At 59.4% G+C, this 115,343-nt stretch carries 77 protein-coding genes and 14 pseudogenes (1 of these 91 running past the window's edge); 43 read left to right on the forward strand and 48 right to left on the reverse strand.

The annotated features are described in order from the left end of the window. Positions 1 to 210 precede the first annotated feature (210 nt). From ACVMB0_RS37495 to ACVMB0_RS37510, 4 genes are all read left to right on the forward strand, one after another. The gene (locus tag ACVMB0_RS37495) at positions 211 to 558 is read left to right on the forward strand and encodes a hypothetical protein (protein WP_461349460.1); all 348 of its coding nucleotides are present in this window, start codon (positions 211 to 213) and stop codon (positions 556 to 558) included. 585 nt (positions 559 to 1,143) lie between these two features. Continuing rightward, positions 1,144 to 2,577, forward strand: coding sequence for an NEL-type E3 ubiquitin ligase domain-containing protein (locus ACVMB0_RS37500; protein WP_461349461.1), 1,434 nt, complete (start codon positions 1,144 to 1,146; stop codon positions 2,575 to 2,577). 1,617 nt (positions 2,578 to 4,194) lie between these two features. Next, positions 4,195 to 4,722 carry a GNAT family N-acetyltransferase gene (locus ACVMB0_RS37505; RefSeq protein ID WP_461349462.1) on the forward strand — a complete coding sequence of 176 codons (528 nt, stop codon included), beginning with the start codon at positions 4,195 to 4,197 and terminating at the stop codon, positions 4,720 to 4,722. 557 nt (positions 4,723 to 5,279) lie between these two features. Beyond that, positions 5,280 to 5,780, forward strand: coding sequence for a hypothetical protein (locus tag ACVMB0_RS37510; protein WP_461349463.1), 501 nt, complete (start codon positions 5,280 to 5,282; stop codon positions 5,778 to 5,780). Positions 5,781 to 5,827: 47 nt separating this feature from the next. On the opposite strand, the gene ACVMB0_RS37515 is transcribed toward ACVMB0_RS37510, so the two are convergent. Continuing rightward, the gene (locus ACVMB0_RS37515) at positions 5,828 to 6,076 is read right to left on the reverse strand and encodes a DUF3551 domain-containing protein (RefSeq protein WP_461349464.1); all 249 of its coding nucleotides are present in this window, start codon (positions 6,074 to 6,076) and stop codon (positions 5,828 to 5,830) included. Between the two features lie 664 nt (positions 6,077 to 6,740). On the opposite strand from ACVMB0_RS37515, the gene ACVMB0_RS37520 reads away from it, so the two are divergent. Together ACVMB0_RS37520 and ACVMB0_RS37525 are read left to right on the forward strand one after the other, a co-directional pair. Beyond that, complete coding sequence (locus ACVMB0_RS37520) at positions 6,741 to 8,069, forward strand: type II toxin-antitoxin system HipA family toxin (RefSeq protein ID WP_461349465.1); 1,329 nt, start codon at positions 6,741 to 6,743, stop codon at positions 8,067 to 8,069. 3 nt (positions 8,070 to 8,072) lie between these two features. Continuing rightward, complete coding sequence (locus ACVMB0_RS37525) at positions 8,073 to 8,363, forward strand: helix-turn-helix domain-containing protein (protein WP_461349466.1); 291 nt, start codon at positions 8,073 to 8,075, stop codon at positions 8,361 to 8,363. A 265-nt stretch (positions 8,364 to 8,628) separates the two neighbouring features. Here the strand turns inward: ACVMB0_RS37525 and ACVMB0_RS37530 are convergent, their stop codons facing one another. The 4 genes and pseudogenes from ACVMB0_RS37530 to ACVMB0_RS37545 all read right to left on the reverse strand — a co-directional run. After that, positions 8,629 to 8,751, reverse strand: a complete 123-nt coding sequence (locus ACVMB0_RS37530; protein WP_461349467.1) for a hypothetical protein — start codon at positions 8,749 to 8,751, stop codon at positions 8,629 to 8,631. 175 nt (positions 8,752 to 8,926) lie between these two features. Beyond that, positions 8,927 to 16,498 carry a shikimate kinase gene (locus ACVMB0_RS37535; protein WP_461349468.1) on the reverse strand — a complete coding sequence of 2,524 codons (7,572 nt, stop codon included), beginning with the start codon at positions 16,496 to 16,498 and terminating at the stop codon, positions 8,927 to 8,929. A gap of 256 nt (positions 16,499 to 16,754) precedes the next feature. Beyond that, a complete protein-coding gene (locus tag ACVMB0_RS37540; RefSeq protein ID WP_461349469.1) occupies positions 16,755 to 16,925 on the reverse strand; it encodes a hypothetical protein in 171 nt (56 codons plus the stop codon). A gap of 19 nt (positions 16,926 to 16,944) precedes the next feature. Next, positions 16,945 to 17,103, reverse strand: a pseudogene (locus ACVMB0_RS37545) (terpene synthase family protein); the annotation flags it as partial. A gap of 24 nt (positions 17,104 to 17,127) precedes the next feature. Here ACVMB0_RS37545 and ACVMB0_RS37550 point away from each other — a divergent pair. Together ACVMB0_RS37550 and ACVMB0_RS37555 are read left to right on the forward strand one after the other, a co-directional pair. Further along, positions 17,128 to 17,331, forward strand: a pseudogene (locus ACVMB0_RS37550) (IS21 family transposase); the annotation flags it as partial. A 224-nt stretch (positions 17,332 to 17,555) separates the two neighbouring features. Further along, the gene (locus ACVMB0_RS37555; protein WP_461349470.1) at positions 17,556 to 18,308 is read left to right on the forward strand and encodes a YopT-type cysteine protease domain-containing protein; all 753 of its coding nucleotides are present in this window, start codon (positions 17,556 to 17,558) and stop codon (positions 18,306 to 18,308) included. Between the two features lie 568 nt (positions 18,309 to 18,876). On the opposite strand, the pseudogene ACVMB0_RS37560 reads toward ACVMB0_RS37555, so the two are convergent. Further along, positions 18,877 to 19,269, reverse strand: a pseudogene (locus tag ACVMB0_RS37560) (patatin-like phospholipase family protein); the annotation flags it as partial. Between the two features lie 321 nt (positions 19,270 to 19,590). Beyond that, on the reverse strand, positions 19,591 to 20,505 hold the full coding sequence (locus ACVMB0_RS37565) for a TauD/TfdA dioxygenase family protein (protein WP_461349471.1): 915 nt from the start codon (positions 20,503 to 20,505) through the stop codon (positions 19,591 to 19,593). A 215-nt stretch (positions 20,506 to 20,720) separates the two neighbouring features. Here ACVMB0_RS37565 and ACVMB0_RS37570 point away from each other — a divergent pair. Beyond that, positions 20,721 to 21,118, forward strand: a pseudogene (locus tag ACVMB0_RS37570) (transposase); the annotation flags it as partial. A gap of 659 nt (positions 21,119 to 21,777) precedes the next feature. On the opposite strand, the gene ACVMB0_RS37575 reads toward ACVMB0_RS37570, so the two are convergent. The 4 genes from ACVMB0_RS37575 to ACVMB0_RS37590 form a co-directional block, all read right to left on the reverse strand. Next, positions 21,778 to 22,440: a 4'-phosphopantetheinyl transferase family protein gene (locus ACVMB0_RS37575; protein WP_461349472.1), complete on the reverse strand. Its 663-nt coding sequence runs from the start codon at positions 22,438 to 22,440 to the stop codon at positions 21,778 to 21,780. Positions 22,441 to 22,674: 234 nt separating this feature from the next. Then, positions 22,675 to 35,112: an amino acid adenylation domain-containing protein gene (locus ACVMB0_RS37580; protein ID WP_461349473.1), complete on the reverse strand. Its 12,438-nt coding sequence runs from the start codon at positions 35,110 to 35,112 to the stop codon at positions 22,675 to 22,677. Next, positions 35,109 to 35,495: an ectoine synthase gene (locus tag ACVMB0_RS37585; protein WP_461349784.1), complete on the reverse strand. Its 387-nt coding sequence runs from the start codon at positions 35,493 to 35,495 to the stop codon at positions 35,109 to 35,111. The genes ACVMB0_RS37580 and ACVMB0_RS37585 overlap by 4 nt, the downstream gene beginning before the upstream one ends. Positions 35,496 to 35,910: 415 nt before the next feature. Continuing rightward, a complete protein-coding gene (locus tag ACVMB0_RS37590; protein ID WP_461349474.1) occupies positions 35,911 to 36,630 on the reverse strand; it encodes an aspartate/glutamate racemase family protein in 720 nt (239 codons plus the stop codon). 342 nt (positions 36,631 to 36,972) lie between these two features. Between ACVMB0_RS37590 and ACVMB0_RS37595 the strand changes: the two genes are divergently transcribed. Then, positions 36,973 to 37,191, forward strand: a complete 219-nt coding sequence (locus ACVMB0_RS37595; protein ID WP_461349475.1) for an Lrp/AsnC ligand binding domain-containing protein — start codon at positions 36,973 to 36,975, stop codon at positions 37,189 to 37,191. Positions 37,192 to 37,220: 29 nt separating this feature from the next. Here ACVMB0_RS37595 and ACVMB0_RS37600 read toward each other — a convergent pair whose 3' ends face one another. From ACVMB0_RS37600 to ACVMB0_RS37610, 3 genes are all read right to left on the reverse strand, one after another. Beyond that, positions 37,221 to 39,344, reverse strand: a complete 2,124-nt coding sequence (locus tag ACVMB0_RS37600; protein WP_461349476.1) for a prolyl oligopeptidase family serine peptidase — start codon at positions 39,342 to 39,344, stop codon at positions 37,221 to 37,223. 569 nt (positions 39,345 to 39,913) lie between these two features. After that, the gene (locus tag ACVMB0_RS37605; RefSeq protein WP_461349477.1) at positions 39,914 to 40,807 is read right to left on the reverse strand and encodes an antitoxin; all 894 of its coding nucleotides are present in this window, start codon (positions 40,805 to 40,807) and stop codon (positions 39,914 to 39,916) included. Beyond that, positions 40,807 to 41,901 carry a type IV toxin-antitoxin system AbiEi family antitoxin gene (locus tag ACVMB0_RS37610; RefSeq protein ID WP_461349478.1) on the reverse strand — a complete coding sequence of 365 codons (1,095 nt, stop codon included), beginning with the start codon at positions 41,899 to 41,901 and terminating at the stop codon, positions 40,807 to 40,809. The genes ACVMB0_RS37605 and ACVMB0_RS37610 overlap by 1 nt, the downstream gene beginning before the upstream one ends. Before the next feature lie 337 nt (positions 41,902 to 42,238). On the opposite strand from ACVMB0_RS37610, the gene ACVMB0_RS37615 reads away from it, so the two are divergent. After that, a complete protein-coding gene (locus ACVMB0_RS37615) occupies positions 42,239 to 42,562 on the forward strand; it encodes a hypothetical protein (RefSeq protein ID WP_461349479.1) in 324 nt (107 codons plus the stop codon). 318 nt (positions 42,563 to 42,880) lie between these two features. Here ACVMB0_RS37615 and ACVMB0_RS37620 read toward each other — a convergent pair whose 3' ends face one another. Beyond that, positions 42,881 to 43,081 (reverse strand): hypothetical protein, encoded by a 201-nt coding sequence (locus ACVMB0_RS37620; RefSeq protein WP_461349480.1) that lies wholly within the window; start codon positions 43,079 to 43,081, stop codon positions 42,881 to 42,883. A gap of 122 nt (positions 43,082 to 43,203) precedes the next feature. Here ACVMB0_RS37620 and ACVMB0_RS37625 point away from each other — a divergent pair, with 122 nt between their 5' ends. Genes ACVMB0_RS37625 through ACVMB0_RS37635 form a run of 3 tightly spaced genes read left to right on the forward strand, consistent with a single transcriptional unit; the run spans position 43,204 to position 44,997 of the window. Next, positions 43,204 to 43,851: a CoA transferase subunit A gene (locus ACVMB0_RS37625; RefSeq protein ID WP_461349481.1), complete on the forward strand. Its 648-nt coding sequence runs from the start codon at positions 43,204 to 43,206 to the stop codon at positions 43,849 to 43,851. A 3-nt stretch (positions 43,852 to 43,854) separates the two neighbouring features. Continuing rightward, on the forward strand, positions 43,855 to 44,505 hold the full coding sequence (locus ACVMB0_RS37630) for a 3-oxoacid CoA-transferase subunit B (protein WP_461349482.1): 651 nt from the start codon (positions 43,855 to 43,857) through the stop codon (positions 44,503 to 44,505). Between the two features lie 33 nt (positions 44,506 to 44,538). Continuing rightward, a complete protein-coding gene (locus ACVMB0_RS37635) occupies positions 44,539 to 44,997 on the forward strand; it encodes a MaoC family dehydratase (protein ID WP_461349483.1) in 459 nt (152 codons plus the stop codon). 16 nt (positions 44,998 to 45,013) lie between these two features. Here ACVMB0_RS37635 and fabI read toward each other — a convergent pair whose 3' ends face one another. From fabI to ACVMB0_RS37655, 4 genes are read right to left on the reverse strand one after another with little or no spacing between them, the layout of a single operon-like run. Next, positions 45,014 to 45,805, reverse strand: coding sequence for an enoyl-ACP reductase FabI (gene fabI, locus ACVMB0_RS37640; RefSeq protein WP_461349484.1), 792 nt, complete (start codon positions 45,803 to 45,805; stop codon positions 45,014 to 45,016). Continuing rightward, positions 45,802 to 47,016, reverse strand: coding sequence for an acetate/propionate family kinase (locus tag ACVMB0_RS37645; protein ID WP_461349485.1), 1,215 nt, complete (start codon positions 47,014 to 47,016; stop codon positions 45,802 to 45,804). The genes fabI and ACVMB0_RS37645 overlap by 4 nt, the downstream gene beginning before the upstream one ends. A 5-nt stretch (positions 47,017 to 47,021) precedes the next feature. Then, a complete protein-coding gene (locus ACVMB0_RS37650; RefSeq protein WP_461349486.1) occupies positions 47,022 to 47,996 on the reverse strand; it encodes a phosphate acetyltransferase in 975 nt (324 codons plus the stop codon). A gap of 17 nt (positions 47,997 to 48,013) precedes the next feature. Next, positions 48,014 to 50,224 (reverse strand): DUF3141 domain-containing protein, encoded by a 2,211-nt coding sequence (locus ACVMB0_RS37655; protein WP_461349487.1) that lies wholly within the window; start codon positions 50,222 to 50,224, stop codon positions 48,014 to 48,016. A 121-nt stretch (positions 50,225 to 50,345) separates the two neighbouring features. Between ACVMB0_RS37655 and ACVMB0_RS37660 the strand changes: the two genes are divergently transcribed. Further along, complete coding sequence (locus ACVMB0_RS37660) at positions 50,346 to 50,858, forward strand: GNAT family N-acetyltransferase (protein WP_461349488.1); 513 nt, start codon at positions 50,346 to 50,348, stop codon at positions 50,856 to 50,858. Between the two features lie 385 nt (positions 50,859 to 51,243). After that, complete coding sequence (locus tag ACVMB0_RS37665; RefSeq protein ID WP_461349785.1) at positions 51,244 to 52,992, forward strand: outer membrane beta-barrel protein; 1,749 nt, start codon at positions 51,244 to 51,246, stop codon at positions 52,990 to 52,992. A 457-nt stretch (positions 52,993 to 53,449) separates the two neighbouring features. Here ACVMB0_RS37665 and ACVMB0_RS37670 read toward each other — a convergent pair whose 3' ends face one another. From ACVMB0_RS37670 to ACVMB0_RS37685, 4 genes are all read right to left on the reverse strand, one after another. Then, complete coding sequence (locus ACVMB0_RS37670; protein WP_461349489.1) at positions 53,450 to 53,638, reverse strand: hypothetical protein; 189 nt, start codon at positions 53,636 to 53,638, stop codon at positions 53,450 to 53,452. Between the two features lie 482 nt (positions 53,639 to 54,120). Beyond that, entirely contained in the window at positions 54,121 to 54,537 is a 417-nt protein-coding gene (locus tag ACVMB0_RS37675) for a hypothetical protein (protein WP_461349490.1), read from the reverse strand. A gap of 576 nt (positions 54,538 to 55,113) precedes the next feature. Further along, positions 55,114 to 55,320, reverse strand: coding sequence for a cold-shock protein (locus tag ACVMB0_RS37680; protein ID WP_050424578.1), 207 nt, complete (start codon positions 55,318 to 55,320; stop codon positions 55,114 to 55,116). Positions 55,321 to 55,542: 222 nt separating this feature from the next. Then, complete coding sequence (locus ACVMB0_RS37685) at positions 55,543 to 57,171, reverse strand: acyltransferase family protein (protein WP_461349491.1); 1,629 nt, start codon at positions 57,169 to 57,171, stop codon at positions 55,543 to 55,545. Between the two features lie 971 nt (positions 57,172 to 58,142). Between ACVMB0_RS37685 and ACVMB0_RS37690 the strand changes: the two genes are divergently transcribed. The 3 genes from ACVMB0_RS37690 to ACVMB0_RS37700 all read left to right on the forward strand — a co-directional run bounded on the left by ACVMB0_RS37690 (position 58,143) and on the right by ACVMB0_RS37700 (position 62,306). Continuing rightward, positions 58,143 to 60,383: a tetratricopeptide repeat protein gene (locus ACVMB0_RS37690; protein ID WP_461349492.1), complete on the forward strand. Its 2,241-nt coding sequence runs from the start codon at positions 58,143 to 58,145 to the stop codon at positions 60,381 to 60,383. Positions 60,384 to 60,745: 362 nt separating this feature from the next. Then, positions 60,746 to 61,924: an MFS transporter gene (locus tag ACVMB0_RS37695; protein WP_461349493.1), complete on the forward strand. Its 1,179-nt coding sequence runs from the start codon at positions 60,746 to 60,748 to the stop codon at positions 61,922 to 61,924. A 16-nt stretch (positions 61,925 to 61,940) separates the two neighbouring features. After that, on the forward strand, positions 61,941 to 62,306 hold the full coding sequence (locus ACVMB0_RS37700; RefSeq protein ID WP_461349494.1) for a DUF3088 family protein: 366 nt from the start codon (positions 61,941 to 61,943) through the stop codon (positions 62,304 to 62,306). A gap of 13 nt (positions 62,307 to 62,319) precedes the next feature. Here the strand turns inward: ACVMB0_RS37700 and ACVMB0_RS37705 are convergent, their stop codons facing one another. The 6 genes from ACVMB0_RS37705 to ACVMB0_RS37730 all read right to left on the reverse strand — a co-directional run bounded on the left by ACVMB0_RS37705 (position 62,320) and on the right by ACVMB0_RS37730 (position 70,199). Continuing rightward, entirely contained in the window at positions 62,320 to 63,291 is a 972-nt protein-coding gene (locus ACVMB0_RS37705; protein WP_461349495.1) for a LysR substrate-binding domain-containing protein, read from the reverse strand. A 595-nt stretch (positions 63,292 to 63,886) separates the two neighbouring features. Beyond that, entirely contained in the window at positions 63,887 to 66,007 is a 2,121-nt protein-coding gene (locus tag ACVMB0_RS37710; protein WP_461349496.1) for a prolyl oligopeptidase family serine peptidase, read from the reverse strand. Between the two features lie 622 nt (positions 66,008 to 66,629). Further along, entirely contained in the window at positions 66,630 to 68,459 is a 1,830-nt protein-coding gene (locus tag ACVMB0_RS37715; RefSeq protein WP_461349497.1) for an alpha,alpha-trehalose-phosphate synthase (UDP-forming), read from the reverse strand. Between the two features lie 298 nt (positions 68,460 to 68,757). After that, positions 68,758 to 69,288: a DUF2285 domain-containing protein gene (locus ACVMB0_RS37720; RefSeq protein ID WP_461349498.1), complete on the reverse strand. Its 531-nt coding sequence runs from the start codon at positions 69,286 to 69,288 to the stop codon at positions 68,758 to 68,760. 61 nt (positions 69,289 to 69,349) lie between these two features. Beyond that, the gene (locus tag ACVMB0_RS37725; RefSeq protein WP_461349499.1) at positions 69,350 to 69,604 is read right to left on the reverse strand and encodes a transcriptional regulator domain-containing protein; all 255 of its coding nucleotides are present in this window, start codon (positions 69,602 to 69,604) and stop codon (positions 69,350 to 69,352) included. A gap of 343 nt (positions 69,605 to 69,947) precedes the next feature. After that, entirely contained in the window at positions 69,948 to 70,199 is a 252-nt protein-coding gene (locus tag ACVMB0_RS37730; protein ID WP_461349500.1) for a hypothetical protein, read from the reverse strand. A gap of 1,016 nt (positions 70,200 to 71,215) precedes the next feature. Between ACVMB0_RS37730 and aepX the strand changes: the two genes are divergently transcribed. The 4 genes from aepX to ilvE all read left to right on the forward strand — a co-directional run bounded on the left by aepX (position 71,216) and on the right by ilvE (position 75,073). After that, entirely contained in the window at positions 71,216 to 72,082 is an 867-nt protein-coding gene (aepX, locus tag ACVMB0_RS37735; protein ID WP_461349786.1) for a phosphoenolpyruvate mutase, read from the forward strand. 465 nt (positions 72,083 to 72,547) lie between these two features. Then, positions 72,548 to 73,339 (forward strand): phosphocholine cytidylyltransferase family protein, encoded by a 792-nt coding sequence (locus tag ACVMB0_RS37740; RefSeq protein ID WP_461349501.1) that lies wholly within the window; start codon positions 72,548 to 72,550, stop codon positions 73,337 to 73,339. Positions 73,340 to 73,346: 7 nt separating this feature from the next. Continuing rightward, a complete protein-coding gene (locus tag ACVMB0_RS37745) occupies positions 73,347 to 73,955 on the forward strand; it encodes a CDP-alcohol phosphatidyltransferase family protein (RefSeq protein ID WP_461349502.1) in 609 nt (202 codons plus the stop codon). A gap of 206 nt (positions 73,956 to 74,161) precedes the next feature. Next, positions 74,162 to 75,073: a branched-chain-amino-acid transaminase gene (gene ilvE / locus ACVMB0_RS37750; protein ID WP_461349503.1), complete on the forward strand. Its 912-nt coding sequence runs from the start codon at positions 74,162 to 74,164 to the stop codon at positions 75,071 to 75,073. A 66-nt stretch (positions 75,074 to 75,139) separates the two neighbouring features. Here the strand turns inward: ilvE and ACVMB0_RS37755 are convergent, their stop codons facing one another. After that, a complete protein-coding gene (locus ACVMB0_RS37755) occupies positions 75,140 to 76,060 on the reverse strand; it encodes a branched-chain amino acid transaminase (RefSeq protein WP_461349504.1) in 921 nt (306 codons plus the stop codon). A 411-nt stretch (positions 76,061 to 76,471) separates the two neighbouring features. Here ACVMB0_RS37755 and ACVMB0_RS37760 point away from each other — a divergent pair, with 411 nt between their 5' ends. The 3 genes from ACVMB0_RS37760 to ACVMB0_RS37770 all read left to right on the forward strand — a co-directional run bounded on the left by ACVMB0_RS37760 (position 76,472) and on the right by ACVMB0_RS37770 (position 78,814). Further along, positions 76,472 to 77,596, forward strand: a complete 1,125-nt coding sequence (locus ACVMB0_RS37760; RefSeq protein ID WP_461349505.1) for an aminotransferase-like domain-containing protein — start codon at positions 76,472 to 76,474, stop codon at positions 77,594 to 77,596. A gap of 77 nt (positions 77,597 to 77,673) precedes the next feature. After that, positions 77,674 to 78,417 (forward strand): phosphonate metabolism transcriptional regulator PhnF, encoded by a 744-nt coding sequence (gene phnF / locus ACVMB0_RS37765; protein WP_461349506.1) that lies wholly within the window; start codon positions 77,674 to 77,676, stop codon positions 78,415 to 78,417. A 202-nt stretch (positions 78,418 to 78,619) separates the two neighbouring features. Beyond that, on the forward strand, positions 78,620 to 78,814 hold the full coding sequence (locus ACVMB0_RS37770) for a hypothetical protein (RefSeq protein ID WP_461349507.1): 195 nt from the start codon (positions 78,620 to 78,622) through the stop codon (positions 78,812 to 78,814). A 298-nt stretch (positions 78,815 to 79,112) separates the two neighbouring features. Here ACVMB0_RS37770 and ACVMB0_RS37775 read toward each other — a convergent pair whose 3' ends face one another. Then, positions 79,113 to 80,687 carry a porin gene (locus ACVMB0_RS37775; protein ID WP_461349508.1) on the reverse strand — a complete coding sequence of 525 codons (1,575 nt, stop codon included), beginning with the start codon at positions 80,685 to 80,687 and terminating at the stop codon, positions 79,113 to 79,115. A 933-nt stretch (positions 80,688 to 81,620) separates the two neighbouring features. Between ACVMB0_RS37775 and ACVMB0_RS37780 the strand changes: the two genes are divergently transcribed. Continuing rightward, positions 81,621 to 82,442 carry a class I SAM-dependent methyltransferase gene (locus ACVMB0_RS37780; RefSeq protein WP_461349509.1) on the forward strand — a complete coding sequence of 274 codons (822 nt, stop codon included), beginning with the start codon at positions 81,621 to 81,623 and terminating at the stop codon, positions 82,440 to 82,442. Between the two features lie 189 nt (positions 82,443 to 82,631). Here ACVMB0_RS37780 and ACVMB0_RS37785 read toward each other — a convergent pair whose 3' ends face one another. The 5 genes from ACVMB0_RS37785 to ACVMB0_RS37805 all read right to left on the reverse strand — a co-directional run bounded on the left by ACVMB0_RS37785 (position 82,632) and on the right by ACVMB0_RS37805 (position 88,007). Then, complete coding sequence (locus ACVMB0_RS37785; protein ID WP_461349510.1) at positions 82,632 to 83,492, reverse strand: phytanoyl-CoA dioxygenase family protein; 861 nt, start codon at positions 83,490 to 83,492, stop codon at positions 82,632 to 82,634. 240 nt (positions 83,493 to 83,732) lie between these two features. Next, complete coding sequence (locus ACVMB0_RS37790) at positions 83,733 to 84,911, reverse strand: extracellular solute-binding protein (RefSeq protein WP_461349511.1); 1,179 nt, start codon at positions 84,909 to 84,911, stop codon at positions 83,733 to 83,735. A 110-nt stretch (positions 84,912 to 85,021) separates the two neighbouring features. Next, positions 85,022 to 85,870 carry a carbohydrate ABC transporter permease gene (locus ACVMB0_RS37795; RefSeq protein WP_461349512.1) on the reverse strand — a complete coding sequence of 283 codons (849 nt, stop codon included), beginning with the start codon at positions 85,868 to 85,870 and terminating at the stop codon, positions 85,022 to 85,024. Next, positions 85,867 to 86,832, reverse strand: a complete 966-nt coding sequence (locus tag ACVMB0_RS37800; protein WP_461349513.1) for a carbohydrate ABC transporter permease — start codon at positions 86,830 to 86,832, stop codon at positions 85,867 to 85,869. The genes ACVMB0_RS37795 and ACVMB0_RS37800 overlap by 4 nt, the downstream gene beginning before the upstream one ends. Next, positions 86,829 to 88,007, reverse strand: a complete 1,179-nt coding sequence (locus ACVMB0_RS37805; protein ID WP_461349514.1) for an ABC transporter ATP-binding protein — start codon at positions 88,005 to 88,007, stop codon at positions 86,829 to 86,831. The genes ACVMB0_RS37800 and ACVMB0_RS37805 overlap by 4 nt, the downstream gene beginning before the upstream one ends. 575 nt (positions 88,008 to 88,582) lie before the next feature. Here ACVMB0_RS37805 and ACVMB0_RS37810 point away from each other — a divergent pair. The 6 genes from ACVMB0_RS37810 to ACVMB0_RS37835 all read left to right on the forward strand — a co-directional run bounded on the left by ACVMB0_RS37810 (position 88,583) and on the right by ACVMB0_RS37835 (position 94,910). After that, positions 88,583 to 89,782, forward strand: a complete 1,200-nt coding sequence (locus tag ACVMB0_RS37810; RefSeq protein ID WP_461349515.1) for a pyridoxal phosphate-dependent aminotransferase — start codon at positions 88,583 to 88,585, stop codon at positions 89,780 to 89,782. 10 nt (positions 89,783 to 89,792) lie between these two features. After that, entirely contained in the window at positions 89,793 to 90,665 is an 873-nt protein-coding gene (locus ACVMB0_RS37815; protein ID WP_461349516.1) for an isocitrate lyase/phosphoenolpyruvate mutase family protein, read from the forward strand. A 430-nt stretch (positions 90,666 to 91,095) separates the two neighbouring features. Continuing rightward, positions 91,096 to 92,166, forward strand: a complete 1,071-nt coding sequence (locus ACVMB0_RS37820) for a ComEC/Rec2 family competence protein (protein ID WP_461349517.1) — start codon at positions 91,096 to 91,098, stop codon at positions 92,164 to 92,166. A gap of 2 nt (positions 92,167 to 92,168) precedes the next feature. Next, positions 92,169 to 92,930, forward strand: coding sequence for a hypothetical protein (locus ACVMB0_RS37825; RefSeq protein ID WP_461349518.1), 762 nt, complete (start codon positions 92,169 to 92,171; stop codon positions 92,928 to 92,930). Between the two features lie 251 nt (positions 92,931 to 93,181). Beyond that, positions 93,182 to 93,631, forward strand: a complete 450-nt coding sequence (locus tag ACVMB0_RS37830) for a hypothetical protein (RefSeq protein WP_461349519.1) — start codon at positions 93,182 to 93,184, stop codon at positions 93,629 to 93,631. 370 nt (positions 93,632 to 94,001) lie between these two features. Continuing rightward, entirely contained in the window at positions 94,002 to 94,910 is a 909-nt protein-coding gene (locus tag ACVMB0_RS37835; protein WP_461349520.1) for a LysR family transcriptional regulator, read from the forward strand. A 221-nt stretch (positions 94,911 to 95,131) separates the two neighbouring features. Here ACVMB0_RS37835 and ACVMB0_RS37840 read toward each other — a convergent pair whose 3' ends face one another. The 3 genes and pseudogenes from ACVMB0_RS37840 to ACVMB0_RS37850 all read right to left on the reverse strand — a co-directional run bounded on the left by ACVMB0_RS37840 (position 95,132) and on the right by ACVMB0_RS37850 (position 96,361). Beyond that, positions 95,132 to 95,491 (reverse strand): DUF2285 domain-containing protein, encoded by a 360-nt coding sequence (locus ACVMB0_RS37840; RefSeq protein ID WP_461349521.1) that lies wholly within the window; start codon positions 95,489 to 95,491, stop codon positions 95,132 to 95,134. A gap of 250 nt (positions 95,492 to 95,741) precedes the next feature. After that, positions 95,742 to 95,918: pseudogene (locus ACVMB0_RS37845) on the reverse strand (transcriptional regulator domain-containing protein); the annotation flags it as partial. A 167-nt stretch (positions 95,919 to 96,085) separates the two neighbouring features. Further along, complete coding sequence (locus tag ACVMB0_RS37850; protein WP_461349522.1) at positions 96,086 to 96,361, reverse strand: DNA -binding domain-containing protein; 276 nt, start codon at positions 96,359 to 96,361, stop codon at positions 96,086 to 96,088. A gap of 787 nt (positions 96,362 to 97,148) precedes the next feature. Between ACVMB0_RS37850 and ACVMB0_RS37855 the strand changes: the two genes are divergently transcribed. Together ACVMB0_RS37855 and ACVMB0_RS37860 are read left to right on the forward strand one after the other, a co-directional pair. Further along, complete coding sequence (locus ACVMB0_RS37855; protein WP_461349523.1) at positions 97,149 to 97,370, forward strand: helix-turn-helix domain-containing protein; 222 nt, start codon at positions 97,149 to 97,151, stop codon at positions 97,368 to 97,370. 101 nt (positions 97,371 to 97,471) lie between these two features. Then, positions 97,472 to 97,801 carry a helix-turn-helix domain-containing protein gene (locus ACVMB0_RS37860; protein WP_461349524.1) on the forward strand — a complete coding sequence of 110 codons (330 nt, stop codon included), beginning with the start codon at positions 97,472 to 97,474 and terminating at the stop codon, positions 97,799 to 97,801. Positions 97,802 to 98,047: 246 nt separating this feature from the next. On the opposite strand, the pseudogene ACVMB0_RS37865 reads toward ACVMB0_RS37860, so the two are convergent. After that, positions 98,048 to 98,439, reverse strand: a pseudogene (locus ACVMB0_RS37865) (IS5/IS1182 family transposase); the annotation flags it as partial. A gap of 491 nt (positions 98,440 to 98,930) precedes the next feature. Between ACVMB0_RS37865 and ACVMB0_RS37870 the strand changes: the two are divergent. The 5 genes and pseudogenes from ACVMB0_RS37870 to ACVMB0_RS37890 form a co-directional block, all read left to right on the forward strand. After that, positions 98,931 to 99,406 (forward strand): annotated as a pseudogene (locus ACVMB0_RS37870) (Lrp/AsnC family transcriptional regulator). A gap of 487 nt (positions 99,407 to 99,893) precedes the next feature. After that, positions 99,894 to 100,730, forward strand: coding sequence for a Crp/Fnr family transcriptional regulator (locus tag ACVMB0_RS37875; protein WP_461349525.1), 837 nt, complete (start codon positions 99,894 to 99,896; stop codon positions 100,728 to 100,730). A 1,507-nt stretch (positions 100,731 to 102,237) separates the two neighbouring features. Beyond that, positions 102,238 to 102,426, forward strand: a complete 189-nt coding sequence (locus tag ACVMB0_RS37880) for a hypothetical protein (protein ID WP_461349526.1) — start codon at positions 102,238 to 102,240, stop codon at positions 102,424 to 102,426. A gap of 358 nt (positions 102,427 to 102,784) precedes the next feature. Continuing rightward, positions 102,785 to 103,091, forward strand: a pseudogene (locus ACVMB0_RS37885) (isocitrate lyase/phosphoenolpyruvate mutase family protein); the annotation flags it as partial. After that, a pseudogene (locus tag ACVMB0_RS37890) lies at positions 103,058 to 103,545 on the forward strand (transposase family protein); the annotation flags it as partial. The pseudogenes ACVMB0_RS37885 and ACVMB0_RS37890, both read left to right, overlap by 34 nt. Positions 103,546 to 104,858: 1,313 nt before the next feature. Here the strand turns inward: ACVMB0_RS37890 and tnpC (ACVMB0_RS37895) are convergent. Then, positions 104,859 to 105,419: pseudogene (tnpC, locus tag ACVMB0_RS37895) on the reverse strand (IS66 family transposase); the annotation flags it as partial. Between the two features lie 685 nt (positions 105,420 to 106,104). Here tnpC (ACVMB0_RS37895) and ltrA point away from each other — a divergent pair. Further along, the gene (ltrA, locus tag ACVMB0_RS37900; protein ID WP_461349527.1) at positions 106,105 to 107,346 is read left to right on the forward strand and encodes a group II intron reverse transcriptase/maturase; all 1,242 of its coding nucleotides are present in this window, start codon (positions 106,105 to 106,107) and stop codon (positions 107,344 to 107,346) included. A gap of 88 nt (positions 107,347 to 107,434) precedes the next feature. Here the strand turns inward: ltrA and tnpC (ACVMB0_RS37905) are convergent. The 5 genes and pseudogenes from tnpC (ACVMB0_RS37905) to ACVMB0_RS37925 all read right to left on the reverse strand — a co-directional run. Further along, positions 107,435 to 108,021, reverse strand: a pseudogene (gene tnpC / locus ACVMB0_RS37905) (IS66 family transposase); the annotation flags it as partial. A 5-nt stretch (positions 108,022 to 108,026) separates the two neighbouring features. Next, a pseudogene (gene tnpC / locus ACVMB0_RS37910) lies at positions 108,027 to 109,505 on the reverse strand (IS66 family transposase). Between the two features lie 122 nt (positions 109,506 to 109,627). After that, a complete protein-coding gene (gene tnpB / locus ACVMB0_RS37915; RefSeq protein ID WP_041960907.1) occupies positions 109,628 to 109,984 on the reverse strand; it encodes an IS66 family insertion sequence element accessory protein TnpB in 357 nt (118 codons plus the stop codon). After that, positions 109,981 to 110,382, reverse strand: a complete 402-nt coding sequence (tnpA, locus tag ACVMB0_RS37920) for an IS66-like element accessory protein TnpA (RefSeq protein ID WP_461349528.1) — start codon at positions 110,380 to 110,382, stop codon at positions 109,981 to 109,983. Before tnpA ends, tnpB begins: the two co-directional genes overlap by 4 nt. A gap of 105 nt (positions 110,383 to 110,487) precedes the next feature. Continuing rightward, a pseudogene (locus tag ACVMB0_RS37925) lies at positions 110,488 to 110,577 on the reverse strand (IS66 family transposase zinc-finger binding domain-containing protein); the annotation flags it as partial. 59 nt (positions 110,578 to 110,636) lie between these two features. Between ACVMB0_RS37925 and ACVMB0_RS37930 the strand changes: the two are divergent. Together ACVMB0_RS37930 and ACVMB0_RS37935 are read left to right on the forward strand one after the other, a co-directional pair. Next, a complete protein-coding gene (locus tag ACVMB0_RS37930) occupies positions 110,637 to 110,942 on the forward strand; it encodes a hypothetical protein (RefSeq protein WP_461349529.1) in 306 nt (101 codons plus the stop codon). Positions 110,943 to 111,768: 826 nt separating this feature from the next. Then, the gene (locus ACVMB0_RS37935) at positions 111,769 to 112,794 is read left to right on the forward strand and encodes a phosphotriesterase family protein (protein WP_461349530.1); all 1,026 of its coding nucleotides are present in this window, start codon (positions 111,769 to 111,771) and stop codon (positions 112,792 to 112,794) included. Positions 112,795 to 113,296: 502 nt separating this feature from the next. On the opposite strand, the pseudogene ACVMB0_RS37940 reads toward ACVMB0_RS37935, so the two are convergent. Further along, positions 113,297 to 114,229: pseudogene (locus tag ACVMB0_RS37940) on the reverse strand (IS3 family transposase); the annotation flags it as partial. 863 nt (positions 114,230 to 115,092) lie between these two features. After that, positions 115,093 to 115,343, reverse strand: partial view of an IS66 family transposase gene (locus ACVMB0_RS37945; RefSeq protein WP_461349531.1) — the 3' portion only. Its footprint extends 13 nt past the window's final position; 251 of the gene's 264 nt are visible here — the last part of the coding sequence; the start codon falls outside the window, past its right edge — the gene reads right to left on this strand; its stop codon occupies positions 115,093 to 115,095.

Here is a 115,343-nt window from a genome sequence, read left to right on the forward strand (position 1 = left end):
TGCAATGCGCCGCTGGTCCCCCGGCATTCAGGACACCCGGGCCGCACATTGCACGATCTCCTGTGCTGGAGCGGGCGATCAAAGTACGGCGCCCACGGAAACCAAATGCAAGGATCGGTGCGCCACTTTTGTAGCCGGGAGGAAGGCCGCCAGCTTCTCGCAAGCTTGCCGGCGTAGCTGTGCTGCCACCGTCCGCGGAGCGAGAAGAGCATGGACAATCCTTTCCCATCCAGTCCGGCAGCTTTGATGCAGGTGCAACGGGCCGCCGCGGAAGATCGTGAAGCGGGCGAGGCGTTCGAGCAGCAGTTGACAAGCGCCGGCGAGCCTCACGAGGAGACCGCGCTGTACGCCGGACCAGTCAGTTTCCCACCAGCAAAACGGTTCAAGGTGACCTGCCTCCGAATATTTCATCCGGATGGAGTTATGGTCCGGCCTGAGCAGCAGTCTCGAGACCGATGCTGCGAATATGGAATTGAAATATTTGAGCAGCTGCGCGACAGCGCAGGATCCTCACCGAGCGAACGAAGAGTAGCTTTGCAACCGCTTCATGGCGGATGACCTGACGCTCGTCAGCTTATCGACAGCTGAGCTTCCTACCATGCGAACGTCTCGATGCAGCCGATAGTGCCGCCTAATCGGCTGAGTTTAACCATGTCATGGAGTTCAATGAATACAGAACGGGCCCAGCCTCGCGCTGGCATACCTTCCGAATCCGAAAGCACCGAGCGAACGTCTCGGGCCGCCGGGCAGCCCCCCTCATGCTTGACCCAGTGGGCGTCAGCGCTGACGCGTTGGGCCACAGGAGCAGCCGCCGCCGACCTCGTCTCGTCGCAGGATCGCGCCCTGGCGAGCTGGGCAGCGGAAGAGGGGCAGGGCGAAGACGAGAATCGGCAAGAGGGGGTCAACCGGACGAGGGCATGGCGGGACGAGGGCAATGTCAGAGACGAGCTGAATTTGTCGTCATTGTCCCTGACCACCTTGCCAGCCTCACTCCCGCCCAGGCTCCGAACCGTCATCGTCATCGGTAACCAGTTGAGCAACCTGCCGGCCCAGCTTCCGGGCGGACTCCGGGACCTCTACGCCTCTGACAACCGGCTGACTAGCTTGCCCGCCCTTCCGGGCAGGCTGCGGAACCTCCACCTCATGGCCAACGAGCTGACCAGCCTGCCGGCAGAGCTGCCATCCAGGCTCCGCAGCTTGACGGTCGATGGAAACCAGCTGGCGGATCTGCCCGCCCTTCCAGCAACGATCGAGGAGTTCTCCGCCTGCAATAACCAGCTCACCAGTTTGCCCGACCTTCCAGCCAGGCTCCGCCGCCTGGACGTCAGCGAAAATCAGCTGACGAGCCTGCCCGATCTTCCGGCAAGGCTGCGGTACCTGGACGCTGGCGACAACCAGCTGACAAGCCTGCCCGAGATTCCGGCCAGACTTCAATACCTGGACGTCAGCGAAAATCAGCTGACCAATCTGCCAGAGACGCTCCCGGTCAGCCTTGAAATGCTCGGCGCCAGCAATAACCAACTGACCGGCCTGCCCGCGTCCGTGCTGACGCAGCTCGGCAGCGCGGCCAGCATCGATCTGCGGTCTAATCCGATACCGGGTCCGGTGCTGGCCGATTTGGCGTCAACCACGCGTGGTGCGGATTATGCCGGCCCGCAGGTCTTTCTGTCGATGCCGCTACAATCGGTGGAACATCAGCCGCGATCCCTCCACGAGGTTGTCGCGGATTGGCTCGTGGACGAGCCCGGCGCAGTGGACGCGTGGCAAGGCTTCGCCGAAGAGCCGGGTGCGCAGGACTTCGCACTGTTTCTCGAAAGGCTCGCGGGCACCGTGAACTATGGTCATCAGGCGTTCCGCGACCAAGTGGCCGAGAATCTGCTACAGGCCACGATGAGGCCTAACCTGCGCAAGCAGTATTTCGAGCTGGCCAATGGAGCGACTGCATCCTGCGAGGACCGCATCACTTTGACCTGGAACGGCATGCAGACCGCACGCGTAAACGCTGATGTCAAGGACGGGCTCTATGACAATCGGCTAGACCAATTGCTGCAACACGGCCGTGTCATGTTTCGTTTGGGGGCGCTTGACGACATCGCACGCGAGACGGTCAGCTCGCTGCGTCGCGCCGACCCTGAGGCCGATATCGACGAGATCGAGGTCTATCTTGCCTATCAGACCCAGCTACGGGACCGGCTTGAACTGCGCCACATCGCCCCCGATATGCGCTTCTTGAATCTCGCTGAGGTCACGGCGGACGACGTTACCAGAGCTGAGACGTCGGTGCGGCAACAGGAAGCGACGGGTTTTGCGGATTTTCTGGCAACGCGCTGGGAGCCCTGGGATGCGGCGGTGAGGCGGATCGCCCCCGATGATCATGCCGCGGCGCGGGACCGGATCGCCGATGCGATCGAAAATGAGTTTCCGGCCCGCTTGAACGAGCGACTCGCGGAGCATGGCCTGAGCGATGATGTCGATGCCCAGAGGGTGGTCGGGGCCCAGATCCTCAGCGAAATCGCTCACGAGATCAAAGGCGAGCTGATGCATAAGGTTCTCCGGGAGCACGGCCTCGAGCCCTGATCGATGCGACCGTGCCCCGGATCAGGCAGTCTCGCTTAATCGCTCCAGGACGAGCGATTGTTCAGGTTGAATGGACACATGCAGTTGCCGTCTGCTGACCGCCTACCACCACTTCGGTGCGTTGTTCACTCGCCGGCCGTGCCCAGGAACCTGCAATTCTCAACTTGTAAGCGACGCCAGAGTTCAAGGCCATTGCCCGCCTGGATTTCGACGAAGAGACCTTGTTCGTCAGGTGCGAATACAAGGCTGTGCCAGGTCACGACTGGCTAGCCCTGGTCGAACTTGATCACGTGCAGGATACTTCGGCAGTGCGGCCAACGAATCTTCTTTCCCGTTGGCGGAGGGTTTCACAGCTCACTCAATGCCCAACGCGATCGTCTGGCGTCGGCTTCGCGGCACACGGCGCTCACCGTAGGTCTGCGACCAGGATCGCTAGTGCACCCGCCGCACAGCTACCGGGCCGGAAGGCTGCCACTGATGACCATCCAATCGGCCCCCGTGCGGCTCGCCATCAGAATGTGGATGATCCAAAGTTACTTCGGCGCTCGGTGCGAAGCCATGCCTGAGGGAAGGCCGATGACGTAGGCGTGACGGACGATCGTAGCCAATGTCGTCCCGTACGAGTGCCAGCAGCAACGTTGCGGCTTCGTCAGCTTTTCGAAAGCTTGCTCTGGTAGAATGTCTGTTCAGGTGATCTTGGACGTGAGGCTACGTGGACCCGCACAATTGTGACCCATCCAATGTAACAGTTCGGTCGCAGGTGCAGCATGCCACCTCGGAAGAACAGCAAGAGGGTCGGCGAGGCACCAGGCGTTTGAGCCATCCTTGGCGACGGCGCTCCCAGCCGGCAGTGGTCCATGTCCTCATCAGTATGAAGAAGACCGGCGCCGAATTGATGACGCGACGAATAATGCAGCAGCTCGGGCTCAGTAACAGGCGCACATTAAGCCTGCATACCACCGAACTTGGCCGATTGCGGGCATGTTCTCCGGTTTCGACGTCGAGCGTTTGATCTGCGCAATCAGCAATCCTATCGCTCATCAACGAATTCCAATAGCCGAAGGATGAAGGCGCCGTTGAGCAATCTTCGCGATTGCTGCGAGCCCGCCGCTCGCTGTGGATTCCACCCAGGCCCGTCAGAAAACGACGAGAGTTTCATTGAAATGATGACGCGTGCCAATCGGCGCCGCGAGGCCGCCCTTGACCTGTATCGCCCTGCTCTTCGCAGGTTCTCCGAGGCGCTTCTTTTAGAGGGCCAGACGATATCTGGACTGGACCATGACGCGCGGGTCAAGTCCGCTCGGAGGCTGTTCCCGCACGACAAGACTCTCATCTCCGCGCTGAATTTATTTCGTGCTGCGGAGCTCCGCGATAAATTTGGGTCGTGATGCGGAGCCCGCAGGTCCAAGCGCTTCGAGCAGGCAGATGAGCATTGCAGCTTGGCGGAGTAGTCCTCCATAGTCATTTGCCAGCTTCGGTTGAGTTGGGCGACGCGACACGTGACCACTTTTTGCCTTCAAGAGCATGTCGCTCTGTGGAACTCGCTCGTGCCGTGGCGTTGGCAGTGAACTCACCGTCCGACCTAGCCGGGGCCGATCGGCTCGCGCTGTCCGACAGATGACGGACGATATCCAGGTACGGCGCATCGGCGCCGACGAAGTGGATAAGCGTTTGGAGCGTCTCGCCGACATCCTCATTGACTGCGTCGCCCACGGCGACTCGGTTAGCTTCCTGCCACCACTAACTCGACGACGTGCGCTGGTGTACTGGCGTAGCGTCGCAGACGCGGTCATCAGCAATGGATGCGTATTACTAGCTGCGGAAGATGGCGCAGGTCAGATTGTTGGCACAACCCAAATGATACCTGCCGCGTCTGACAACCAATTGCATAGCGCCCGAATCGTCAAAGTCCTGGTTGACAGAAGTGCACGCCGCCGCGGCATCGGGCGCCAGCTCATCTCGGCTGTCAGCGACTTAGCACGAAAGGAGGGAAAGACGTTGTTGACGCTCAGCACGACAACAGGTTCTGCCGCCGAGCGTCTTTACGCCAGCGAGGGATGGCTGCGGGTAGGTATCATACCCGGGTGTGTGCTCGCCCCTGACGGAACATATCGCTCGGCGACCTTCTTTTACAAGCATCTCTAATGCTGCGTAGTAGCTGAATTCAGCGTTTGCTATTCACGGCCAAGATCTGTCCGGTCCCGCCCCGATAAATCATCATCGTCGGGGAACATTACTGACATTACCGCTGTATTTTATGGTTTTGTGAACAACGATGATTGGGCTGTCGAGATAAGAAATCGAACGGATCAGACGGTAGATCATTCAACTGCCGCACGGCCTGTTCATCACCACGCCGAGCCGACGATCGGGAAAGTGACGTCGATTTTCCCGCTCTCGATCTCAACGTCCATAGCGCAGGGGCCGCAGAGCCTGAAGCAATCCCTATTGTGAAAATCACTCCAAGTCGTCCATCCAGAGCGTTTTTGTGTCCATTTGGTTCAACCTTGTATGCCATTGGAACAATCTTCTAGTCGGCAGGAGCCACGAAGGGTGCGGCGACGAGCAATTCCCCCCTAATTAAGCGGCCTCTACTTTCGTAGGGCGACGCGCCACACCGCCACCGGTTTCGGCGGCCGGTTCAATGACGACAATGCGGCTCCCTACTCCGGTTGGGAGCCGCGCCTTTCCCGGCCCTCTAAGTGCCGGCAGTGAAGCAAAGGTTCGCGGCGGGCTTCGGCTTCGCCGCGAAAGTGTTCCGCCTCTTATTCGTGAAAATCGATGACGCAGCTTGTAGACGTCGGCATCCTGACGGACCTCGCATCTCCGAGGTCGCCCCTCCGATCGACGAACTGCAGGAGCCGGCTCCGGAGCAGCGGCGACCGACACCATCGTCGCTGAACTTCCACGATTTGTTCAAGGCGCGTGCGGTCGACTTGCCCCTTCCGTGTCAAGTCGTGCGTCCCGACACCTACGGCTTTTCGCTCGGTGGCCGCGCGCGCGACAGGAAGCGGCAGGACAAGGCCACGACCGCCTGGAATTTCCATACCGCGCTCTACTACAAGGCGGGCGGCGTGCCTTGTCCTGATGCCTTCGTGGCAACGACCGCCGCACACCAACGAACGACAGTGTGGCTACTGCCGATAATGGAGTGGTGTCGCTTTCGAACCCACTCTAACTTGGAAATTATTGGCGATTTATAGGCTTGTCCGGGCGCGGACAGTGCCGGGGGCCGCCTTTCCGACATGCACTAACGATGTCGATCTCTGTATTGCCGCCGCTGCTCACCAAATGCCGCGCGTGGGTTGAACCCGCACGTCACGTTTCGCCCGGACGCGGACGCGAGGCACTGCGCACGTGTCTGGTACATGCAATCGCCGGGATATCCGACGCCTCTCCCCTGCACGCACCATGGAAAATCCCTAGCGCTCGCCGGAATACCAGTTACGTACCACGCGATCCCAAACGCCAGAACGGCAAACAACAGAGACACACGCATTGGTGATTCCTCAGCTCGAAGCCCGATTGTTCCAACGGAGCGAACGATCCGTAGTTCCACTTAGAAGCTCATTGAAGATGGCTCGGGCCGGCTGCGACTCTCAGCTCTAAAATTCCCGGGTCGGCATGTGCATGCAGAATTCCCGGCGTTCAAGTGCGTGCTCATGCCAACGTCACGATACCCTGCCCGACGCGCCGCATCGATCATCCAATACGCGAACGCATCACATCCATTTGCACTCAACGTGCTTCCCCAGAGCCTTTTCGGACTCCAGATGCTCGTCCCTCACAAAATTCCGCGACTGCTCGCGGATAGAAGAGGACAAAAACGGGTGTCACTGCATCAACTGTAGCTTGGGGCCCGCCGGCGACTCGCCTCGGCGCAGTCGCTTCCGCGCGTCAGGTCAGGCCATATTCGGGGCCACGGCACCAGATCCCCAAAAGATAGGCGAGCGGCAAGTCGTCGACCGATGGGCGGGCTCGGAGGGCGCCGCGAGCCGAGCCCGGCGCGCTCCCCAGCGGCCATGGTGATACGTATCCTCGGCGGCCACGTAGCTGACGGGTCGCTCGAGACCATAGCCAGGTTCCATATTCTTAATGATAAGCCCTATAATGGGTTGATTATTGAGGTCTTGGAGAATAAATAGCCCTTAAAGGGGTCGATTGTGAAGCTTACCATACAGACGTTTTTGGGCGGCACATGGCATGACGCCGCCGTCATAACGCTTGCCCAGGCCGAGAGTGGGATCGGAAGCCGGTCGTCGGCCGGCTACGAGATGAGCTATTTCTATGAGCACGGAACGACAAAGAATCCGGTTCGCGACCTACGGGCATACTCGGTAGCCGCGCCAATCGACCTCGAGGACCGGACGGCGGATACTTGGCCGGCCTTCCTGCTGGATCTGATCCCTCAGGGGAAGCAGGCAGACCGTATCGCCGCGTTTCTCGGTCTCAAAGCAAGCGATCCAGCGACCCAGATCAAGCTGCTGCTGCGATCGGCCGGGGCTCCAGTTGGCAATCTCCGCATAAAGGAGGCACATGAGGAAGAAGTCCAGCGCATCGAGAAGATGGTCCGGATCGGCGTCTCAATGGACGACGTTCTAGCGCGTACAGACCATTTCCTCGCGATGGCGGACGACTTTGCCCTGATCGCCTCCGGCTCCAGCGGTCTTCAGGGCGACTGGCCGAAGGTCGCGCTCACGAAGTCGATGGCGGACGGACTCTGGTATCCCGATCCGATGGTGGCCGACGATGATGCGGGGGACCATGTGATCGCCAAGTTGCTTCGAAGCGAGGAAGGAATCGACCAGCGGATTCTTCAATCAGAGGCCGCCTATGCGAAGGTCGCAAAGGATTTCGGGTTGCATGTCGAGCGGACCAGCACACACGGCAACGGCGTGCTGGTCGTGCCAAGGTTCGACCGCAGCAGAGATGCCAGCGGACTGATCCGGTACGGTCAGGAGAGCCTCGTGTCCGCGATCGGCGTCGCGGCTTTCGGGCATCTGGAGAAGCACGAAACTTATATCGCGAAGCTTCAAGAGGTCTCTTCTGACCCGCTCGCGGACACGATCGAATATCTGCGGCGCGACATGCTCAATCTCGCGATGGGCAATCCGGACAACCACGGCAGAAACACCGCGTTGCGCAAGTTTCCCGACGGCCACGTGCGTCTGTCGCCGCTATTCGATTTCGCACCGATGCGCATCTCGCTCGCGGGGATCGTGAGGTCCACGAAGTGGGCCTGCATGGCCTTTGCCGGCGGCAGTGACATCGAGCCGGATTGGCGCCTGATCTGCGACGCCGTCGCGAGGCCCGGCGTGCCGGCGGACGATCTCATGGCCGCGCTCGCCGAGAAGGAGGACTTACTTCGCGCGCTGCCTGAGGCGGCGCGGATGTACGGTGTGCCGGACAGCGTCATTGCCAGCGCCGTCGTGCGCGGCGACGATATGGCCGACAAGGTCGCAAGGCTGCGGAATCGACCGACTTACGGATAGACGATGCCGAGGACACGAAAGCCCACTCGGGAGGAGATATGGGATCGCCGCGCCGCGATCAACGAGAAAGCGCGGAGCGCGAAACTGCGGCTGCCCGAAGGCATCGCCGAAATACGGCATGCGCTCGGACTTTCTCAAGCTGAATTCGCGAAGGTATTTTCACTCACCACTCGACAAGTCTCCGAGATGGAGCGGGGCGGCGCCAATCCGACGGTAGCGACCCTCGAGCGCATCGGTCGCGTATTCGGTTTCCAGGTCGGCTTCGTACCGAGCGCGACGCCCGGCGCTCCGTGAGAATGTCTTCGACCTCGTCTTGTGGTGGTTGCGAGCGACTACAATCCAAAGATTCTAGCCATTCAATACGAAGATGATGTGGCCTTTGCTCGATTTGTTTGCTGCCCGCTTGGATGGTGAGCGCTGAGGCCCGTTAACCTCGCAATTTCGGCAGTCGTCAATCAGCGCCACTATCGCTACGCTTGGTTGCGAGTTTCACTTCGAGAGCGAATTTAGTATAACATCGACTTCGCCTCGAAGATCCGCCACCAAACACCCTTGATGGTCATTTCGCTGCCAGCAGATGACTTTGCGTGGGTCCAACCAACCGCGTCTGCACCGCAAGAAACTGATCATGCTTCTGCAACTGCTCGTGCAGCAGAGCGTAATCGGCCGCGATAATCGTCATCTGGCAAATCCGTGGCCCCGTCCACGACGCCGGCATCGGCCAGGGCTCGAGGGTACAAACCCCGATTTGAAATGTTTGACATCACAAGTCGTGCGGTGTCGACGGAAAATCGAGCACAGATCCGGCACGGCGATGGATATCTGCCGGGAGCCGTAGCAGTCGATAGTGACGTGGGTCATGGCATCTGCTCCTGCGCAACCGAGTCTCGCGCCCTCACGGCGCTTGAGGCAGCGGGCTCCTCCTTAACCGAGCCAGATTGCCCAGCGTCTAGCCCTCCACCGGCGCAGAGATAGCCGTGCAGCACGCTAAGACAAGCATCCGCGCTCTTGAGTTCCCGCCGGTCCTGTGGGGCAATCGTGAGATTGGCGAGCTCATACACAGGATTGCGCTGCTCCATCAGCTTTGTGATCATTTCGTCACGGTCTGCGGTTTGTATTTTCGGACGGTTGGTGTCGTGCCGCAGGTTGCGCCTGATCACGTCCTCGTTGGTATTAAGCCAGATCGAAACCGCCTTCTCGCCGATACGACGCCGGACTTCTTCGGACATGAAGGCTCCACCACCGGTTGCGAGCACCAGCGGCCCCCGGTCGAGCAGCCGGCTGATCTCATTCGCCTCGAGATCCCTGAAATGCGCCTCGCCGTCCTCCGCGAAAATCTTGGTTATGGACTTGCCAGCCTTCGCCTCGATCTCTTTATCGGAGTCGACGAACGTCAGCCCCAGCTGCTTTGCGAGTGCAGGTCCCACAGTGGATTTCCCGGCCCCCATCATGCCAACGAGCACGATCGGGCGGTTGTCGAGGGCGCCCACAATCTCTGTTGCGCGCGCCGACCGCGCTGCGCGTTTAGGCCGGGCCACGTTCGACACACGAGCAGGGCTAGCGCCAACGCTGTTGCCCGCTTTGGCTTCCCAATGGGGGATCTCCGTGGCACCCTCGGGGACGACAACCTTGTTGCACGCCCGTCGCACGCGCTCCAGGAGTTGCTCGGCTATAGATTCATCCCGGGGCTCTTCGCTCCCTCGCTGTAGCCGTCTGAGCTTCTGCAGCTCCTTGTACGTCTCATGATTGTCGAGCTTGGCCTTGTAGCCGTCCGCCGTGTGAAACTCGAGCTCAAAACGGTAACCGCCGGGCGTGGCGAGCACTGTCTTGATGCCAGCGAAGGTCCGCGATCGCGTCCTGAACCAGTTAGTCGTGCTGACCTCGCTATACCCGCTCTCCTCGAACGCTAGAATGGCTTTCTTGAAGGCTCGTGTAAAATCCCTGTCAGAGAATTCGAAGACGTGCCGCACAGCGTTGTTGAAAAGCTGGACGCCGGTCTCAGAGCTGGCCTGGATTCCGGTGAGCTCGTCTGTCATTGAGCTTGGCGATCTAAGACGCTTAGCCAAATGGGGCATCTTTACCTCGATGCCGGCCCCCTTAAGGGCTTCGGCAACCGACATTGCCGTCCGGGTGATGTCCTTCTCTTCGGCTTGAGCGCGGGAAGTCTCCATTTGGGCGCGCTGTGCCGCCTCCTCGCGAGTCAACGTGATTGTGGTGGCGACATCTTCGGCAGCAAGCGTTGGAGCCGAGGGTTCGCGCAGAATCCCCCGCTCGGCGGCAAGCTTGATCGAGGCTTGCATGACCGAAGCCGCCAGCGTCGGATTGTCCTTGAGATCCTCCAAGGCTGCATCGACATCGAAACGGCCTTGGTTGAGGGTAGCCGCCAAGCTCTTGGTGTATGGAGACGATTTCAACCCGGGTGTCTGTTGCAGCAGGCGCTGAAGCTGCCTGCTCTTGATCATAAAGGCGTAAGCGCCAGTGTCGGATTTGTAGGCGTCCGTTCCGACCTTGATGCCGATGCTCAGCAGATTTTTTGTACTTTGCACGAGGTCGTGCGGCATGTAGCCATCCGGTCGGGGGGCGATGCGCGTAGGGTAGCGATCGACCAGAAGCTGGACGCGGTCCCGTGGGTGAGCCGTTGCCGGATAGGTCTCGGCTAGCGGCGGAAACAGCTCGCAAAGCTCTTGGCTCATTGCGAGCTGTCTCTCACTCGCAGTGGCGGCAGTTTCGGGCAGGAGTTGAGGCGGAACTTGCTCGTCGAGACCAGCCGCCCACGCCTCGAGTTCAGTGAGAAGCAACTCGGCCGTCTCGCGCGCGACGGGATGGTGTGCCAGCTCGATATCGTGCCGCGCCTTCTCAAGCTTGTCGCGGACGTCGTGAGCACTAACCTGTTCCTGCTCCAGCAGGCCGCGGATGTCTCGCTTGAGCTCTCGGTCAATGCCTTCGTACGTGCCGAATATGGCACGTTCGGCAAACCACTGCCGGGCTTCATCTGATTGAGCCAGAAAGCCTCGCTGCAGGCCGGTATAGGTTTCCAGAACGTTCCGCGTGGCGGCGAGAATCTGGCTGGCGCGACCGAAATTATAGCGACCATCCTCAATCGCCGGGGTATGGGATTTTGGCGGCTTGAGCGAGCGGAGGCCGCGAGCTTGCTCCTCTTGGTCGAATTGCCTGACATGCTCGTAAAGCTGCGGCCGGTCGGCAATGATAATGGCCGTATCGCCATCGAAGTCGCCGTCGAGTTTTTTCTGTTCATCAGGCGGGATGGCAACCAGGGACCCCGGAGCGAAGATCTCAGTGGCCTGCAGGATCCCGATACAATCGAGCGCGCTGTCCGCCGTTACGCGGTCCTTGCCCTTGATCCAGCTCGAATGGCACTTGACGTCCTCGGCGGACATCACCAAGCCACGGTCGGCGAAGTCGGCCGGCCACATTTCATCCGGCACCACGATCAGAAGCCCCTTGGCAAAGAAAGTCGGATCATCGACTGCCAGCTCCTCCCCCGACTTCTGGGCGACGTTGAAGCTGTATTGTATGGTCACGCACTGATCGAGAAACGCCGCAGTCGGGTCCCCGTCCGCAGCTGACCTGACGCGATCGGGGGCGAACGGGCGGAGGTTGGGTTGGTCGTAGGGCGATCGCCCGATCAGCACGCCACCACCGGTCAATGTTTCGCTCTTGAGCCTCGGCACATGCAGACAGCCATCACCGGATGGGATAGCGACGGCGCCCGGACCATTGATGTTCGCGGCTGTTACGACGCGAAACAGCTCCTCCGACGTCAGTTCTTGCTCTACCCGACTCTCAAGCCAGCTCATCGCCTTCTGCCGGGCCTCATCCGCTACTTGCTCGCTGCGCGGATAATGTTGCAAGGCCAATGCTGGCAAGGATGCTCTCGTTCCCTCGGCAAAGGCAGGCACGCGGTCAGGACCTTCCTGCTCGTCGGCGCGGCGGACAGCTGGCATAAGCTTGGCCAGCGAGGCCCGGATGAAGCCGCAGCCGTCGTGCGGTCGCAATGCAATGGGTCCGTCCGGCCCCCTCAGCTGGAAGGGATGTTCCTCGTTGGCAGGGCGGTCCGGCAGCAGCCCCAGTTTGAAGGCGCCTTCCAGCGCGGAGTCGTGGGGTGACAGGCCTTTGATCGCCGGAGGCGCCGCAAAGCCTCTGCGCTGAGTATAATAATAGGCCTCTTTGAAAGGGGCCCACGCGCGCGACAGCTGCTCGAATGCTGTACCCGGCGCGGTTTCGGCATAGGGAATCGCCAGCAGCTTTCCCCCCGAAGGCTTTGCTTGCACGTCTCGAGCGCGGGTCGCAATTTGAGACACAGTCAATCGTGGCGGCTTTAACCTGCTGCCGCCGAATAGGTCCATCCGGTATGGGATACCGTTTACATTTACCGTACGCGCTAGCATGAAGGCGCTCGGGGGTCCCGGCAGTTGTACCGCGACAACGGGCAGGACCCCCGAAGTCAGGCGATGGAAAATCGAGTATCGCGTCTCCGGCTCCGTGGCCATCGGCCGCCCATGCATGTCCACGACCGGCAACTGCATCCGTCCCGCCTCACCCTGCGGAGGCCTTGGGGCGTGGTCCATGGCTCGCAATAACTGATGCATGTCGAACACCGACGGAGGATGTTGCGCCTGGATCGCCGCCGCTTCCTGCTCCATGAACAAGTCCAGCGCATCCACTGGACTGTCCGCCTCGATCTGCGCAATCAAATTCCAGCTCATGCTGGACAGATCGCCTTGAATCAGGTCGCGAGCGCCCGCCAGGATCTCTCTCGTGCCGCGCTGCAGCTCTTTCTGCCTGGCCCGTAAATTTGCCCCGTTGCCCTCGACATAGGGTGACCTGAACAATCTCTCCAGCGCCGCACGGGCCTTGAGCGTCTGATAGATCGATAAAGCGGGGCTCCGGCTCGCAAGGGGCCCACGGCTCCGCTCCGCATCGCCCGCGTTCAGATGCGCTTTGATCTTTTGCTCGAGCAAGGGCTGAAGATCGTTGAGCACGTTGAGGGCCTGCCTGCGGTGCCAGCGCAGTGGCTTCTCTAGGCTGCGCGCGAGCGGCAGCAGAGCAGCACTCAGATTACCCATGGTTTCTAGGTTGTTCTCGGCGGAAAAACCAGGAGCTGAACGCAATTCAGAGAGCCGACTCAAGCCTATCGGCGCGAGCAAACCGAGATCATCGAATAGGCGAGCCTTACCCAGCGCCTTGAAAATGTTCGTGATGCTCAGAACCTCAGCCTTCAACAGGCGATCATTATCATAGTGCAGGTAGTGGGCGAGCTTGTGCAACCGATCCTTCGGCAGAGCGGCATCCGTTATCTCCCCACTCTCCTCCGCCCTCATGATCGTTCGGGACAGAGCGTTGGCGAGCATAGCCAGCTCAGGCGTGGTGAACACACCAAATCGCTGCGCCCCAGCCCCCAATTCGCGCGCGATGTCCATCGTGGACTGACCGCATGTCGGCTCCTCAGGCCACTTGCTGAAGCCGTTCAGAAGGTTCGCCACTGCTTGCGGAGGGAAATTAGAGAGCTGATGCTGACGGGTTTCCCCCGCGATTGCCATCGTGGCTTTGAGACAATCCTCACTCTCCGGCCATTTGCTGAAGCCGTGTACGAGGTTCGCCAAGCCCTGCGCAGTAAAATCAGACAGCCGGACATCGCGGCGAAGGACCTCACCCGCAATGGCAAACGCAGCCTTGCGACAGTCCGGCGCCTCCGGCCACTTGCTGAAGCCGTTTACCAGGTTTGCCAATCCCTGCGGGGTAAAATCAGAGAGTTCGGCGCGGTGAAGGACCTCATGCGCGATCGCACACGTCGCGCCGCGACAGTCCGGCGCGTCCGACCACTTGCTGAACCCGTTCACTAGGTTTGCCAGTGCCTGCGGGGCAAAATCGGAGAGTTCGGCGCGAAGGACCTCACGCGCGATCGCAAACGTGGCCTCGGGACAGTCCGGTGCGTCCGGCCATTTGCTGAAGCCGTTCACCAGATTCGCCAAGTGCTGGTGGCTAAAATGCTGGGTACCGCGACGAAGGACCTCACCCGCGATCGCAAACGTGGCGCCGCGGCAGGCCGGCGCATTCGGCCATTTGCTGAAGCCGTTCACCAGGTGCGCAAAGTCCCGACGATTGAAACCAGAGAGTGCGAACTCACCGCGCGCGCCGCGGCGAACGACCTCGCCAGCGATCGCAACCGTAGCGTCACCACAGTCCGGCGCGTCAGGCCACTTGCTGAAGCCGTTCACCAGGTTCGCCAGTTCCTGCGGAGTAAAATGAGAGAGCCGGGCGCCGCGGCGAAGGACCTCATGCGCGATCGCAAACGTGGCCTCGCGACAGTCCCGCGCGTCCGGCCACTTGCTGAAACCGTTCACCAGATTAGCGAGGTGCTGGTGGGAAAAATTGGAGAGTTCGGCACGGCGAAGGAGCTCACCCGCGATCGCAAACGTCGCGTCCCGGCAGTCCGGCGCGTCCGGCCACTTGCCGAAGCCATTCACCAGGTTCGCCAGTTCCTGCGGAATAAAATGAGAGAGCCGGGCGCTGCGGCGAAGGACCTCACCCGCGATCGCAACCGTGGCGCCGCGACAGTCCGGCGCATCCGCCCACTTGCTGAGCCCGTTCACCAGGTTAGCCAGTTCCTGGTAGGTGAATTCAGAGAGCCGGACATGGCGGTCGCGGCGAAGGACCTCACCCGCGATCGCAAGCGTGGCGTCGCGCGTGTCCGCCTCGTCCGGCCACTTGCTAAAGCCGTTCACCAGGTTGGCCACTTGCTGGTGAGTGAGTTTGGAGAGCCAGGCATAACGGTCGCGGCGAAGGACCTCACCCGCGATCGCAAGCGTAGCGTCACGACAGTCCCGCGCGTCCGGCCATTTTCCGAAGCCGTTCACAAGCATCGCCAGGTGCTGGCTCTCAAAATGCCGAGCACCGCGGCGCAGGACCTCGCCCGCGATCGCAAACGTCGCATCGCGCGAGTCCCGCGCGTCCGGCCACTTGATGAAACCGTTCACCAGACTTGCCAGTTCCTGCGGTTTAAAATGGAAGAGCTCGTCGCGGCGAAGAACCTCACCCGCGATCGCAAGCGTAGCGTCACGACAGTCCCGCGCGTCCGGCCATTTGCTGAAGCCGTTCACCAGATTAGCCAGATTCTGGTGACTGAATTTCGAGAGCCGAGCATGGCGGTCGCGGCGGAGGACCTCACTCGCGATCGCCAACGTGGCCTCGCGCGATTCCGCCTCGTCCGGCCACTTGCTGAAGCCGCTCACCAGATTCGCCAGTGTCTGCGGCTCAAAATCGGACAGCCCGAACTCACGGCGGCGAAGAACCTCAGACGCGATCGCAAACGTGCCGTCGCGACAGTCTGGCGCGTCCGGCCATTTGCTGAACCCGTTCACAAGCATCGCCAAATGTTTCTGCTCAAAATCAGAGAGCTCGCTGTTGCGGCCGGCACGACGGACCACGCGAGCGATAGCTTCCGTGCCCTCACGAGTTCCCGCCTCCTGCGTCCACTTGCTGAAACCGTTCACCAGCAGCGAGAGATTTTGGCTATTCGCCGCGCCAAGTACCTTGGGTTCATCACGACAAAACTCGGCAATTCTGATGACTCCATTGCGGCATGTCTTCGACTGCGGTTGCCGACCGAATGATGTCGCGAACAGCGCAAGAGCAGGGGGCTCAAGTTCGCGCAGTAGCGAATTGGAAAGCTGCGACACCCGAGATGCCACCGCCTTGCAAGCTTCGAGGCCTTCCTGACCGCCGGCCTCGCGACTCACAGCGTTGCATGCCGTGGCGTAGCCCCAGGATTTCCTGCGGCGGATATCGTCTTCGAAGTGGGTGACAAATTGGCTTCTGAACCGGGCAGCAGCCTTTTGCATAAAGGCCGCATGGATCTTCTCGTCCACCCGCTGCAGCCGCTTGTCGTTTTCCACCACCGCACGTGAGAATTCGACGATGTCGCGAGCGAAATAAATGGCGTCCAGAGCGGCGTTACATTGCTGTTCTGAAATCGCAACTTGCGTGCCCTGGGGGGCGACAAAATCCAGGCGCCGCCGTTTTGGCCCTGCCTCCAGCTCCGATACAGATTGCCTGTGCGAGGAAGAGGCACCTCGTGAACTCCTGGACTGATCGGCACAGCGGCTCTCGGCACCGGAACGCGACGAACTTTCTTCCCAATTTGGCGCGCCGCGATGCGCCAAATACCGCAAAGCTGGCTCGTCGACATGCGTATTCACGGAAGGATCGGTTGACGTGCGGCGTCGGGCATCGCTGGCCGAAGTCGGCCTTCGGGCCGAGCCCGCAGCCAGGTCCTGATTCTCAGAGCGCAATCCCTGCAAGACAGAACTGAACTTAGAGCGATCGTCTCCGCCGCCAAGATCTGCTTCAGGGCCGGACTCTATCTCTGATCCGCGGGCTTCCTTCGCGCTCCAGTCGGTTCTCGTCAAAATCAATCTCCCATGCGAGCTAGAATGCGCCGATTACGACGGTGGCTGAGAGGCCCGCGGCGCCGGCCTCAACGACTTTTGTTTTAGAGCGGAGGCCCTTGGCCGCGTCGACAGGACGTCACTCGCCACTAACCTGACGTGCGAGTCAGTTTTGTATAATTGTGCGCTCTAGCGCCGAAGATATGCCCTGCACCTGACGTAAACCTGATTAGCGCGCAGCCGAGCCGGGATTCATCGGAGTAGTTTCATTGGATGGTTAAACCGGATGAGAGATTATGCCGCCATCGGCGATGGTTCCGTCGCCGACCGGCACGATGTCCAGATGGTCGTCCTTGCGCCGGCTCAGGGCGGCGTCGCTCATGCTTGCTTCACCCGTCGAATCAGGCTGCGGCATTGCATCGGATCGGACCGACGGCAGCGCGCGCACGCCGCGGGCTCCCGCGCGTTCAGGCCTGCGCACGCTGGCCTCCCCCGCAGCGTCGCTGCGGTAGCGCCTGGTCGAGATCTGGTAGTACTGCGCGCGGATGGCCGCCGAGGCCTCGATCACCGCCCGCAGGCGCGAGAAAGTGTTCTTCCGCCATTACCCGGTGCAGCATGCGCCTATGAGGCCGCTCGATCATCGGCCCTGTCACTTCCGGCTGGCGTTCTCCAGCTTCGAGCATGCCCATGTCGTGCCCGGCGGCGAAAGCTTCGCCGCTCTGGCCGAGGGCTTGCAGAAAGCCCCGTGGGCGCTCGGTGGCGTGCTGCGAGGGCATCGCAGCGATAGCCTTTGAATGTCGTTCCGGAATCCGGCAGCCGACGCGCGGGAGGGTCTGACACAGCGCTACGCCGCGCCGCATCAGACATTGTCAGAAGTCAGACAAAGGAACGCTTTCTAAGCCGGACAACAGCTGCCCGTCAGCTTGCCATCAGCTTGTCGGGGTAACCTCGCAGCAGGGCCTAAGCAGCCCGAATTGATGCGTAGAGACTAGCGCAGCACAGAAGGTAAATCGTCATGTATGATCGAATCAGTGGCTCATCCACATGCACTAGACAAGCTGACGAACCGAGTCAGTCGGTGGATAGCAGCAGCTTTACGGAAACACTTGCAGGTCTCGCGCCTCAGTGGAGCTCACAACCGGGGGCGTTGCCTGACAAGATGGGGGCCTGCTGCAGCAAGCCACATACCTCGGATGCAAACGTTCAAACTTCTAGCGCCTCCGATCCCAGTACATCCTCTCCAGAGAGTCCGGCCACCTCCTTGTTTGAATACAGAACCGCCGACTTGCGTGATGCGAATGTGGACGGCATCTGCGTTGGGCTGACTGCGGAGTGGTTCCGCAATCTCAACAACAGCCCATCAACCCGAATGAGTGCGCTCACACCCGGATCGCAAACGCACGCCTCAGCGGCTGAACGGCAGCAGCAATATCAAAATCTCAAGGATCAGTTGCGCAGCAGGGGAGCAGGATCTTCTCAGGCCGACCTTCAGGCACAAAATACCATTCTGGAGAACGCAGGCTTGGAACCGGCTGGAGAAGAGAAGAGATTCGCATTCGGCAAGTCTTCGAACGTCAAGCGCATGGTGAACGAAATCAACAAAGATGGATCGAACCATTTGCTCAGCTTGTATTTCGCCGAAGGCGGCGCACACACGATCGCGACGTCGGCCTCGAATGGAAGGACCACGGTTTTCGACCCTAACTATGGAGAATTTACTGTTCGGTCAGATCCGGACCAGATGGCTTCATTGTTACAAAGCCTCGCCAATCGTTACAGGAATCCCAACGGGCAGCATTTATCGACAATCACGACGCAAAGGATGCAGTGAGTTGGGCCTTCTTGCCGGTGGTGATTGGCGCCTTCTGTGAAGGCTCGGATACGTCGGCCGGCGGTCGAGGTATCGGGGGCCAAATCTGCGGCGGATAGCCGGCTGCGTGCCGGCTGGCGAGTGTGCCGGCATTGATAGCGGGGGCGCCGGCCCCCGCTATCCATGACGGCCGGCACAAATTGCAATTCTGTTTCGGAATGACCGCCTGTGGTTTCTCTGTTTCGCTCAACTGACGTCGCCAAGAAAAAATTGTTGCGGCGACAATCCATGCCGTCCACTATCAAACCACGCGCTTGATCCAGACCGACTGTGCGCAGGGTATGACTTTCCACGACATCAGCTTTCGTTCGAAGCACGTAAACCGGACGCATCGACAATGGTTCTGCCAGGATGTGACCTCACAAGCAGCCGCGGATCGGGCAGGCTCCGCGTTTGCGATGCGATCTGGATCGTCGAGCGGAAGCACTCAGCATCGCGCTCCCTGGGCTTTAAGCTAAAGATGCGGCAGTTTCCATGATCGGGTCGCCGGTCTGCAGATGTAGTTATGGATCGCTTGCCCGATTTTCGCATCCGCCAGGTCCCGGAGGACGCAAAGGACGATCGTTATGGTCGTAAGGCGCTGCTCGGTTAACCGATCGAGGATCTCGCGCGCCGAGCGCGGTGTCCCGGGTCGTTCGACCGGGTTGACCGCGACGAGAAGCGTGTCGCGCGAATTGCACTCGCGCACGAGCGGCGTGATCGTCGGGTTCCCGGAGTAGCCACCATCCCAATAGGGCTCGCCATCGATCTCTATCGCTCAGAATAGAGTCGGCAAGCAGGCGGAAGCAAGCAGAACGTCGGGTGTAAGCTCGGCATTGCGAAACACACGCCCGCGGCCGGTATGAACGTTGGTCGCCGTCACGAACAAGCGGATCGGCGAACCCGCGAGCCGTCGAAAATCGACCGACTCGGCGAGGACCTGGTGCGAAGTGCTGCCCCTACTCCGCGCGTGATGCACGACCGAAACTTAGCACAGACCCGAAACTCTCTTGCCGCCCAATCATGCACGGCGCTTCACAAGCCCGAGATGTTTTTAACGCTCAGTACAATTAAGTAAGCGACATTGCCACATGTGTCTCGAACAAGCATTCGCCGCAAACCTGTCTACCGCGCCGCTCTTCTAAGTTCGACCCGTGCGACAACAAAGCCGTCGCTTGTTTGCGAAGCGCAGTTGTTCGGATACGTTCATGCGAGGGGCATAGCTCACCAATTTCTACCGATATTGTTGAAATTTGCGCATAAGCTAGACGACATTCGCTGACTGCTGCTTGGCGCGCGCTACACTGCGCCGGCCGTTAACGCCGATGGGCACCTCACCAGCTATGGCCGCGCGACGGACAAGGCGAGGCTGGTCTCCGTAATCCTTGGCCGCATAATGCATGGTGGCTCGGTTGTCCCACATGACCACGTCATCTTGCTTCCAATTCCAGCGCAGTGTGTTTTCGGGCGCGATGATGTGAGACTCGAATAAATCGAATAGCCTCTGGCCGTCATATCTCGGGACGTCAACGAGGCGTTTCGCATACATGCCCAGTACCAGCGCGCGCTCGCCGGTCTCGGGGTGAACACGTACAAGCGGATGCTCGGTCTCCAGCTTTGCTTTAAGGACTTTGTCATAATGCTTCTTGTCAGCTTCGGTTGGCCGAGAAAATATAGCGGGATCGAACGCGTTGCTGTGAACAACCCACAGGTCGTCGGCAAGCCGTCGCAGCGGCGGCGGCAAATCGAGGTATGCGGTCGCGGTGTTTGCCCATACCGTGTCGCCGCCGGTAGGTGGAATTACAACGCCTCGGAGCACTAAAATCTTGGGATAGGCCTCCATGTAGGCCATATCGATGTGCCAACAGTCAGCTCGGAGACCGTGCACCGTATCAATCTCAATCATCGAAATCGTTCCCTTGAGAGTACTCACCGTCGGAGTCGGCGGGAGAGCTTTCCCAAAGCGACAAGCGAAGCGTTCCTGTTCTACGTCGTCCAGATGACCCTGCTCGCGGAAAAAGATGACCTTGTATTCGAGCAGCAGACCGTTGATCGCAGCGATGGTCTGCTCCGGCAAATCGCCCGACAGCTTGATGTTCAGTATTTCGGCGCCAATACGTCCCGAGCGTTTGACGACATCGGCAGGTGAAATGACGCTATCGATCAAAGGCCTTCTCATTCATGGCAGCATTCTCCAAGTAGCTAGACGGCTTGTTGGTACTGTTGTTGTTTCTACTACATAGCGTTTCATGTCTCTATTTCCATTGCAGCTATCTTTCTCGGTGGTTGATCGCACCTATAGAAGCGCGATGTGATCTGAGGCCGGCAAACTGGACCACTTGGGCTAGCGTTTTCGCTCCACCGAATCCCATCGGCTTGGAGGTGCGAAGGACGATGAAGGCCTCGAGGTTTTCGGACGCCCAGAAGGTGTTCGTCCTGAAGCAGGGCAGTGACGGGATTGCGGTGGCGAAGATCTGCCGTAAGGCCGGGATCAGCCAGGCGACCTATTTCAACTGGAAGAAGTAGCACGACAGGCTGCTGCCGACCGAGCTGCGACCGCTGAAGCAGCTCGAGGAGTAGTACGGCAAGCTGAAGAAGCTGGTGGCGGAACCGTCGTTCGACAAGGAGATGCTGCAGAACGTGATCCGCCGGAAGCTATGAAGCCTGACCGGAACCTCAAGCTGGTCGACGAGGTCTGTGGCGAGTGGCAGGTGTCGATCCGCAGAGCTTGTGACGCTCTCGAGTTGGACCGCTCGACCTATCACTACAAGTCCCGCCGCTCCGGCCAGGCCGCCCGCGGATTGCTTGCGAGGACGTCCTCGGCCGATTTACGGCCGATATTTCCGTCGCGCCGGTCCGATTGAACGGGACGACGTTTTCCAGTGGCGGCATGCAACGCTCTGCGATCGCTTTTGCTTCTTCCGGCGTCCACCATAAACTTTCGTATCGTCAGGTGCTCCCCTTGAGGTGCCCAATTTTTACCAAGGTTCGATTGAGCCGCTGGTCACGATCCTCTTAGCTGCATATGCGGCTGGCTACAGCGACAACTCATCGTCTTCGCCGGCTTCGTCGACTGATAGCTGATCAGGAGGTCGCGTATTCTATTTTTCCTCGGAATGGCAGCCTTTGCCGAAATGTGGATAGAGATACTGATGGAACCACTCGAGCTTGCGTGGTGCGAGATCGAATACCAACGGGCTCTCAAATTCCTCGAAAAGATGGAGAACAAGGCGGATGACGTCCGGTCCCAGACCGCGGAAATTCAGTCATTCTGATCAGCCATGCGGGAGGACCTGTGGGCCAAACACTCTATGAGAGCGCACGGCTACCTCCGAGTAAGGTCGGAGCAAAGGGCTACACACAGGAGCCAGTGCTAGTCGCCTGCGTTGCCTTGCACTATATCAGGCGCACGGCTTTTCGACCGGATCAAGGAACGCGTGAACGGGTTAGTCTAGGGCAATGATTGCTTAGGGGGTGACTGCTGATCTTGGAGAGGCTCTTCCACCTCATTTGGCCGCGAATACGCCACCCCGATCACGTTCTTAGAAATAAGTAACTCGAGTGAAAACGTGCGATTTGCCTTGGACACGTGTCCTGATCGCGCAAAGACGTCGATTTCCACGTCCTGGAACTCAAGAAGCTGCCGATCCATTGGAAAGCACGCCTTATACACCGCCTCTTTCAAAACGAAGAGATCGCGCCGCTTGAGCGTGTGTAGATCGTACATTCGCCGCTCATTGGGAGTGGCAATCAGTTCGATCAGGTTCTCCGGCAGAGGTTCATTAGGCTCGATGTCGACGCCGAGAGCTGAAATCCTTTTCGTTCCTGCAATAGCGGCGGCTGCGACTGTATCGTGGTGCGCCAAAGATCCGACCACGCCGGCTGGCCAGAGCGGAACACCAAAGCGCGTCTTCGGAATCGCCATTGGCGGGAATCCCAATTGTCCAAGAAGTGTTCGGGCAGCTACTCTTGCGGCACCGCTTTCGCGACGGACTTTGGCAACGGCGCGTCCCAAGGACATAACCTCGGAAGCGTACAGGGTGGATTCGTCGCAGGGTTCTATCGGACGGATACCGACCATGATGTTCTGTTGATCAATTGTGACAATCTCCATTACTTGGTCCCGCTAGCTTGTCGAACATTTGAGGGGCGACCAGAGCGGGCGGCGGCCGCCCACATACGGACCGCTTCTGATCTGCGCCTGAATTTGATCCGTGGGCAGTTAGAGTCTCGGTGGTTTTGCAGCGAGACCGAAGTCTGGACGACCGAGCCGCTTGCCAACCTGTGGGGTATTTTGGGCCTTGAGACAGACCTTCGAAACCCAAACTTTTCGAGAGAAAATCCTTGTCTATTTAGGAGTTCCGCTTAGCGCCCTTGAGATGGCCCGAGCCAGAACTTGCCGGTTTTCTGGATTGCTCACCATTGTCGTGTGGTTACCTGGCATCGGCACCGCATGAATGGCCGCTGCATCCAAAACCAAGTCCCAACCCTTCTTTGGCAAGTTTGCCTTGCGATGCAGTTCTTCGTCAGGTGGTACCCCAGGGCTGATAAGAGGCTCACTGGCATAAAACTGATGTATCTCAATCGGGAGCGACGGCACTCGGTACGAGTGTAGCGCCCGGTGAAATGCCGCGGCCCTTTGATACATCGAAACATCGCTGTGGAGATCGTGGTCTGGAGGTAACGCTCCTATTTGCTGCGCCTTTTCGAGCAACTCAGAAATAGAACATTGCTCCGTGCATCCTTCGAAAGCCTCGCCGTATTCATCGCGCGAGATTCTGCAACGCTCCAAAACAAATTCTCGAGCCAAATTAATATGTGATGCGTTTGAAGAATTTTCAGGTGAACCAACATCGATGAACGCCATGAATGATACAACTTCGTCGGTGCTCAGAAATTGCTCGGCAATTGCATAGGCGAGGATTGCACCTGACGAGTATCCAGCAAAGCGGTATGGGCCTCGTGGCTGGATTTCTGTAATCGTACGGATCACGTCTGCGGCCATCGCCTCAAGAGTTGGTGAGCAAACGTCATTGAAGGGCGGCCATGGCAGAGCGTAGACGGGGCAATCTACATCCATTTCCGCCACCAAACCGAAGACATAGGAATAATCCCCAAAACCTGAGGGGACAAAGAAGAGCGGTGGCTGCGATCCGGTTGATCGAACGGAAATTACCCCTCGGCTACTGGGCTGTGGCTCCACATGAATCTTTGATGCAAACTCCTTCAGAACAGGGGTTTGGAAAAGATCGGCAGCGCCAAAGCTCAGCCCAAGTTCTAATGCTCGGCTGAGCATCTGCACGGCCAGGAGCGAGTGGCCGCCCAGTTCGAAGAAGTGGTCGTGGCGGCCGATGCGCTCGACACCGAGGAGCTCGGCCCAGATCTGCGCCAGCGCGGTCTCGACCGCGCCCTGCGGCGCCTCATAGGCCGCCAGCGCATAGGCTTCATCCGCCGGCGCCGGCAGCGCGTTCCGATCGAGCTTGCCGTTCGGCGTCAGCGGCAACGCCGCGATCGGCACGAACGCCGCCGGCACCATGTAGTCCGGCAGCCGGCTACTCAAGTGCGCGCGCAAGGCGCCCGCAAGCCCGCCTACATCACCCTCGTCCGCAGCCTGCGGCGCGCAGACCACATAGGCGATCAGATGCTTGTCGCCGACGCGGCTCTGGCGCGCCACCACCACCGCCTCGCGCACAAAGGCGTGCTCGCAAAGCTTTGCTACGATCTCGCCAGGCTCGATGCGGTAGCCGCGGATCTTCACCTGGTCGTCGTTGCGGCCCAAAAACTCAATATTGCCGTCCGGCAGATAACGCCCGAGGTCACCGGTCCGGTACAGCCGATCGCCCTCGACAAAGGGACTGGCGATGAACCGCTCGGCTGTCAGTTCAGGGCGGTTCAAATACCCGCGCGCCACCCCTGCCCCGCCGATGTAAAGCTCGCCCACTGCGCCGAACGGCACGGGCGCGCCATGACCGTCCAGCAGGTACACAAGCGTGTTGGCAATCGGGCGGCCGATCGGGACCACTGCCCCATCAAAATCAGCCGGGCAATTCCAGACCGTCGCGCAAACTGTTGTCTCGGTCGGGCCATAAGCGTTGACAATTGATGCCGGGGCAAGACTTCGGATGAGTTCAGCCTTCGGCAGCTCGCCAGCAAGAATGAGAACTTGCGAAGCCAAACATCCCAGATTCTTGCTTGCCGGAAGCAAGGCGGGGGGTAACGTCGCATGGCTGATAGCTTCGCTTCGGAGATAATCCGATAGCTTGTTACTCGCTTGACGGATCTCGTCCGCAGGCAAGTGCAATGCGGCTCCAGAGCCAAACGCCATAACAAGCTCCCAAGCGCTTGCATCAAATCCAATGGAGGCGAACTGCACGACCCGGCTCTTGGAAGAAGCGCGAAAAAGGCCGAGCTGAGCCAACAGTAGATTGACCAATCCCCGATGCGGGATCATGACCCCCTTTGGGGTCCCCGTGGAGCCTGAGGTGTAGATCACATAGGCAAGATGACTGGATGTGAGGCCAAGCGTGCGCGGGTCGGGGTCCGAATCCGGCCGATCGGCCCAGGCCGGTGTGGCCGTCGCCAGATCGACCACCGTCACGGCATTCAGCACGTCCGGGCCGAGTGCTGCGCGGCCGGCGGCATCGCACAGCAGCAGCCGCGGCGCGGCATCGTCGACAACCTGCCGCAGCCGTTCGCTCGGATAGGCCGGGTCCAGCGGCAGATAGGCACCGCCCGCCTTGAGGATCGCCAAAAGCCCGACCACCATCGCCAGACTGCGCTCCAGGCAGATCGCCAACGGCTGGTCCGGCTTGACCCCGAGGGCGATCAGGTGATGCGCCAGGCGGTTGGCCCGTGCGTTGAGTTCACCATAGCTCAGCCTCTCATCTTCGCAGACCAGCGCCACCGCCTCCGGCGCCTTTTGCACCTGCGCCTCGAACAGCTCATGGATGCACCGCTCTGCAGGGTAAGGCGCCGCAGTCCGGTTCAACTCCTCCAGCAGATAGCTGCGCTCCTCGGCCGGCAGGATGTCGAGCTCGCGCACCGGCATGTTAGGGGCATGCTCCAGCGCCTCCGCCAGTTGCTCGAGCGCCCGCTGCATGTAGCCGCAGACCCGATCCGCAGAGACAGGCTCCGCCACCTGCGCCGTCAGGCCGAGCGCTTCGCCATAATCCTCGACCGACAAGTTTATGGGATAGTTGGTGCGCTCCTCGCCGCCGAGCCATTCCACACCCGACAGCACATCATCCGTTCCGAAGCCGGGCGTGGCCGCCGGCCTGTTGTGACGGTAGTTCAACAGCGCGCTGAACAGCGGCGCCGGCGCCGCAACGCCGCTGCAGCGTTGCGCCAGCGCCAGCGAAGCATGCTCGTGCGCCAGCAGCTCGGAAAGTTGCGCGTGAGTGCTGCGCACGCTGGCCGTAACCCCGGTCTCATCCAGGGCAAGCCGCACAGGCAGCGTGTTGATGAACAGGCCCATTGTACGATCGGCGCCCGCACCCGCATGCATCCGGCCGAACAGCACCGTGCCGAACACCACCTGCTCTCGGCCGCTGCTGCGCGCCACCACCTGCCCCCAGGCCAAATGGCACAGGCTGGCCAAGCTCACCCCGAGCCGCTGCGCCTGTTCGCGCAGCCGCTCGTTGAGCGCCTGCGGCAGCATCCGATGCGCCTCACTGAGCCCGCTGCCGTCGCCGTGGACCTCGCTTAGCCCGAACGGCATGGTCGGCTCGTCGACGTCGGCCAGCATCTTTCGGAAGAATTCTTCGTGCACTTCCGCACTCACGCCTAGCCGCGTTTGCACGACCAGATTGCGGAACGGCTGCGGCTTTGACAACTCATGTGCCCGCCCCTCCAGCACGGCGCGCACCTCGGCATGCATTACCTCCAGCGTCGTGTGATCGCCGATCAAATGGTGCTGCAGCTGCAGCAACAGCCAGCGCCTGCTGCCCGGCTCGCGCGCGATCACAAACCGCAACAAAGGCGCCTGGCCAATTTCGATGCGCTGCCGGCGCGGATCGAACCGGCGCCGGAGCTCTTCGGCACCGGCGCGTTCGCAGCCATCCAGCTCGATCTCGCTCACGTGTAGCGGCGCGCGGCGCCAGACAACCTGGACCGGGCTCGACAGCCCCTCCCAAACAAACGCGGTGCGCAGGATGTCGTGCCGATCCACCACCTGCTGAACCGCACCAAGATAACGTTCCAACAGGCCACGCTCGGCAAACGCCACCTGCGACACCATCAGGTAGGGATCACCCCGACTGGCTAGCAGATGATGGAACAGGATGCCGTCCTGCAGCGGCGACAGGCCATAAATGTCTTGGATGTTGCTGACGCCGCCGGGCACTGTGGCGACGATTCGATCGATCTCGCCCTGCGTCAGCTCAATCAGTGGCAGCATCGGCGGCGTAATAGCGGTGCTCTGCTCGGTGATCAGGTTGACTGGGGCTGCCACCTCGTGATGACTGCCAAGGCTGGCGGCAAGATCGGCCAGCACCGGCCTGGCGAACAAGGTGCGTACCTCGACCCCAAGCGACAGCCGCCGCAGCCGCTCCAAGACCTGCACGGCCAAGAGCGAGTGTCCGCCCAGTTCGAAGAAGTGGTCGTGGCGCCCGATGCGCTCGACACCGAGGAGCTCGGCCCAGATCTGCGCCAATGCGGTCTCGACCGCGCCTTGCGGCGGCTCATAGGCCGCCAGCGCATAGGCCTCGTCGGCCGGCGCCGGCAGCGCGTTCCGATCGAGCTTGCCGTTCGGCGTCAGCGGCAGCGCTGCGATCGGCACGAACGCCGCCGGCACCATGTAGTCCGGCAGCCGGCTACTCAAGTGCGCGCGCAAGGCGCCTGCAAGCCCGCCCGCATCGCCCTCGTCCGCAGTCTCCGGCGCACAGACCACATAGGCGATCAGATGCTTGTCGCCCGCGCGGCTCTGGCGCGCCACCACCACCGCCTCGCGCACAAAGGCGTGCTCGCAAAGCTTTGCTACGATCTCGCCAGGCTCGATGCGGTAGCCGCGGATCTTCACCTGGTCGTCGTTGCGGCCTAAAAACTCAATATTGCCGTCCGGTAGATAACGCCCGAGGTCACCGGTCCGGTACAGCCGATCGCCCTCGACAAAGGGACTGGCGATGAACCGCTCGGCCGTCAGCTCAGGGCGGTTCAAATACCCGCGCGCCACCCCCGCCCCGCCAATGTAAAGCTCGCCCACCGCGCCAAACGGCACGGGCGCGCCATGGCCATCCAGCAGGTACACAAGCGTGTTGGCGATTGGACGCCCGATCGGGACCACGGACCCATCAAAATCCGCCGGACAAGTCCAGGCCGTCACGTCGATAGCAGCTTCCGTGGGACCGTATAGATTGTGCAGATCGGTCCAAGGCAAGACGCGACGAGCCTTCTGCGCAAGGGAAGTAGACAGCGCCTCACCACTACAGATGAGACGCTTCAGCGATGTGCAGCGATCAACACCCTTTGCGTCCATGAAGCTGATCAGCATAGATGGTACAAAATGCGCTGTGGTGATGCGTTGGCTGACTATCAAGTTTACAAGCGCATCAGGGTCTTTGTGCGCACCAGGAAGCGCCAGCACCAGGCTCGCCCCTTCAAGCAACGTCCAGAAGAACTCCCAGACCGAGACATCGAAGCCGAATGGGGTCTTCTGCAAGACAACGTCGGTCGCATTGAGTGCGTAGGCTTTTTGCATCCAGATCAGGCGATTGATAATAGCCCGATGCTCATTCTGCGCTCCTTTGGGCGTTCCGGTTGAGCCTGAGGTGTAGATCACATAGGCAAGATGACTGGATGTGAGGCCAAGCGCGCGCGGGTCAGGGTCCGAATCCGGCCGGTCGGCCCAGGCCGGTGTGGCCGTCGCCAGATCGACCACCGTCACGGCATTCAGCACGTCCGGGCCGAGTGCTGCGCGGCCGGCGGCATCGCACAGCAGCAGCCGCGGCGCGGCATCGTCGACAACCTGCCGCAGCCGTTCGCTCGGATAGGCCGGGTCCAGCGGCAGATAGGCACCGCCCGCCTTGAGGATCGCCAAAAGCCCGACCACCATCGCCAGACTGCGCTCCAGGCAGATCGCCAACGGCTGGTCCGGCTTGACCCCGAGGGCGATCAGGTGATGCGCCAGGCGGTTGGCCCGCGCGTTGAGCTCACCATAGCTCAGCCGCTCATCTTCGCAGACCAGCGCCACCGCCTCCGGCGCTTTTTGCACCTGCGCCTCGAACAGCTCATGGATGCACCGCTCTGCAGGGTACGTCGCTGCCGTCCGGTTCAACTCCTGCAGCAGATACGTGCGCTCAGCAGTCGACAGCAGCTCAATCCGGCGGACCTCTTGCTGCGCATCGGTAGCCATTGCGCGCAGCAGCGCCAGCAGATAACCACGCTGCCGTTCGATGGTTGCCTGATCGAACAGCGCCGTAGCATAACCCAGTGTTCCGGCGATCTCCCCGCCATGCTCGCCAAGGCTCAGCTCCAGATCGAACTTGATCTGATCGATCTCCTCGGAAGCAGCTTCGATCCTCAGCCCCGGTAGGTCCAGTGATCCAACCGCATCGTTCTCCCACGCCAGCATCACCTGCAACAACGGCGTGTGATCAAGCGCCCGGGGCGGCTGCACGATCTCCACCACCTGCTCGAACGGCAGGTCCTGATGCTCCTGCGCAGCCAGCACCGTGCGCCGCGTCCGCTCCAGAAGCTCCGACACGCTCGGCTCGCCCGACAGGTCCACCCGTAGCGCCAGGGTGTTGACGAAGAACCCGATCAACCCTTCGATCTCGCGACGGCCTCGATTGGCGCTCGGCACGCCGATCACAAGATCGTCCTGCCCCGACAGACGCGACAGCACCGCCGCCCAGGCCGCCAGCACCGTCATGAACAACGTCGTGCCATGCTGCCGGCTCAGCCGCTTCAGCGCCCGCGTCAGATCCGCATCGATGACGATCGGGACCGTGGCCGCGGCAAACGACTGCTGGGCCGGCCGCGCACGGTCGGTCGGCAAGACAAGACGGGTCGTGCCTGCCAGGGCGCTGCGCCAATACTGCGCTTGCTTCTGCAGCCGCTCCCCCGACAGCCATTGGCGTTGCCAGGCGGCGTAATCCGGATATTGGATCGCCAACGCCGGCAAGGGATCGTCCTGCCCGGCCTCGAATGCCCGGTAAAGCTGGCTGAGTTCACGCAGCAGCACGCCCATCGACCAGCCGTCCGAGACGATGTGATGCTGGGTCAGCAGGAAGACGTGTTCATCATCCGACATCCGCACCAGATGCCCGCGGATCAGCGGCCCCTGCGCAAGATCGAACGGCGTGCGCCCCTCTTCTTGGCACAGATCCAAAAGCACCGCTTCCGCATCAGCTCTGTGCCGAAGATCGTGGTCGACTATCGGCAATCCCGCATTCGGCGGCAGAACCTCGACCCGGGGCTTGCCTTGCGTCGCGACAAAGACACTGCGCAGCGCCTCATGACGTGCAAACAGACGGTCAAGGCTGCGCTGCCAGGCGCTGCGATCGAGCACCCCGCGCAGTCGCAGGGCCAGCGGAATGTGATAGTTGGTGCTGCCTTCGTTCAGCTGCGCCAAAAACCAGAGCCGCTGCTGCGCAAACGACAGCGTAAGCGGCTCATCCCGCGACACGGCCGCAATCGACGGCAGCTGTTGCGGACCGGAGCGGCTCAACAGCTCGAGGATGCTTGCCGCCAGGTCAGTCAGCACCGGCCTTGCGAACAGCGTCGACAGCGGCAGTTCGACCCCGACAGCCTGTGACAGCCGGCTCGACACCTGCACGGCCAGGAGCGAGTGGCCGCCCAGTTCGAAGAAGTGGTCGTGGCGGCCGATGCGCTCGACACCGAGGAGCTCGGCCCAGATCCGCGCCAGCGCGGTCTCGACCGCGCCCTGCGGCGCCTCATAGGCCGCCAGCGCATAGGCTTCATCCGCCGGCGCCGGCAGCGCGTTCCGATCGAGCTTGCCGTTCGGCGTCAGCGGCAGCGCCGCGATCGGCACGAACGCCGCCGGCGCCATGTAGTCCGGCAGCCGGCTACTCAAGTGCGCGCGCAAGGCGCCCGCGAGCCCGCCTGCATCACCCTCGTCCGCAGCCTGCGGCGCGCAGACCACATAGGCGATCAGATGCTTGTCGCCGACGCGGCTCTGGCGCGCCACCACCACCGCTTCGCGCACAAGGGCGTGCTCGCAAAGCTTTGCTACGATCTCGCCCGGCTCGATGCGGTAGCCGCGGATCTTCACCTGGTCGTCGTTGCGGCCCAAGAATTCAATATTGCCGTCCGGCAGATAACGCCCGAGATCGCCGGTCCGGTACAGCCGATCGCCCTCGACAAAGGGACTGGCGATGAACCGCTCGGCCGTCAGCTCAGGGCGGTTCAAATACCCGCGCGCCACCCCTGCCCCGCCGATGTAAAGCTCGCCCACCGCGCCGAACGGCACGGGCGCGCCATGACCGTCCAGCAGGTACACCCGCGTGTTGGCAATCGGGCGGCCGATCGGGACAACTGCCCCATCAAAATCGGCCGGGCAAGTCCAGACCGTCGCAAACGTCGTCGTCTCAGTGGGCCCGTAGCAGTGAATGAGACGTACGGGGCCTTTTTCTTTCAGCAATCTCAGAAATGAGGCGGGATCACCGCGCTCACCTCCGCAGAGGAGGTACTTCAGCTGCGCCAACGTCGGAGCAATCGATGACGTATATTGGTTGAACAATGCTGTTGTCAGAAACAGTGTTGTCACGCGGTGCCGTTCTAGCGCCCGGGCAAAACCGGGAGCATCCCTGACGGTGGCGGCATCCATTGCAACAATGCAACCACCGTTAAGCAGCGGTGCCCATACTTCGAATGTGCTTGCGTCGAAGGCGGGATTGCCAGCCCAAGTCACCCGATCTCCTGCATCGACCTTCACATACCCACTGTTGATCACGAGCCGGTTGACGGCACGATGAGGAACAACAACTCCTTTGGGAAGGCCAGTCGAGCCGGAGGTGTACATGACGTAAGCGGCAGTTTCAGCGCCCAACGCCAGCCCAGGACCGGAACTACATCTCGTTCCAGCTATCAGCGGCTCAATAGAAAGAACTGGTATCGTCGCCTCAACCAGGTCATCCCCGCAAAGCACCAAGCGTGCAGCACAATCGGCCATCAACAATTCTTGTCGCGCCATCGGAAGGGCGCGATCGATCGGGACATACACTCCGCCCGCCTTCAGGATCGCCAGCTGCGCCACCACAAGAGCGGCGGAGCGGTCCAGCACGGTGGCAATGCGGTCCCCAGGCTTGACCCCAAGTTCGATCAGATGATCCGCCAGGCGGTTGGCCCGTGCGTTGAGCTCACCATAGCTCAGCCGCTCATCTTCGCAGACCAGCGCCATTGCCTCCGGCGCCTTTTGCACCTGTGCCTCGAACAGCTCATGGATGCACCGCTCTGCAGGGTAAGGCGCCGCCGTCCGGTTCAACTCCTCCAGCAGATAGCTGCGCTCCTCGGCCGGCAGGATGTCGATGCGGCCGACCACCTGGCCTGCATCGGCAGCCATCGCCCGCAGCAGCGCCAGCAAATAATCACGCTGCCGCTCGATCGTTGTACGATCAAACAGCGCCGTGACATAACCCAGTGTTCCGACGATCTCCCTGCCATGCTCACCAAGGCTCAGTTCCAGATCGAACTCGATCTGGTCGATCTCCTCGGAGGCAGCTTCGATCCTCAGCCCCGGTAGGTCCAGTGATCCAACCGCATCGTTCTCCCACGCCAGCATCACCTGCAACAACGGCGTGTGATCAAGCGCCCGGGGCGGCTGCACGATCTCCACCACCTGCTCGAACGGCAGGTCCTGATGCTCCTGCGCAGCCAGCACCGTGCGCCGCGTCCGTTCCAGAAGCTCCGACACGCTCGGCTCACCCGACAGGTCCAGCCGAAGCGCCAGGGTGTTGACGAAGAATCCGATCAACCCTTCGATCTCGCGACGGCCTCGATTGGCGCTCGGCACGCCGATCACAAGATCGTCCTGCCCCGACAGACGCGACAGCACCGCCGCCCAGGCCGCCAGCACCGTCATGAACAACGTCGTGCCATGCTGCCGGCTCAGCCGCTTCAGCGCCCGCGTCAGATCCGCATCGATGACGATCGGGACCGTGGCCGCGGCAAACGACTGCTGGGCCGGCCGCGCACGGTCGGTCGGCAAGACAAGACGGGTCGTGCCTGCCAGGGCGCTGCGCCAATACTGCGCTTGCTTCTGCAGCCGCTCCCCCGACAGCCATTGGCGTTGCCAGGCGGCGTAATCCGGATATTGGATCGCCAACGCCGGCAAGGGATCGTCCTGCCCGGCCTCGAATGCCCGGTAAAGCTGGCTGAGTTCACGCAGCAGCACGCCCATCGACCAGCCGTCCGAGACGATGTGATGCTGGGTCAGCAGGAAGACGTGTTCATCATCCGACATCCGCACCAGATGCCCGCGGATCAGCGGCCCCTGCGCAAGATCGAACGGCGTGCGCCCCTCTTCTTGGCACAGATCCAAAAGCACCGCTTCCGCATCAGCTCTGTGCCGAAGATCGTGGTCGACTATCGGCAATCCCGCATTCGGCGGCAGAACCTCGACCCGGGGCTTGCCTTGCGTCGCGACAAAGACACTGCGCAGCGCCTCATGACGTGCAAACAGACGGTCAAGGCTGCGCTGCCAGGCGCTGCGATCGAGCACCCCGCGCAGTCGCAGGGCCAGCGGAATGTGATAGTTGGTGCTGCCTTCGTTCAGCTGCGCCAAAAACCAGAGCCGCTGCTGCGCAAACGACAGCGTAAGCGGCTCATCCCGCGACACGGCCGCAATCGACGGCAGCTGTTGCGGACCGGAGCGGCTCAACAGCTCGAGGATGCTTGCCGCCAGGTCAGTCAGCACCGGCCTTGCGAACAGCGTCGACAGCGGCAGTTCGACCCCGACAGCCTGTGACAGCCGGCTCGACACCTGCACGGCCAGGAGCGAGTGGCCGCCCAGTTCGAAGAAGTGGTCGTGGCGGCCGATGCGCTCGACACCGAGGAGCTCGGCCCAGATCCGCGCCAGCGCGGTCTCGACCGCGCCCTGCGGCGCCTCATAGGCCGCCAGCGCATAGGCTTCATCCGCCGGCGCCGGCAGCGCGTTCCGATCGAGCTTGCCGTTCGGCGTCAGCGGCAGCGCCGCGATCGGCACGAACGCCGCCGGCGCCATGTAGTCCGGCAGCCGGCTACTCAAGTGCGCGCGCAAGGCGCCCGCGAGCCCGCCTGCATCACCCTCGTCCGCAGCCTGCGGCGCGCAGACCACATAGGCGATCAGATGCTTGTCGCCGACGCGGCTCTGGCGCGCCACCACCACCGCTTCGCGCACAAGGGCGTGCTCGCAAAGCTTTGCTACGATCTCGCCCGGCTCGATGCGGTAGCCGCGGATCTTCACCTGGTCGTCGTTGCGGCCCAAGAATTCAATATTGCCGTCCGGCAGATAACGCCCGAGATCGCCGGTCCGGTACAGCCGATCGCCCTCGACAAAGGGACTGGCGATGAACCGCTCGGCCGTCAGCTCAGGGCGGTTCAAATACCCGCGCGCAACACCCGCCCCGCCAATGTAAAGCTCGCCCACCGCGCCGAACGGCACGGGCGCGCCATGACCGTCCAGCAGGTACACCCGCGTGTTGGCGATCGGGCGGCCGATGTGAGGCATTTCGGGCCAACATGACGGATCAGCTGCAAGGTGGTGCTCGGAAATGACGCTGATTTCTGTGGACCCATATTGATTGATCAATCTAGCGTTCGGGTGTGCTTCGAAGAACGCCCTCAGCGGTGGAGTGGCCTGCAATCGTTCGCCGGCTGTATAAAGCTCTCTTAAAGAGGGCAGCTGCACGCGCTGCGTGCTCCAGACTTCGGCAAGATGATTCAATGCCACGAATGGGAGGAAAAGCCGCTCGATCGCCTCCCGCTCGATAAACTCCAGCAGGTCGGAGAAGCGTCTCCTGGTTTCTTCCCGCAGGAGCACAAGTACTCCGCCGTCCTTCCAACAAATGAACAATTCCTGGCAGGACACATCGAAGTTCAGGGTCGCGAACTGGAGTGTACGCAGTTTTGACGTGCCAATCCCGGCAAGCGAATTCACGAGCGAGCCGTGGGACATTTCGACGCCCTTGGGGCTTCCCGTGGATCCTGAGGTGTAGATCACATAGGCGAGATGGCGCGATGTGAGACCAAGCGTGCGCAGGTCCGGGTCCGAAGGAGAGCGTTCGCACCAGGCCCAGCTGCCAGTATCCAGATCGACCACGCTGACATCGGCGAGCGCCTCGCCGCCCAATGCGGTTCGACCGGCGGTATCGCAAAGCAGCAGCTGCGGCTTTGCATCGCCGACAATCTGCCGCAGCCGCGCTGGTGGATAGGCTGGATCCAGCGGCATATAAGCGCCGCCCGCCTTCAGGATCGCCAAGACACCAACCACCATCGCCAGGCTGCGTTCCAGGCAGATCGCCACGGGCTGGTCCGGCTTGACCCCGAGCTCGATCAGATGATGCGCCAGCCGGTTGGCCCGCGCATTGAGTTCGCCATAGCTCAAGCTCTCCTTCTCATGGACCACCGCGAGCGCCTCCGGCGCCTTCTGCACCTGCGCCTCGAACAGCTGATGGACGCACAGCTCCGGCGGATAAGGCGCTGCCGTCCGATTCAAATCCTCCAGTAGATATTTGCGTTCGTCAGTCGACAGAATGTCGATGCGGCCGACCGGCTGGCCCGCATCGGCCCTCACGCCATGTAACAAAGTTTGCAAAGGCTGCGTCATGCAGTCGATCTTCGCCTTGCTCAATATGTCGAGCCTGCCGGGTCGTTGAGCTTGTGGCGCTCGGTTCCGTTAAGGGGCGGGTTGAAGATGCTGACGAGGATCAGATCCTTGTCCTTCCCGCCGCGCAGAAGATGCTTGTCATGCTTGTCAAGTACATACATGTCGCCCTTACGAATGGAGAAAACATTGCCGTCCATGTCCTCGACCTCGCCCTCTCCGGCGATGCAGTAGCAGGCTTCGAGATGGTTCCGGTATTGCAGAAGCGAAACGGTGTTAGCGCGGACCACAGTGTGGCAGACGCTAAAACCCATGCCGTCCTTCTCCGTCAGAAGGCGGTGGCTCGTACCATTGCCCCAATCGACGAAGTGGTCGGTCGCTTCAACATCGTGCAGGCTACGCGCAAACATAGCGTTCGATTGCCGGATACACGTCAAATTCATTGTTGCGGCAGCTGGAGGTGATGTTGCCGGGCAGACAAAGCGGTTCCGGTCGCAGATTTGGCAAGTTGTTTCCTTCCTTCGCTGTTCCTCGCGGCGCGAATACAGCACCGCAGGCTCTCAGCTAACTCAGCAAACGTCATGCCATGGTCGCACGCAGATAAGAGATGAATTTGTGTCGGTCTCAGCTGGCTAGCGAGCGAAAATCAGCAGCGCAGTGAAGCCAATCTGACAAACTGCTAAGGTCAAGCGAACAATTGTGCTTGATGCGCTGCGCGCTGCCCGAGATGGCCAGGTACAGCGCGTTGAGACCACTGCAAAGGCCAGGTGGCCTCACCGAGGACGAGATCAGACGTCGATCAGCGATGCGATCGTCGCTGCGCGCTTAGGGAGGCGACATGAGCCGACCGCTGCCCTCTGCAAAATCAGCTGCCGCCCTGGCATGCAGCCTCGCCGAATCGAACACCGGCAATTGTGTATGTTCGGGACCGATGAGAAGACCGATCTCCGTGCAGCCAAGGATGAGCGCGTCGGCGCCCCGGGCGCGACCTCGCGCAATGATGTCGATAACTTCCTGGCGCGAGTGATCGGAAACCGTGCCGCAGCACAGCTCCTCGAAAATGACATCGTGGATCAGCCTCCGCTCGTCCTCCGCCGGTATGACCGGCGACAGGCCGAACCGCTGCCGCAGGCGATCACAATAGAACGGCTGCTCCATCGTATAGCGTGTCCCGAGCAAGAGTGGCCGCTTGACGAAAGCGGCGAGCAGAGCCGCAGCGGTCACATCGACGATGTGGATGAGCGGCACACTCAGCTCGGCAGCAACGATGTCGGCAATCGCATGCATCGTATTGGTGCAGATCAGGATGCAGCTGGCGCCTGCATCGACCAACTGCCGCGCGATTCTCGCCAGATAAGCAGCGGCTCGTCTCCATTCTCCCGCCTTCTGAAGGGCGACGATATCGCCGAAGTCAACAGAGCGAAGCAAGATGTCTGCCGACGCGAGACCGCCGCGGCGCTGACGGACGATTTCATTGATTTCCTTGTAATAGATGACCGTGCTTTCCCAGCTCATCCCTCCGATCAGCCCGATGGTTCGCTGCACTTTACGATCTCCACTTGATGCGAAGGCGACACCGGCGTACCGCGCTTTCGCGGGATAAATCTCGAAGTTGTTTGGCGCAATCTCTCTGGAAAATGCAAATCGATGGCAAAACTCTTCTCACCCGAGCTGCGAAGCCGGCTGAAAGGGCATGCCGTCGTCGGAACGATTCTGGACAAGTTGCAGTTCGACGCAACGCCCCCGTGACGACGCTTGCCGGATTGAGCGATCTTTCGGTGTCCGCCTGTTGGCGGTGCATCAAACACCGTGGAGGACAACGGTCTGATCGGCGCGTCGCCCTGGTCGACTGACGCAAAGCCAACGTAGTGATGAGTGTGTTCATAGGTGTGCGCCGTCGCGCAACTCGATGGCTGGCTGGATGATTTCCGTCGTGCCGTTGCGCAAATTCCGAAAATCCTCGAAGCCTCTCGCTTAATCGGCGGAACCGACAGTCTGCTCCGCCTCGTGGTGCCGGCTCTAGAGGTCTATGATGCAGTTTACAAGAAGCTGATCGCCAGTCTCGACTTTGCTGACGTCAGCTCGTTCACCAGCATGAAGAGCTGAGCTAGGTCCACAGGGCCGTCGACCTATGCTTAGGGTGCGGCTCCTCGTGGCTCGGACGAAAGCCGCCTGGATGCGTATGTATATTCCAGAGCCAAATTTCGCGCATGTTCGATGAGATTGGCTGCGGCGCTGTGCCCCCCATCGGGGTCCTCAAAGTAAAAATAAGGTTGGCCAAGCGCAGCAAGCTTCGCGGCGGCCTTGCGGCCATGCGCAGGATGGACGCGGTCGTCTTTGGTGGAGGTAAAAATGAAAGGCTCCGGGTAGTGCTTGCCCGGTACCAGCTTTTGATAGGGCGAGTAGCCCTCGATCCACTCTCGTTGTTCGGGAATGGCCGGGTCGCCATACTCGGCAGTCCAGGACGCGCCGGCGCCCAAGTGGGTGAATCGAAGCATGTCGAACAGCGGCACCTCTATGATCGCCGCGTTGAAAAGGTCTGGGCGCTGGGTCATTGCGGCCCCGACCAGCAGGCCCCCTTGACTGCCACCGATCACGCCGAGCCGGCGCGGACTTGTGACTTTCCGGCGAATCAGATCCTCGGCGACCGCGATGAAATGATCCCATGTCTTTTGCTTCATTGCCCCCTGGCCAGCCTGGTGCCATGGTGGACCGAACTCGCCGCCTCCGCGCAGGTTGGCAACAACATACGCATTCCCCTGTTCGAGCCATAGCCGACCCACAGTTCCTGCATAGGAAGGGAGAAGCGGAACCTGAAACCCACCATAACCATAAAGCAGCGTCGGGGTTGACCCGTCGAATCTTGCGCTCCTTGGTCGCACCAGGAAGTACGGAATTTGCGTACCATCGCGGGAAGTTGCCTTGCACTGCTCGACGACATGCTTCGATGCGTCGAACGCGGTAGGTGCTGTCTTCAAGAGCTCGAGCCGTTTGCTTTTGGCATCAAAGTACCAAAGTGACGTTGGCGCGAGATAGTCAGAGACGCTAAACATCATCTCGTCCGCTTGCTGGGAAACGGCTGATAGGCTGACGCTCACATTCTCCGGCAGCGGGATCGACTTGGCATGCCATCTGCCCTGATCGTACCTGTATATGAATGCCTTGCTTTGAACATTGTCCAAAATCGTCAGCACCAGGACATTCCTGTTGCTGCCAAATCCGCGGAGTGCCTGCCGGCAATTGGGCCGGAAAACGACAGATGGTTTGGCCCGCAGCGGATCCTGCTTCCATTCGACGAAGTCATACGAGATCATTGAGCCGGCCTTGAAGCTGCTCTCGCCGCTGCGCATCCAGTCTTCGTCCAGTTTCACAAGCAGGCGGCCACTCACGATGCCGACGATCGCCGACTTCTTCGGCAGATCGAGCTCGATCGGCCCCGTAGGCCCAAACAGCACATGCTTGCGCTCGAAGCCGTTGATCCGACGGGCGACGCCGGTCACATGGATCCGCCCTTCACCAAGCACCAATGGCACAATTTCGAAGTCGGTGCGCTCGCCACGAAAGACTTCGCGCGCCTGATCGAGCGGCTGAGCGCGCTTGAGTTCCTTCAAAACGAAAGCGTAGCCGGCCTCGGTCGTGGTCCCCTCGCCCCAATCACGTGCAACAAGGACTGTGTCACGATCGAGCCAGCTGACGCTCTGCTTGCCCTCTGGCAGCTCGAATCCACCTGTAACAAAGCTTTTGGCGTGGCGATCGAACTCGCGTATGGATACGGCGTCCTTGCCACCATCGGAAAGTTCGACGAGGCAGCGGCGTCCAAAGCAGCTGTGCCCCTTGTAGACCCAGTCCCTGTTCTCGGCGGCAGCGAGCGCATCGATGTCCAGGATGGTCTCCCATCGCGGATCCTCGCTGCGATAGCTCTCAAGGGTGGTACGCCGCCAGATGCCACGCACATGGCTCTCGTCCCGCCAGAAGTTATCGAGACCTCGTCCTTCCAGCGAAACGTACGGAATCCGGTGCTTTTCCTGGAGGATGGTTAGGGCGTCCCGATAAAAGCGATCATAGCGAGGATCCGACTGCAGCGAGCCGAGCGTCTTTTCGTTCTCGGCCTGCGCCCAGGCCAATGCGCGCGGCCCCTCGGACTCCTCGAGCCAGAGAAACGGATCGTCTGCCGGCGTCGCACCAGACTGCCCGTGGAGCAGCGCGACTGTCAGACATATGATCGAGAGCAACCCGGCGCGCAGAACGGATTTTTTCATTGTCTTATCCTCGAACGGGCACGCACAGGGCGAGCCCGCAGGTTCTTGCGACTCGGCGACAATCGCGAAATTCGTGTTGCGAGCGTGCACGCGCTATGTCGCGCCGCCCGCACCTCGACTGTGCAAGCAGCGTGCCGTCTGGAAAAACAGCGAATTTCTGACGCGTCGTACCGCATCGCCAGGTCAGCTTCCCAACATTGGGTCTGAAGCTGACAATCAGGTGTCCGCCGGGCAACGGTTCGGCATCAGACAACCTCTCCTGCCCTTTGGGCCGCTGGTTCGGCCACGGAAACCACATCGGCGGTGCGATGTCGCGGCGGGGCTGCTTCTCGCTTGCGTTCGGACGAAGGGCGCGAGCTCTTGGCCGCCTGCGTGTTGGCGGCGTGACTTGCGAGCGGGCATCGTGCGATGAGGAAGAGCGCCCTGAACAGAAAACAAACTACACGAATCCGCTCGCAGATTCAATTACTTAAAAAACTGCGCCGATCAACAAACACGCGATTGTTGTACGCTTTGTTATCCGTTTGTTGGACGCCGCAATTGCCGCTGATGCCTCGCACGAAGAGACTCTAGCCAACAGCTTCCACGAAGCGCGTCACGACATCACTTGCAACGCGCTGACGCAGCGCCCGTTGCTCGCGCGGTTCCTCGTCGTCGCCTTCGACTTCAAACTGAGCCACGGCGACGGGACCGTCCTTGCGATAGCCTTCCGTTTTGTCGACCGTCACGAAATGCTTGCGCAGGATCGCCAAGACTTCCTTGATCACGTCCGCATGCTTGCCGGTCATCGCCTGCTTGAACTTCTCGGCCGCTTGTTCAACGCCGCCCTCGACGTTTTCCAGACAATAGACGATGTCATGAGCGTCCTTGCGCTCGTGCCGATCATCCAGTGCGTAAGCTTTGAGGCAGGTGAAGCTCACGATATCCGCATGGCGGACTTCTTCGGTGGCCACGCCTTTGCCGCCAAGCAAATCCGCGGCGATCTCCTTGACCTCGTAATAATCGAACACGAGCGAGGCGTGCGGAACGTTCAACGCGGAGATATTCCCGCCTTCCGCGGGCAGCGGCGCGACTTTCTCGCCGCCACGTTTGGGATCGTCGGCAAGGAATTCCAGAATGATTGAGCCGCCGGATTCGGTCTTGGCTTGCCAGCGCCAGGACAGCGGCTGCCCCTTGTCGTTCGTGGCGCGGGTGAATCCCATCTTCTTGAGATTTTCCTCAAGGGTCCGGTAGGCCTCCGTGTCGGCGAGCACCTGCTGCTCGACAACGACGTCGACATCGCCCGTGCCGGCATGCTGTTTGACGGCCGGCGGCTTCGTGACGAGGTAGCGCGGCGTGAGCCCTCCGACGAGGTAACCGGATTTCTTCCACGGTCCGAGATTGCGCATCAGCGTGACGAGCAGCCGCTCGCAGTTTTCCGTGACTTGCTTTTCATATCCGCCAGCGGTTTCGGGCTTGGCCACTAGAAACCTATTCTTTCATTGCGAAGGTGTTCAGCCGCTTCCTGCGCCCGCCCACCCGCGATCAGCAAATCAAGATAAACTTGGACCGGGCTAGCGAGCCACGCCGGGCCATGACGCTCCTTGAACAGGAAGGGCCCCTCCTCGGCGAGGTTCTCGATCATAATGAAATTTGCGCCCTCGGAAACCTCCTTGGCCCCGAGCTTGCCTAAAGCATTTGCCGCAACACGCGCGGATGCCGCGCGGCAGGATACGCGTGACAGGGAGGAAAGGAAGGGCGCGTAACGTTGGGCGGCGGATTCTTGAGTAAGCACATATTCGACGCCAGCATCCGCGAAAGCCGTGTCCATCCGGCCAATAAATGTGTCCTCGTTCGTCGCGTTGGGCACGTAATAGCGGCGCACTTTCGGCTTCGCGCCGGCGAGGATTTGCTTTTTCCATTCGTCCAGCAGCGCTCGCGGCGCAATAAGTTGGCGCTCCTTGGAGGGGCCTTGGCCGCGCGCAGCCAGCCATTCGAACCGTTCCAGCTTGATCAACGTTTCCGAGGCGGTGGCGGGCGACACGCGGGCCGTTTCCGAGAGCGCTTTCACGCTAAACCAATGCTGAGGGTCGTGGAGGAGGACGCGGAGGATTTGGGAGCGTTTGCCTTTAAAGACGGTGGTCACCGACCGCGCTAGATTTTTCGGCGCGGGTTTATCGATCAGGACATAGGCTCCGGGCGCGGGAATAAAGAGACTTCCGCCCATATCGAAATAGCCGATATTTTCCTGTCGCAGAAATTCCTTCGAGCCGGGGGATATGTATTCAGCGGCAAGAAGGGGGACGACGTGGGCGGCGCTGCCCAGGCGGCGGGCGTACTCCTGAAGTTGCCAAACCGCTTCGCGCGTATCCCGTGGGAAGACGGATTTTTTGACCTCGACGAGCATCGTGAGGTTTTGATTGGAGATGCTGAGATCGATTTCGGCGTCTATCGGCGCTCGCTTGTTGGAGAAAGTCCATTGGCTGCTCTGGAGATGAGCGTCGGCAGCCGGAAGCTCCTGAAGTGTCTTCAGAAGCTTGTCGACAACCGTCTTCTCCGTTTCCTGCCAATCGACCATGAAAGCCGCCCTTTTTGCTGCGCAGTAAATATATCAGAAAGGCTGAATATTTGCTAGTACGGCCTTATTTACTGCCCATCGAAGATGGGAAGGATAACAAAAATTGCGTATTTACTGGTTAGAACTCGTCCAAGGGGATGGAACCAGCCCTTGCGGTTTCGATCCGACTGCTTAGGCGCTTTCTTTGGAAAGCGGGTTTGCGCAGCAAACCCGCTGGATAGCCCCTTTGGCGGGGTGTGGCCGTCAAGGCCGGAAGGCTGGGAGTGGTGCGGGCCGCCGCAAAGCGCGCGGCCCTGCCTGCAACGAGGCCTACAAGCAACACCTTACGGCTAGCGATATGCAGCGCCGCAACGATCTCGACGGTCGCGGCACGCTAAGTGGAGAAGCATTGGCGAAATTCGCAATCTTCTTTCTGCAGACCTGCATCGATCAGGTCACCTTCATGCAAGGACTCTTGCAACCCGATCAGCTCCGCAACCGCATCCTGATCTGGGCCGAAGAAGAAACACGGGTCGACCGCCTGCTCCAAAAATCAGGAGCTATTTTGGAAGCGATCCTCTTCCGTGGTGAACTTCCGCGCGGCGATGTCGCTGCTTTACTGCAAACAAGCGAGCGCAGCGCCCGCAGGGTTACATCGGCCCTCCTTGAAGCGAAAATCTAACCTCCGAGAGTCCGCGAGCGCCGTTACATCTCGCCTTCCCAGCGCGGCTCGTGTCCCGCTGGATGCCGGGACTGTTTCTCGGTTAGGATTGCGCGGCAATGACAGCGACAGAAATCAATTACCCCGCGTGGGCCGGGTGAGCGCCCACTATGGCCGGTAAAACGGCTTCACTGGCACGATCTTTACCACCTCGCTTTGCGCGTGCGCTCATCCAGCGTCCCACTTCGAACAGCCTTGATTCCGATCATGCAGGCCGGAACATTAGCCAACGACTGCTCAAGCTGATTTCTCGATCGCTTCATCCGGCCGGCCGCCCTCCTACTCGTCGAAGCGTCTGCAGATGATCCATTTGTCGCCGGTTTGCGCCGGATCGAATTTGCAAGCAGCCGCCTGATCCAGGCCCAGATCCATTTTCTGAAAGGTGACGATCTCAAGCCCGCCCGCGACGCCGTTAGCGCGGCCGTAAACGGTCGGCATCGACAGGTGCGCAAATTGTGGGGCGGAGATGCTCGACGGCATTGGGATTAGCCACCGCGCAGACGACGAATGACGGGGGCCTTGACCCAGATCAAGGTAAGCACCATGCCAAACGACATGTTCGCTGAAACATCCCGCCTCGGATCGATTGCCGGAGCCGAATCATGAAGGCCGTGTCTGCCGAAGAAGCCGTTGCGATGATCCCGAACAACGCGCGCATCATGGTCGGCGGCTTCATGGGCGTGGGCACGCCGGAGCGCCTGCTGGACGAACTGGTCCGACAGAAGAAATCGGGTCTGTCCCTCATCAGCAATGATGCGGCCACACCCGGCAAGGGTGTCGGCAAGCTGTTCGACGGCGCCCAGGTTTCGAGCATGATCGGCACCCATATCGGGCTGAATCCCAAAGCGCAGCAACAGATGCTGGGCAAGCAGATCACGGTCGACCTTATTCCGCAGGGCACCTTCGTCGAACGGATCCGCGCCGGCGGCTGCGGTCTTGGCGGCGTCCTGACGCCCACCGGCGTCGGCACGCTTGTCGAGGAAGGCAAGCAGAAGATCGAAGTCGACAGCAAGCCGTATCTGCTGGAGACCGCGCTGCGCGCCGATTTCGCGCTCGTCCACGCCTTCCTGGCCGACTACGCCGGCAACCTGTCCTATGCCCTCACTGCGCGAAACTTCAACCCGGTCATGGCGATGGCGGCGGACACGGTGATCGTGACCGCCGAGCACATTGTCCCGGTCGGCGTGATTGCTCCGGATCACGTGATCACGCCGGGACCACTGGTCGACTATCTCGTTGCGAACGGGTGAGCCATGGATGCACAAACCATCATTGCGCGTCGCGTAGCGAAGGAACTGCGGCCGGGTAACCTCGTCAATCTCGGCATCGGGATTCCGACCCTGGCTGCGAACTACGTTCCTGCAGGGCTCAACGTGTTCTTCCAGTCCGAGAACGGCTTGATCGGCACCGGCCCAATCCCCGAACAGGGTATGGCCCATCCACTGCTGACCGATGCCGGCGGCAAGCCGATCAGTGCGTTGCCGGGCGCGGCCACCTTCGATAGTGCGATGTCGTTCGGCTTGATCCGTGGCGGCCATGTCGACATCACGGTACTGGGCGGCCTGCAGGTCGACGCCACCGGGCATCTCGCTAACTGGATGATCCCGGGCAAAATGGTGCCAGGCATGGGCGGCGCCATGGATCTCGTCAGCGGTGCCAAGCGCGTCATCGTCGCCATGCAACATGCGGCCAAGGGAAAGTCGAAGATCGTGGCCAAATGCAACCTGCCGCTGACATCGGCGCGGCCGGTTGACCTTGTCGTGACCGATATGGCGGTCATCGCGTTTCCGGGTGGCAAGGCGACCCTCCTCGAAACCGCGCCGGGTCTGACGGTCGCCGAAGTGCTGGCCGTCACCGAGGCCGAACTCGCAATTCCCGATGCCGTTTCCGAAATGGCATTGTGACGGAAAGCGAGCCAGAACAAAGCGAGCAGGACCATGCGGATCTTCAACGGATTTGGCGAACTCAAGTCTGCGGTCGGCACCGAAGTCGGCGTCAGCGAATGGATCGAGATCACCCAGGAACGCATCAACAAATTCGCCGATGCGACCTGCGACGAGCAGTGGATTCACGTCGACCAAGAACGCGCGAAGGCAGAGATGCCCGGAGGCAAGACCATCGCCCACGGCCTCTTGTCGCTCAGCCTGACCCCGATGTTCATTCGCTCGGTGATGGGCCTGAAGGGATTGAAGAACACGCTCAACTATGGTGCGGACCGGATCCGCTATCTGGCGCCTGTTCCGGCTGGATCAAAGCTGCGTGGGCGCGTCGGCATTGCGGAAGCCGAAGACGTGCCGCCGAACGGCCTGAGGGTTCATTACCGCGTGGTGATCGAGATGGAGGGCGGTACCCGCCCTGCCTGCGTCGCGGAAGTCATCGGTCTGCACAACGCCTGAACCGTCACAGTGCGGCTCAGTCGATGATGTGGTAACCGCCATCGATATAGAGCACGCTGCCGGTGATCAGTTTTGCACCGTCGAGAGCCAGGAATGCCGTGGCGTTGCCGACGTCGTCGATGCTGACGAAGCTGCGCGTCGGCGCCTGCGACTGAGCCTTGTCCATCAGCTCGTCGAATTCAGGGATACCGGACGCCGCGCGCGTGGCGAGCGGACCGGGCGAAATAGCGTGAACCCGAATGCCTTTCGGCCCGAGCTCGGCTGCGACGTAGCGTACCGCGGCCTCGAGAGCGGCCTTCGCGACACCCATGACATTGTAGTTCTTCACCACCATTTGGCTGCCGTAATATGTCATGGTGAAGATCGTGCCGCCGTTCTTCATCAACGGCTCGGCCAGATGGGCCATCCGGAGGAACGACCAGCAAGACACATCCATCGTTTTCTGAAAGCCCTCGCGATCGACGTCGACGACGCGGCCATGCAAAGCGCCCTTCGGCGAGAAGGCGATCGAATGAAGCAGGAAATCAAGCTGGCCCCACTCCTTCTCGATCCGCTCGAACACCTTCTCGGTCTCTCCTTCGACCATCACGTCGAGCGGCATGAAAATCGGCGATTCCAGCGCCTTGGCCAGCGGTTCGACGTGCTTCTTGGCCTTCTCGTTCAGATATGTGACGGCGAGCTCGGCGCCGAGCGCCCGGAACGCCTTGGCGCACCCCCAGGCGATCGACTGGTCGTTGGCTATGCCGACGATCAACCCCTTCTTGCCTTTCAGCGCAACCTTGGTCTCGGGAAATACCGGGATGGTCATGACACTCTCTCGCGGTTCGGGTTTGGCGATTGCTGGTTCATGAGCAGCGTCAGCGTATGCTGCGCGATCATCAACTCTTCATCGGTCGGTACGACGTAGACGGGAATGCGGCTGTCAGACCGCGAGATCCGGGTCGCATGCTTGGCATTCTCGACCGGATCGAGGGCGGCGCCGAGCCAGGCCAGCCTCTCGGCGACCCGGCCGCGGATCGAAACGGAGTTTTCGCCGATACCCGCCGTGAAGACGAAGCCGTCGAGTCCCTCCATCGCGGCTGCCAGCATGCCGGCGTTGAGGCCGATGCGATAAACGAAATAGTCGATCGCGAATGCAGCGCGCGGGTCGGCGCTGGCCTCGAGCTCGCGCATGTCGTTGCTGACACCGGACAGGCCTTTCAAGCCACAATCGCGGTACAGGAAATCCTGAACCTGCGAGACCGACATTCCCTTCAGGGCGATCATGTACAGGACAACGCCAGGATCGATCTGGCCGGGCCGCGTTCCCATCGCGAGACCGTCGAGGGCGGTGAATCCCATTGTGCTCTCGACGCTCTTGCCTGCCTTGATCGCACACATCGAGGCCCCGCTGCCGAGATGGGCGACGATGATTCGTCCGCCGGCAATCTCGGGAGCCACCTGTGGCAGCCGCTTGGATACGTATTCGTAGGACAGGCCGTGGAAGCCGTAGCGCCTGATTCCTTCGTCGTAGAGCGCATGCGGAACGGCGTAATGGTCAGCCAGAGGATGATGGTCTCGGTGGAATGCTGTATCGAAGCAGGCGACCTGGGGCAGGCCAGGGAAATTGGTGAGCAGCGATTTGATCGGCGCCAGATTATGCGGCTGGTGCAACGGCGCCAGCGGCGCGTAGCGTTCCAGCCGGGTCACGACCGCGGGATCGATTAGCACCGGGCGCGCATGATCCGGGCCGCCGTGCACCACGCGATGGCCGACGGCGACCGGTTTGATGTTGAGCTCGTCTCTCAGCCAGGCGCCGGCGACCGACATGGCGGTCGGAACATCGGCGACCGTCTCGATCGGATAGGCACGGTCGGCAACAGGCTCGCCACTCGGACCGCTAGCACGCAGCCGCGGCCGGCTGCCGATCCCGTCCATCTGGCCTCTCAGCTGCCGGCGAAGCCTGCCCTCGCCTTCCACCGCGAAGACCTGAAACTTCACGCTGGAGGAGCCGGCATTGACGACGAGGATCGTATCCATGGCGGTCACGCAGCGGCGATGGGCGCGCTGCGGCGTCGCGCATCCGCATAGAGCGCCGCTACTGCGGCTGAAGCCATTCGGGACCGCGCGGAGTCGGCGCGCGAGGTCAGCACGACCGGCACACGAGCGCCGAGCACGATGCCGGCGCCGTCCGCCTTGGCAAAATAGGCCAGATTTTTCGCCAGCATATTGCCAGACTCGAGGTCGGGCACGACCAGGATTTGCGCCCTGCCCGCAACCTCCGACTTGATGCCCTTGATCCGCGCCGCCTCCATGTCGATCGCATTGTCAAAGGCGAGCGGGCCGTCGAGCAGAGCGCCGGTGATCTGCTTGCGGTCCGCCATCTTGCAAAGCGCAGCCGCTTCGATGGTTGACGGGATCTTCGACGTCACAGTCTCGACAGCCGACAGGATCGCGACGCGCGGCGTGGTACCGAAACCGGCCTGATTGTAGAGGTCGACAGCGTTCTGGATGATGTCGCGCTTGCCGTCGAGATCCGGGAAGATGTTGATGGCGGCGTCGGTAACGAACACCGTATCGGCGTAGGCCGGCACATCCATGACGAACACATGACTGATGCGTCGGTCGGTGCGGAGACCGCCGACCTTGGCTGTCACGCTGCGCATCAGTTCGTCGGTGTGCAGGCTCCCCTTCATCAGGACCTCGCCCCGGCCCTCATGGATCAGCTCGACGCCTCTGGCCGCCGCGGCGGCTTCCGTCGGCGGCGTATCGACAATCTCGTAATCGGAGATGTCCAGGTCGTGCTTCGCTGCCATATCCCGAATCCGTGCCGCCGGGCCGACAAGGATCGCCTTGATGATCCCGGCTTGCGCGGAATCGATCGCACCGCGCAGCGAGCTTTCGTCGCAAGGATGCACGACGACGGTGGAAACCGACGGAACTCCCTTCGCCGTCGTGATCAAGCGATCGTACTTCGATCCCGGTCGGTTTTCGCTCGTTCCGGCTGCCGTGACATCCATTGCTCTGCTCCGAGTAGCTATGAGGCCCGGGCCTTTGGATCGAAAGGGACCGTGTTGCCCTGGCCGTCGAGCCCGAACAGCCCGGCGACCTGTTTCAACCGCCTGGCCACCTCGCCGGATATGTCCGCGCTGGCCGACAACACCTCCTGGATGGCAGCAAACGCCCTGCGGCGCTCGTCCATGTTGTCAGGCAGGAGTTTTGGAATGGCCGCCAGTGCGGCATCCCGGTTGAGCAGCAGCATGAAGAACTGCTCGCGCACCAACTTCTTGAATTCCGCGAGCGTCATCCGCCCGGACTCGTCGCTTCGCCGAAGACGCCGCAACGCCTCAAGGCTGCGCTCGTCGACCATGCCACGGGCCGATCCGACATAGACCAAGGCGCGAACGCCGGCCTCTCGGAGGCCGCCGGAGCCCGTTTTCGACGATAATTCCGCGACGCGGGCTTGCAGACGCTCGCGGTGTCTTGGATCCATCTCGCGCCGTTGTGAGGGTATCGCCTGCGGATCAACACCGACTGCCGCCTGCAATGCGGGCGAACCGTAGATCGCAAGGAACATCGCTTCGCTGAGCGCCTCTTGCGAGTCACGCCACTGATCGAGAGAACCGACGATTTGCTTCGATATCTGCTCCTGGAACGCCAAAAACGGATTGTCCTTGGTGACAGGTTTGCGCGCGTCGCGCGCCTTGTCCGCGGCATTCTCGACCATCTTCATCAATGGGTTTTCGCTGCTGAACGCCTCGTATTGGAGGCGGAGCGGATGCCAATTACGCATCATCTCCGCCATCTGCGGCGTGACCATCGATTTGACCCATGGCTGCAGGTATTTCCGATAGGCGGCGAGATTCATCTCCGAGACACGCTTTGCGGTCTCGAACCGCCGTTCATCCTCGGGCGAATTCCCTCCCATTGCCCGGATGTCGTCCAGCGTGCGGGCCTCGCAGCGCATCACCCATTGCCCGACAGCAAGCTCATCATTGAGTGTATCGGCTCCCCTCGCCTCGAATGTGGCTTCGTAGAGGCCCGGTGGCAGCACGTCGATCAAGTCGATGTTGCTCGAGAACTCTGCGTGCTCCTTCTTGGCGACTCCGCCGGAAACGAAAATGCCGAGATGGCCGACCGTCTCATGCACGGTGTAGACGATGGTCTGCCCATGGGCCCTGATTTCGTCGACATCCGCATAAAGATCCAGAATCCAGTTCAACGCCTGTTGCGGAGGCGTGATATTGTCGCCTTTTGAGCAGAACACCACGATTGGCGACCGGATATTGCGCAGGTCAACTGCGGTTCCGTCGGACATCGTGACGCGACCGGCAGCCAGATTGTTGCCGATGAAGAGTTCATCGACGATGAACTGGATCTCCTCGGCGTTGAGGTTTACGTGCCCGCCCCACCACCGTTCGAACTCCAGATAGCGATCGGCCTCGGTGTCGACCTTGGAATAAACGTTGTACTGTTTGGTCCACAGCGTGTTCGACGGATTCTGGTTCTCGAAGTTCTGCACCAGCCAGGCACCGTCGAACTTGCCCGCGCCGAGGTCGCTGGAAAGCGCGGTCAACCAGCTGCCACCGAGCAGCCCCCCGGAGTAGCGCATCGGATATTTGCCATGCACGCCAGCCCAATAGGCCAGTGGCGCGCCCGCCACGATCACCGGACCGAACAGCTCCGGCCGTAACGAGGCGAGGATCATGATCGCCCATCCAGCCTGGCAGTTCCCGATCACACAGGGTTTGCCATCGGCTGCTGGATGCAGCTCGATCACCTTTTCGATGAAGATGGCTTCAGCGTGCGCTATTCGCTCGATGGTCTGGCCCGGCATCGGCTCGGGCAGGAAACCGATAAAGTAGCAGGGATGCCCTGCCCTCATCGCGACGCCAATCTCGCTGTCGGCCTTGAAGCCACCGATCCCCGGCCCATGTCCCGCGCGCGGGTCGACGACGACGAACGGCCGCCGCTCGAGGTCGATCTCCACGCCCTCTGGCGGAATTATGCGCACCAACGCATAGTTGACCGGCTGCTCCAGCTTGCGGCCATCCAGGATGAGCTCGGCGGCATAGCTCAGGACGTGGGGTGCTGTCTGAGCAACGTGCTCGCGATACTGATCGCCGCGCTGGCGCAAGATGTCTAATAGCAGAACGCTCCGCTGCCCGGCGTCCACCATATATTCCACGGCCTTGGCGACGACTCCTGACATAGGGCCGCCCGGGATTTGCGGATTGTCCAGCGACATCGTTTCGGTCCTTCCGCCAACGCCTGAATAGAACCGCTTGGCCCGCCCGGGGCGTTGACTTAAGTCAAGCCACGATCGAGGTCCTGCGTTCTTCCTTGACCCGGGAGGACAGGTCGCGCCGATGCCCGAAAATTATGCAGCGAACGAACGTCTGCGCAATGGCCGAGCTGTCACCATCCGTGCCTTACGGCCCGACGACAAAGACGACATGTTGTCCGCGATCAGCCGGACCGGCGACCGATCGCTTCAACGTCGCTTTTTCGTTCCCAAACGCCGCTTCTCGGAGAGCGAGGTCGCTTTCTTCCTGAACATCGATTTCGCCAGCCACGTCGCTTTGGTTGCGCTTACTGACGAGGATGGACACGAGGTGATCATCGGCGGAGGTCGCTATGTCGTCGCGACCGCCGGGATAGCCGAGGTCGCTTTCGTGGTGATCGACGACTACCAGGGACAGGGCGTTGCCACCTTGCTGATGCACCACCTTGCGATCCTGGCACGCAAGGCTGAGCTCAAGGAGCTGATGGCTGAAGTCCTGCCGGAGAACACGGCGATGCGAAGGGTTTTCGCCAAGTTCGGTTTTCAGGTCCGGCGCGGACCGGACCCACAGGTCGTACACCTGGCTCTATCTCTCTAGTGAGGCAGGAATTCCCCGCCCTGCGGTTCGAGATCGAGGCTCTGCCAAGTAGTAAATTAGCCTGTTCTTTCACGACCGAACGCCGCCCGAATCCTCGTGCAATAAGCTCAGCGCCGCGCGTTCGTCTTCGTGCTCCCTGCTTCTCCTTGGATGGCGATTTCAACAAGCTCTGCTTCGACCATGTTTCTCGTCCGAATGCTTCGATGTCGGAAGTGAGATCATTGTCAGGAAACTGACGCGACACAGTTTTATGAATCTCCTTCGAAATACGCGAATTAAGTTTGGCGTGCGGTTTGCTTTGTTCGGGTCATCATCACCGGTCGTCGTGCGGTGATCTTCGGGACGACCTCGCCATGCGTTACCGCCTGTCTGGTCTACTCCGACGATTTGTCATGCGGCGATGTTTAATGAGCGGGCTCGTGGCCCGGGAAAGTGCAGGCAATCTTTGATGCGAGCTCGAGTTTTTCTTTGGGGGGCCACGACAGTTGCGCTCGTCGCAAGCGGTGCAGCCAAGGCGCACCGGTCAGAAGTGACGCTGCCAAGGGCGGTCTGGGATTGGTCGGGCGGCTACATTGGCGGACACGTCGGTGGTGGACACGGTCAAACCGATTTTAGCAATCCGTATGGTTCATCAATCTATGGCGGCATCGTCGATACCCCGACGTTCCTCGCAGGTGGCCAGATCGGTTACAACTGGCAGAACAGCGGCTGGGTGTTCGGCATCGAGCTCGATGTTAGCGGCGCTGTCTCCGAGGGCACAAATACGTGCCTTGCCCCTTCGGGCTTCGTCGTCAGCGCAAACTGCAAGGCAGGTCCGAGCCTCTTTGCCAGCGGGACCGGCCGCGTCGGGTACGCCTTTGGCGCACTCGGGCACACGCTTGCCTACCTTAAGGCAGGCGTTGCCTGGCAAAACAATCGGGGCGACGTCGTCAACAACCATGAAGGCGGCAGCTTGCCCCAGGAGAAAACCCATTTCGACTATGGTCGCCTCGGTGGCGTCATCGGACTGGGCGTCGAGCGAGCCCTGACACCTGCATGGTCGGTGAATGTTGAGTATGACTATCTGCATTTTGGCGGACCAGGTGTCGCGACGGCTGCGACAGTCCAGTTCCCGTCTGCAATTCTGCCGCCGAACACAACCAATCTGTCCAGCAGCTATCACATCGGAAAGATTGGTCTGAACTACCATTTCGACGCCGACCGACGGGCGCCGCAATGGTCCGATACGTTGCCATACGCGAAGGCACCCGTCAGCGTGCCGCCCATTCCCTACGTGACCGGCTGGTCATTCGAAGGCGGCTCCCGGCTCTGGCTCAGTCGGGGACGATTCCAATGGGACCACAGTCCAGTGCCCCATGGCTGGTCTCAAGATCCCAGCATGCTCACATCGAGACTCACTTATCATGGACTGGACGGACTTTCGGGAGAGTTATTCGGCCGCCTTGATAGCCCCTGGGGAGTATTCCTGAAGAGCAATATTGGCCTCGGGCAGTTCAACAAAGGAAACATGAACGACGAAGATTGGGGCGGCTTGTATGTCAACACAATATCAGGGCAAGCAAATGGAAGGTTCACGTATTACACGGCCGACGTCGGTTACGATTTCTTGCGCGGTACCGACTACAAGGTCGGCGGATTTGTAGGCTGGACCTATTACGGCCAGAATTCGGACTCGAGGGGATGCGTGCAGATGGCAAACCCTTTTGCTTCATGTCTTAGCTCGGGTGACAACAGGGTCGTCGGCGGCGAGGATACTCAATGGAATGCGCCCCGGATCGGCATGAGCGCCGAAACCATGTTGACCGAGCGTTGGCGCGTGAGCGCTGATGTCGCGTACCTGCCCTGGACCGATTTCAAGGGGCGCGACTATCACCTCTTGCGCGACTTGACCACTTTTGTTGAACAACGCGGCAATGGCGGCGGCGGCGTGCAGATTGAAGGCATCTTGTCCTACTTCATCACCAACAACATCAGCGTCGGCGTCGGTGGCCGCTATTGGGCCATGTGGACCACAAAACACGGCGAATCTCTTTGCAGAGGTAGCGATAGCCCGTGCGTCGGCCGGCCGCCGGCATTTGCGAAGTACAGCATGGACCGCTGGGGTACGTTCTTTCAGGCCTCCTATAGGTTTTGACTGAAAAGCCCCATCTTGGCTAGCTCAAGACTACCTCACCAGCAGGCCTGCTGGTGAGCATCGACGCCGGCGGCTGAATGGGCGCCGGCCCTTAATATGTCGGGCTTGCGCTTCGCTGCGTCGAGCGCATGAGTGAGGGTCCGATTGATTAGCATGGAGTTATTGTTCGAAGATGCTGCGGTCTATGGCGAGACATTGCAGCCCACTATTCGCTGAGCACGGGGCGATTATTCTACGGCGGAAAGCCGGCGCCGGGGACCGACGTTGTGAGGCCGGAGCGTCCGGGTCGATGCGGCGGCATATCAGTACGAATTAGGCCGGGCTCTCAGCTCCTCGACGAGCCGCTGGACCTGTCGAGCTGGCGCCTTGAGATTGGCGGTCAGCTGCGAGGATCAGCATACGCGCATCACGGAAAAAGATCGCGACCCAGGTGACTCGTACGAGCCATCTCTCAATTTTAGGACGGGCGAATGGGTGACCCTTGTGCCGGCCGGTCAGCACGATCTGGAGCTGATTTCTCTGGCTTACCAACACGCCGTTCGTAATTGGCGGCCAGCTGCAACAAACGCACCTTGATGAACGGGTCAGCTTGCTCGGCAAGTTCCCGCACGGCCCGCGCCCTCTCTCTGCAAAACTCGTCGTCCATGACATCCCACCAAAATTCCCTCGCTGCTAATGCCAGTCGAGAAGCGGGACTGCATATGACCGAGGTTACACTCCAAGATAATTTTCCAGCGGTCCTAGTCAGAAAGCAACTGCGCTCGCCTCATTCAGCAACAAGCGGGACGGCGTCCTTGCCCTTTGAACCAGATGACTTTGCACGAGCAAGTCCTGTTCGGCGGAACGATCACCGTCAACCGCTCAGAACGCGGCGAAGAGATCGCCGTTCAATGCTCCGCTTCGTCCCTCTCCTCGGATGCCTCCAGGCCCAGCAGTGACAGGGCCAAATCTGTCATGGCATGATCAAACAACGGATCACGCGCAGAGCTTTCTCCAACTGGAAAAGACAATAGTTCCGCGTGAAATGTAGATTTGATCGATGCTGCGCGAGAACGATGGCATTTTTGCCAAGTCAAGTGCCGCGCGACTCGCTCCCCCGGTGCGGGTGACAGTTAAGGCACCCCTGCTTCATGCTGTCCGCCGACTGGATCGACCTTTCCTGCGGCGTCGCCGCGAGCTCTGATGGCGACTGCGAGGAGGAATAAGCGAATTTGTTGCATCCGCGACCTCTTGCGCGGCGACTTCGCTGGATGAGGGATCGATGGTCGGTCGAAGCAGCTCTCTTTGATCGGCGACCGCCCTGTCGAGCGCAGAGAGGAATTGCCGCCCCTCTTGCGTGATTTCCCAGCCGAGAGCGTCGCGAAAGACAAACTTCGCCGAAAAGATATTCAGATCCGGGGCATGTTCGGCCAACCGCTTCATGCGGTCGGTCCAGTCGCGGCCGCTGTTCATCAGGATCTCCACGGCGCGTCGGACTTCGGCAACGGAGGCCCGCCCGGTGGACTGACCGGCCAGCACTTTCAGGACGGTCAGCTGGAAGGACACTTGCCGTGTCTCCGATGGGCTGTGCGGTGCAGTTCCCCTGCAGTGGATCAAGGCCTAGGCTGCATCGTCAACAACATGGCGCCGTTAACCTCAACTATTTTGGCTAACCCGGCGCGCCGCCTCCTGAAATCGCTCGCCGGCTCATGCGCGAACGGTCCTCGCGCGGGAACGGATGTCAGCGCCGCAGGCTCGTATCGTCCATAACGGACGAACTCGCCTCGGTAAGTTTCCTGCAGAAGCGACAACACAAGCTTTGAGCCGTGAGCGACGGCGTGCAGCAAGTTGCTGTGGGCCATGGGCGGCGTACACCTCCTGCCCGCTGGGCAAGAGCGTACGGTTCGGACCCTTCATGGCACCGGGGTTATCGTGTCAGGTCCGCACTGCACCAAGGGCAAGATCCGGAACTTGCCGTGCCATCGGCGAGCGATGCCTTGATTGAAGGCTGCCATGGGCTTGCGGCAAAGCCTCAGTCGGAAGCGACGGTCGCAAAGGACGGTCCGGCGCACCATATACAAGGCATCGCCGGACAGGTGCGAGATCATAGGTTGCAGGAGGCAGCCCGGAGGTGCACTTCAATCAGCCAACCCGAAGATCCTCTGCTGACGTCTTGCCCGAGCGTCCGGCCTTGAGCTCGTAACTGACCCGAGCCCCCTCTTCGAGGGTGGTGTAACCGGCCTTTTCCACGGCACTGATGTGTACGAACACATCGGCACTTCCATCCTCCGGCCGAATAAAGCCATAACCTTTGCTGGAATTGAACCACTTCACAATACCCATTGCCACGGCGGCATCTCCATCAGTGAACCTTCGTGATCTAGCGAAGAGTCTCGCAGTCATCAAGGTGGGCGGCAAAACGACGCTCGTCCGCCGCGGCAGTCACGTCCGCAACTTTCCTGCCCGATAACTGAGATGCTGACTCTTTTGTGCAGCGGCCGTAGCAACACCCTGACGTCGGAGATGCTCGCTTTAGGGGATCGGGATTCGGATGGGTCTTCAGCCTGCGGCTCAATCATCGTGCGCCACCTTCTTACAGGAGAGCTGCAGAGCCGACGACGTCGCATCCGCATCCGGAGCCAAGCTTGCGCGAATGCTGCGCTCTCCCTTGCAGAGCCAGGCGACGGCAAGCTCCTTTGCGCAATCCGGAGCAGGATCAGAAATCCGCACCGCATCTGTACGAAACGTACACTCGCTCTTACCATTACACGCTTCTGCAAGCATATCCGTGGTGTTGCCGCGCGCTGACATCCAGCGGCAATTGCCGCCGTAGGTGCCAGAAACAACCGAAATACCCGATTGCGTAATGGCATTCCCGGCCGCACCGCGCAGTGCATACGCGGCCGCCGCACCAACAAGTGCGGCAAAGCCGACAGTTCCCAATCGCACCAGGAGCCTGCGCTGTCCCGCCGAGGCCGCCTGATAGGCGCCGCGAATTCGCCTGCGGGCCGGTACCTCGAAGCCGAAATGCAAAAGGATCGCGGCGCAAGTCGCCAAGGCGAAAGCGAGAGCGAACGCACCGAGATGGCCAAGCAGTTGGCTCACCGTTTCCCAACGCACCACCGGAAAACGCCGGAAGATGATGATGTGTATCAGATAAAGGGCAAAGCTGGCCTCACCCAGAAAGACAAGCCACCTCGCTGACAACAGCCGTCCTGCAGTGCTGCTCGGCTGAGCCGCCGCGACCAGGATGAGCGCAACCGGCGCCGCGAGAGCGATATTGTTGCGTGTAATATCGAACAGGCTCATGGAAGCCTCAAATGGCGGCTTATGGGCGGTAAACCAGAACACCCAGCTGATCGCACTGAGGCCAACAATTGCCGCGATGTCGAGCAGAGCACGAGACGGCCTGAAGTCCTGCGCCGACCACACTTCATGGAGCCGTGCCAGGCAACAGCCGAGCACGAATTCCCACACCCTGCAAAACGGCGAAAAGTAGACGATCCAGAGGATCAGCGTGTTCTTCCAGTTCGGCAGAGCCGCCTCGGTGCCATAGGCATGAAGCGCAAACAGGTTGATGCGGCCCTGCAGCATGAGCACCGCAAGGTCGATGCCAAGCTCGATTGCGACGGCTCCGACGGCGCAAACAACCGCGGCGGGCACAGTTCTGATCCGCGCAAGCAGAGGACAAACCAGCGGAAAAACGAGATAGAAGAACCACTCGGTGCTCACCGACCAGGAGACGATGCCGACCTCCTCGTACTGCCAGACGGGTGCTACACCGGCGATATTTGCGAAAAACCAGGTTTGAACCATCCCGAGTTGAAACGGGACAAGGTGCGTTGAGAATCCTTCGGCCGGCGCCTCGGTTCCGAGGAGCCACGGCCAGACAAACGGTCCAGTCAGCAATTCGACGAGAAAGAGAACAACAAACAGAGGATAGATTCGCGCTATGCGCGCCACGAGAAAGTCCGGGATCGCTTTCCGCGGGCTGCTCACAATCGAGCTGCCATAGTTATATTGAATGACAAACCCACTCAGTGTGAAGAAGACCGACATTCCGAGCAGGCCGAGTGTCCCGACGCTGATATCGAGTCCGAGGCTCGGTCCCTGCAAGAACACGCCGCCGCCGTGAGACAATGCGACCGCTGCCGCCGCGACAAACCGGATACCGGTCAGCGCGGGTATCTGCTTAACCATCGATGTCGCTCGTCATTTGCGAGGTGGGTACAAATCCTGGCGATCGATGGCACCAAAGGCTGGCGGCTGAACCCACCGCTAAAGGCAGGAAGGCTGATCGCATCGCACGAGCGTGCCATGCGATCAGCCAAACTCTTCCGGACGCTCAAATCGGCGATAAGAGCGCCCGTGCAGCTTAGTGGGTATCCGGCCAGCGCTGAAACTCTGACTTCTGGTAGGGCTGCTCGGATCGAGGTCCATATTCCGACCGGTTCTCGCCCAAGCTATGTCCCCTGACTGTCATACTTGAACCGCGCCATTGTCTCACCGGAAGCCTTCCCGAATGGGTTGCGCCAGCCAATTTGCTCCGCTGCGAAGGGAGCTTAGGGCGCAAGGTCCCGATGAAAGTCCAAGGTCAAAGCAACAGGTTGTCGTCACCGGCAGCCTCACAACGGATACATGCACCGGTTCACGTCCCACGCGGAAAAGCCGCGAGCTATCATCAGCCAGCCAACACGAGATTCGCGTGCAGCGGCGCAGTTGCACAAGGTGCCCATCCTCGCGAGACTCTTGCGACGAGGTTCGTCCTTACGCCTCCGCCACCAGCCAGCCCAAGGCAGCCGAAACCGACATCGCTACCTGAACGCTTGCAAATCGAACGGGCAGCCAATCCGAGCCGCGTGTTCAATCTTTTTGACAGCGACTGCCAAGGAATCTCACTGCGGATTGGTGCAGCAATTTACTATTCTTGTCCTGCACGACCAGACGCGCTTTCGCTTGGGTCTGGCGTGCCAGAGAAGGAAAGGAACGCGTGATGAAAAAGAAGATCGCTGAGATCAAGACCACGATCCGCACCACCACTCCGTACACGGGTACGCTCTAGGTTGGTGCGACGGATGCCTGGATGCATCTACCTGATGAGATGAGCGCATAGCGGCATCGGAGGGTGGTCGTTTCGACCACCCTCTTTCGCGACAGTTCGGGAGAGTAAAATGGTTGATCTGATCCAGCAGCGCGTGGTTTCAGCCATATCAGCATCCGTCGAGCTCAGCGCGATTACGATTTTGAAGGCGGAAGCGGGCATGGCGCCGCTGCCGACGATCAAATCGGCACTCGCGAGCTCCCATTATAACTTCTCTATCACTGACGGCGACTGGCGGACCGGCGGCTATCTTGCCGGGCTGCAAACGCTCATTGACGCCGAACTAAGGTGGGCCAAACAAAATAGGCCCAAACTGGTTGAGGCGGCACAACAATCCTTGAAGCGGCTATTCCCCCTCCTAAACAGCGACGCCTTCACTGTGCCGAAGGATCTCACCAATACCTCAAGCAAGGAGGAGCGTACCCGGTTCTATCATCATGAATATCAAAACAAGCTCCTGGTCGGACTGGCCGAATTCCTGGTCAACTGCGCCCGACAGCTCAACGAGCGTCACATCATCGTCATCGATCGGGCGGCGGCCCTGTCCGGCTCGGCCAAGAATCTGATCAAGCTCCTCGTCAGGCTGGACGACGATGCGCGGCTGTTTCGCTTCGTTCTGATCGATTATGAACAACGTCTCTATTTCCCGGACGCCAGCGAGGTTCATTTCGGCAGATATAGCTCGCAAGAGCTAGGTTCGATCCTTGACCGAGACCTGCCCGCCGAGAATCGACGGCAGATCTATGAGGCAAGTGGCGGCAATCCGTTGATCGCGGAGGCTCTGAGCAAATGCGCTGCGGCAGGATTACCAGTCGTCGGCTATCTCGACCCGACAGCGACGGTGGACCTCTATCTGGCCAGCCTCAACACCGGGGAACGCCACAGCCTTCTCAAATCATACATCGAATCCAACTGCACTGCGCCCGATCTGATCGCGCAGCGGAACTATGCGATCTTCGAGCAGGCCACCGCAGATCATCTGCACGAGCAGTTGCACCACGCGTGCCTGGAGCGTTATCTGGCGGGCAAGGCGCCTCTCGTCATGCTTCATGCGCTATCGGTACGGGACAAGTACAAGCGCCTGGAGCTGCTTGCAGAACCAAGTCAGATCCTCCAGAGCATTGGCCTGTACGATCTCTGGTTTGGCTATTTCGGAGAGATTTTCGCCGATCCCGCGCTTCGCACCTACGGCTCCGGAGATGCTAGCGTGAATGCCGCCTTCATCAACGCGGCTTTTGTGCTGTACTCACTCGGCTGCGGGCGGGTATCGGTTCCCTATCTGGATGAATTCTATAAAACATTCCCAAAGAGCCGATACACGCCAACGGTTCTCTATGCCCAATCAATGACGTATGGACGCTATCAACAGCCGGTCAACCTCACGCTGGCCGAAGAGTACGCGTTAAGGAACCTGGAGACCATCGAACGGGGTTTCAGGGAGCACGACAAGTACGACTACATCAAGGTGTTTGCAGAGAACGCCTATGCCTACATCAAGGCCAAACAGCAGAAGTACGACGAAGCCCTCGCTCTTTGCGCCGAAGGCCTTGGCAAGATGCTGAAGGCGTATGGCGACGAGCGCTTCAAGCTTCATCAATCGATTCTGGTCTACAACACCAGTCAGGTCTATGAACTCATCGACGAACTTCCTCGGGCTGAGAAGCAGCTGCGTGAGGCCATTGCCTATGATCCCTACTATGGAGAGTATCACAACGACCTGGGGAACCTGCTTTCGAAAGTGGCTGGACGGGAAGCTGAGGCTCTGGAGGCCTATGCGCGCGCCATTGAACTTTGCCCACCCTATTATGAGGCTCACCTGAACAGGGCCGCCCTTCGCAGCAGAATGGGAGATGCCGCTGGCGCACTCGCCGATCTCGACAGGACACTTGTCATCAAGCCAAACGAATGGCGGGCTCACTTCGAGAAGGGCAACATCTTGCTGCGGCAGGACAGGCCGAAAGCTGCGCTGGAGTCCTATCTGGCGGCAGCCGAGATCAATGCCAAAAACCCCGACCTACAGAGCAATATCGGCCTCGCCTACTCCGAGCTTGGCAAGGCGCACGAGAGCATCGCGCACTATGTTCGAGCCCTTGAACTCAACCCGCGGCATGCGCTCACCCACAACAATCTCGCCATCGAATACTTTAACGAGGGCCGGCCGGATATTTCATTGAACCATGCGACGGTCGCTGTCGAGATCGGGGGAGATCCAGACTACCTCCTCACCCGCGAGCACATCGAGAAAAGCCTGCAAGCTGACCTTGCCTCGCGGCGGGACCGGGTTTCTGCATCTTCCGCGAAGCCTAAGTGAGCTTGCGGCTCATGGCACTCTTTCCATTCGAGCAGCGAGAGACAGGATCGCTCAGGAAATGATGGCTGCATCTCAGAGCTTCGGCTGGGCCTAGCGGATGCTGTCGCAGGACGCGCTGCAACACAGACCGACCGGCAAGGAAAGCGCCTTGGCAGGCCTTGTCGCGAGTGACCGAACGCCACAGGGAGGTATAGAGAGGTAGATAGGTAAATAAGATGCCCTTTTTGCCAAGCCGTCTATTGCCAGAGCGTTCGTCGTTGGCTTGCGGGCCCATTGCACCGATGTCGTATCCAGAAGCCCGTGCCATCCACCTGTCCGTCCGCGTCATGCGATCCGATGATCCTCGATGAGCTGAGTCAACAATGAGCGGGGCGAGCACACGGCAGTTCATCTATCTCTCGCATTTGATCATCCAGATCGGCGGCTGGGCGTTCCGTATCGGCATCCTGATCGGCCTTCTGCAATCCGGCATGAGCGCCGCGGGTCTCGGCATCGCGGTCACTTTTGCGCCGATCATGCTTGGCAGCCTCTTCCTGTCGCCGTTGGTCGACAGGGGCGATCCGATCTCAGCGATGATGATCGTCAATGCTGTTCGCATTTGCGCACTGCTCGCCATCTTCGGCAGCGACGGAGCCGATTCGTTTCTGAGCTATGCCGCAATGGCCGTCCTGAGCCTGGTCCAGCCCGTCTATTTGTCTGCAGAGATTGCTTTCTTTCGTCGTATTACATCGGAAGACGGCATGATCGCGGTGCTGCGCAATATCGCCAATATCGACTGGCTGACCTATCTTTTGGGAATGTTTGCAGGTGCCATGCTGACCGACCAATTGCACTTGCCTGGCGTCTTGGCCTTCAACATATCGGCGATCATGCTGTCCTTGGTCGTGCTCCTTGGCATCAAGCAGCAGTTCAGAAGGACGCCAGCCGTGCTTGAGGCGCGGCCTTCCGGAACCGTCCTGGACCTGGCACCCCTCTATCCCGCATTCTTGGCTGTCTTTCTGCTCAACCTCGGCGCCGGCATCATCAACGTCTATCCTGCGATACATGCCACAGCTGACGGGGTTCTCGACAAAAGCGTTCTACTGACGATCGTCATGGCGAACGGCGTTTTTGCCTTGCTGGGCGCGCTCGCCGTCAAGCCGATTTACGAGCTAATGGGCGCTTTGCCAACCATTGCCGGGGCCGCGATGCTGCTTGCGGCATGCCTTGCAATGATGTCACTCGATGCGGGCCTGCCCGTGGTGATCGCGTCCAGCAGCGCAATGCTTGGTTTCGGCCAGATATTTGCGGCTGCCGCTCACGCCCACATGGTGTCTTCAGTGGCTCCGGACCGCGCCGGTCGCCTCTCCGGCTTATTTCAATGTTGCACCTATAGCGGCGTTGCGGGAAATGGCATTGCCTTATCGCTTCTAGGTGATTGGCTTGCTCTGGGAACAATCCTTCTCCTATGCGCGGCGAGCGCATTTGTTGCCTTCGCCGTTGCGACCTTCGCGGTGGTCAGATCAAGGGATACGCAAGCTTCACGTCCCGCCGATCGCTAGATCAGGGATCCACACCATGCCATGGGATCAGCTGTTCCTGTTAGAACATCCTTTGGCGGATCCGGCCTTGCCGGGGCGACAATTCTATTGCTGGCAATGCTTGCTATTGGACGGGTTGCTGTCCGCGTTTCCAAGCCGCGCTGCGAGGCTCGACGTTCGTCGGATTTCCTGGGCGAGACCACGAACCGCGCTCATCGAGCGGCTTGGGCAGGATCACCAGTCCGCGCCGGTTCTGATTTTAGAGAAGAAAGGCCCTTTACCGGAGAATGCGAAGTACGCGAACGGGCTCCCCTATGTCGACGAACTGTTTGCAATCCTTGATCTTCTGACCGCGCGCCACGGATTTCCGGCGCCTTACCCTCGAACAGTCGGCACCTTGTAGGCCATGGTCGTCATCAACGACTTGATGCCAGCAGGAACCGATCGGGGCGCTTCAATCGAGCGGCTTGCTTGATCTGCCGGGTTGGGGCCTCGAAAGGCGATGGCTGATAATCCGGCGTCAATATTTCTGACAACGCCCAGCGCTCAAACTGTTTGACGGCCGCGCTATTGCGGGCTTGTCCGCTGACAAACATGTAAATTGACCGATTGACCGGCACGAAGCCCAATGGAGCCACCAGCTCTCCTTTCTCAAGGTTGCTTCTGACCAAAATCTGCGAGGATATTGCGGCTCCCAGCCCACTTTTTGCTGCCTCCATCGTCAAGGAAAATGTATCGAAGACGACTTTGCGCGATCCCTGCAGGCATATTGCAGCTGCGCTGGCCCATTCGCTCCAGGCGTCCAGCCTGTCGGCCTCGTACAACAGAGAGATCGACAGAATATCTTCCGGGCTATTGATGGCCTCGAGCGCAGTTGGCGCACAGACTGGGCCAATCATCTCAGTTGAAGCGTGCACCTCGCGGACGGAACACGGCCGCTTCAGTGGGCCGGCGACAAACAATATGTCCAACGCACCAACAGCGAGCGCGTCAAGGTCGGCTTCGGTTTCAAAGACAAGGTCAATGTCCGGATAGAGTTTGCGGAATCGACCGATACGGGGCAACAGGCCGTGCGACAGAAAAGCGGTCGAGCCCCCGACCACGACGGAGGGGCCCGCATGGTGCCTTCGTAGCTCGTAGCACCCCTTCTCGAGCATGGTGAACGCGCTCGCGCAGCTTCGCTTGAGCTGCTCGCCGTCGGATGTCAGACGCACGCCCGAACTATGGCGCACGAATAGTTTCCTGCCGAACCAATCCTCAAGCAGGCGCATCTGGTAGCTTACCGCGCCGGTGGTCATATTTAGCCGCTCGGCCGCCCGTGAGAAACTTGGAAACTCGCTGACTGCCTCAAACAGATGGAGGCTTTTCAGGATCGGTAGCTTGCGCATCTTTCTTTCCTGCCTCTCACTGGGACAGCTGTTGTGGAGCCCTGCACCGTGTGCCGATTTTCTTAGGCATCGACGACGCCTTCGTTCACCGCCGGAACTGGCCACGAACGAGACTTCTTTCGGATCGGCCTGTCACGGCGAACTCAACGGACTGGATCCCTCTCCAGCCCACTGACCAGCTATCGATTTAGGCACACAACCCTCGTGATCCGGTGCCCTGAGGCACAGTTCGATTCCATATTCATTCGGTGCAAGGTCATCGCTGCGCGATCTCTCAAGCAATGCCAAAAACCGAGCTAGAGATTTAGAACGCCAACTCATGGCCAATCTGGTCCAGCATAGGTCGATCCTTGATGAGGAGGCCCCTTGCCGGCCATATTGCAAGATGAGCTGGACATTGCGGGCTCGCGTTCGCGCACCTCCAGCGTTACAGGAATTCGTCCAGCTTGCGTTAAACTCGCAGCATCTGGTCCGTCGATTGGCTGGTTCTGTGCATCGCCTCGCAGCTCGCCTCGATGATTCAGCTGGCGGACGCGGTAACCGGGGGTCGCCAATGGTCTGGAACCTGGTTCGATTGGCCGGTCCGCCGGTTTATTCAGAACAAAAGCCGCCTCGATGCGTAGGTGTATTCAAGGGCTAGTCGACGCGCCGTTTCGATGAGGTTGGCCGCCGCACTGTGCCCCCCATCGATGTTCTCGTAATAGAAGTAAGGCTGGCCCAAGGCCGCGAGCCTTGCTGCAGCCTTGCGACCATGCGCGGGATGCACACGATCGTCCTTGGTGGAGGTCAGAATTAAAGGCGCGGGGTACGGCTTGCCCGGCACCAGTTTCTGATAGGGGGAGTAGGCTTCGATCCACGCGCGCTGCTCGGGACAATCGGGATCGCCGTATTCGCCGATCCAGGAGGCGCCCGCGCCCAATTTGGTGTATCGAAGCATGTCAAACAGTGGCACCTGAATGATCGCCGCGTTGAAGAGCTCAGGACGTTGGGTGATTGCGGTGCCAACGAGTAGCCCGCCCTGGCTGCCGCCAATGACACCGAGCCGGCGCGGACTTGTGATCTTGCGGCGGATCAGGTCCTCCGCAACGGCGATGAAATCATCCCACGTCGCCTGCTTCGCCGCCCGCTGGGCTGCTTGATGCCATTGCGGGCCGAACTCGCCGCCCCCGCGCAGATTTGCAACGACATAGGCATTGCCTTGTTCGAGCCAGAGCCGCCCCACGGGGCCTAGATAAGAGGGCAGAAGCGAAGCCTGGAACCCGCCATAGCCATAAAGAAGTGTCGGAATCGCGCCGTCAAACCTAGCGTTTTTCGGTCGCACCAGAGAATATGGAATTGACGTGCCATCACGCGAAGTCGCATCGAACTGCTCTACGACATGGTTGGAGGCGTCGAAGGCAGTAGGTGTCGTCTTCAATTCCTCTAGTTTTTGAGTTTTGGCGTCAAAATACCAGACTGACGTTGGCCTGAGATAGCTTGAGACGGCGAACATGGCCTGGTCCGCTTCGTCGGAGGCGGCCGTCACGCCGACACTGGTATGTTCCGGCAGCGGGATTGGCGTCGCCGACCAGCCTCCCTGATCGTACTTGTACACGGACGCTTTGCTTTGAACGTTATCCAGGATCGTCAGGATCAACAGGTTCTTTGTGAAGCTTAGCCCGCTCAGGGCCTGACGAGGCCCAGGCTTGAAGACAAGCGAGGCTTTGGCGCGCAGCGGATCGGCTTTCCATTCGGTCAGGTCATACGAAATTAGCGAGCCGGCACTGAAGCTGACATCCCCCGACGGCGTCCACTCCTCGTCAAGTTTCACAAGCAGGCGATGGCTCACGAGGCCCACGATCGCCGCTTTCTTCGGCAGATTGAGTTTGACGAGCCCATCGCCGCGGAAAAGCACGTATTCATGCTCGAAAAACCCGATCGCTCGGATGACGCCGGTCGCATGAATATGACCTTCATTGTCTCGAAGCACCAAGGGCACTGCCCGAACATCGTTGGGATCGCCGCGAAAGACCTCGCGCGCCTCGCTGAGCGGTTGACCGCGTTTGAGCTCCTTGACCACGAAGGGGTAGCCGGCCTGCGTCAACGAGCCCTCGCCCCAGTCCCGTGCAACAAGGAGCGTGTCTCGATCGACCCAGCTGACGCTCTGCTTGCCCTCTGGAAGATAAAAGCCGTCCGCAACGAAGCGCTTTGCCTCGCTGTCGAACTCGCGTATGGACGCGGCATCCTTGCCGCCGTCTGAAAGGCTGATCAGGCAGAGGCGCTCTTCTGGCGGAAGGCAGCTGCCGCCTTGAAAGATCCAGTTCTTGTTCTCGGCAACCGCCAAGGCGTCCACGTCAAGGATGGTTTCCCACCGTGGGTCTTGGCGACGATAGCTTTCAAGCGTGGTGCGCCGCCAGATGCCGCGCACATGGTCCTCGTCTTTCCAAAAATTCTCCAACCCGCGACGTCCCAAGGAGACGTATGGAATTCGATCCTTGGCCTGCAAGATTGAGAGCGCCTGTTCGTAGAACCGGTGATAGCGAGGATCCGATTGGAGCACGCCAAGTGTCTTCTCGTTCTCGGCCCGGGCCCATGCCAATGCGCCCTGTCCTTCGATCTCCTCAAGCCAGAGGAATGGATCCTCCGTGACCGCCGCCACGTTTCGCTCCTGTGAAATCGCAGCGGAGGTGACGCAGGCAATCGAAAGCAGCGCTGCAGAGAGAAGTGACGTGTTCATGGACTTGCTCCGGCTGAGGTCGAGCGGCCACGTTGGCCTGACGCGTCAAGCAGAAGCTGCAGAAAGTACGCAACGCATGACATGGTTCGGCTCGCGCTATCTCGCGAACCGTTCACTGCAAGCTGCATGCCGAGCAAAGCGCCGCAAGTTTCAGCCGCTCAGGGCTGCACGATCATGTTCGCTTGCCGACATTGGTTGCCAAGCAGACAGGGCAATGTCGGCACGACATGTGTCTCAGACAGCACCAGTACTATGGATCTTCAGCGGCCAAGAGCCGGAACAGAGGGACGCTCCCGACCCGCCATCGGAACGCTTACTCAAAATATGAGGTCCGCTCTTCTGATCCGGATCATCGGGCAGACTTGTCGCCGCGCATCAGCATGACATAGAACAGCGCGTTGATCAGCAGCCAGATCGCGATCAAGCTGATGGCAGTGCGCATGGCGATCTCCAATTCGTGACTGTAAGTATCTGCCGCGACATTCCGCTCATCATGTGAGCCAGCGCGGATCGAAAGAACCGCGCCAGCTGCCAGACCTGTATTGTGCCTCTCGCCTGCCGCAGAAGCGCAATCTGCCGTGTGCTGTTTTCTCCCCGGCACGGGACTGCTATGCGACCAGAACTAGGCGATGCTGTCCGGTGTCGGCAGGACCCAGAGTCTGTCCTGCGTACGCATCAGTGGAGCCGCTAGCGCCTCAAAGCTTGACTCAACATCTGCATAGGCAGCCTCCTTCAAGGCGGTATCAGCGGGGTCGACTTGGTTGAAAGCAGTCAAAGCCGTGGCATAATTCTGGTACAGCGGCATTTGAGCTTCGTTGGTCCAGCCGAGACCGAGACGATGGAACTGATCAGCTGGGACAGTGACACGGCTCTTATCCAGCTCTCGAACATAATCCGCCGACCAGTCGTGGATGGTATAGGATTCAATCTTGTCCATCATCGAGCGCCACCGGGTGACACGCTCCTCAAGCGGCATGCGGATCGCCTTCGAGATAGCGGCTGCGATCTCTTCAGGGTTGTTCGGATCCACCAGAAGTGCCTCGTTCTCGTTGAAGTCTTCAGCGGCGCCCGCGAACTTGGATAGGACCAGAACGCCGGGATCCTTCGGGTCTTGTGCCGCAACATATTCTTTCGCCACAAGATTCATGCCGTCGCGCAACGGGGTCACGACGCCGACATGGGCGGCGCGGTAAAGCCGCGCGAGTGCCGCCTGGCTGAACGAATCGTTCTTGTAGTGGATCGGGCTCCACCTGTCGGTGCCATGCTCGGCATTGACCCGGTTGATCGCGCTCTCCACGTCTTCTTTATATTTCTGATACTGCTCGACATCGGCGCGTGAGGACGGTGCGATCTGCAACAGCGAGATGCTGTGGAGTTCTGTCCTTAGCAGCTGATTGAACCCTTCGACCCGCTTGTCAATACCCTTGGTGTAATCGAGCCGGTCCACGCCGATCGCAAACTTGGATCCTTCGAAGTTTTGCAACAATGACGAGACTTTTTCTTGCTCTGCAGCAGAGATATCTGCAGCGAGATAGTCTGCGAACTGCTTGGGATCGATCCCGATTGGGAACTTTTTCAGTCGCGTCTGACCGCGCTCCGTGGTGACGACGCCATTCTCAGTCTCCAGTCCGAAATGGGTTCGGAGGTACGCCGAGAAGTTATTCAGATCCTGGTTCGTCTGGAATCCGATCAGGTCATACTTCAGCGTCGCCTTCACCAGTTCGCGATGATTGGGTACGCTATCGACCATATCGGGCGCCGGCCACGGCGTGTGAAGGAAGAAGCCGGTCGGCCGGTCGATGCCGAGTTCATGCAGTCGGGCTCCGAGCGGGAGCAAATGATAATCATGCACCCAGAATGCGTCCCGATCCCGTACGTCGAAGACGGCACCCGCAATATAACTGTTGGTCCTTTGATAGCTTTGGTAATCGTTTTCATAATCGTCTTCGGAGACCGACATCCGGTCCGGCAGGGAGTGCAGTGCCGGCCACAACGTCGAGTTCGAAAAACCACGATAATAGCCAGCATGGTCAGCGGCCGGCAGATCGAGCCTGGCGACAAATCCCGCCCCAGTCTCGACCAGCGGCAGGGGCACCTCGGTCCCATCGCCGCGGTTTTCCGAAGAGCCGACCCAGACCGCGCCGGACCGTTGCACGACCGGTTCGAGGGCGGCGGCAAGGCCGCCGGTCTGGGGTTTACTGGGGTCGAAGGGCGCAACGCGGTTCGAAATGACGACAAGCTTCAAATCAGGTTGCTGGTTGATCACATCTGCCACCTCGTCCGAGGCAATAGAATGGGCGGGGCCTGCACTGGCTTGTTCATTCAGCTCTGGCGCTATCCGGTCCAACTGTTGGCCAAAGACATGCCGGTTTTTGGTTTCATCTTGCTGGGTAGCGCCTGATGTACTGCTGTAGGCCAAGGCTGCCATGTAGAGCGCATCATATCGAACCATCTCAAAACTCCGTTTGACGATGTTTGCGTTTGATTCAGTCGCAGATCAGCCCCGAGAAGTATCCCCACGACGCAGGATGGCAGGGCCAGCTTTCGGGAAGCTGACCAGTCGCGAGCCAATCGCCGCAGCAGGAACGTATTCACGTCCAGGGCCGCGCGGTGCGCATTGGATGAGGCTGTCTGCTGGCCCGCACAGGATCCGACGGTGATCCCGGATCGTTGTCTTCGCAGGGAGGACGCCGCGGCATCCTGCGTGGCAAGTCGGGAGCCCGCCACATGGAGCGGGCCACGCAGCGAAGTCATGAAGTGTCGTCCCTGTCCTTGCGTTTGTAACGGAGCAAGTCACGATAACCACCTCGCATCAGGTGCAGCCCCATCCGGACAAGGCGAATGGTCCGGCTGCGCAGGTCGTGTGTTTTCCAGCCTCGATCCGGGATGCGGGTCTTGCCGAACAGGCCTTCGGCGATGTTGCGGTAGCTGTTGCCTTCGAGCCACCCGTCGAGTGCACGCAGGGCGAAGATGTGCCGGTTGCGGGTGCCGATCGATTGGGCGAGAGGTGGCGGTCCAACAGGGCGCTCTTCGAGCGCCAGCCAAAATCGATATGCAGCCTGCAAACGGAGGTCGAAGCTGCGGTCAAGTGGCAAATCGATGCCAACCAGCGATCCGCGCCGCGGAAGTTCATTCAGCCAGAGCCGGTGTTTGGCTCCTCCAAGCGGCACAATGGCATGCCAACCATCGGCGGCTTGTCGAACCTCGCTGCCAACCAGTTCAGTGAAATCAAGCCTGTATCGATCGGATGCGACCGGGCGGACCGCCGTGCGGATAGTCACCACGGTCGACAGCGCCTCAGGCGCCCAGAAAACAGCCTGTTCGTCGAACGGCTTTTCCGGATCAGCAGCGAAACGTCAGTCCCCACTTTCGCCGGAAGTGGTCTGTAGCAACGGATCGTCTGCGCCTGCTCAGCGCGCTGAAGTCCTTTTGATACTCCCGATCGCGGCGCAGCCATTCCCAGGCTGTGTCCGCGGCTTCTGCTTTCCTGACATCCTGATATGCACTCTCTGATCTCCAGTCGGCACCTGACATCTCACCATTTTCCCCGCACGTGCTCTCAACGCACACGCGAGGAAACGGGATGGTTGTGGCCATTTGTGGTTGCACGTATGCCGCTGCTCAACACTTCATGCACTTACCCGATAAAATGATCAACTTTTTCGATGGAAAGCATTCAATCCACATCCGATACCCCCGCTTTTCGTTTTCCGGGCATGGCCTCTCAGCCATCTGATAGCTTCGAACCGCGTCCTGGCGAGCTGGCGTGCTCAACGGATCGAGGCGATGGACGAAGCTCATAGCGAAGCGATATCTCGGACAATCGCAATTACGGCACCCGGTATGCTCAATCAACGAGCCTCAATCGACCGTCCACGGCGCGCGAACAAGGTTCGCCCCTCTCCTTTGCGGCCCCAAATTGAGCAAGCGTTCTACAAAGTCATGTGCGGTCGTCATCCGCGCCATAGGGAGCGCACGATATACGGGGATCCGGTTGAGCAGCCTCAGCGAGGGAGGCAGGGAAGCGGTCCGGCGCCTGTTTAGCCGCTTGCATGGCTTCCGCTGCAAGTACGGTCGCCGTGGTGATCGCACCCGTGGCGCGCTCGTTATACAATTGCGGCTCCCGGATCAAAACATCCAGAGTGGTCTGCTCGCGGGCCAAGGTTCCGCTTGAGTTCATGAGCGAGTCCATCGAGCGCATCCCAGGCGGCGATTACAGTTGAAGCGCTAGCATCCGAAGTCTCATTGGTGGCCGGCACCGGCCCAGGGCCAAGGAGCCAATCGATCGCTCCGGCCCGGGCATCTCGCCACGCTATCGGGGGAAATAACTCCTTCCAGTGCGTCTGCACCATCCCGCGCAGGACGCCGAAGCCGACGGCAAGCCCCTCATATCCCTTCGGCCCGAGAACCGCCAGGGTGTTGACCTCGTTCCAGTCAACCGCAGCCGGTCCATCAAGGTCCATGCGCCGAACGTCGGCGTCGAACCTTTTGCATATAGCTGTCTGTCGATATTATCGCCGGCCGGCAAAGGTCCGGGCAGGGGCGCAGCGCCCAGGTTCGAACGCGCAGAGATATTGTCGCGGACCACGATCCAGTAATTGATCATGCTGACCAGACCACATGTGCCCTGGAATGGCTCGCGCCATCGAAATGGTCATTTCCGTTCGCGAAGCGGGAAATCCGTTGAGAGCCAACGATCCCGCAAGCCACCATTGCGGCTCCTTCAACGGTTGTTGCTGCCGGCATGTCTCAATCAGGCTTATGCCAGTTTGGACAGCTTAATCATCAATGTCAGTAACTCGAGTGGATGTGTCATCGATCCGACAATGTTTGAACTCTGACGCACACAGCGGTTCTGGCATGTCGCCCGATCGAAAGTTCTGGCCTCGTGCGGTCAAGTTGACCACTCCTGCGAACCGCAGTCCAGGACCGCAGCGAGGCTACACGATCAGCACAGTCTTCGCCCGACGATTGGCTGCCTTCCGTACGGTCGTACCGCTGATTGCTGCACATCGCGGCGGTGCCGCACGAAGTCGGGGTCCCGTCAACTACCTGTGCTCGTCATTGCTCCAGATGACAGCCACATGTCACCTTCCGTTGATGAACGTCGGTCGGTCAAGCGCACAGGAACTCGGCATGCAAGCCCTATCGCCTTCTGAACCCGCCAACCGCCGCATCCATATTGGCACTTCCTCACTTGCCGAACGAATGCGCTCCCAGATCTGCTGCAGCAGCGAACTCTCGTTTCTGATGGAAGCGCATGATGGTATCTCCGCCGCGATCGCCGCGCGCGCAGGTTTCGAGGGCCTTTGGGCATCGGGCCTGTCGATTGCCTCCTCTCTAGGTTACCGGGACGCCAACGAAGCTTCATGGAGTCAGCTTGTCGATGCCGTTGAGCGGATTGTGGATACTAGCGGGCTGCCTGTGTTGGTCGACGGGGACGGCGGCTTTGGCAACTTCAATAACGCTCGTCTATTGGCGCGCAAACTTCATCAACGCGGTGCTGCGGGCGTCGCGCTCGAAGACAGCTGTTTTCCGAAGATGAATTCATTTGTCGGTGATCGGCATCCTCTCGCCGAAATCGACGAATTCTCGGGCCGTTTGCGCGCTGTAAAGGACACAGTCTCGGACGACCTCATCCTCGTGGCCCGCATCGAGGCATTAATCGCCCGGCAAGGAATGGACGAAGCAATTTCGCGCGCACACGCTTACGCCGATGCGGGGGCCGATGCGATCCTCATCCATTCGCGAAAGACCGCAGCGGACGAGATCCTCACGTTCATGCGCGCCTGGCAGAACAGGCTGCCGGTGGTGATTGTTCCAACGAAATACTATCGAACCCCGGTGTCTACCTATCGCAAAGCCCACATTTCTACGGTGATCTGGGCCAACCACTCCATGCGAGCTGCAATAACAGCCATGCGGCAGGTCTGCAATCGCATCTTAGCTGATGAGAGCTCTGCGGGCATTGAGCCCAATATCGCAACGCTCGACGAGCTCTTCGAACTGTTTAAGTACGACGAACTCGCCGAGGCGGAAGCGCGATATCTGCATTCTGGCGACATCCGGCAATAGCTTTCTTCGCGCATTGTATACACGCTCCTGAAGGACTGTCGCCATGCAACCATCTGCTCCGCTACAGCATTTCGCTTCACCGTCCGTTGACATGATCGTTCACAGTCCCAGTGTTGGAAATGCTATCAAGCGGCACGAAACTTCTTACCAGGCTGAACTAACCGCAGCGATGCCCCTAACCGAAGCGATGCCCCGCCCTGATCCCTTCACCTGGCGGAAAAACCTACTTAGATCTACGAGCGCGCTGAGCCGGCCCACGGACAATATTTTGTCCTAGCTGAATGCGGGATGCCCCTGGCGTTGCGCCGCAAGCGACTTTCTGCAGCATCTTCGATCGACCGAAAGCGCCTATAGCGCCGTAGGCCAGCGTCCATTGTTATTACCGACTCGAACGGCCCGACATAGCGCGTCGCATTCGTGGTGGTCTGAACAAAGACGACATCCCTAGACACTAAAGCTATTCAAATGGCTATCAATGCACCCAAGAACGCCATCATCCTCGCCGCCGGCGTCGGCTCTCGCCTTCGACCGCTGACGGATCTACGACCGAAGCCGCTGGTCGAGGTCAACGGCATGCCAATTCTCCACAATGCTCTCCGCAACTTGGAAGCAGTCGGCGTCGAAGAGGTGACGCTCGTGGTTGGTTACCGCAAGGACGCTATTCAATACGCGTGCGGTCGCCGCTTCGGTACGCTTGGGATCAACTATGTGGACTCGCCAGCCTTCGACCGCACCGGCAGCGCCTATTCGCTGTGGCTCGCGCGCGAGGCTCTGCTTTCCGGAGACTGTTTTCTCCTCGAGGGCGACGTCTTTTTCGAGGAGGATGCGCTGCGTTATCTGCTGCTCAGCCAGGCGAGCGACGTGGCGGCAATCGCTCCTTTCGATGAACTGATGGAAGGATCGGCAGTTCTGTTGTCGGATAACGGCCTCATCTCGGAGTTCCGAATGAAGCAAACCGGGGCCAACCGGAGCGCGAATGGGCCAAGGCTTTTCAAGGTGATGAACCTGTTAAGACTTTCGGCAGCAACTCTCAAGGAGACGATCGTTCCAGCGCTGGACGAGATCATTGGGTCCGGAGCGACCCAGGCCTACACAGAGGAGCTTCTTTCTTATCTTGTCGAACTGCGTGGTCTGCAGCTGGCAACGGCACGATGCGATCACCTCAAGTGGTACGAAATCGATACTCCTGAAGATCTGCAGATCGCAGAGCGCATTTTCAGGGGAGCGGAGCACCAAGGCATGACCCACAGAAAGTGAAAGTCAAATGCTTAGATATCTCTGGGATCCAGCGAACGCCATAACAACTGGCGGCCTTCTTCTTTCGTCCGCCAGTCTATTTCTTGCTCTTTCAGGTCGTCTTGAACTGTCGATAGCCGCGGCACTTTGGGCCGTCCTATGCGATCACCTCGACGGGATCGTGGCAGCTCGCACAAAGCATCGCCATCCGGATGTTGCAAAGATGGGAAAGAGCCTCGACGGATTTGCTGACATTATCTACGGCGCTGTTTTGCCTGCCGCAATTGTAATCCAACTCAGCCGCGCTTCCGTTCTCGCCCTGGTGACCGCAACCTCCCTACTCGCGGCTGGGGCAATTAGGCTTAGCTACTTTGCGAACTTCGGCAAATCAGCCGATGGGCGTTTCTTAGGGGTGCCGCTATCATATGATGTCCCGATAATGGCTGCGGCCTTTGTTGTTCGGCCGCTTCTTCCGAGCGAACTATTCGTAACTCTCACGCTCGGCATTTTTCTCCTACTTGCGGGATTACATGTCTCGTCGATTCGGGTGCCATCGCCGGTTCCGGCTATGTACGCCGCGATCACCATCTTCGCCATAGTCGCGTCGGCTATCCTCGCATTAAGGCGTCCCGACTAGGCCAGTCCGAGACGAAGGATACACACCCACGCTTCACAGAATCAAGGGGAGCAAAACTACGCACATCGCGCCTGTCCGCACACCAGAAAAGGTAACAGGACGAAGTCGCTGACGCCTCGTCGTGCGATCGACGGTAGCGAGGAGGTCGCCGACTTGCTGATCAGGCACCCCAAATATCGACAGCTCTTTATTCGTCACAGGTGAAGATGAATTCGACCGCACAATTTGCATATCTTAATGGCCAAATCGTTCCTTGGAATGATGCCAAGGTGCACGTATTCGCACCTGTGACAAAGTATGGCATAGGAGTTTTCGAAGGAATCCGCGGCTATTGGAATGAAGATGCACGGCAAATGTATCTCTTCCGCCTCGCAGAACACCTCGATCGATTTGCGTTCTCGCGAAAGGCCATGCGGTTCGATCCGGGGCCATCCCGAGAAGAGCTGACCGAGGCACTTGTTGGCTTGTGCCGCGCAAATGCGTTTTGTACGACCGTGCATATCCGGTTGATGGCTTTCATAGACGGGACCGGCGACATAGGAGCAACAGGTCCGGCAGGAATCGCGATCACTGCGCTACCGCGGCAGTCCGCTCAGGACCAAGGCGCCTCTGCTCAGATTAGTTCTTGGATGCGCATGCCAGATAATGTGATGCCCGCGCGCATCAAGGCTAACGCAAACTATCATAACGCTCGATTGGCAACCATGCAGGCCCAGCGGGATGGATACGATGTCGCTTTCCTCCTCAACACGAGAGGAAAGCTGGCCGAGGCACCCGCGACGTGCGTGTTCATGGTTCGCGATGATCAGTTGATTACGCCGAGCGGGACCAATGACATACTAGAATCGATTACACGCCGGACCGTGATCGAATTAGCCCGCAGCTATTTTGGACTACTGACGGTTGAGCGCGATGTCGATCGAACCGAATTGATCCTCGCCGACGAAGTATTCCATTGCGGCACTGGTGCCGAAATTACACCAGTGACATCAATCGACCGCATACCTGTTGGGAACGGTCAACCTGGAATCAAAACGCAACGATTAATGGAGGTATATAGGGCGGTCGCCACGGGCAAAAATGGAGCATATGCCTCGTGGCGAACTCCGGTCTTTTGATGGCATGTGTTCAGACGCTTCTTCAACGACCTGGAAGGATCCTCACGGAGGCGCGGCAGATCCATGCTAAATCTCGACGGGCGTGAGCCAATTCGGCCAGAGATTTGTACGCCCGTGGACAAGATCGAAGTAGGCCGCCTGTAATGCTCGCACAACCGACCCGGGCTTCCCATCGCCCACTGGAAGCCGGTCGATGCCGAGAATCGGTGTCACCTCCGCTCCCGTCCCCACAAGGAAGGCCTCGTCGGCCGCATATAGTTCTGAGCGGTTCACAACCCGCTGCTCCACCGGTAGGCCGAGGCTTTCGCGCGCGAGCTTGAGGATCGTATCCCGGGTGATACTTTCCAGCACGTCTTCGCAAAGCGGCGGCGTCACCACCACGCCATCGCGGACGATAAAAGGCGTTGACGTCGGGGCCTCGGCCAAATTGCCCTGCTCGTTTAGCAGCAGGGCCTGCTGGTAGCCGTCTGCAATGGCCTGCATGTGAGCCAATCGTGAGTTGTGGTAGTTGGCGTTAGCTTTGATGCGGGCTGGCATGGCCCGATCCGGAATCCGCACCCAAGAGCTCACTTGAGCCTGGACACCATCGAGCACTGCCTTGGGCACCGGCCGGGCCAGCGCTGTGATAGCGGTGCCGATCGGCCCCGTTACTGTCATGTCTCCCTGACCGTCCAGGTAACTCATGATCCGCAGGTGAGTGCTCTCTCGATATCCGCAGGCCCTGACCAGGTCTGCAGTCTGCTTTGTCAGTTCCGCGGCCGTGAAGGGAGCGTCGAAGCGTACAGCCTTGTGACTGTAGGCCAAGCGCCGCATGTGGTCTTCCATTCGGAATAGGAGGAGGCGGCCCTGCTGCTCGCTCCAGTAGGCCCGCACCCCCTCAAAGACTCCAAGGCCATATTTCGCGGCGGGGCTGAAGATATGCATTGTGGCCTCCGGCCAGGAAACGATCCTTCCGTTCAGCGATGCGTATGGCGCAGGCAGGGTCATGTTCTCTCCTTAAGGAATGTTAATAGCTCTGTGGAGGAAGCCGGCCTCGATCCGCTTCGCCGGCTATTTGCCGCAGGCAGAGGAATCCTCAATGAGACGATCTGGCTCTTGAGCCGAGCCTCCCGCGCGCTGGAGCGCCGCTGCGTCGATCGCACGAGCACGGCACGGATTATCGAAGCGAACTCGTGATGGCTTGGTACGATCACATCTGCAGCCCCGGCGGCGTTCACTCGCCTTTTGGGTCATGACGTCCCAATGCCCCGCCCCCATTCATCTTTGAGCTGCCCGCCATGCCTGCCGTTCCCCAGTCAACTCCCAGACCATAGGGGGTCTTCGCCAAAAGGTCTAGTGATATAGATCATTATCAGCTAGGCTGAATGTCCGAATTTCCTTCAGACCCTTGGAGCCCGCATGACTGTCGTCGCCGATCTCAGCCGCAACCTTCCGCCACCTGTTCCAGAAACCAACCAGGCGTTCCGAGCGGCGCTGACCGACCTTCTCGTTGAGACGGACTTCACCGCCCTGACGCGCACCCATCGTTTCATGGGGACGGAAAGAGATCGCATCCAAGGCGGGAAATGGCTGGCACGTCGCTTAGGCAAGGCGCCGGCTCCGGAGCGGGTTGTGCTTACCAATGGCACGCTCAGTGCAATGAACATGATTTATCCCGCCATCATGCGCCCCGGCGAAACCCTCCTCACCGAGCCACTCACCTATCCCGCGGTCCCCGCCATCGCCCGGCAATATGGATTTCGCACCGAATCCGTGGCCTGCGACGTGGACGGCATGGTACCCGCCGCACTTGACGAGGCCTGCCGCCGGTTCAAGCCCAAAGCCTTGTATTGTCTGGCCACGTTGCAGAATCCCACGACCGTCGTCATGCCGCTCTCCCGCCGACAGGAGATCATTGAAATTGCCCGGCGCCATAACCTTGCGATCGTGGAGGACGACATCTATAGCGCTTTGCCTGAAGACGCACCGCCGCCGATCTCAGCGCTCGCGCCGGACATCAGCTGGTATATCCTGGGCCTCGGCAAGAGCTTCACGGTGGGGCTACGGTTCGCCTATGTGGCCGCCCCTTCTGGCGCGGAGGCCAAGCGGGCCTTTTGGCCCGGGGTACGCTCCACCTTCTGGATGGCGGCACCGATTACGGCTGCAGTGGTCTCACATTGGATGGAAAGCGGCATGGCTAGTCGGCTGTTCGAGGCAGTCCGCGCGGAGGCCGCCAGCCGCCACGCCATGGCCATTTCCGCACTTGCCGGCCTGGACTTCGCCTCTCCGCCTGGCGCGATCCATGGGTGGCTGAAACTGCCAAATGGGCAGCGCGAGGCATTCCACGCTCAGCTGAAGGCCCGGGGCGTGCTCGCCGGCGACGCGGCCCCTTTTGTGACCGATGGTGGTCCGGTGCCCGACGCTGCGCGGGTCTGCTTCGGGTCTCCGGAAACGCGTGATGAGCTTGCCGTCGGTCTCAAGGCAATCGCCGAGACTACAGTCGAGGTTAGTGTGCACCCGGGCCTTACGGGCGAACGTAAATGATCTAGCGAATCACGCCAACGACCGTTGGCGTCGAGGTCCTGGCAAATTCGGCGCTATCTGGGAGACCACATCTGCACATGGTGAAACGGACGGTGGAAGGGATCAGCATGTGGCGGAGGATCGTGGATTCCTTAGTCGACGACATCAACCGCGGCGCCCTAGCGCCCGGAGGGCGCCTGCCTTCGGCGCCGGCGATCGCAACCAGATTCGGCGTCAATCGCCTGACCGTGCTACGCGCTCTGTCGCACCTCGAAAACGAGGGCATAGTCAGCATGGAGCAGGGCCGCGGGACATTCGTTTCCCGCGGCCCAATTAACTATCACTTCGAGAACAGGAAGTACTTCGAGGAAAACATTCTTGAGAACCGAAAGAAGCCCTCCCGCAGACTGATTTCGATCGAGCGAGCCGACGCCTCGCCCCCGGTTTGCGCTGCACTTGGGCTCCGCGATGGTGAGCGTGTCGTCGTAGTGACCACATTGAGTGAGGCTGATGGCGTGCCGATCAGCTACGGACCAAGTTACTTCCCCGAAAGGTTGTTTCCCAACATAGATAAGGCTTTCGAAAAGGCGGCACGGTACGGCGATGCCATTTTGTCCACCTCGGCGGTGCTGAAGAAGCTCGGAGTAGTGGACTACCACCGCAAATCTGTTCGCATGCGATCGCGGCCGCCAACGACCATCGAAATCGAGCGACTGAAGATACCAACGACGGAGCATGTGCTGCAGACTGATGTCATAAACGTCGACGCCGAAGAGCGTCTGATCTCTTTCGGTCAGACCGCCTATGCCGCCAGCCGGGTGGAATTTGTCTTCGGTGGCTGACAGCTGTGCCGGCAGCAGCCCTCTCGGCTGGATTTCGTCGCGCGCAGAGAGCTGGATAAAGCAGGTTGATTAAGTGCCTCGGCGACATCCTCGCGTTCGCTCCCAACGAACTCCAAGACAAGTTGCTCGACATCATCAGGCACTTCGCCTGGGTAGCACCCCAGATTTGCTCGACGATAAAGCTCGCCAAATCCGTTGAAGCATGTCGGCCAAGCGCAACGAGAACAAGATCAGCAAGCCCACGCTGAGCGATGCTGGCTTCAAGCAACGGTTCGCCAGATATGGAACCAAAGACGAGATGCCAGGCAAGTGGAATGGACCGAGTATTTGGGAACGCGGCCTGCGGCTCAAGTACAGCATCGCCATTGGCAGATTTGCTGACTGTGGCCGCAAATAAAATTCCGCCGCTGCGACGTCCTACGCTGGGTTGGAGCGTATCTATCGCGATGTTCGGATGCTGTGTTGCGCCCGTTTTCGCAAGCGCTTAGCCCGCTTGCGAGAGACGCGTTCGGGTGAAACATAAGCAAACTGATCCAAATGGTTATCATACATGGCGTTCGCGTGAGAAGGCCACTCTCAAGAGTGGCCCAAGTCGGGACGAAACATACCGCCGCAGACCCCTGGCTCCAGCCGCAACTTAGTCGATTTGGTGCGCCGGACGTTTCCGGGCTTATGACGAAGTTGCTGACGGGATCTCACCAATTGCGCTGAACGCGTAGAAGGCCGACCAGTGCGCTCTGGTTCTTCAACTCATACACGGCAGCCGGTTTGCCCACACCTGCGACTGCCGGCGCTTTAATTGTGCCAGAGTACTTCTGATCGAGGAACGTGGCATCGAGCTCGGCCGAGAAGGTCAGGTTCGTGACCGGCGACCAGCGTGTGATTGTACCGACCCCTGCGATGTTGAAATCAGGATTGCAGGCACCCGTCAGGCCGAGAGCAGCCATGCCAGAGCTGCCGCAGATCTGGGCCTTAGCTGCGTCTGTATAGCGAACGGCGGCCCAGCCGCCATAAATGCCAGTGTTCCAGTACGGATTCCAATTGTGGGTATACCCGCCATTGAAACCATAAGTCGTGGTCAGCTGCAGAGCTGTCCCTGTTGCTGCCGGTGTTCCGGAATAGATAGCATCCGCGATGCCTGCGATACCCATGCTTTGATATGCGCCACTTCTGGCAGAATTGGCGTACATCGCCCAGGAAGCTGGGATGTTTTCGTTGATGCCAAAGTTGATTGCGCCTTTGGCGTAGGCGGCTTGCAAGTTGATACTATCGCCGGTGCCGGTCGGAATATTCTTGATCGACAAGGCCAGCTGACCAGCCCATCCCCACTTATCGGAGGCGTGTCCAGAGGTTTCATCCGCGCCGTAGTAGGCAGCATGATTATTGTGTGCCGCGACTGATGCCTGAAAGAGACCCCAGGCCTGGTCAAGACGCGTCATACCCACGACATCTGGAGCCAGGGTGCCACCGAAACTCGGTGAGCCATAAATGCCCGTCACGATGCCCGCTGCCGATGCATAGCTCGTGTTCCAGATATTCCTCTGATAGTAGGCGGTCGGGTCCTGCATTGAAACCGTCGCCGTCAAGCCCTGACCAAAATCGGCGGTATAGCTGAACTGATTGACTCCAGTATTATTTCCACCGCTGCCCGGAAGGCCGTCGAAGTTGCCAGCTGGATATTGCACCCAAGGCGAGCTGTACTGCGAGACTGCCTTTCCGATCGTGAAACCGGCAAATTGAATGAACGCGAAATAGACGCCAACCGAACCATAGGCAACATTGCCAACGCCTGCATTGGCCGGCGCGGCTGTACCGCCGAGGGATTGGTAGACTGTGGAGCCGTTCCCAGCACCAGTGTAGCTACCGGACGCCCAGTTGAGAGTCGTTTCGAAGAAGGTGCGGACCAAGCCGTAGTCTGTCGCTGTGCGCGTATCGATGGTGAAGTCGATGCGAGCACGACCGGTATAAGTACCGCTCAGCCGATTATTGGCACCGGCGGGACCGGAAACGGGCGTCATCACAAAGCTCGAGCTGTCCAGCACCGTGTCAGCGCGGACAAAGCCACCGAGTTTGATGCAGGTGTCAGAGCCAGGCACGTAATAAAATCCGCTACCGTATAGCGAGCACGCCTTCACATACTGGATCTCCTTGGCCTTTAGGGGAATATCGGCGGCCTGTGCCCCGCTCACCCCAATTAACCCCGCCGTTGAACTCAGCACAGCTCGTTTGATCGTTCGATGTAAGCTTGAGCACGCATCGGAAAATGTCATTGTCCCCTGTCCTTGTTAGACCCATCGGACTCAGGGGTAGCACCGCAAAATAATCGTTTGACAAGCACTCATCGAATAGTGCGATGGTTAGGTTCATGTTTGATGATGGATGCCCCATGAAAGCCGGCCTCCACCGGTCGGGCTTCCATGCTTAAGGAAAGCAGCCCCGTTACGAATGGCCGCGGGAGGAACGTGGCACATGTAGCTAAGAAATCCGTTACAAGCCAATCCAGAGGGGAGTGCGCCTAGCCGGTTGGCATGCCGCATTGCGGTGCACGGTTCGGGAAGCTCGAGGTTCCAAGATGCGCAAAATGCAGGTGCGGTCCGTCGCCGGTTCGCAATGCGAACTGGCATGCAGGCTACAGCACGACAAGATCAAGTGCGCGGGACGCATGACCAGCAGACCCGCAAAGTCCTCACACCGCGACAACTATGCGGCCTGATATTTTGGCTTAGTCCCTCCGAAATCAAATAGCGAAATGCAACAATTCTCGTGCCAGTCAACTACCAAGGCTGGCGTTTGATTTAGATGATAAGACCGTGTCACCCAAAGGTTAGATCGATATTGCATCTAGTCCCTCTTAAGGGGCAGAACGCCGGCTGGCACACGTTGTATTCAGATAGCTCCTCGGCCCTTGTCCTCGTTGCGGCTATGCCGCAGGCCCTCACCCATTGTGGTGCAGGGGTTCAATGGCGAGTTCGTGGGTTTGCACTTCTCATCGCAAACCAGGCCAACTGGCTCGCGGCGCTAGGCAGCGGAAACTCAATGAGATCGAGGTGCTGTTGTCGTGGCGGCGACCGCTTTGCCATCGCCCTCCCTTCACGGACTTGAATACGAATTCAGGCGCGCGAGCAAAGCCTCAATGGTGGCCTGTCGGCCATCGGAGAATTCGACGAAAGCAGCTAAACGTATCCGTTCTTGCGAACATGGCCATGGCAACAACCTTCCCCAATTTTGCGACTCCATGGTCCGAGTTCGCCGGCGAGGGAAAGAATTATGATCTTTATCGGCCAGGCTACCCCAGCGAGGTTGCCAAGCTCATCGTGGATCACACTGTTCGTTACCGCCTGGATGGCGCCATTGTGGATGTTGGAAGCGGCACAGGCATTTTTACAAGGGTGCTCGCGACCGCGGCCCAGGGGCAACGCTCCATTATCGGCCTCGAACCGAACGCCGACATGATTCATGGTGCGGTTCGATCGACGCCGGACGAATTGAACATCGAATTCCGAATGGCACCAGCCGAGCGGTTACCCTTTCCGGACTGTTGTGTCTCTGCCATCGCGGCAGCGACAGCAGCTCATCGATTTGACAGGCCGGCGTTCTACAATGAAGTCGCGCGCATATTGGTTCCGGGCGGTCTCTTGGCGCTTGTCCACAATCGGCATCGGTACTCGGACAGTCGCGCACTGTCAGAATATCACGATTTCGTCGAACAGTGCATTCCGGAGTACCGCAAGGGGACTTTTACCTCCGCAGCCGGGACGTACTCCACGATCGATTTCTACAGTGAGCTCGAACCTGACCTCAGATTCGAGGACGTAAAGGTGCGACAATGGAAATGGGATTTTGATACGAGCCTTCCACATTTTCTCGCACTGAGTTTCTCCTCCAGCCTCATCCAACGGTCGGCTGTGATGATCGGGCAACAAGCCGTCACCAAAAAGCTGACCGAATTATTTGAGCATTACGCGCAGGACGGTCTTCTGCGTCAACCGCACGTTACCGAGGTGACTTTTGCGACAAGGCGGTAACCTGGTTATCCCCTTGATCAAATAGATCGAGATTGGCAATGTCGACGCATCTTGGCGCTGTCGAGTTGAGGTACTGTCTCCCTTCGTCTGATAGGCTGTTATTCAGCCGCAAAGACCATTTGCGCGAGGGCGCCGCGTAAGGGATGATGCGGGCGCCCTCGTCGATAGCGGAGCAATGAGGATTAAAGCTCAGAGCGTGCTTGCCGATTTGAGCCGTTCCTGCCGGCTTTGGTGATGAGCGGCAATGGCCTCCTTCCGCCTGCGGCTTTCGGCAACCATCGCCTCATAGAATTCAACAGCATCTGGATCAAAGTCGCGGCTCGGGCGAGGTTCGGCGACAAAATTCCGATACTTATCGGTCCCGCGAACCAGGGTCGCACTGTCTTTGTACCCGCTGGTCTGGCTGACATGCGCTGCGACATATCTAATGGTGATCCCTAGCCGGCGTGTGTCGGAGAAGTTCGGTTTGGAACCATGGATGAGCATCGTGTGATGAAGGGAGATTTGGCCGGGCCGAAGCTCCAAATCGACGGCGTCCGCTTCATCGACCTTGACTTCGACATCCTGGCCACGGCTCAATAGATTGTTTTTATCGTCCGTGTCTCTATGCGGCAATTGCCCCTGGTGATGGCTGCCAGGAATGACCCGCATACACCCGTTGTTCCGGTTGCTGGGCGTTAATGCGATCCAGGCCGTAACTACGCTTGGTTCGGAGAGCCCCCAATACGTCCCATCCTGATGCCAGCTGACAAAGCTCGGATCGTGCGGTTTCTTATCAAAGTGGCCGGTTGCCCATGCCATGATGTCGGGCCCCAGAACGTCTTCAACCGCGTCCAGAACATTCGAGTTCCTCATAAGATCATTCAGCCACATCATCAAAAGATGCGGCTTTATCTTCGATCGCGCCCACAGATTCGGCTCCCGACTTTCGAGATCTTCCATGCGCGCCAAGAACTCGTTGGCCTCCTCTGCCGACAGAGCGTCAATCGGACAAACGAACCCCTTGGAACGATATTGTTGAACCTGCGCTTCACTCAATATTTTTGGCATTTTCTCTCCTGGGTAGGTCGTTTCACGTCGATTGACGTGAGAAGGAATGAGGCGACCAGCAGAACTGGTGGCCGATGTCGGTTCGAATCCAAAAGCGGGCCGAGTCCGACGAACGAAGGGGTCTATGGCCTCGTCTAAGATGGTTGGAATTGCTGCGCTAGACGACGTTATATTGAAGAGGACGGCGAATAACCGAAGCTCGGAATTTATGCGTCTATCCTGCGGGAGATCAGCGATAGCTCACGCGTTGAGCAGTTTGCGGGTCTGCTCGGCCATCGTAGCGAGCGCGGCTTTTGGCTGAATCCGATGCACAAGTACCAGCCTCATCAGCTCAGTCATCATGTCGGTGATCTTGACCGCGTTGTCACTCGAGAACGAGACCTGATCTGTGGTGATTGCCAACTGATCAAGGACCGCCGCGTGATAGGGATTGATGACGAGGTACTGGTTACGGAATGCCGGATCCTTAAGCGCCATCAGGTTGACGGGCAGATAGCCAGTGTGCCGGGCAAGAATCATCTGGCCCTCCGGCCCGGCGGCGAAGCGCAAGAATGCCCACAGCGCCTTCTGCCGCTCCCAGTCTTTGGTAAACATCATGAAGCCATGGGCAGCACCGACCAGCTGGCCCCCGGTGGCGGGAACTGGCAACTGGCCGACTTTCAGCTCGAACCGCCCGTGGGCTGCCTTGGCGACCGATGTGATACCACTTGCCGAGCGGACAAGGATGCCGCAGGCGCCGGCGTTGAACGCTTGGCGCGCCTGTTCGCGGGTCATATTGACAGTGCTCGCCTCTCCGAATCGCCACACAACCTCTAACGCCCTCAAGCCTTCAGCCGTATCAAAGGCTATCTCGCTCAAATCGGACTTCATCATTCGCCCGCCAAATGTGGCGATGAGGTTCTGAAACATCCAGGCGTTGGAGGCGTCGTACTCGACAAAGCCACCATTAATCGTTCGGTCAAGTGCTGCAACTTTCGCGCCGAGAGCGATGATGTCCTCCCAGGTCGAGGGCAGGCTGGGCGAGGTGTATCCAACTCGGTTTAGGAGATCCATGTTGTAGTAAATGACGGGAATCGTCGTGCCGAATGGCATGGCGTGGATGTCTCCACCCGCCGACACGGCTTCCAAGAGCGCGCTAGACAGGCCGAGCTCGGCGAAGACCGTGCTTCCGCCAGCAACGGAATCAAAAGGCTGCGCGTAGCCGCGCCTCGCGAGCAATGGCGCGTAGGTCAGTGACTGCCATGTGCCGTCAGGAAGATCGCTGATCAAACCGTCGCGCAGTGTGGCCTGGAGCAAGGGATCCCAGTTTTCGCCTTTGGCTACGAAGTCTATAACGATCTCGGGATTGGCAGAGGTGAACCGGCTGGCAAGTTCACCAAGCATTTTCTGGTAGGTGCCGATCGGGGTGCTGATCTTCAATATTAGCTTACGGCCAGCGGCGCGCGCCGAGTGCAAAGCCCCAATGCCGATTGCCGCGGTGCCCCCGACAAGAATATCTCTGCGTCTCAATGGCATAAGCATCTCCAGCGCTACTTCACCGCTCCCCCGGTCATCCCTTCAACAAACCATTTCTGTGCGGCAAGGAAGGCGATCACGAGGGGCAGCACGACAAGGGTAGAGGCGGCCATGAGGGGCCCATAGTCGTTGCCGGCCTCTTCGTTCCTGAACGCCATGATGCCGACCGGGGGCGGCATCAGGGACTGGTCGCGCACCGCTATGAGCGGCCAGAACAGATCGTTCCAATGGCTGACAAGCGAGAAGATGGAGAAGGCGATGACGGCTGGCAGCGCCATCGGTACCATGATCCTCCAGACGATGGCGAATTCAGAAACACCGTCGAGCCGCGCCGCATGCACGAGGTCATCTGGAATGGTCTTGAAGAACTGACGAAACAGAAAGATACCAAACGGCGAGACCATATAAGGGAAGATAAGCGCTGCGTAGGTATCCAGTATCCCGAGCTGATGACCCAGAGCAAAGAGCGGTAGCGCTAGCACTTGGTGCGGTAGCAGCAGTCCCACCAACACCATGCCGAAGAGAAGGCCGCGTCCAGGAAAGCGAAGTTTCGCCAGCGCATAGGCACAAGGTGCGCAAACGAGGATCTGCGACAGCAGAATCATTGCACAGACGAGGACACCATTGCCCATATAGCGCAGCAGTGATGTCTCGCTTAGCGCTTCGGTATAGTTTTCGACGGCATATAGCTTGTCGGGCCAGAAGGAAAAGGACGCCCGAAAGATCTCTCCCGGCGGCTTGATCGACAGCGACAGCATCCACACGAAGGGCAGGAGAATGAGCGTTCCCGTCGTGAGCAGCACCGCGTGTCGAAGGAGGGCCACCGACAGCGACAAGCGGCTCGGAGAAATAGCGGCGTTCATTGGTAGTGCACCTTGGTGTCCATGAAGCGGACCTGAACGAGGGTCAGGGTTATTACGATGGCGAGGAATAGGACCGCGACGGCAGCCCCATATCCCGTGCGCAGATACTCGAAGCTTTCGCGGTAGAGCGTGTAGAGCAGAACTTCGGAGGCATGACCGGGGCCGCCTTGAGTGAGCACCTTTACGGTGTCAAAGGCCTCGAATGCACGTAGCGCCACGACGATGACAACGAACATCGTGACCGGCCCAAGCATCGGCAGGGTGACAGTGCGCAACCGATCAATCCAAAGGTCAGCGCCGTCGACATCGGCGGCATTGTACAGCTCCTGCGGGATGCTCTTCAGACCGGCAAGAAACAACACCATTGCGTAGCCAAGGTTCTGCCAGATGCCGATCACGGCGAGTATTGGAAGAGCCATATTCTCATCACGCAGCCAGTTGGCAGTCGGCAGCCCGATCGCGGCGAGCGCCTGGTTGACGAGACCAATTGTCGGATGCAACAGCGCTTCCCAGGCGATCGCCATCGCGGTGAGCGTCGCCATGAAGGGCAGGAAATGGACGGCGCGATAGAGGCCGCGGCAGGACCGTCCGCCTTCGATGACAAGCGCGATCATAAGACCGAGGACGACAGTTCCGGGAACGACGATCAAAACGTAGACAGCAGTGTTGACGAGCGAGGCCCGAAAACCCACGTCCGCGCAGACCTCGCGGAAGTTCGAAAGGCCGACAAAAGAAAGAGACGTCGCTCCGAACTGCCAATCGGTCAACGCGACGACGAAGACGGCAGCAACCGGCAGGAAGAACAGTACAACCAGCAAAAAGACCGCGGGCCCAGCCAGCGCCAAGGCCGCTAGCGCTTCCGCAAGGGCGCGCCTGCGAGCCAGCGGAATAGCTGACAACGGCACTTCGATCGGCGTGGATCGCTTGTCCGAAGCTTCGGATAGAGCAAGAGGCCCGCTCATCCCGCAACCTCTCGGAACGGGGTGACCGCTCCCTTAGAAGAATCCCTATCCCGCCGTAAGCGTCGTCCATCCCGCGTGAACAAAAGAATGCGCTCCGGTCTCACCCCAACATGCAAGGTCTGACCGGGAACAATATGCGGCGCCCGTTCAGCGAGCAGCCTTGCGATCAAGGGCTGGTCGATGCCGGCCAGATCAAGGTAAACGAAGAGATCTGACCCCATATGCTCGATCATTCGCGCGGAACCCGTCAGCGTCCCCTGCCCGCCGCGCTCAGCGAGACAAAAAGCCTCCGGGCGAATGCCGAGCGAGAGCGGCGTACCTGTGATTGCATCGGCCTCGATGGTAAGCGTCGACCCGGCTACGTCGATGAGGCCGCGTTCGCGTACCACGCCGTCGAGCATATTGATCTTGGGCGACCCAATGAACTCTGCAACACGTCGATTGTCGGGATCGGCGTAGATGTCTTGCGGCGGAGCGACCTGCAGCAACTCGCCGTCGAGCATCACCGCTACCCGGTCCGAAAGGGTCATGGCTTCGGCCTGGTCATGCGTGACATAGACGAAGGTGACCCCAAGCCTCCGGTGCAATTCCTTGATCTCGGCGCGCATCTGAACACGCAGTTTGGCGTCCAGGTTGGATAGCGGCTCGTCCATCAGGAAGACGGCCGGATGGCGCACCATCGCGCGACCGACCGCGACCCGCTGGCGCTGGCCACCTGAGAGCTGCCCCGGCTTGCGCGGCAACAGGTGGCCGATACCGAGCGATTTTGCGGTACGAGAGACTTCCATATCGATGTCCGCGGTGATCTGGCCGGTTCCTGGCAGCAGACGACCGAGAACGGGAAGCCTCTGTAAGGCAGAGAGTCGGCGCATCCGCAGCGGCAATGCCATGTTCGATGCGACGCTCATGTGGGGATAGAGTGCATAGGACTGGAACACCATCGCGATATCCCGCCGCTTTGGCCGCAGTCCGTCCACCACGCGTTCGCCGATCCGGACCGAGCCCGCATCCTGCACCTCAAGTCCCGCCAGGATTCGGAGCAACGTCGATTTCCCACAGCCCGAGGGCCCCAGTAGCGTCAGGAACTCACCGTCGGCTGTCGACAGTGAAACGTTGCGCAGGACAGGCGCCTGGCCGTAGTCCTTACGAATATTTTCGATCGAAACCGATGCCACCGCGCTACTTCCCCACCAGCATGAAATTCTTCGCGCACGCACGACGAGGAGATCGTCTATCCCCTCAAGCCCCGGCTGAGCTTCAAGACCCTCAGTGCTACAGCTGGATGACGCCGATCGAATAATTCGATACAAAGCCCAGCTATATGCGATGGCGCGCGGTACTCCAGAGGTCAAAGCGAACGCTCAAGACTTAGCGCGCCCGCTTAGTGATCGCGCCGCACGGGAACAGAGCCGGCCACGCGCTGCACCGATCCTCAGCGCCGATCGCGGCTAGGATACAGCGCAACTTTGCGCTACCGAACGTGCCGCGCTGCGTCTCCCCGGTCCCGCTGCTCGTTCTCTCCTGGACTAAAGGGTGTCCACGTGTCCGCGCCGCATCAGCACAAAGACCAACCAACCTTGCACGTCTTCTGCCGGATGACGCGCGCCTCTGGCCGTCCCTGGTGACACCACGCGAGGCATCGCAACTTCCGATCATTTCATTCAACAAACGCGACGGTTAGTTTGTTGGCCACTTTGCAAGCGAGTAGAAGCCGTCGGGAATTCATATCGAAGTCCGTAGGTGCTCCATTTTGTCTCTCGTTGCAGAACGGCTCAGACTTGTCCGCCCCTCTGAAACCAAGGCCATGACGGCGCGCGCGGCCGAGCTGCGCGACCGGGGTTTCGATGTGATCACACTCAGTCAGGGTGAGCCGGACTTCGAGACGCCGACTGCGATCCGCGACGCCGGTATCCAGGCAATCCGCGACGGAAAGACGAAATACACGCCGGTGGCCGGCATCAAGCCGCTGCGCGAGGCAATCCAGAAGAGCCTGGACCGCGATCACGAGCTTGCTTACGGGATCGACCAGATCACGGTTGGTTGTGGCGCCAAGCAGGTCATTTTCAACGCCCTGTTCGCCAGCCTTGATGCAGGCGACGAGGTGGTGATACCGACCCCGTGCTGGGTTTCCTATCCCGATATGGTGGCACTCGCTGGCGGCAAGGCGGTCCTCGTCGACTGCGATGAATGCCACGGATTCAAGCTGCGTCCTGAGGCATTGGAAGCGGCGATCACGCCTCGCACGAAGTGGCTGATGCTGAACTCGCCCTGCAATCCGACCGGAGCGGTTTACAGCCGAAGCGAGTTGCAGGCGCTCGCCGCCGTGCTGCGCCGCCATTCCCATGTCCACGTGCTGTCCGACGATATCTATGAAAAACTCACCTATAACATCGACTTCGCCACAATGGCTGCGGTGGCACCGGACCTCTACGACCGCACATTGACGGTCAATGGCGTCTCCAAGGCCGACGCAATGACGGGCTGGCGCGTCGGTTATGGCGCAGGGCCTCTGCCGCTGATCAAGGCCATGAACCTGATCCAGGGCCAGACCTCTTCACATACCAGCTCGATCTCGCAATATGCCGCGATCGAGGCGCTGTCCGGCGGACGGAAGCATATCGATGAATTTGCGAGCGCCTTCCTGCAGCGTCGCGATCTTGTGGTCGCCAAGCTCAACCAGGCCGAGGGACTTTCGTGCCGGGTGCCGGATGGTGCCTTCTACGTTTTCCCTTCCTGCGCGGGGGTTATCGGCAAGCGCACACCGAATCGCAAGGTGATCGAAACCGACACCGATTTTGCGATGTATTTGCTCGATGCGTTCGCCGTGGCCGTTGTACCCGGCAGCGGCTTCATGGCCTCGCCCTACATCCGCATTTCCTACGCTTCGTCGCTCGCGGACCTTACCCGCGCCTGCGACCGTATCATCGCTGCCTGCGCCACCCTGTCCTGAAGGATCTCCCGTGTCCCCTGCCAAACGCTTGCGCGGCCGCATGCTCGAGACTGGCCTCGTCCACGTCATGGCCGCGCATAGCCCGCTTTCTGCAATTCTCGCAGAGGAAGCCGGATTTGATGGTATATGGGCTTCCGGCTTCGAGCTGTCGGCGCTTTACGGCCTGCCAGACATGAGCCTGATCTCGATGACACAGCATCTCGACATGCTGCGGGCGATCGGGGGACGCACGAGGCTGCCAATTGTCGCCGACATCGATACGGGCTACGGCAATGCGATCAACGTGATCCATGCGATCGGCGAATACGAACGCGCCGGCGCTAGCGCCGTTGTCATCGAGGACAAGACTTTTCCAAAGGTGACGAGCCTTGTTGCCGATGGACGTCAGGAACTGTTGCGGATTGAGGAGTTCCAAGGGAAGATCGAGGCCGCCGTTGCGACAAGACGGGACCCGGACTTTCTCATCATTGCCCGCACCGAAGCTTTGATTGCAGGGCTCGGCGAAGCGGAAGCCGTGCATCGGGCGCGTGCCTATGTAAAGGCTGGCGCGGACATGATCCTGGTCCATTCGAAAAAGAAGGATCCTTCTGAGATCGAAAGCTTTTCGCGTGCGTGGACGGAATCGGTGCCGCTGGTCATTGTGCCGAATGCCTACCCGGATCTCGATGCGAGGCGCGTTAAGGCGCTCGGCAATATCCGCATGATGATCTACGGCAACTACGGCATCCGAGCTGCCGCAACCTGTATGCAGGAGACATTCCGCCGGATCATCGTCGACGGCGGTGTCCAGAATGTCCATAAGGACATTCTGCCAGTGGACGAGATTTTCAGACTTCAGAAGACGCACGAGGTTAAGGCGACTGAAGCTCGCTTCCTTCGCTGAACGCTTCGCGGCGCGCCATGCGGGCGCGATCTGAGCGCCCGAAGCATACCCTCATTTGAATCTTCGGCACTGCCCTTGCGCCAAGGAAGAAGGATGGAAGCCCTGACACACGATGCCGTCGGATTGCCTCACCTGCCGAGAGGACTCAGGTCGCGGCGCCGTGGTGAGAGAATTGAGATAACTAACGATCGTACGGGCAACAAAGAGCCGAAGCGCAACAAACTCCGGCCAAGCTTCCCAATTTCGTCTCAAGTCCGCAACTACTCACGCCCGAAGCCTCCGCGCGTCCGGCATGTCCCGGGTGCGTCGGCGATCTTTGTCAATGGGCACTAACAAAGATGTACAAGCTCATACTCTACCATTGCAAGTGCATTCGACACTGACTACCTCCGATTGCCAGTCACTCAGACCAGACTCGGGAGCAAGAACATTGGCTGATTATTTTGAGATCGATTTTTTGGATGTTGAAGCCAAAAGTAGCGGCGACGCGATTTGCGTCCGCTATGAGCTGAACGGTCAGACTTTCATTCATGTCGTTGATGGCGGCTATCAATCAACTGGAGAGAAAGTCGTCAACTTCATAAACAAGTACTATGGCAACCCCAAGCGAATCGACCACGTCGTCGCAACACACAACGACGGCGATCACGCCGGAGGTTTGCAACGGGTTCTGGAAGATTTTGAAGTCGGCGCGCTTTGGATGTTGCGACCATGGACTTATGCGGCGGAACTTCTCCCCCGGTTCAAGCGCTACAAAACAGTCGAAGGACTGGAGAAAGCCCTAAAGGAAGCGTATTCAAATCTGGCGACACTCGAAGAGATTGCTCTTCGCAGGAAGATCAAAATCTATGAGCCCTTTCAGGGAGCTACGGTTGGCGCTTTTCAGGTCATGGCCCCGACACGCTCACGCTTTCTAGACCTCGTTGTTTCCTCGGAGAAGACGCCGGATGAAAAGGGCCTCCTCGAAACCGCACGCGACGCTGTTGTGCGTGTAGTGAAAGAGGCCGCTGCGCTTGTTAAGGCGGCTTGGGGCGACGAATATTTTCCCGCTGGTGAAACAAGCAACGAAAATGAGATGAGCGTTGTCCAATATGCTTACCTGAACAAGAGCAAAATCTTGCTGACCGCAGATACCGGGCGCGGTGGCCTTCAGGAGGTCATCGATTACGCGCCCCTGGCGGGATTGGTATTGCCTGGCATCAATCGGTTTCAAGTTCCGCACCATGGCGGTCGGCACAACGTTACGACCGAATTGCTAGACAAGATCCTGGGTGAAAGGAAAGCGACGCAGGACGGCAAGACGACCTTCAGCGCAATTATTAGCTCGGCCAAAGCCGATGAGGACCATCCCCGCAAATCCGTTGTCCGAGCTATGCATCATCGTGGAGCCCAAGTCATCTCAACCGAAGGCTCGAACAAACGAACTTCGGCGAACGCACCAGACCGGGATGATTATAGCCCTGCCGAGGGCCTGCCATATCCAGAGGAACAGGAAGACTGAGATTGGTAGCGATCACAGATCTGTTCGACAGTTATGCCCGGCAGGCCAGGTTATTTCCCGGCCTGCTGATGGTTTTCCCGCCATTGATGACTGTGTTAGCCTGGTTCCCACAGCTCCTTCTTTCCAATGTTGGAACGACTCTTCTTACAATCGCGGTGTCTTGCGGGCTACTTTACGCACTGGGATCGTGGGCACGCACCCGTGGCAAGAACATCGAGGCGGGCCTGCTTAAACAGTGGGGTGGATGGCCGACGACCCTCAAGCTTCGACATGCCGGTCCTTTAGATCCGCTAACATTGGTGCGATATCATGACTTTCTGAGGCGGAGCGTTCCCCATTGGCAGGCACCCACGCCTGACGAGGAAAAGGCAAATCCGGCGAAGGCTGACGCTACCTATGGCTCAGCGGTGATCTGGCTGAAGGAAAGGACCCGCAAGGGCTTTCCACTCATTGATAAGGAAAATGCCCAATACGGATTCCGGCGTAATCTTCTCGGTATGCGCCCGATTGGTATTGTCGCCTGCGCACTCGCTGCCGGCGCTTCCATTCTTGCGATCTATGCGCAGACGACTCAATTCACAACAGCCGCGATCTGGGCTGCCTCCTCAGCGCAAAGACCTGAAGTGTGGGCTGCGACCGGCATAGATCTCGTGGCGCTGATGGCGTGGCTTGGTGTGGTCAACGAACAATGGGTGCGGCAGGCAGCCAACCAATATGCGGATGCATTACTTGCCGCTTGTGACCAACTGACTGCCAGGAGATAGGCCGCGTCGCACAACCTCGCCGGCTCGTGTCCTTAGGGAAGCAGCGACCGCATGCGTTGGGCTTGTCCTGTGCTCGCCTCGAACAATTCAGCGAGAAACGGACTGCTCTTGTATCTAAACCGCTCATAACTTCTCAAGTGGGCTATTCCAGTCCGGCCTTCGAGACCAACTTGTTGCGCCGAAGTTTGCAGTGAATAGCGGGTCTCGATCCGCAAGACGACCCTAGCGTTGTTGCCGATGAGCGTCAGGAATTGTTACGGAGTGAGGAATTCCAAGGGAAGATCGAGGCGGCCGTTGCGAAACGGGACCCGGACTTTCTCATGATTACCGGCACCGAAGCCTTGATTGCAAGACTCGGTGAAGCAGAAGCACTGCGTCGGGCGCAAGCCTTTGTAGAGGCTAGCGCGGACATGATACTGATTCATTCGAAAACGATCATTGCGAGGTCGAAAGCTTTGTGCGTGCTTGGACGGAATAGATGCCGCTGGTCATCGTGCCGGATCTTAACGCCGAGCGGCTCGAGGGCGCTGCGCAACGTCCGCATGATGATCTATGGTAACTACGGCATTCGCGGTTCTGCCACTGCCATGCAGGAGACCCTCCGTCGAATCGTAACAGACAGCGGCGTCCGACATGTAGGCAAGGACACCCTACCGCTCGGAGGAAATCTTCAGACTTCAAAGGGGATGAGGCCAAAGTAGCCGGAGCCTGCTTGCCTCGCTGACCTCTTCCCAACGAACAAGACGTTAAAGACTATACCTCGACTCCGCCCAGACATCTTCACGCCGTTAGGAACGCCTGAGCGGCGGCCTAGCACTCCAGCAAGTCGCGCAGATCCGACGCGAGGGCAGTGATGGCGCCGCGCATCGGCGCTTAGTACCTCGAAAAGCCGCCGACAGCGGTTGTGCGTCCAACCGTACGAACCGCACAAAAATTGCGGATTTTGTGCGTGAAACCCGCTTGATAAGCGGCAAACCTGACGTACGCATCGAATAATGTGATACAGCATCCATGCTTGGCAACGGCCCCCGTGGCAAGTAGCCGCCAGTCCAAGAGCTACCGGAGCAGAAGATGGCTGCCGAATATGATGAGGTGCCCCTCAATGCGGTCCGGGCTTTTGTGACCATTGCGCGAGAGGGAAGTGTAACGCGCGCGGCCAACACATTGGGAATAACCCAGAGCTCGGTCAGCCGCTATTTGGCTGTGTTGCAGGAGTATCTCGGCACAGATCTCGTGGAACGGCGAGGCCGACGGAGCCAGTTGACAGAGTTTGGGAGACTTTTCGCGAACACCGTCGCCGAACCGCTTGATACGATCTGCTTCACCGCCAAGAGAATGCAGCGCCGGAATCGATCGGACGCCAACCGGATTGTGGTGCGCACGTCTCTTTCGACCTTCGCTTATTCCGTCCTCATTCCTAATCTCCAGGCATTCTCTGCGGAGATGGATGGCGTCATCGTCGACGTGATCAGTTCATTGTCTCCGCCAACATCTTCCGACAATTTCGATATCTTGATTACCCGAGATCTCTCCGTCGTTGAGCCGGCCGACGATTGGGAAATCTACAATGAGACCCTCGTATGCGTAGGCTCTCCAGGTCACGTCGCGGGAAAAACGCTGTCGGTTGCGCGTTCAATGCCACTTCTGAACATCACATCCCGGCCTGACATAATGCCCACATGGCTGAGGGCGATGAACCTGACCGCAAGAGATATAAAGTCGGGGGCGCGATACGATCACAATTACCTTGCCCTGCCGGCCGTCATAACGGGAAAATGCCTCCTGGTTGCGCCGGAAATCATTGTCGGCGATCTCGTGCGCGCGGGAGCACTGCACGTGATACCAGGATCCCGCGCGCCAAGCGGTATGCAGTATCGGGCCTATGCGGTCGATCGTAGCGACAATCCCGAAATCGCTCGCGCCTTCTGCCGCTGGGTCGCTCGGCTCTGTAAGAAGGCAGCAATCGCGGAAGCCGCCTAACGTCGCATCATGATAAACACAGACACCGTAGCTCAACGTGGTCGAAGCTGATCGTTCAAGCGGACGAATCCTCCAATCAGCCTTCCCCTTTACTCTTCCGCAGTCGCGAAAATCGAACTGAAGGTAATGCCCAAAGGAAAACGCGCAATGATGCCCTCACCGCTTACCAGCGAGGCGGCACTGTCGGGGCCGCCGTTGCAACTAACCAATCAGCCAAATGCTTAGGACTTATCGTACTTGCCTTTCCGCTTATGACGGAGCAATGCGCGATAACCGCCACGGATGAGACGCAGCCCCTTCTTGACCAGGCGAATGATCCGGCTGCGAACATCGCTTGTTTTCCATCCTCGATCGGGAATGCGACGCGCGCCGAACAGGCCTGCCGCGATGTCGCGATAGCTGTTTCCTTGCAGCCATCCATCTGCGGCGCGCAGTGCAAGGATGAGCCGATGCTTGGTCTGGATCGGCAGTGCACGTGGGGACGGCCCGAGAGGGCGCTGGTCGAGCGCTCGCCAAAAGCGCTGTGCCGCCTGCGAACGAATGTCGAAATCGCGGTCGAGCGGCAGATCGATGACAATCACTGAGCGGCTGGATGGCAGTTCTCTCAGCCAAAGGCGGTGCTTCGCTCCTCCCAACGGCACGATGGCGTGCCATCCATCTGGCGCCCGACGGAGCTCGCTGCGCGATAGTTTGCCGAGATCCAGATCGTACCGTTTTGAGGACCTCAAACCGATAGCCGGGCGGACAGGCAGCACGGTCGACAGCGCCTCGGGCGCCCAGAATATGGCTTGTTTGTCGAACGCCGTTTGCGGATCCGTGGCGAAACGAAAGCCCCCACTTTCCTCTGAAGTGATCCATCCGCGCGGCGGATCGTTCGCTGCTGGTCAGCATCTCATAATCTCTTTCATACTCAAGGTCGCGACGCAGACATTCCCAGGCAAGGTCCTCCGTTTCTGCCGTCTTGGCGTCAGGATATGCTTGCTTCGATCTCCAGTCAGCTGCTGCCATCGTACTTTCTTCCCCGCACGTTTATGCATGGAAATTGCAGCCCCACGATTGTGACGATTTCTGGTTGTGCCAATGCATTTGTTCAATATTGATGTGCTCCGTCGATGGAACAATCAATTTTTACGATCAGAACTCGATAGAAATCACGTCCGCTTCAAGTGCGTCGCCTATTCACTCTTTGGCCAACCTCGTCGCAGGAGATGACGATAGCCGTGACGCGCCATCCATTTGGCGCGAGCCAAATGAGTGTCGAAAGCACGGCGCGCGCGATCCGGCTCAAGGACCGGATCAACATCGAGCACAATGCGCGCGACTTCGCGCCAATCTGCATTATCCGCCTGTGCATCGAGAAGGCGCAGGTAGGTAACGACGTGCTGCTCATCGTATGACGTAAGCTCGGGCGCGCTGGGCGCGACATCTGCGATCTTCGGATCGGCCGACACTGCCTGGAACTCCTAGCAACTCTATAGAATCTGAGCGACGGTAGCCCGCCTCACGGCATCGTGGTACCGGATTGATTGCCGCAGTCTACAAAATGTTTCCTCGCAGAAACATCGACTGGCGGCGGCTATCGGATATCTGGGGGCCTCGTTCCGTCGCTTGTCTCGATTTCGCTCGCTCTGACCTTTGCGGGTGTTGATTTGACCGTGTCCATATCGCTTGGAGCGCGATGAGCAGATTGCGTCCTGCAACCCCTTGCTCGCTCGTTGCCTGCAAGTAGAAATCGAAGCGTGTGGTTTGGCTGACACACTTGTTGCCTCCACTCGCCGGCCGATGATGGCAGCTCGGTGTGATCGGCCGGCGAGAACTTTTTTCTCGATTTCGAACTCCACGTGAGAAAGTTCGCTGATTGGTCGCGCCGCCCTGAAGAAAGCCGCGGTAGTCCCGGTTAGCCATGCATTTTGCGGCCGAACGGCTGACGAACCGTTCGCGAGCGTGCACTGGCCGAGATCCGGATCGATATGCAGCACGGTCCGATCAACCTCTTTCCAGTCAGCGTCGGCGGCTTCCGGATCGAGAAGTCGCCGGCAGGTCACCAGATGCCACGCGCCACGGCGCGACAGCACCGAACTAACCGAACAAGGATCAGCAACGGTTCAGTGGTAGCGTCCGGACGATCTTACGCGCGCGCAACAGAGCGGCGTAGTTCCGGTTCACAACGAGCGTGAGACGTCATTTTGTTAAGTATATCGAGGTGCAGTATATCGAGCAAGCAGCATCCTTTCCTGCATGGACTTGCGGGAAACATTCGCCACGAATTTGCGCCGTCTGCGCAATGCGAGGGGATGGTCACAGGACGAGCTTGCCTTCGAGGCAAAGATAAGCCGGGGCTATTTGAGCGAGCTTGAAACGGCCGAGCACTTCGTCAGCATCAGAATCATAGGTCGCCTTGCCGACAAGCTCGACGTTGAGCCTGCTGAGTTCCTTAAAGGCCCTGCCAAAAGGAGTTAGCTAGACCCATCCCAATATTCGGTCGTGCTCTCAATTCATTCTTTGGCTACCATAGCCGTTGAATGCTGGTCCGGTAGGTCATTTCCGATGACTTGGCGCATGTGCAGCAGACCGACGCAATTCCGGTTCAAAATGTGCATGAGACGACGTTTTGTAAAGTATATCGAGGTGCAGTATGTCGGGCAAACGGCTTTCTGTCCCGCATGGATTTGCGGGAGACATTTGCCACTAATTTGCGCCGTCTGCGCAATAAGAGGAGATGGTCCCAGGACGAACTTGCCTTCGAGGCCGAGATCAGCAGGAGCTATTTGAGCAAGCTCGAAAAGGGCACGTACTACGTCAGTATCAAAATCATAGGGCGTCTCGCCGACAAGCTCGATGTTGAGCCTGCCGAGTTTCTGAAACGGCCAGCAAAGAACGCTGCCAAGTAGGCGCATCCTGACACGCGTCTTGCTTCCATTCCATTCTTCTCATCTCTTGGTAACCCTTGAATGCCGGCCTAGCTCTAGCAGGGTGTTGAGCAAGTCTATGAACGGCGCGCGATGAATGGGATGTTGTCGCCGTTGAGGAGGCAGATCTCCTCTTCGAGTGAGCCGTCATTTTGCAGTTCGGCCCAACCATCACCCCTGGCTCCATTTCGTCGCTTCCTTGCCAGCCGAACTCAACGGCATCGCCCTGTCGATCATGGCAAGCGCAATCTCCCGTTCGGCGGTGCCCGTCGCTTGGCTCACCCCACCCAGAACAGCCAAACCATTGCAGTTCTCCATCCAAGCATTGCCCATATAGCTCAGCTTGGCTGACTGGCCGTCCCCCTTCTTGTAAAGCCGTGCCTCAGGATCAGTCGTACTCGCATGGGTCTCGTTGGATCGCTTCTCATTGTGGAAGCTGCGCTCGGCGTTGCGTCCCGGACTATCCTCATCTTTGTCGCTGCCGTCCTTCTTTCGAAGCTCTTGATCGAAGCCCAGGCTTCAATCAGCGTACCATCCACCGAGCAGTGATCGCTCGATAGCAGACGCTTGACCTTCGGCTGCGCCAAAAGCGCGTTCCGGAACCTGGCCGCAATCTCGCCTTTGACCGGAACCGGAGCCAACGTCAGCAACGTGGATCTCATCGGCATAGATTCGTTCGCCCTGCTCGATCTTCTCCAGAACATAGTCGGCCAGAGGCTGCGCTGATCGATGCGGCTCCATCACAAATACATCGCGACCATCCGAGCGACTCCACAGTCGGGACGATAGCTGTCTGCTCAATCCGGATGTCGCTCCAGACGAATTTGTCATCGGCGTGGCCTGATTGCGTTTTGGCTTCGCTTTGGTTCGTATCCCTGTCGAAAGCGAAGCGCCGGATCTAATCCGGGGAGCCAGCTTTGCGACGCGTCCATTCCCCGCTGCAGAAATGCCAGCGGCAAGGCCCTCGATCCTGCTTGCACAGTGCTATGCGACAGGACCCGTCAAACTTTGGGCTTTGTCTCGGAAAATTTCCTCGTATTTTCCACCCTCGAGGATTTCCTGCGCGGAGTGGTCGCCGCGCGGTGAAATTCATCTCAGGCTGGAGATGGTCATGCAATACGACCGGATAGATGCACGCATTCTCGAGATCGTGCAAAAGAATAACCGTCTGACTTCAGATGTGATCGGCGAGATGGCCGGGCTTTCTCCGACTGCATGCCAACGACGATTAAAAAGGCTCCGCTCGGAAGGCATTATCCAGGCCGATGTATCGGTTGTATCGCCGAGAGCCGTTGGGCGACCTATTCAAGTGCTTGCACTGGTGACCCTGGAGCGGGAAAGCGCCGATATCATCGATAGATACAAAAAGGCCATCAAATCACAACCGACGTCGCCAATGGCTTTTATGTCACGGGCGATGCCGACTTCGTCTTGTACATTACCGCCCGATCCATGGAGGAGTACGAGGAGTTCACGCGCCGTTTCTTCTACGAAAATCGTGACATCAAGGGGTTCAAAACGATGGTCATATTGGACCGCGTCAAGGTAGGCTTTGCTGTTCCAGTTGAGCTTCCCTCTGACGATTGATCCGACTGGTGCTGGCGTCCCCCCCACGCCGATCGAGGACATCGACTTGGCTGATTCTCGCGTGGTCCTTGACGATCTGGATCAGAAGCAGAACGCCGCTCATCAGAGCTACACCCTTGGCTCGGCGGGTACTCGCCTTGCTTGACTATGCGAAGCATACGTGAAGCTTCCTTTGTCATGCCGGGATCTCCCCGTTCGGTACCTACATAGGTCCCGATCACACCCAGACCGGTCGCAGGCCGGGGTCGCCTCACGGTAGGGACGAGCTTAGAAAATCAAATATGCGGCGTCGGTTGTCCGAGCTGGTGCACCACTTCTGTGCTCGGCTAGCTGAAATTCATCGAAGACGGGGCCCGCAACGCTGGATTTGAGCGTCGATGCAATGCTCGTTGCATCAATCAAGATGAGGAAGTTGCTACAGTTGTAATCACGTTCTCGTTACGGTCAGCGCGCAGGCTAGCAAAAGCGCCTTGCCAGGAGAGGGACCATGACCGATCACGTGCCTGCCGTCTTGAAAGCGCTGGACTGCCCCACAGAAGGAGCCCCCAAGCAGTTGCCCGGCAGACGGCCGGTGCTTCACCGTTGTGTTGCGGCGCATCCTGCGAAGCGGACCTTTGTAAAGAATGTGATCTTGGCGCGCCTTTCTGTGCAACACCTTGCGGGAATCGGGGAGTGCCTTGAGCCGATCGTCTTGAAAGAGCGGATGGTTCTGCAAGAACCAAAAAAGCCGGTCGAGCACGTCTACTTTATAGAAACAGGCCTCGTCTCGCTGAGAATTGTTGCCGCGGGAAGCATGCTTGAAACGGCAGTCATAGGATACCGGGGCGCGGCTGGCGCTTCGTTTTTGTGGGGAGGACATTTTTCAGCGCACCAATCCGTGGTCCTATTCCCCGGAAGCGCGCACAGAATTCGGGTGGATGATTTGCGCCGCATAATGAAGACGCATCCAGAGGTCCGCGACCTTCTGTTTGAGTACGTTCAAGCGCTGACATTCCAGTGCGTTCAGACAGGATTGTGCGGAGTTCGGCACCATCGTGAACAACGGCTTGCGAGCTGGCTCTGTCTTGCGAGTGAAGCTGTTGACGCCCGCGTGCTGCCAGTCACCCATGATTACCTTTCTTCAGTGCTGGGGCTGCGCCGCGCAGGGGTCACGGGAACGTTGATCCGCTTCGAAAAGCAAGGACTTATTCGCAAGATGCGCGGGGTCTTACAGATCGACGATCCCAAATCGCTCGAAGAAAAGGCATGCTGTTGCTACAAACTCGTTTCAGCTGCCTATGCCTTGTCATCAGTGCGTCCCCTCAGCGAAGAACAGGCGAGTTAACAACTCCCAAGCTGCGTTCTGCATCACCTGCTCTGGCCATGTATCGTGAGACGCAGATGAAGCAGATTCGAGGGCTCGCTGAGTAGTTCATATGAGCGCGCGACGGAGGCTTATCACGAGGCCTGTTCTTGTCTGCGGTATGATTTAAAAGCGGGGACGTGCCCATCTTGAGAACTTTCAGGAGGGCGCGGTCGAACTCCGGCGAACTTTCTTGCACGCCCATCGGGGCCTTGGCTACCGGCCTGCGGCCACCTTGATGACCTAGGCTGGCCGACGAGGTGAGCATCACCTAAGCTTATTGAGCCAGACCGAAACATCCTTCGAAACTACTCAAGACTAAGCTGCGTGAGCTGTCGCTGGTTTTCCGAGGCTGCGACGGGTGAGCAACAACTAACCGTTCCCGAACGGTTCTTTGAGAATTGTCAAAAGGTATTGGGGTTTCGACCCGCCATCATCGCGGGATCGGCTTGAACGATCAGTTTTTCTCGTGTTTTTAGAAACTACGCTGCCCAACCTGTTTATCTTCAGTTCCGGCAAGCACAGCCAATATATTGCGCAATCACCGGTCCGTTGGATTGTGGTGAGGCGCTGAATGGTACGCAAAACACTATGCACGAGGCGCGTACTCATGCGAGCTTGACCGTCGCCCACGCAACGGACCCGTGGCCATGCCAACCAACATCTACACCGAAGTCATGTCCAATTCTCAGCTGTACCCAATCGCCGTCTGCGATGCGGCTAAGGCCGCAGCGACACGCGCAGCTCGCAATGCCGTAAAGCCTGTCTCGATCGTGGCGAAGGCGGAGCGATGGTTTACGTTTGATCGCTAGCAAGCCAGACCGCGGCAGCATTGTTGGCGAACCGACCCGACAGAACTGCAAAGCGCCGATATTTATTCCATCGCGCTCTCCACTTCTGAGCAGCATCCCGCGACGGCTCCTGCTTAGCTCTCCGGGCGGATCGCGGATTGCGCTCGGGCCTCTGGAGGCGCTGGTTAGGCTAGCAGCTCAGGAGGCCTGGGACGGTGGTCCGCCAGGCGGGCCAGCACGTCGGCGACCACGCCTGTGGGCCGATGCCATGAGGCTGTAGATCGCAGCCGCACGCCGGCCGCCATCATCAGCCTTGAAGGTTCTTTTTTCGCCTCGTCGCACGCGCTTTGGCCGCGCATTCATCGCGGAATCCTATTTGCCAAAACTGGTAGGAGAACGCTGCTCGTGATTGGAGTATTGCCGTAATGCGAGCTCGGTGCTCGGCGCACATTCCAGCGCATGTGGACCACAACAATAATGACCTTTGATGTATCAATCCATCCTCGCTCTCTACTTCGATGTAGTTGCCTGACAATTCGTAACCTGTTCGCGATGCGAATTGAATCGCCTTGCTATGGACTTCTTCATATGAGCCTAAGCGTCGTTTCATGAGGGGACATGATGGCTCCGCCCTTCTGTCTCCGCGTGAGTCCGTCACACGGGTCGTTCTTATTGGCCGGAATCGGGCCGGTAACTGGGTGGTCCTTGAACAAAGGGGCTTCTTTGGCGGCTTGTTTGTGAACCGCGCCCAAGCTCTAAAATATGCTCTTTTCGAGAACGGTGGCCATTCCGAGCGCATCATCGAGGTCAAGCGTGAAATTGAACTGGATTTCGCACCAGCCCATGAGAGCGCTGCAGCGCCAAATGCCGCAAACAGGACTCCTTGAACAGGTGAGCCGGATATTGGCCTTTGGGCGCTCAGTCCAATTCAGCCGTACATTACGAGCTGTCGCGTGCTTAGCCGCCAGTACTGGGTTGGAGCTCAGGCACAGGTCGGAGCAGCGGCTCAACTTCCGACCCGCATGCATAGCAGGATGCCCCGCATTTTCGCCCGGTGTCACCTACAGTTCTAGCAATTGATCGAGTTGACCGAAACATGTCAGCTGGCGCGCAATGAACACAGACGATCGGCGCACGCGGAGTCTGCATGCAAGATAACTCAAACTCTCTCCTCGCCGACGGCAGTGGTCAAGAAGTTAAATCTTCACGTGCTGATACTGCTCCGGCACCGAACTCTCCTTCCTGATGGAAGCACATGATGGCTTCTCGGCTGCGATCGCCAAGCGCGCAGGCTTCAAGGGTCTTTGGGCGTCCGGTCTATTAATTGCCTGCTCTCTGGGCGATCGCGACGCCAACGAAGCATCGCGGAGCCACCTGTTGACGCAGTTGAACGCATCGTAGATTCGGGTCAACTGCCCGTGCTGGTCGATGGTGTTTCGGGAATTTCAATAACACTCGTCTGCTAGCTCGCAATCTTTGCGAGCGCGGGGCTGCGGGTATCGCACTGGATGACTGCTGCTTTCGCAAGATGAATTCATTTGTTGGCAGCCGTCTAAAGCCCGCGCGCCCTACAAGTTCGGCTGCAAGATCCAGCATCGCCACCCCTGTGACGTCTCCGAAGGGCGGCCAGTTCGTGCTGCATGCGAAGGCCCTGCATGACAATCCCTTCGAGGGACACACGCTCGGTCCCGTAATCGCCGACATGGGGAAGCTCATCGGCGTGGAGGCTCGCGGTATCCACGTCGACAAAGGATATCGCGGTAATAACTACCGCATCGGTTCAGGGTCTGAATCTCGGGTCAGCTCCGCCGCGTCACAGCTTGCATCCGTCGCGAGATGAAGCATCGCGTGGCCGTCGAGCCCGTCATCGGCCACGTCGAGCCGAGCACCGCATGGACCGATTTTCTCAAGGGACGCCTCGGCGACGGCATCCACGCTGTTCTCGCCGTTACTGGCTAGACTCCAGCCTTCTGCTGCCATGGCTCGCAGAGATCTTGCGTGTAATCATCCAGCCTTCTTCGAGCCCGTCCCGGCTCGAAACACCGCTTGAGCCGGCCGCCGCGCCAGTTCTTCACGAACGACTTGTTAGTCGCGGCAAATGGAGACGCGATCGCTACTGAACGTGCAACGATCGCTCTGCACTGAAGGACAGCTAGGCTGGCCAGCCTCTAAGCGGGTTGGCAGTTGTTTAGATGTTACTTACCGTTATTCCAGTTGTTTCCTGCATTAAGTCAAGACCACCTAAAGCCTCCCCGGCGGATCGGCCCTAGGATATCTGCGATTCTCACTATTAATTTCGAGTGATCGACCAGAGAAAGGGCTCGCCATCAAGTTTGCACCACTGGCAGGTGTAAAACGCCTTTGTCGATAACCTAACAATGACGTCAGTATTCGTGCGCAATCCAAGCTCGAACTTTAATTTGCTTATGTCCTCCTCCGCACTGTGAGCAACTGGCACGTCTATTGCTGAGGGAGGCGAAGAACCACTCAACTGCAGGCTAATCGCCCGCGGGTTTAAGCTCGATTTTTGCCGATTGATGGCGCGCGCGCTTCCTAAATGAGGCTCTGCCAAGTTCATGGTTGACCGCGCCCGCAAGGTAAAACAGTTGAAACGGCTAAGCGGCTCCAACCGGCGGACAATGTCAATCTAGGCCGTCGGCGTCGAAGAGGCGACGCTCTGGTCGGCTATCGGAAGCGCGCTGTGGGTTCGGTATAAGGCAACTCGGAGAAAACCTAGTCGCGAATGGACCACGGCTTTTCAAAACGATAAACCTATTGCGACTTTCAGCGCCGCCGCTCAAGGCGACGATTGTTCCAGCGCTGGACCAGATCATAGGGTCCGGAGTGACTCAGGCCTACACTGAGGAGCTTCTTTCGTACCTTGTTGAATTCCGCGGTCTGCAGCTCGCCACGACACGGTACGACCGTGTCAGATGGTACGAAATCACACCACCGAAGATCTGCAAGTCGCAGAGCAAATTTTCAGGGGAGTGCAAGGCCGAGATATGTCTCGCAAAAGGTACAATTCCGATGCTCAAATATCTCTGGGATCCAGCGAACGCCGTAACAACTGGCGGCCTTCTTTTTTGTCCGTCAGTCTGTTTCTTGCCCAGTCCAATCACCTTGAACTGTCAATAGCGGCAGCACTTTGAGCTGTCCTCTTTTAACGGTTGCTTCCTGCAGTGGCATAGCGCAGTGGCAAATTGCAACCCCGGGCGACTTGGCGCCGATGACATTTAAGGATGTAACAACGTACGATTTTAGTACGCATCCGGCGAAGGCCCCGGTCCGGGCCGTTTTGGCGGAAGGCTGATTGAGCTTAAGCGGCGTGAGCGACGCTTTGAGGCGGCCAATTCCAAGGCAGCAGTTCGTCAATGCGCTTGGCAGGGTGATCCGGTAGGCGCGCCAGCATGTCGGCAAGCCAAGCCTGCGGATCGATGTCATTGAGTTTTGCCGTGGCGATGAGGCTGTAGATGGCGGCCGCACGCCGATCGCCCTCATCGGAGCCGGCGAAGGTCCAATTTTTTCGTCCCACGGCGACCGCCCGGAGCTCACGCTCAGCAGCATTGTTCGTCATGCAAAGCCGTCCGTCATCAAGGAAGCGGCTAAATGCATCCCAGCGGTTGAGGCAGTAATTTATCGCTTTGGTCGTGTCGTTGTTCCTGGAGAGCTTGGCGCGCTGCTCGCGCAACCACGTCTCCAGCTCGACGATCAGGGGGCGGCTACGCTCCTGGCGCACACGCAAACGCTCCTGCGCAATAACACCGTTGATCTCGCGCTCGATGGCGAACAGAACATCGACGCGCTTGACCGCCTCGGCCGCGATCGGCGCCTTGCTGAGCCGTGCCAGATCAAAGTACTTGCGTCTACCGTGCGCCCAGCTTGCGTCAGGACAAGTCCTGGAAAAGGAGGAAGAATGTAATCTGAAACCTCTCAACGTGACCCAGAGGGCTCGACGCCCTCCCGGCAAAGGCGGAGCCCGCCAGCCGGAAGCGAGTCTTGCATGGGTGACGGCAACGTCACTCGTGAAGCGTAGACAGCGGGTACTGAAGCCCTGTGACCAGCCTCGAAATCACGGTCGTGCTGAAGCCTTCGCCGTGTTGGATCCGGGGGCAGCACTAGGAAAGCCGCTATGGCCAGGCTAATCGGTTCGGCCGGGGTCTCTGAGCAGGGCAAAGGTACGGGATGGGACACCAGGAAACCTGAGAGGTCCCGTTTGTGCCCACATGGGAAAGTCGGCACGGAGCACCGGCCACAGCAACGCTCCAGGCCCGATGACCGACTTGGCGAGCATCGGGAGCGCGCACGCGAACACGAAAACACCAAGGCATGTGGAATCCCGAGGTGAAGACATAAGCCGACGGACGCGCGCGGCGGGAAGTCGTAGCGGCTTCGTAGTACTGAGGAAGGCGGGGAACTGGGCTCACCGGGACCCGCTCGAGGGAAGGGAGGCGTCACGCGTTAAGACCCATTGACGAGAAACACGGGAGGGAACGCTGAGTCCCACGAACCTGTCCACGAAACGACAATGGATAGCCGATCTGGCGAGGAAGAATCCCAAGCGGGTGCCGACCTCGCTGCATCACCTGATCGACCGTGAATGGATGCTCGAGGCCTATCGCCTGACGCGCAAGGATGGCGCGCCCGGCATCGACGGCATGATGGCGACGGACTATGAAGCGAACCTGGAGGCCAATCTCGATGATCTCCTGGCGCGCATCAAATCCGGACGTTACATCGCGCCGCCGGTGCGACGGCACTACATCCCGAAGGCGGATGGGACCGAACGGCCACTCGGCATCCCGACATTGGAAGACAAGGTGGCACAGCGGGCGATTCTCCTGCTGCTGGAGCCAATCTACGAGACCGACTTCTTGTCGTGCTCGTATGGCTTCCGACCGGGACGATCGGCCCATGATGCCCTACACGCTCTGCGCAATGGGTTCATGGAGCAAGGGCTGCGTTGGGTGGTGGACGTCGATATCTCGAAATACTTCGACACCATCGACCACACGTACCTGCGCCGATTCCTCGATCAGCGAGTCTCGGACGGCATCGTCCGGAGGATGATTGATAAATGGCTGAAGGCGGGGGTGCTCGAAAAGGGCGTCCTGCGCCGCACGACTGGTGGAACGCCCCAAGGCGGCGTGATCTCGCCACTGCTTGCAAACATCTACCTGCATTATGTGCTGGATGAATGGTTCGAGCAGCTGGCGCGACCGCGGCTCAAGGGGCGATGCCAACTGGTCCGATACGCTGATGACGCGGTGATCGCCTTCGAGGACCATCTGTCCGGCAAGCGATTGCTGAATGTGCTGGGTAAGCGGCTCGGTCGGTACGGGCTTCAACTCCATCCGACCAAGACCCGCTTCGTAGACTTCCGGTTCAAACGCCCCGGTGGGCGTCATCCCGCGACAGCGGGGACCACATTCAACTTCCTTGGCTTCACCCATGTATGGGGTCAATCGAGGAAGGGTAAGAATGTCGTCCGACAGATAACGGCAAAAGACCGTTATGCCCGCGCGCTGGCTTCCGTGACGGAATGGTGTCGGCTCAACCTGCATCGCCCGTTCCGGGAACAGCACGCGCACTTGTCGCGGGTTATCCGGGGGCACTGCGCCTACTACGGCATCTCCGGCAACGGCCGACGGATCAGATGGTATCACCACCAGCTCACGCGGATATGGAAGATATGGCTCGCGCGGCGTGGTCGCCACAGCAATCTGCCGTGGTCACGCTTCCGGGCCATGCTCGCGCGACACCCGCTGCCGACAACCAAGATCGTCCACCAATATGCCGTCTCGTAAGCGAAGCTTACGCGTGAAGAACCGGATGCGGGTAATCCGCTCGTCCGGGTCTGTGAGGGGCGGGGATGGCAACATCCCCGCCTACTCGGCACGCGGCCTCGATGATCGGGCCGCCCTCGCGATTGGCCTCGTAGAGCCTGCCAAAGCCGGCGTAGGCGTCGGCCTGCATCAGTCCGGCATAGCCCGTCAGATGCTGCTCCGTATGCGCACCGCCACGATCGGGCGAGTAGAAGAACACGGCCGCCGGCGGATCTGGACCGGCAAACGGACGGTCGTCGCGCACATAGGTCCAGAGCCGGCCGGTCCGGTCTTGCCCTTGGCCAGGACCGGCACCGTGGTGTCATCCGCGTGGATGCGCTCGGCTGCGAAGACGTGGCTCCGGATCGCATCGACCAAAGGCATCAGGGTTGCCGCGGAGGCACCCACCCGGTCCGCGAGCGTCGATACGTCGAGGTCGATACCTTCACGCTGGTAGACGTCGCTCTGACGATGAAGCGGCAGGTGCGGGCCGTGCTTGGCAAACAGAACATGGGCCAGCAGCCTGGGCCCTGCACGCCCGCGCGCAATCGGATGCGAGGGAGCCGGCGGCTGGGTGATCGCTTCGCAGGCCAGGCAGACGAGCTTCTCGCGCACGTGCTGGATCACCTTCCACTGGCGCGGAACGAGCGTAAGCGTCGTTCTCAGGCCACGGCTTTGAGGTCGTGACGGCAATAGGCCCATGGAAGCAGCTCATCGATGTTGCTGTTTGGATGGCCGTTGACGATCCTGATGAAGGCATCGGTCAGATAGGCAAGCGGATCGACGTCATTCAGCTTACAGGTTTCGACCAAGGAGGCGATGATGGCCCAGTGCTCGGCGCCGCCGTCGGAGCCTGCAAACAGCGCATTCTTCCGGTTGAGCGTAATCGGGCGGATCGAGCGCTCGACGGCGTTGTTGTCGAGCTCGATGCGGCCATCATCGATGAAGCGCGTCAGCCCCTCCCAGCGTGAGAGCGCCTAACGGATGGCATCGGCCAGCTTGCCCTTTTGGCTGATCAACGCGAGCTTTGCGCGGAGCCACCGTTCGAAGGATTCCGCCAGCGGCCGGCTCTTCTGCTGCCAGACGAGGCGGCGCTCCTCGGCGCTGCGGCCTCGGATGTCCTTCTCGAGCGCGTAGAACTCGGCGATATGCTGAAGCGCCTCGCTTGCGATGGGCGCGGGACCGGGGCTGGCAAGTTCGTAGAAGTTACGCCGCATATGCGACCAGCAGAATGCAAGCTGAACCTCGCCACGCTCGGCAAGCTTGCCATAGCCGGCATAGCCATCGACCTGCAGAATCCCCTTGAAGCCTGCAAGATGGGCGATCGGCCGATCGGCTTTGCGATCGGGCGCATAGACATAGGCGACGCCCGGCGGATCAGCGCCGCCCCATGGCCGGTCGTCTGCCGCATAGGTCCAGAGCTGACCGGTCTTGGTGCGCCCGCGGCCGGGATCGAGCACCGGCATCGTCGTTTCATCGGCGAACAGCTTTGGCCGTTGCCTAAGCTTGCCCAGGAGTCGCTCATGCAACGGACGCAGGTGGAAGGCTGCCTGCCCCACCCAGTCCGCCAACGTCGAACGATCGAGTTCAATGCCCTGGCGGGCGTAAATCTGGGCCTGCCGGTAGAGCGGCAGGTGATCGGCATATTTGGAGACCAGGACCTGGGCGACGGTGGCCTCGGTCGGCAATCCACCCTCGATCAGCCTGGCCGGGGCCGACGCCTGCATGATGCCGTCCTCGCAAGCCCGGCAGGCGTATTTGGGGCGCCGAGTCACGAGGATCCGGAACTGCGCCGGGACCAAGTCCAGCCGCTCGCTCCGATCCTCGCCCATCCGGTGCAACTCGCCCTGGCAACAGGGACAGGTCTTGTCCTCAATGTCGACGACGATCTCGATCCGCGGCAAGTGCGCCGGCAAGGCGCCACGGTTGCCGCGGCGCTTGCGAGCCCGCGCCTCATTGCCTTCAGGTGCGCTCACGTCCTGCGCCGTCTCGCCGTACGCTGCGACCTGCTCGACGTCTTCCAGGCCCAGCAGCATCTGATCTTCAGACAGCGTTTCTGCCCGCCGGCCAAACCGATGCCGCTGCAATTCCTTGATGATCTGACGGAGCCGTTCGCTCTCGCACCGCTCGGCGAGCAGCATCGCTTTCAGCGTCTCGGGATCGTCAGGCAGGACGTCACTCACACCCAATTCAGAGCATATTCGCCGCCATCTGGCGACGCGTCTGATGCCCCTGATTCACTTCGCCGCAGCGCCGCCAACAGCTATCCGGCTTGTGTTGGCGCCGGCGTCTCCCGTGCTTCATGCACAAGCCGCCAGTCGAGCCCCTCCAACAGCGCCGACAATTGCGCCGCCGACAGACGCATCACACCGTCCTCGATCTTCGGCCAGCGGAAGATTCCATCCTCGAGCCTCTTGGCGAACAGACACAAACCCGTTCCGTCCCAGAACACCAGCTTGATCCTGTCCGCCCGCTTGGCCCTGAACACATACACAGCTCCTGAGAATGGGTCAGCCCCCATGCTCTCGCGCACCAGGGTCGCAAGCCCCTCCATTCCCTTGCGGAAGTCTACCGGCTTGGTCGCCACCATCACCCGGACCGCACCCGACGGACCGATCACCGGCTCGCCTTCAGCGCCTGGACGATCGACGCAATCATCGTTGGATCCGCACCACGACCGGCCCGGATCGTGATGCCGTCAACTTCGATCTCGATGAGCCCGGAATCCGTCTTCGCCTTGCCGCGCACCGCTTTGCGCTCACGGCCAAGAGCAGCCGTGGGCACCACGGCATCCACCACCGCCGGCACAAACTGTACTTCTTCTTCGGAATGACCGCCCGCTGCTTCTCGCAACTGACGTCGCCATCCGAACAACTGCTGCGGCGACGAACCATGCCGTCGCGCTATCGAACAGACCGAGTCGCCGCTCGCTACGATCTCCGCAACGATCCGCGCCTTGTCCTCGTCGCTCCACTTCCGCCGCCGGCCGGCTCCGGTGAAGACCTCAAGCCGCCGCACTGGCTCCGTGATAGCACTATGCACTGTGTTCATTCTAAGCCTAACGGTTCAAACAAACCGTAGACTCGCAGATCGCCCCGTCGTCCGGTAGGTGGCCGCTGAACAGCGCTTACGAACGAGCTCCAGCGTCTCGGTTACGTCCTCGCCAATCTTGCGCAATCGGCTGTCGCCGCAGCATGGGCAGGATGACGATGCTCAACCGTTCCGCCCCAGACGCGCCGCCAACCCGCGCGTAGACTGCGACCGAAATCGGCGTGCTAAATCGCCTCGTCAACGACAAACCAAAAGCAAGACAGAAAACGCTCTCGTGCTATCTGATCAAGATCGCCCGGCTCGGCGGTTATCTCGCCCGCGCCAGCGATCCGCCGCCCGGCAACACGGTCATGTGGCGCGGGCTGTCACGCCTCACCGACATCGTCTGGGCGCCATGGTCGGAGGAGAATTTGTGGGTAATTGAAAGCTCCACCGGACGGATACCGATTTTAAGAACGTCCCCCAGAGCAGTTGGGTCCAAGTTGGCGGATGGGCTGGCAAACGACGGCGCTTCCAAAAGCCTATAGCCTTTCGCCAAAGCGCCTTAATGGAAGACGTTGCTCATACAAGCTTTCGGCATCGCTCACTGGGAAAAGGAAGACGAACTGAACGAAAACGAGTAGTTAGCGATGTGACGGATACAATCAAGGCGCCAATTGGACAGGTTTAATCCATTGTCGGGTGCGGCGATTAACGACAGCACGTATTCAAAAGAACGTAAACGGACTGCAATGTTCAACCCTGTTCAAGCGCGGATCTATATCCTGTGTCCACGGATCTCCACCCAAAAGCAGATCTATAACGGAATACTTCAAGCTTCGCTCACGGGGTTCAGGCTGAGATTTCACCCCCGTCGACACGAGTCGAAATCTGAGACGGGCAATCGCAGTACGTCTCGTCCACGAGCGTCGATCGAGGGCGCGCGAAGCCTCGCTGATCGGAATGGTCGACTTGGCGCATGAGCTTCCATTTGAGGGCGGTCCGAAGAGATCAGGGCAGCCCCACGGCGCGCGGAAGCTAAACTGCGTAAAGAACGACGACTGCGCGCCCGACTTTCGCAAGCGGCTTGGGAACAGCTCCTGCCTCACACGTCCCTCGTATCGGACTCTGACGCTATTCTAAATCCGAATTGTGGCTGGGACACAATGAGTGCACTCATACTGCAATAGTCAAAACTGGTAGTTGCAAACTATCGACTGTTCGATTGTTATACAAATGCAGAGACAAAAATGTCACAATGTCACGAGGTCGCAGCCTTCCTTGAAAGCCGACTTCTGGCGACCCTCTCTTCCTTCCTTGGCGCGAGCTCTTCTGGCCACGGACAAGGTAAAAAATCCTGAAGAGGATTAGCGCATGTTAGTTCAGACAGTAACAGGTCCCGTCCCAGCTGAGAACCTCGGACGTACATTAATGCACGAGCATCTGTTCATCGCTTTTCCGGGCGCCTGGTTCGATCCGCTCGCCAAATTCTGCCGTGCAGAATTGATACAGTACGCGGTTCGCCGGCTGATACGACTGCGCGAAGAGTATAGCGTGTGCACATTTGTAGACCCATGTCCGATCGAGCTCGGCCGCGACGTCTCCCTAATGAAGGAAGTATCCGAAAAATCTGGTATGCAACTAATTTGCACCACGGGATTCTATTATGAGGAAAGGGGGCTGCCGTTCTACTGGCGACGGCGAACTGTCGAAGAGATTGCTGAGCTATACATCCGCGAGATCACCGATGGCATCGGTACGACCGGCGTGAAGGCAGGAGCTCTGAAGGTGGCGACGAGCGCGCCAGTTATCACCAATCAGGAAAAGAAGGTTCTCGCCGCTGCCTGCATCGCACACAAGGCGACGGGAGTCCCGATCATTACCCATACCACAGACGGGTGCGCTGGGCCTGACCAGCAGCATCTGTTTGCGGTCGGCGGGGTTGATGCCCATCGGTGCCTGATTGGTCATTGCTGCATCAACCCCGATCTCGCCTATCATCGCCGCATTGGAGAAGGAGGCTCTTACATCGGCTTCGATCAAATCGGAATGGAGCATGTGCAACGGGACGACGTTCGCGCGGACAACGTAGCGCAACTATTGCGCGACGGTTTTGGTTCGTTGATCATAATGAGCATGGACCGTCTCTGCGGGTATCTAGGCAAGCCGACGGCTCACCAACTAAGTCCTGGGGAGCGGGCCAAAGTCGACCAATTAAAGTCACAGGGGCTATGGCAGACGCACACCTATATGTTCACCCACTTCATCCCAATGCTGCGCGAACGCGGTGTCAGCCAAACAGACATCTTCTCAATCTTGGAAGAGAATCCTCGACGGTTCTTTACAGGAGAGGTTTTGAGAGGCAGTGGCAGGCATTCTCCAGCGAAACTTAGTCCTTAAGGAACTGGGCGATCAGAGACAACGGCGCTGGTGAAAGCCATCGGAGCCGTTTCAGCGCCAGATTTTTATGGTCGAGCGGGCAAGCTCACCGCCGGTCACAGAAGTGGTGCATGATCCTGCTTGACGCCGACAAACGAGCCCCCTTCTTCACGCGTAAGCTTCGCTCACGAGACGGCATATTGGTGGACGATCTTGGCCGTCGGCAGCGGGTGTCGCGCGAGCATGGCCCGGGAGCGTGACCACGGCAGATTGCTGTGGCGAACACGCCCCGGGAGCCATTTCTTCCATATCCGCGTGAGCTGGTTGGCCGTTGCCGGAGATGCCGTAGTAGGCGCAGTGCCCCGGATAACCCGCGACAAGTGCGCGTGCTGTTCCCAAGCGATGCAGGTTGAGCCTGCACCTTGCCCGCTTAGACGGGTAAATCCAACAGCCTGGGCGAACTCAGGACTGGATAAAACTTGTGGGTGGCAGCGACGGGAGCTGGCGCGGAGCTCTCGGCCTAGCGCAGCGCCAGCTCCCGGCGCGGTGGCAGGTGAAGGCAAAGTCGGCATCTTCCATCCGAGCCCCGAGTATCGTCGTGCGTCATTGTAATCGGTCCGCCAGCATCGGAGCGCGACGCGGGCCCGGCCCAGCGACGTGAACAGCGTCTCGTTCAACAATTCATCCCGCAGCCGGCCATTGAAGCTCTCGATAAAGGCATTCTGCATGAGCTTGCCCGGCGCAATGTTGTGCCATGCGACACGGCTCTGATCGGCCCGTGTCAGGATGGCGTTACCGGCGAACTCGCTGCCGTTGTCGCTGACCACCATCTTCGGCCTGCCGCGCTCCATCATCAGCCGGTCTAGCTCCCGCACTACGCGGATGCCGGAGCGCGAGGTGTTGGCTACCAGCGCCAGACACTCGCGGGTACAATCATCGACTATGTGAGGATACGGAAGCGGCGGCCATCGATGAACTGATCCGACACGAAGTCGAGCACCAGCGGACGTTTGGCGGCATCGCACCGTCATCGTCGCCCGGGTTCCGATCACCCCCTTGCGGCCGCCACGGCGGCGCACCGCAAGCCTCTTTTCCCGGTAGAGCCAGAGCAGCTTCTTGTGCCTGATCAGGTAGCCTTCCCGCTTGAGCAGAACATGGAGGCGCCGATAGCCGATGCGGCGGCGCTCCTGGGCGATTGAGCTGGCGGAAACGGCTTCGTCCGCCCGAGGTATCTCATGGTCATGCGGCAGCAGCCGATTGGTTTTACACGCCCGCCGTTCGCTCATTCCGAAGGCGCCTCGGAGATGGGCGACAGCTTTCCGCTTGGCTGCGGGCGTCACCATTTCTTTTCGAAGAGATCCCGCAACGCCGCATTGTCCTGCATGGAGTCGGTCAGCAATCGTTTCAGCCACGTGTTCTCGTCCTCCAGCGTTTTCAGCCGCTTGGCCTCCGATACTCCATGCATCCATTCACGATAGATCAGGTGATGCAGCGAGGTCAGCCCCCGCTTGGGATTCTTGTTCTTCGCCAGATCGGCTATCCATTGTTGTTTCGTGGATAGGTTCGTGGGACGCAGCGTTCCCTCCCGTGTTTCTCGTCAATGAGTCTTAACGGGTGGCGGCTTCCCTGCCTCGAGCGGGCCCCGTGAGCCTTTCCCCGCCTTCCTTGGCACTACGGAGCCGCTACGACTTCCCGCCGCGCGCCTTCATCGGCTTATGTCTTCACCTCGGGATTCCACATGCCTTGGTGTTTTCGTGTTCACGTGCGCGGATGCCCGCCAAGTCGGTCATCAGGCCGGAGCGTTGTTGTGGCCGGTGCTCCGTGCCGGCTTTCCATGTGGGAACAAACGGGACCTCTCAAGTTTCCGGGCATCCCGTACCTTTGCCCTGCTTAGAGGCCCGGCCGAACCGGTCAGCCTGGCCATAGCGGCTTTCCCGGTGCTGCCCCGGATCCAACACAGCGAAGGCTTCAGCACGACCATGATTTCGAGCCACAGGGCTTCGGTATCCGCTGTCTACGCTGCACGAGCGACGTTGCCGTCGCCCATGTAAAACTCGTCTCCGGCTGGCGGGCTCCGCCTTTGCCGGGAGGGCGTGGAACCCTCGGGGTCACGATGAAAGGTTTCAGATCACATTCTTCCTCCTTTCCAGCACTTGTCCTGACGCAAGCTGGTCACACAGCAGGCGCAAGTTCTACAAGCTGCATGTTGCAGGAAGTTCGAAGGGGAAGCGGCAAGCTAAGGCCGTCAGGCGGCGTGATTCCCTGGCATAAGCGCGCGTCGAGTTCGCTGCTCGGCCAACCGTTGGCGATGCGCAAGTGTTACGATGGCCAGCCGAACGGACTGACGTTGTTCATTTTCGCTGTCTGCAGCAGTGTTGCGATGGGCTCCCAGGGTTGTCCGCCACCGTCGCTGCCAGCGAAGAGGCCATTCTTTCTCGTAATTGTTTGGGGCCGGATGGCGCGTTCCACGACGTTGGAGTCGAACTCGATACGACCATAGGTCACGAAGCGTTCGAAGATGGCCCGACGCGAGACGGCATAGCGGATCGCTCGGCTAGTTTTGATTTGCC

This window comes from Bradyrhizobium sp. USDA 4451 (genome assembly GCF_054822585.1).

Excerpts from the sequence above, each read along its gene's own strand:
- ACVMB0_RS37495 (WP_461349460.1), top strand. The coding sequence starts at position 211 with ATGGACAATCCTTTCCCATCCAGTCCGGCAGCTTTGATGCAGGTGCAA.
- ACVMB0_RS37500 (WP_461349461.1), top strand. The coding sequence starts at position 1,144 with ATGGCCAACGAGCTGACCAGCCTGCCGGCAGAGCTGCCATCCAGGCTC.
- ACVMB0_RS37505 (WP_461349462.1), top strand. The coding sequence starts at position 4,195 with ATGACGGACGATATCCAGGTACGGCGCATCGGCGCCGACGAAGTGGAT.
- ACVMB0_RS37515 (WP_461349464.1), bottom strand. The coding sequence starts at position 6,076 with ATGCGTGTGTCTCTGTTGTTTGCCGTTCTGGCGTTTGGGATCGCGTGG.
- ACVMB0_RS37525 (WP_461349466.1), top strand. The coding sequence starts at position 8,073 with ATGCCGAGGACACGAAAGCCCACTCGGGAGGAGATATGGGATCGCCGC.
- ACVMB0_RS37530 (WP_461349467.1), bottom strand. The coding sequence starts at position 8,751 with ATGACGATTATCGCGGCCGATTACGCTCTGCTGCACGAGCAGTTGCAG.
- ACVMB0_RS37565 (WP_461349471.1), bottom strand. The coding sequence starts at position 20,505 with ATGAGAAGGCCTTTGATCGATAGCGTCATTTCACCTGCCGATGTCGTC.
- ACVMB0_RS37575 (WP_461349472.1), bottom strand. The coding sequence starts at position 22,440 with ATGGAGATTGTCACAATTGATCAACAGAACATCATGGTCGGTATCCGT.
- ACVMB0_RS37585 (WP_461349784.1), bottom strand. The coding sequence starts at position 35,495 with ATGTTTGCGCGTAGCCTGCACGATGTTGAAGCGACCGACCACTTCGTC.
- ACVMB0_RS37600 (WP_461349476.1), bottom strand. The coding sequence starts at position 39,344 with ATGAAAAAATCCGTTCTGCGCGCCGGGTTGCTCTCGATCATATGTCTG.
- ACVMB0_RS37610 (WP_461349478.1), bottom strand. The coding sequence starts at position 41,901 with ATGGTCGATTGGCAGGAAACGGAGAAGACGGTTGTCGACAAGCTTCTG.
- ACVMB0_RS37615 (WP_461349479.1), top strand. The coding sequence starts at position 42,239 with ATGCAGCGCCGCAACGATCTCGACGGTCGCGGCACGCTAAGTGGAGAA.
- ACVMB0_RS37620 (WP_461349480.1), bottom strand. The coding sequence starts at position 43,081 with ATGCCGTCGAGCATCTCCGCCCCACAATTTGCGCACCTGTCGATGCCG.
- ACVMB0_RS37625 (WP_461349481.1), top strand. The coding sequence starts at position 43,204 with ATGAAGGCCGTGTCTGCCGAAGAAGCCGTTGCGATGATCCCGAACAAC.
- ACVMB0_RS37630 (WP_461349482.1), top strand. The coding sequence starts at position 43,855 with ATGGATGCACAAACCATCATTGCGCGTCGCGTAGCGAAGGAACTGCGG.
- ACVMB0_RS37635 (WP_461349483.1), top strand. The coding sequence starts at position 44,539 with ATGCGGATCTTCAACGGATTTGGCGAACTCAAGTCTGCGGTCGGCACC.
- fabI (WP_461349484.1), bottom strand. The coding sequence starts at position 45,805 with ATGACCATCCCGGTATTTCCCGAGACCAAGGTTGCGCTGAAAGGCAAG.
- ACVMB0_RS37645 (WP_461349485.1), bottom strand. The coding sequence starts at position 47,016 with ATGGATACGATCCTCGTCGTCAATGCCGGCTCCTCCAGCGTGAAGTTT.
- ACVMB0_RS37650 (WP_461349486.1), bottom strand. The coding sequence starts at position 47,996 with ATGGATGTCACGGCAGCCGGAACGAGCGAAAACCGACCGGGATCGAAG.
- ACVMB0_RS37655 (WP_461349487.1), bottom strand. The coding sequence starts at position 50,224 with ATGTCGCTGGACAATCCGCAAATCCCGGGCGGCCCTATGTCAGGAGTC.
- ACVMB0_RS37660 (WP_461349488.1), top strand. The coding sequence starts at position 50,346 with ATGCCCGAAAATTATGCAGCGAACGAACGTCTGCGCAATGGCCGAGCT.
- ACVMB0_RS37670 (WP_461349489.1), bottom strand. The coding sequence starts at position 53,638 with ATGGACGACGAGTTTTGCAGAGAGAGGGCGCGGGCCGTGCGGGAACTT.
- ACVMB0_RS37685 (WP_461349491.1), bottom strand. The coding sequence starts at position 57,171 with ATGGTTAAGCAGATACCCGCGCTGACCGGTATCCGGTTTGTCGCGGCG.
- ACVMB0_RS37690 (WP_461349492.1), top strand. The coding sequence starts at position 58,143 with ATGGTTGATCTGATCCAGCAGCGCGTGGTTTCAGCCATATCAGCATCC.
- ACVMB0_RS37695 (WP_461349493.1), top strand. The coding sequence starts at position 60,746 with ATGAGCGGGGCGAGCACACGGCAGTTCATCTATCTCTCGCATTTGATC.
- ACVMB0_RS37700 (WP_461349494.1), top strand. The coding sequence starts at position 61,941 with ATGCCATGGGATCAGCTGTTCCTGTTAGAACATCCTTTGGCGGATCCG.
- ACVMB0_RS37705 (WP_461349495.1), bottom strand. The coding sequence starts at position 63,291 with ATGCGCAAGCTACCGATCCTGAAAAGCCTCCATCTGTTTGAGGCAGTC.
- ACVMB0_RS37710 (WP_461349496.1), bottom strand. The coding sequence starts at position 66,007 with ATGAACACGTCACTTCTCTCTGCAGCGCTGCTTTCGATTGCCTGCGTC.
- ACVMB0_RS37715 (WP_461349497.1), bottom strand. The coding sequence starts at position 68,459 with ATGGTTCGATATGATGCGCTCTACATGGCAGCCTTGGCCTACAGCAGT.
- ACVMB0_RS37725 (WP_461349499.1), bottom strand. The coding sequence starts at position 69,604 with ATGGCCACAACCATCCCGTTTCCTCGCGTGTGCGTTGAGAGCACGTGC.
- ACVMB0_RS37730 (WP_461349500.1), bottom strand. The coding sequence starts at position 70,199 with ATGGACTCGCTCATGAACTCAAGCGGAACCTTGGCCCGCGAGCAGACC.
- aepX (WP_461349786.1), top strand. The coding sequence starts at position 71,216 with ATGCGCTCCCAGATCTGCTGCAGCAGCGAACTCTCGTTTCTGATGGAA.
- ACVMB0_RS37740 (WP_461349501.1), top strand. The coding sequence starts at position 72,548 with ATGGCTATCAATGCACCCAAGAACGCCATCATCCTCGCCGCCGGCGTC.
- ACVMB0_RS37745 (WP_461349502.1), top strand. The coding sequence starts at position 73,347 with ATGCTTAGATATCTCTGGGATCCAGCGAACGCCATAACAACTGGCGGC.
- ilvE (WP_461349503.1), top strand. The coding sequence starts at position 74,162 with ATGAATTCGACCGCACAATTTGCATATCTTAATGGCCAAATCGTTCCT.
- ACVMB0_RS37755 (WP_461349504.1), bottom strand. The coding sequence starts at position 76,060 with ATGACCCTGCCTGCGCCATACGCATCGCTGAACGGAAGGATCGTTTCC.
- ACVMB0_RS37760 (WP_461349505.1), top strand. The coding sequence starts at position 76,472 with ATGACTGTCGTCGCCGATCTCAGCCGCAACCTTCCGCCACCTGTTCCA.
- phnF (WP_461349506.1), top strand. The coding sequence starts at position 77,674 with ATGGTGAAACGGACGGTGGAAGGGATCAGCATGTGGCGGAGGATCGTG.
- ACVMB0_RS37770 (WP_461349507.1), top strand. The coding sequence starts at position 78,620 with ATGTCGGCCAAGCGCAACGAGAACAAGATCAGCAAGCCCACGCTGAGC.
- ACVMB0_RS37775 (WP_461349508.1), bottom strand. The coding sequence starts at position 80,687 with ATGACATTTTCCGATGCGTGCTCAAGCTTACATCGAACGATCAAACGA.
- ACVMB0_RS37780 (WP_461349509.1), top strand. The coding sequence starts at position 81,621 with ATGGCAACAACCTTCCCCAATTTTGCGACTCCATGGTCCGAGTTCGCC.
- ACVMB0_RS37785 (WP_461349510.1), bottom strand. The coding sequence starts at position 83,492 with ATGCCAAAAATATTGAGTGAAGCGCAGGTTCAACAATATCGTTCCAAG.
- ACVMB0_RS37795 (WP_461349512.1), bottom strand. The coding sequence starts at position 85,870 with ATGAACGCCGCTATTTCTCCGAGCCGCTTGTCGCTGTCGGTGGCCCTC.
- ACVMB0_RS37800 (WP_461349513.1), bottom strand. The coding sequence starts at position 86,832 with ATGAGCGGGCCTCTTGCTCTATCCGAAGCTTCGGACAAGCGATCCACG.
- ACVMB0_RS37835 (WP_461349520.1), top strand. The coding sequence starts at position 94,002 with ATGGCTGCCGAATATGATGAGGTGCCCCTCAATGCGGTCCGGGCTTTT.
- ACVMB0_RS37855 (WP_461349523.1), top strand. The coding sequence starts at position 97,149 with ATGGACTTGCGGGAAACATTCGCCACGAATTTGCGCCGTCTGCGCAAT.
- ACVMB0_RS37875 (WP_461349525.1), top strand. The coding sequence starts at position 99,894 with ATGACCGATCACGTGCCTGCCGTCTTGAAAGCGCTGGACTGCCCCACA.
- ACVMB0_RS37935 (WP_461349530.1), top strand. The coding sequence starts at position 111,769 with ATGTTAGTTCAGACAGTAACAGGTCCCGTCCCAGCTGAGAACCTCGGA.